This is a genomic window from Hydrogenophaga sp., from assembly GCF_019264445.1.
In the GTDB taxonomy this organism is placed as follows: Bacteria; Pseudomonadota; Gammaproteobacteria; order Burkholderiales; family Burkholderiaceae_C; genus Hydrogenophaga.
Map to the genome: position 1 here is coordinate 1 of NZ_JAHVAB010000057.1, position 113,123 is coordinate 113,123.

Sequence of the window (113,123 nt, forward strand, 5' to 3'; positions counted from 1 at the left end):
CGTCGGTAGCGGCATCAGCGAACATCAAAATCTCCCAGAAACTGATGCCTATTGGAATTCAAACCGGGAGTTTTGGGTATCCGTGATCACCCCGAAACATAAGCATTCATGCGGGCGTCAGGGGTTTTGCAGGAGCGACTAAGAAAGCGGACCTCGGCGCGACGTTCATCAAGATCGGCAGCAACAACCGACGGCTGAAAATCTGGAACAAGGGGAAATCGGCCGCGCGCAACGTGTCGCTGTCGTTTCCCGATGGCAACGACTGCCTGGTTCAATCGGACATCGACTCGAAATTTCCGCTAGAGACACTGGACACGCTCCAGTCGGTGGAATTGATTGCGTCCATATCACTGGGTAGCAAAAGCAAGCACTCCATCAAGCTGACGTGGAGCGACGATTTCAGCGATCACAACGAGAAGGTGGTCTACCCGACGATCTGAAAAGATGCCTGCGCAAGGCCACTGGCTAGGAATAGAGCTGGCCGTCGGGACAAAGCAGACCAAACCACCGCTGCAGTTTCTTTTCTCGCGTGGCGAACGATCCTTCCAGTGTTCCCAACAGGAGGTAGTGCGCGTCGAGAACATCGTGCTCGATTTTCTCGTAGGCTTTTCCGCTCAGTGTGTCGGGAACACGTCCACCATAACGACAATATGCGTCCAGCGCGAAAAGCAACTGGACCTGCTGCCAACGAAATAGTGCCCAATCCCGGGTCATGATCGTGGCAGGCGGTAGTGGAAGTTCGCCCGAAGGGACTTCCAGGCTCCCGTAGAACTTCAACATTGCATCGGTATTGGTCGCGATGACCTCCTCGGCGGCCTCCCGCAGTGACTGTCGCTCCGCGCTGGTGCCTTCCAGAAGATTTGGGATTAGGGTCGGAATCAAGCGCACCCGGTCAAGAAATCGTTCGACATCTTCACGAAGTTCCGCCGTCTGCTCCTGAAGCGCCTCAGCCGCCGAAGGCGGCAGCGCGTAGTTCGCGCCGGTCAGCGCCTCGTTGAATTGGAAGCGGATATCCTCGTACCGCGTAGAGGGCTTGCCGCAGGCTTCGTGCGACTCTATCTCCTGTTTCAGCAGCGCCCCTACGTGATTGACCAAGATCACCGGGTTCTCGATCTTGGGAAACTTGGCGAAGCAGCGCGAGCGTCCCGGTTCGGACGACGAGATCAACTCGTAGAAAAGTACGTCGGCCATCAGCAACTGGTGCGACTGCGCGAGTTGCAGCATGTGCGCCGCCGTCGATCCTTGCAGGTAGTTCTTGTCGAGAACAATCGTGGGCTTTGCCATTGAAGTCCGGATCAGCTAAAGGTCGCCGCCTGGGGCTTGGCTTTCTCCCATGCCTTGCGCGCTGTGTTGTACTCAGCCTTGATGCGGTCCATCTGTGCCAATTCGTCAACCACGAAATCAATCGTCAACGGCACTTCGTGGAAGTCTGGCGAGTGGGAGTGAGCATCGATGTATCGGGATAACATCACCATGCGCGTGTGAACCTGTGCAGCAATGCCTTCATCAAAATACACCTGACTGAGGGTGAAGGTGATGTTCTCCCGCCAGCGGCGCACGACATTGCCGAACAGCTTTCGCTGAATGAAGTCCTCATAGGCGGTACGCAGGCTGCCACACGCCTTCTCCAGGCTGTCGCGCTGCTTGTCGCCATCCAGCGTGCGGGCGACGTCAAGGTGCTTTCGTGCGCGATCGTGTGCAGCACCTTCGTAATGTTCGTGAGGGAAGGCCAGGCTGTCGATGACACCTGGCTCTTCGGCCTCGCCACGCCACACGGTCCGGCCCGCGAAATCGACACCCTTTTCCACCGCAGCCGTCGCCAGATAGTTCGTAAACAGGATGTCGTGCGTAAAGACGATCACCTGCCGCTTGGCGGCTTCGTCCACCAGGCGTTGTGCGATCGCCTCTTTGCGTACATGGTCCATCGAGGTCACGGGGTCATCGAACACCACGCCCAAACAGGAACCGTTGAGTTCCACTTCAGTGAGAAAGTCGGCCAATGCCGCGGCGGTCTGTTCGCCCTCGCTCAGCACCGAAGACGGGTCGATGCCGGCCACGCTGGCGTTGGCAATCTCGATTTTGCGATCAGTCGTTCCAGCATCGCCCGCGAAGCGGAATTGCACCGGCAGCTTGAGCTGCAGGGCGGCGCAGTTCTCCGTGAATCGCGCGATGAAGCCCTGCGCCACCAGTTCTGTGGCCAGCGCTTTCTGCTTGCTGGTCACTTCGCGTTGGGATACGGCAAAGCCGCGGATGCACGAATTGGCCTTCACCACCCATTTGAGGTCTGCCACCGCCGCAGCGATGGCATCGTACTGGCCGGAGAGCACCTGGCGATCGAGTAACAATCGCTCCTCTGCCATCAACGACCCCATCAGTACCTTGGGGTCCTTCTGTCGCAAGGCATCGTTGTCGGATTTCAGGCGCTCAACCAACTCCGTGATGCGTACCGAGACCGGGTCATGGTCCAACATGCTCAAGCCAGGGTCGAAGGCACCGGCAACCGCCCGCGCCAATGCTCCGATGACTTCCCGATAGCCTTCGACATGACTGGAAACCGCCGCGGCCATTGCGGCATCCACCTCGGTCAAGGTCCGGCGCGCGACACTGCCCTCGTCGAAGAAGGCGAGACTGATCTTCGACAACTTCGTGCCATACCCTGCGAGCGTTGTCTTGGCCTGGCCAAGCTGCGCTTCGACACCACTGGTTGCGAACTGATAGAAGCGGGTCAATCGTGCAATGCCGTCTTCGTCGAGAACCTGATGGCAAAGCACGCATCGGGCCGCATCCGCCTTCGGTGGAAACGCCTCGTCAGGATAGGCTTCGGCGTTGTAAGCAATGGCCGCAGCCAGCAGGTCACGCCATGCTGCTGTGCCGATGGGCTGCACCGGCTCCTCGCCCAACTGTGCCGCTGAGAGCGCTGACGCCTTTTCCGTCAGCGTCTGAATCTGCTTGACGGCATTGGTGATCTGTTCCGCGACTGCAGGCGATACAGCCATGTGCAAACCTGAGATCGATGCTTTCAGTGCGTCCAGATCGATGATGCGCTGCTCATTCTGGCGAATGATCTCCTTGGGATCGGTGGTCCTGAGTGTCGCGAGTTGCTGGACAACCGATTCCAGGCGCGCGCGCTCCTCGTCGCCGAAGGCGGCCAATGCCTGCAAGCCAACGAGGTCCGTCTGTGCCGTCAGGGTGATCAGCAGCGAAGCGACTTCGGACGTGCTGCCTGGAATCGCGAACTTGTCCGTAGCGTGGGAACGTAGAGCGATGTCATCGCGCAGCTTGCGCTGGAGCTTTCCGAAGACCTCCACCATGCGGGGAAAAACATCGAACAGATAAGGCATGACTTGGAAGGCATTGCGCTCATCCAGATGGACACGCACGCAGGTCGAGTCGAACACCGCGAAGTTGTCGCGCAGTCGCTGGCAAGGCTCCTTGTAGACAAATGTCGTGTTGGAGCCGTCGTCGAAGGCAAACGTCGCGCTAGGCGTGGGTTGTTTGTGCTTGGCCAACTTCACATCGCCGAGAATCGCGGTTTGCTTGGAACGGGTGAAGCATGCGGCTTTGAGCACTCGCGCATAGCCGGACTTGCCCGCACCGTTGGGACCATAGATCACAGTGAGCTTGCGCCCGAAAGTCAGTGTTTCACCCGGCGCCAGGGCGTTGACGCCGGTCAGTGCGGTCATGGCGGTCACTACGCTTGAGTCCGTTGTGGGGCCGCCTTGGATCTGGGGCAAGGCGATGTCCCATGTGGCGCGTGGCATCTCCGTGGTGGCCAGTTGCTGGTCCATCAAGTACTCGCGGTAGACCTCATCCAAAGCCTCGTCCGGGAAATCGACGGCGCCAACGAGTTTGACCAGCAGGCACCGCTGCCAGTTGGAAAGCGTCTTGCCCCAAGCGGACAGCGCATCGAAGACATTGAACGCCGCTTGCGACATGAAGATTCCTTGTTTTAAGCCATTTGAATCTCGTTCAACAGGCTGGGACGGTCTATTCAGAGGAGGCAGGTGATTGTCGTATCACGATACAACAATCGATCAGGACGGCGTTGCGACGCCTACGAAAAGGACACTGCCGCTTTCTGCACGCCATCCAGTTTTCTATGGATCAGTGAAACCAGCGTCAAGATGTCGAGCGCATCCTGCTCAGACATAGGCCAATTCGTCTTCGGGGCATGGGCCAAGGGATTGCGCACGGCGCCGAACAGACCGATTAGCAAGTTCGCAAATCCTCTCTGCTCGCTCTTTTCGGACTCGGTGCTCAGTGGTCCCAAGACCAAGATTGGCTGCTGACCCGCGAACGCCTTGTTCACCAAGTCGGCACCATCGCCGGTCAACCCCGACAGTATGCGAATTCGCTCGGCGACACCCTTGCTCGCCTCGAAGACCGCATGAAAATAGTTCTCGTCCAACAGCTCGGCTCGGCAGTAATTCAAGACCTCCGCATGGACGACTCTGCTTTCCAGCGCCGCCTTGAGACGTCCAGCGCGTGCGCGGGCTGCATCCAACGTCGTCGCCTTGTCGGCATATCCCACCTTGCCATCGTCGCGAACATAGAAGCCAGAGAACGCCAGCACGACATTGAGTTCATCCCGCAGCCAAGCAAATGTTCCAGGATCGCGCACGTAGTTCACCGGGTTCATTGCGCGGTTGATGAACATAATCAGATGGTTGCCTCGCTGATGCTTGTTCTGCAACTCGGCGAGCGCGTTGAACAACCGCTTCCACTTCGTCATGCCCGGCGATGGGTCGATCACTTCCATCTCTTGCAGCAGCCTCCCAATCTGTGTGCCACTCAAGCCGCGCTCGGTGTCTGCAAGCACACGGCAGGCAGCTTCAAGATGCTGAGAACTGAACAGGTCAATTTGCGCCGCCATTGCCGACCTCTCCGCGTTTAGCGGACGACAACATCGAACGGTGCATGCACCGAGCGAAAGGTAGCGAGGATGCGGTCACGGGCGCAATCCAGTTCGTCCGCTACACGAGAACTGAGCATGTAGGTGGGGCAGTCCGCCTTGCCGCATTCACAATGCCGGATCTCGCCTTCTCGGAGGCGAGAGACGAAGATGCGGCGCAGTTCATCGACTTGACGCACAACCTGGGCCAGCACCTTGCGAACACGCTGATCTCTGATGTGATGGATCGATGGAATGCGCCGAATTTCGGTGCCTTCACGTGTTCTCCACGCTCCGGTGTTGAGTGCTCGAATGGTGTCCTCAACAGCTTGCTGGAAGGCGGGTAGCGAACTTTCCTGTTGAAAAGGTGTGCGAAAAGCAGGCCGGTCGAATACGGCAGCCATCAAACCCAGCGCCTCGGCGTCGGATAAGCCAGGGAAGTCATCAACGAATTTTCGGATCTCAGCTTCGGCTTCGGGGAACTCGACTCCCTGGACGAAGCGGTGCAAGAGGTATTCGCCACGCAAACGCAGGTTCTCCTCGAACTCGACGCTCGACCAGATCGTCACATGCGCTACGCCAAGTGCAGCAGCGCTATCGCTGATCCGTGTTCTGCTGGCGTCAGAGACTGCACCACGACAGATGAATTTGAAAGCATCTGGCGTACCGCCAGTAGCCTCGACAGCCTTCTCCATATCGGTTCGGGCTTTCGCCAGGGTCAGCATGTCACGATTAGCGCACTGGATAATCGTCTTGCGCGAAGGTCGATCGTCAAACTCCTCGATTCCGAAGATGTCTCGTCCCTGGTCGCTACCCGATTGGCCGTGCCAGATCAGGTCGCGCCAGCCGGTACGAACGTGATAAGCAAAAGCAAGGCGCTCAAATTGAACGCCGCTGTAGTCTTCAAAGTGAATCGGATGAACGATGCTTGCCATAGGCATCGAACATCAAGCCGCGTGCGCCGAGGGCGCAGAAGCCAGCGGCTGCACAGCCAAGCGTAGGCCCATCGTCTTGAGGATGGCGGTCAAGCTGTTCAGGGCGGGATTGCCCTTCGGCGACAACGTGCGGTAAAGCTGCGTCGGGTTAAGGTGAGCCTGTTCGGCCACCGCCTGCACGCCGCCGACTGTCTGCGCAAGCTGGCGCAGCACGGTCATCAGTTCGGCTTGGTCGCCATCGGCCAGGATGTTGTTGATGACTTCAAGTGCGAGCGCCGGATCGTTGCGGTACAGCTCGGCCATCGCCTCGTCATGGGATTTGCCTCTCATTCGTCGATTCTCCGTTGCCAGTCCTGCCAATAGCCCACCGCCCGGTCAATGTCCGCATCCTGGGTGCGCTTGTCGCCACCACACAGCAGCAGCACCAACCGTTGCCCCGCTAGGCCGTAATAAACCCGATAGCCAGGCCCCGCGTCGATGCGCAGCTCCCACACGCCATCTCGGCAAAACTTGTGGTCGCCGAAGTTGCCTTGCTCGATACGGGCCACGCGGCGGATGACCGCCACCTTGGCTTGTGCATCACGCAAGCGCCGCAGCCAGTCGGTGTAGAGATCCTTCTGTACGTCGGCCGAGAGGTAGTGCTCGATTCGGTACATTGTTATTTTCGTTTATAGACGAATGGAAGTCAAGGAGAAGGGGCGAGCCCGCGTCCACATTTCCGAGACACTGTCTCGGATTTCCCGGGTGGGCCTCCTTCTCATGCTTCGACCTCCGCCTGGCGTTGCGCACCCGTGATCGTCTTGCGCCGGGCCGCCACTAGTTCGGCCGCTTGCCGCACCGGATCGTCCTCGGTATGGACGTAGCGCATGAACATCGCCGCGGTCTTGTGCGCTGTCAGCGCCATGCCGACCTTTAGGGGAACGCCCGAATTGGCAATGTCGGTCGCCGAGCGGTGGCGGATACCGTGAGTGCCGACCTTCGGCACACCGGCACGGTCAAGGATGCGCCGCCACGCCTGATAGTAGGTGTGGGTGCTGAGGGGCTTGCTGTGGTCGAGGATCGCCGGGCAGACATAGGGCGAATCGCCGTAGCGAGGAGCATTGGTCAGCCGCCGGCGGGCTTCCTCACTCAAGGGCTTGGACATATCGCCGGTCTTGCTGTCCGGCCAGACCACCCGGCCGTTGGGTAGGTCGAGCCAATCCCACTGCAAGAGCAGGACTTCCGACATGCGTGCGGCGAACTCGAATTGCAGCCGGACTGCCAGCAGGTGGGTGGGATGCTCCAAGCCTTCGGCCTCGGCCTTCTCCAGATAGGTGAACAGCTTGGTCATCTGGTCGTCGGTGATGAGCCGGGTCGAACCCTTTTCCGGGTACTTGGGGACGTGGCGGCACGGGTTGGAGCCATCGGGCCGGTAGCCCCACAGCTCGGCCAGGTTGAACATCTTGCGGACGAGCGACAGCACCCGGTTAGCCTGGGTGGGCGACTTCTCCATGCGCTTCATCAGCGCGGTGATGTCGTGGCGTGTGACCTCGTGAACCTTCTTGCTGCCGAAGGCCGGGATGACGAAGCTGTCGATCTGGTACTGGTAGCCGGCCTGTGTGCTGGGCTTGTTGTGCGGCTTGGAGTGGTCGTCCATGAACCGGCCGCACAGCTCCTTGACCGTCGGCGCCTTGCGGGATTCGGCCTTGTCGAGTCCGGGATCGCCCCCGCGCCGGACTTCGGCCAGCCAGTCTTGCGCAAGCAATCGCGCCTGTTCGACCGTCAGTTCGCCGAACTGGCCGATTGCCGGCTTGCGCCGCACGCCGGAGTTCGTGCGGTACTGAACCATGAAGACCTTGCGGCCCGTTGGTGTAATCTTGCACAAGAAGCCCGGAACGAGCGTATCCCGGAGTTCCACGTCGCAGGTTTGAGCCTGCGATGTGTCAACGACGGACTTGGTGAGTTTGACCTTCGCCATGAGGTGCTCCTGAAAGGCCCCGATTCCAGGGGCCGGCTAGGAGCCAGGCGGAGGGGAACCGGGGCGGTTTGCATCGCGCACCGGGATATGATCGAAGGCACTGGCCTCGGGGAAAACCTGCTGCAGCAAGCCTCATCCAAGCCCATCCTTAGTCCGGTGCGGATGCCATGCTCAGGCTTAAAATCCGCCGCATCCTGAAAAGGGGCGTACCGGTTCGACCCCGGTTCGAGGCACCACTTCTAGGATTTTTCCGGTTTCGCCGGTACAGTGAGTTTCCATGACCCGATACAACGCGCCCTTCGAAATCCATGTGCACGGCGACGTTCCCCTGCGCGAGGAAGTGGCCTACAACCAGATTCAGGACGCGCTCAAACCCTTGTGGCAATACGCGGGTGCGCGTTCGCTCGCAGCGGCTGCAGAGAGCAGTTATGAGGATGAACCAGGCATTCGCTTCGATGCCGAAGCACACGTGCTGCAGATCTGCTGGACGGTTCCTGGTGACGAGGACTTCCGCCAAATCATCGAAGAGGCCTGCATGGGCCTGAATGACATCGCTTCGGCAGGGGCACCGCTGGAGGTGTCTTTCTACGACGCGGAGTACGACGAAGAGGATGAGGCTTCGCAAGAAGAGGCCCGGGACGATTTCCTGATGTGTTTCGTGGGGCCCACCCCTGCCGCCATCATGCAGGTCCAGCGCGATCTTCTGGTGCAGGATGTGCTGCACATCATGGAGCGTCACTTCGAACAGGCTGAGCTGGGTGAGGTGGTGGGCGTGATCGACAAGCTCTTCAACCAGCGGTTTGAATCGCTGGTCAATTCCATGCAGCTGGGCAAGCCGCCGCGTGGCTATGGTGGCCCATCCGGGCACGGTGGCCCGCGCAAGCCGCGGCATCTGCACTAGTCCGTGCATCACCGCGGTGGACAGTTCTTTCCCTCGCGACACGTACTAGACTCCAGCCCAGCGCGAGCAGATCGCCTCGCCGTCTGGAGTCTTCATGGCCTTTTTCTCGACCGATGCCCTGAACCCTGGCGTGCGCAAGCGCGAGGTGTTTGGTTGGGCGATGTTCGACTTCGCGAACTCGGGTTACACCACGGTGGTGATCACAGCCGTGTTTGCCGCCTACTTTGTAGGTGTGGTGGCGGGTGGTGCCGATTGGGCGACGTTTGCGTGGACGCTGGCATTGAGCGTGTCGCATGTCGTCGTGATGTTCACGATTCCTGCGATGGGCGCCTGGGCGGACCGCCACGCGGCCAAGAAGCGCCTGCTCATGCTGACTACGTTGGGCTGCGTGCTGGCCACGGCTGCATTGGGGCTGGTGGGGCCGGGGGCGGTGGTGCTGGGGGTGGTGCTCATCGTGGTGTCCAACGTGTTCTTTGCCTGGGGGGAGTCGCTGGTGGCGGCCTTCCTGCCCGAACTGGCAAAGCCTGAGGCGATGGGCCGCGTCAGTGGCTGGGGCTGGAGCCTGGGCTATGTCGGGGGCATGCTGGCCTTGGGACTGAGCCTCGCGTATGTGCTGTGGGCGCAAGCGCAGGGACAGAAGGCTGAGCAGTTTGTCCCTGTGACGATGCTGATCACCGCCGGTGTGTTCGCTGTGGCCGCAATGTTCACCCTCGGGTTGCTGCGCGAACGTGCCCTGCCGCCCGCAAAACTGGAAGGCGCTTCCGGTTGGCGCGAATCGTTGCGCCAATTGCGCCGCACATTTCAGGAAGCGCGGCGCTATCGGGACTTCATGTGGTTGCTCGCCTGCGTGGCCGCCTATCAAGGCGGTGTGGCGGTAGCGATCACGCTGGCCGCCATCTATGCAGAGCAGGTGATTGGCTTCGTGCAGCAGGAAACCATGGTGCTGATCTTCGTGCTGAACATTGCGGCGGCGCTGGGTGCACTGGCCTTCGGGTACTGGCAGGACCGGCTGGGGCACAAGCTGGCACTGGGCATCACGCTCGTGGGTTGGGTGGCGACCTGCCTCATCGCGGCGATCACCACCACCAAGGGCGGCTTCTGGTATGCGGCTGCCATTGCCGGGGTGTGCATGGGGGCGAGTCAATCTTCAGGTCGCGCCATGGCGGGCATGCTGGCACCGCCTGCGCAGCTGGCCGAGTTTTTTGGTCTGTGGACTTTTGCCACGCGCGTGGCCAGCATCATTGGGCCGCTGAGCTACGGCGCCATCACTTGGATGACCGGGGGCAACCAGCGCCTGGCCATCGGTTTCACCGCGGTGTTGTTCGTGCTGGGTCTGGCTCTGCTGATGCCGGTGAACATGCAGCGCGGGCGCGCGGCGGCGCTTGGCATTGCGCACAAGCCCTAGTTGACGGCTGGGCGCAGTTCGGTGGCCAGGCGTTGGGCTTCGCCCTTCAGGCCGAGCCAGCGATGGGCGGCTTGCGTCAATGCCACCGGGTCGCCCGTGGTCAGCAGCAGAGGTTCGGCGAACGAGCTGGCTTCGGGCGCTTGAACGCCCAGCACGTCGCGCGTGCGGCGGGCAACGGCCACGCCGGTGTCGACCAGCGAGACGTCGGGTCCGCACAGCTGGCTGAGCGTGTGCAGGGCAAACGGGTAGTGGGTGCAGCCCAGCACGATGGTGTCGACGGCGTTCGGGCTGCCTGCCATGTGCGTCACTTCTTTCACATAAAGCTCGCACAAGGACTGGATGGCGGGCTGGTCGTGCCGTTCGATGGCCGCGGCCAGGCCATCGCACGGCTGGCAATGGAACTGCAGCGGGCGTGGCGATGCACGCATGAGCTGGTCGCGCAAGCGGGCAAAACGCGCGCTGCCCAGCGTTCCGCGCGTCGCCAGCACGCCGATGTGCCCCGTCCGGCTCAGGGCCGCTGCTGGCTTGAGCGCAGGCTCCACGCCAACGATGGGCATGTCGGGAAATTGCAGGCGCAGTGGATCGATCGCGTGAGCGGTGGCGGTGTTGCAGGCCACCACCAGCGCGTCGATGCCATGCTGCGCGCGCAGGACCTCCGCTATGCGGTGGGTTCTCTCCGAGACGTCTTGCGCGGTGCGTTCACCGTAGGGCGCGTGGGCGCTGTCGGCGGCGTAGACGAAGCGGGCGCCTGGCAGCTCGGCGAGCAGGGCCTGCAGCACACTCAGGCCGCCGACCCCGCTGTCGAAGACGCCAATGGTTTTCAAGCGGCGGCGACGCTGATGCCCTTGAACTCGCCCGTGGCGATGCGCTTTTGCCACTCGGCCGGGCCGGTGATGTGCGCGCTGGTGCCGCCGGCGTCGACCGCCACGGTCACGGGCATGTCCACCACGTCGAACTCGTAGATGGCTTCCATGCCCAGGTCTTCAAAGCCGACGACCTTGGCGTGTTTGATGGCCTTGGACACGAGGTAGGCGGCGCCGCCCACGGCCATCAGGTAAGCGCTCTTGTGCTTCTTGATGGACTCGATCGCCACCGGGCCACGCTCGGCCTTCCCGATCATGGCGATGAGGCCGGTCTGCTCCAGCATCATGTCGGTGAACCCGTCCATGCGGGTGGCGGTGGTCGGGCCGGCGGGGCCCACGGCTTCGTCGCGCACCGGGTCGACCGGACCGACGTAGTAGATGACGCGGTTGGTGAAGTCCACCGGCAGTTTCTCGCCTTTGGCCAGCATGGTCTGGATGCGCTTGTGCGCGGCGTCGCGGCCGGTGAGCATCTTGCCGTTGAGCAACAGGGTCTGGCCCGGCTTCCAGCTGGCCACCTCGGCCGGCGTGAGAGCGTTCAGGTCCACGCGCTGGCTCTTCTGGGTGTCGGGCACCCAGTTGACGTTGGGCCAGAGGTCCAGGCTGGGCGCGTCGAGGTACACGGGGCCGCTGCCGTTGAGCACGAAGTGGGCGTGGCGGGTGGCCGCGCAGTTGGGGATCATGGCCACGGGCTTGCTGGCCGCGTGCGTGGGGTACATCTTGATCTTGATGTCGAGCACGGTGGTCAGGCCGCCCAGGCCTTGTGCGCCAATGCCCAGCGCGTTGACCTTTTCATACAGCTCCAGGCGCAGCTCCTCGACCTGGTCGAGCTTCTCGCCCTTGGCGGACTTGGCCTGCAGCTCGTACATGTCGATGTCGTCCATCAGGCTTTCCTTGGCCATCAGCACCGCCTTCTCGGCGGTGCCGCCGATGCCGATGCCCAGCATGCCCGGCGGGCACCAGCCAGCGCCCATGGTCGGCACGGTTTTCAGCACCCAGTCGACCACGGAGTCGCCCGGGTTGAGCATGATCATCTTGCTTTTGTTTTCGCTGCCGCCGCCTTTGGCGGCCACGGTCACTTCCACCGTGTCGCCGGGCACGAGCTCGGTGAAGATCACGGCGGGGGTGTTGTCCTTGGTGTTCTTGCGCGCGAACTGCGGATCGGCCACCACGCTGGCGCGCAGCTGGTTGTCGGGGTGGTTGTAGCCGCGGCGCACGCCTTCGTTGATGGCGTCGTCCAGGCTGCCGGTGAAGCCTTCCAGGCGCACATTCATACCCACTTTCAGGAACACGTTCACGATGCCGGTGTCCTGGCAGATCGGGCGGTGTCCGGTGGCGCTCATCTTGCTGTTGGTCAGGATCTGCGCGATCGCGTCTTTGGCCGCCGGGCTTTGCTCGCGCTCGTAGGCGCGGGCCAGGTGGGCGATGTAGTCGGCGGGGTGGTAGTACGAGATGTATTGCAGGGCGGCGGCAATGCTCTCGACGAGGTCGTCGCGCTGGATCGTGGTCGTCATGGGGAGGACTGTGATGGGTTGATGAAGGACGCTCGCCAGTGTATCGAAGGTCCCCATGTTCAGCTTTGTGAACAGGCCCCGGACACCGGTTGCGAAAGCTGAACACACGCATGTGGCCGGGTCTCGCAAGTCGTTGATTTTAAAGGGTCGATGTGCGTGCGCCGGTTGGTACGCGGCTTGCAAACCACCTGGGTCGAAGGAGACCCGTTGCCGTGATGCTTGCCACCCTTGTTTTTTCCACGCTGGCCGCTGGTGCGCTGGCGCCGGCGGTGGTGCGTCTCGGTTTTGCGCATACCCTGGCGCTGCTGCCTGCCGGCCTGTTTGTGGCTTTTCTCTCGTGGTGGCCCGATGTCACCGGCGGTCAAGTCGTGCTGCAGCAACTGGCCTGGATTCCCAGCCTGGACGTGGCGCTGTCGCTGCGGCTCGATGGCCTGTCGCTGCTGTTTGCGCTGCTCATCACCGGCATCGGCACGTTCATCTACCTGTACGCCGCCAGCTACCTCCACGGTCAGGCCGACTTGCCGCGCTTCTTCGCGTTCCTCACGCTGTTCATGGGCGCGATGCTTGGGGCAGTGCTGGCCGACGACCTCATTGCCTTGCTGGTGTTCTGGGAGTTGACCAGCCTCACGTCGTTCCTGTTGATCGGCTACGAGCCCGAGAAACCGCAGGCGCGCCGCGCCGCACAACAGGGCTTGCTGATCACGGTGGCCGGCGGCTTGTGTTTGCTGGCCGGCGCGATTCTGCTGGGCATGGCCGCGGGCTCGATGCGCATCACCGACATCCTCGTGCAGGGTCCGGCGCTGGTGGCGCACCCCATGGCACCGGCCATCATCGTGCTGGTGGCGCTCGGCGCGTTTGCCAAGTCGGCGCAGGCGCCGCTGCACGCCTGGCTGGCGAATGCCATGGCCGCGCCCACGCCGGTGTCCGCGTTCCTGCACTCGGCCACCATGGTGAAGCTGGGCGTGTACCTGCTGGCACGGCTGAACCCGGCGCTGGGCGAGCACGCGTGGTGGGGCAGCCTGCTGGTGCCGGTGGGCCTGCTCACGATGTTCATGGGCACGGTGCTGGCGCTGCGTGCGAGCGATCTCAAGCGCGTGCTGGCGTACTCCACGGTGGTGTCGCTGGGCACGCTGGTGGCGTTGATCGGCCTGCCGCACCCGATGGCGGCCACAGCCATGGTCACCTTCCTGCTGGCACACGCGCTGTACAAGGCCTGCCTGTTCATGGTGGCCGGCATCGTGGACCACGCCGCCGGCACGCGCGATGCAACACGTCTGGGCGGGCTGGCGCGCGCCATGCCGCTCACCGCGCTGGTGGCGGTGCTGGCGGGTCTGTCGATGGCCGGCTTGCCGCCCTTTGTGGGCTTCATTGGCAAGGAACTCATTTACGAGGCTGCGCTGGGCGGTGCCTGGTGGCCCGTGGGGGTGGCCTTGCTGGCCAACGCCTGCATGGTGGTGGTGGCGGGCGTGGTCGCCTTGCGTTGCTTCTTCGGGCCCGCGCAGCCGGTGCCCGGCACCCCGCACGACCCGGGTTTGGCCATGTGGATCGGCCCCTTGACGCTGGCCTTGCTCGGTTTGTTGTTTGGTCTGGTGCCGGCCTGGCCGTCGCTCTTGCTGGGCCCTGCAGCCAGCGCCGTGGCGGGCCGTGAGGTGGCCACGGCGCTCTCGCTCTGGCATGGCTTCACGCCCATGCTGGCCCTGAGCGCGCTCACCTTGGCCCTGGGTGCGCTGGCGCTGTGGGGCTGGCCGGCGTTGCGCCGCTCCATGGCGGGGTGGACATTTGTCGAGCGCTGGGGGCCCGACCTGGGTTACGACCACGCCATCGTCGGGCTGCAGAACGTGGCCGCCTGGCAGACGCGCCGCATCCAAACGGGCAGCCTGCGCCGGTACCTGGGCACCTTCTTCGCGTTCACGGCGGCGTGTCTGCTGCTCACGCTGTGGGCGCGCGACGGGCTGGCCGTGGTGCTGCCGCGCTGGGAAGAGGTCGGCCCCGAGGTGGCTCTGCCGGTGCTGCTTGTGCTGGCCTCGGCCATGGTGCTGCGCGCGCACAGTTTCATGGCCGGCATCGTCACGGCGGGCATGGTCGGCTTTCTGGTGGCGCTCACGTTTCTGTTTCGCGGCGCGCCCGATCTGGCGTTCACCCAGTTTTCGGTGGAGGCCCTGGCCATCGTGATCCTGCTGGCCATCGTGGGGCGCATGCCTTTCCATGAGGTGGACCCGCGCCGCCCCGGCGAGCGGCGCCGCGATGCGCTGGCTGCGGTGGCGTTCGGCGTGGCGGCCACGCTGGTCTTGCTGGCCGTGGTGGCCACGCCGTTTGACGAGCGGCTGTCCGACTACTTCCGCATCACCAGCGTGCCCGAGGCCTACGGCCGCAATCTGGTCAACGTGATCATCGTGGACTTCCGTGCGCTGGACACGCTGGGCGAGATCGCCGTGCTGGCACTGGCGGCGCTGGCGGCTGCGGCGGTGATCACCAGCGTGCGCGCCCGCCGCGCCGACGACCAGGAGGCCGCATGAACCCGCTCATCTTGCGCGTGTGCGGGCGGCTGGTACTGCCCGTGGCGCTGGCGTTTTCCTTGTACCTGCTCTGGCGTGGGCACAACGAGCCCGGGGGTGGTTTCGTCGGCGGTCTCATGGCGGCGGCCGGCTTGGCGATGTATGCGCTGCCGCGGGGCCGCGCGCGGCTGCTGGCGCTGTTGCGCGTCTCTCCGGGTGGCATTGCCGCGGTGGGCCTGGTGCTGGCGGTGGCGTCGGGCCTGCCCGGTGTGCTGCTGGGGCAGCCCTTCCTCACCCACCAGTGGGCGGTGTGGGACAGCGGCTTTGTGATCGGCACGGCGCTGCTGTTTGACATCGGCGTCTACCTCGCGGTGCTGGGCTCGGTGCTGTCGCTTCTCTCTCACTACCTGGACGACTGATGGAATTCTTCTTCGTGCTGGCCTTCGGCGTCATGACGTCCATCGCGGCTTATCTGCTGATGTCGCGCAACGTGCTGCGCATCGTGCTCGGCCTGCTGCTGCTGGGCAACTGCGCCAACCTGTCGATCTTCATTTCGGGGCGCCTGAGCTCGCGCGTGCCTCCGCTGGTGGCGGAGGGTGAAACCTTCATTGCCGCCAGCGCCAACCCGCTGCCGCAAGCGCTCATCCTTACCGCCATCGTGATCTCGTTCGCCCTGGTGGCGTTTGCTGTGGTGCTGTTCGAGCAAGCCCACCAGCGCCTGGGCACGCTCGACACCGATGCCATGCGCGAGGCGGAGCCGAAATGAACGCCCACCTCTTGCTGACCCTGCCAGTGGCCATTCCGCTGCTGACGCTGGCGGCGTGTGCGCTGTTGCGCGGCCACCCGCTCACCCAGCGCGGCGTGAGCGTGGCCGGCAGCGTGGCCTTGCTGCTGGCGGCGCTGGCCCTGTTCCAGGCCGTGTTTGACGGCACCGTGCTGGCCACGCACTTCGGCGCCTGGGCCGCGCCGTTCGGTATCACCTTCGTGGCCGACCTGCTCTCGGCGGCCATGGTGCTGGTGACGGCGGTGATGGCGGTGGCGGTGTCCATCTACGCGCTGGTGGACGGGGCGCGCGAACGCGAGCGCGCCTTCTTTCACCCGCTGTACCACGGCCTGCTCATGGGCGTGTGCGGTGCGTTCCTTACGGGCGATTTGTTCAACCTGTACGTCTGGTTCGAGATCATGCTGATCTCGTCGTTCGGCCTGCTGGTGGTGGGTGGCACGCGCGCGCAGCTGGACGCAGGGGTCAAGTACGTCACGCTCAACCTCGTGGCCACCACGCTGTTTCTGGTGGCGGTGGGTTTTCTGTATGGCGTCACCGGCACGCTCAACCTGGCCGACCTGGCGCGCACGCTGCCCACGGTGGAAAACCAGGGCCTGGTGACCACGCTGGCGGTGATGTTCCTGCTCGCGTTTGGCTCCAAGGCCGCGCTGTTCCCGCTGTTCTTCTGGCTGCCGGCGGCGTACCACACAGCCAGTGCCCCGGTGGTGGCGATCTTTGCCGCGCTGCTCACCAAGGTGGGCGTGTACGCGATCCTGCGCACCTTCACCCTGCTGTTCAACGGCGACGCGGGCTTTACCGGCCCGATCATCGGCGTGGTGGCCGTGCTCACGATGGTGACCGGCGTGCTGGGCGCGGCGGCGCACTACGACATTCGGCGCATCCTGTCGTTCCACATCATCAGCCAGATCGGCTACATGCTGGTGGGCTTGGCCGTGGCCACGCCCATGGCGCTGGCCGGCTCGGTGCTGTACGTGGTGCACCACATCGTGGTCAAGGCCAACCTGTTCCTGATCGCGGGTGCCATGCGCGTGGCCGGCGGGGGCTTCGAACTCAGGGCCATGGGCGGCCTGCACCGCAGCGCGCCGCTGCTGGCGCTGCTGTTTGCGGTGCCGGCGCTCTCGCTGGCGGGCGTGCCGCCGCTCTCGGGCTTCTGGGCCAAGTTCATGGTGGTGAAGTCCAGCCTGGACGCGGGCCACATGGTGCTGGCCGGCGTGGCGCTGGCCGTGGGCGTGCTCACGCTGTATTCGATGGTGAAGATCTGGAACGAGGCCTTCTGGAAAGCACCCACCACGGCGCAGTCGGCCGAAGCCGCGGCCCGCTGGCGTGCCGCGCCGCGCACGAGATGGGCCATGCTGGTGCCGGTGGCGGCGCTGGCGGCCATCACGCTCACCATCGGCCTGGCCACCGAACCCTTTGTGGATTTCTCGCTGCGGGCAGCCGACCAGCTGCTCGTTCCCGATGGCTACATGCGGGCCGTGCTCGGCCAGGAGGCGTTTCCATGACGACGATGCGGTCCCTCTGGAACTGGCTGGCGCTGGCCGGCATCTTCATGCGCGAGCTGCTGCTCTCGGTGCACCAGGTGGCGCTGACCGTGCTGCACCCCGGGCGCGCGGCGCGCAGCGGCATCGTGGCCATTCCGCTGACGGTGCGCAGCGACGCAGGCATTGCGATGCTGGCCAACATGATCACGCTCACACCCGGCACCACCAGCCTGCACATCTCGGCCGACCGCACGGTGCTCTACGCCCACGTGATGAACCTCGAAGGCGACCCGGTGGCGCAGATCGTGGATGGCTTTGAGGCCCGCGTGCGCGCCGCGCTGGGCGAAGGAGGACGGCCATGAACCTGCCGCACTGGGTGCTCGCGGTCACGGCCGCGCTGTTGCTGCTCTCCATGGTGCTGGCGAGCGTGCGCATCGTGCGCGGCCCGCACGCGGCCGACCGCGTCGTCGCGCTGGACATGCTCAGCCTGCTGGGTGTGGCGGCCGCCGGGCTGGCTGCGCTGGTGGCCGACAGCACCGCGTTTGTCGACATCGCGCTGGGCGTGGCGCTGATCGGCTTTCTGGCCACGGTGGCGTTTGCCGCCTTCATTGAGCGCGGCTCGATCCGCGAGGAGGACACACCATGAACGACTGGCTGGCTGCGTTGTTGCTGATCGGCGGGGCGCTGGTGTGCCTGCTCGCCTCCACCGGTGTGCTGCGCCTGCCGGACTTTTTCATGCGCATGCACGCCGCCACCAAGGCGGGGGTGGTGGGCAGCGGGCTGGTGCTGCTGGGTGTGGCGGTGGTGGACGGCACCTTGTCCACCTGGGTCAAGGTCGTGCTGGCGATTGTGTTTCTGCTGCTCACCACACCGGTGGCGGGCCACCTGCTGGGGCGGGCGGCCTACGTGGGCGGCGCGCCGCTGTGGCGTGGCAACGCGCAAGACAGCCTGCACCGTGTGCTGCCGCGCGGGCAGTTTGGCGCCGCTCCGTTTGCCGTGCGCCGCGTGGTGCTCGCGCTGACCGAAGGCCCGTGCCTCTCGCGTGCCATCGAGCAAGCGGTGGCGTTGGCGCGCCAGCACGGCGCGGAGCTGTGCGGTGTGGCCATCATCGATGCGCCTCGCCTGGCCAACGTGGGCCCGGTGCCCGTGGGTGGCCTGACCTACGCGCAGCGCATGCGCGATCGCCGTCTCGCGCAGGCACGGCAGACGGCGGCCGACGTGATCCAGCGCTTCGAGCAGGCCGCAGCCGCTTCGGGGCTGACCTGGTCGGTGCGCCTCGAAGAAGGGCGCCCGCAACGCTTGTTACAGGCGCTGGCCGGTGCCGACACGCTGGTGGCTGTGGCCCCGCAGGCCTGGTTCGATCAGGGCGTGCTGGAGCTGCGGGTGGATGTGGTGCGCCGCCTGCGCTGGCGCGGTGCGTCGCCGCTTCGCGTTCTGGGGGGCTGACTGGTAAGGTCGGGACCTCTGCAAACCCCGACCTCGCTGCATGCCACTGTCCCGTTCGTTGCCCGCCTGGTACCGCCGCCTGCCGCTGACCGTGCGCCTGCCGGCGGTGGTGGCGCTGATGATCTTCGCTGCCGCCATGGGCACCACACAGCTGGCGCTGCAAAGCGTGTCGCGCCAGTTCGAGGCGCAGATGGCGGGCATCGGGCAGGTGTACCTCGACGGTCTCTCGGCGGCCTTGCTGCCCGCATTGCAGTCGGGCGATGCGCAGGCCATGGTTGGCGTGCTCCAGCGTTCGCTGGCCGTGACGGAAGGTGTGGAAGACCGCTGGCTCGCCGTGCTCGATGCGCAGGGCCAAACGCTGGCCCGCGCGCAGCGCGAAGGGCAGGCCGATGCCGTCTGGCCCGAAGACGTGCTGGCCGCGCAGCGCGGCGCGCGGCTGACCGACGACGCGCAGGGGGTGTGGGTCTGGCGCACGCTGGACGGCACGCACCGCGTGCTCGCCAATCTGGACGTGACCACGTTCAGCCAGGAGCGCGAGCAGTTGCGCTGGCGCCTGGTGCTGCTGGACCTGCTGGTGAGCGTGCTGTGCGCGGCCCTGGGCTTCGGGGTGGCGCGCCAGATGCAGCGCCCCACCGCGCTCATCACCCAGCACCTGCAGAAAGGACTTGCCTTGCCGGCCGAGCTCATTGACGCCAGCGACCCCGAGTCCGCGCGCCTGATGCGCGCGGTCAACCGCATGGCCGATGACGCGCGTGAACGCGAAGCCATGATGGGGCTGCTCGCCGAGCAGGAGCGCGAGGCCGTGCTGGGCCGGCTGGCCGCCACGCTGGCCCACGAGGTGCGCAACCCGCTGGGCGGCATGGTCACGGCCATCCAGACCCTGCGCAAGTTCGGTGACCGCACCGACGCGCGCGAGGACGCGCTGAACTTCATTGAACGCGGCGTGCTGGCCTTGCGCGAGGTGGTGGACGCCACGCTGACCACGCACCGCCCCCGGGGCAGCGAGCGCCGCCTCAGCCTGCAAGATCTCCACGATGTGCAGCGCCTGGTGGCGGCCGATGCGCGCCAGCGCGGCGTGACCGTGCGCGTGGACGCACAGCCCGGCCTGCCCGACGAGCTGCCGGTGGCCGCCACCGAGGTGCGGCAGGTGCTGCTGAACCTCCTGATCAACGCCGTGCGCGCCACCCGCGCCGGAGGCCAGGTGCTGCTGAGCGTGCGGCGCGATGCGCAGGCCCTGGTGCTGGAGGTGATCGACGAAGGCGTGGGCATGGCGCCCGAGGTGGCCGAGAGCCTGGTGCGCGGTGAACCGCGCGCGGGGCAGGGCGGCCTCGGGGTGGCTGTCATCGTGCGGCTGGTGCAGCAGCTGCGCGGGCGCGTCTCGGTCGATGCACACTCCCGGGGCGGCACCCACATCACCCTCCAACTGCCCCTGGAATTGCCCCCGGACCCATGATCGACATCCTGCTCATCGAAGACGACCGCGTGCTGGGCGGCGCGGTGGCCCAGCGCCTGCAGCTTGAAGGCTTTCAGGTGCGCTGGGTCGACACCTGCGCCGCAGCCATGGACGCCCTGCGCCAGCGCCGGCCCGGCTTCGTGCTGGCCGACATCCGCCTGCCCGACGGCTCCGGCGAAGACCTCTACCGCCGCGCGCTGCCGCACCTGGGCGACACGCCGATCCTCTTTGTGACCGCGTTCGCCGACATTGGCCAGGCCGTGCGGCTGGTGCGCGCGGGCGCCGACGACTACCTCACCAAACCCTATGACGTGGATGCGCTGGTCGAGCGCATCCGCGCGCTGGCCAGTGAGCCGGGGGCGGCGGGCGTGCCGGTGTTTGGCTTGGCGCCCGCCACCGAGGGGCTGGCGCGCGACCTGCAGCGCCTGGCCGCGCGCGACCTGCCCGTGCTGCTGCGCGGCGAGACCGGCGTGGGCAAGGAAGTGGCGGCGCGCCACATGCACGCGCAGTCCGCGCGCGCCGCGCAGCCTTTTGTGGCGGTCAACTGCGGTGCCATTGCGCGCGAGCTGATGGAGAGCCAGTTCTTCGGGCACGAGCGCGGAGCCTTCACGGGCGCTGTGTCGGCGCACGCGGGCCACTTCGAGGAAGCGGGTGAGGGCACCCTGTTCCTCGATGAAATCGGCGAGCTCGACACCCGGTTGCAGACCGCGCTGCTGCGGGTGCTGCAGGACGGCGTGTTTCGCCGACTGGGCGCGCGCAGCGATCAGCAGTTTCGCGGCCGCATCATCGCGGCCACCAACGCCGACCTGAACGCCCGCATGGCCCAGCGCGAGTTCCGCGAAGACCTGTATTTCCGCCTGGCGGTGGTCGAGCTCACCATTCCCCCGTTGCGCCAGCGGCCCGACGAGGTCGCGCCACTCGCACGGCGCTTCGTGCGAGAAGCCGCCGAGCGCAACGGCATGCCCGGGCTGCGCCTGGACGACGCGGCCATGGCCGCACTGGCCGCCCACGCCTGGCCAGGCAATGTGCGCGAGCTGCGCAACCGCATCGAGCGAGCGGCCGCGCTGGTGGATGGCGAGTGCATCGGCTTGGCCGACCTCTTTCCCGAAGAGCGCCTGGACGTGCCATTGCCCGCCACGCTGGCCGACGCCCGCGAACAGGCCGAGCTCGAGCAGATCGAGCGCGCACTGGCGCTCTCGGGCGGTCGTGTGTCGGAGGCGGCGCGCCGCCTTGGCATTTCGCGCACCACGCTGTGGAAGCGACGCCGAAAACCGCTGGACGATGACGCCAGCGCGTCAGAAGGAGCAACCCCATGAGCCACGACGACGTCCGCGTCGAGACCGACACCTTTGGCCCCATCGAGGTGCCCGCGCACCGCCTGTGGGGCGCACAGACGCAGCGCTCGCTGCAGAACTTCGACATCTCGGGCGAGCGCCAGCCGCGCGAGATCGTTCGCGCGCTGGCCCAGGTCAAGCGCGCGTCGGCGGTGGTGAACCACGCGCTGGGCCTGCAGGGCGCGGAGAAGACGCAGGCCATCGTGCAGGCGGCCGACGAAGTGATCGCCGGGGCGCACGACGAAGAGTTTCCGTTGGTGGTGTGGCAAACCGGCTCTGGCACGCAGACCAACATGAACGTCAACGAGGTGCTGGCCAACCGGGCCAGCGAGCTGCTGGGTGGCGAGCGCGGCGCGTCGCGCCTGGTGCACCCCAACGACGACGTGAACCGCAGCCAGTCGAGCAACGACGTGTTCCCCACGGCCATGCATGTGGCGGCGGTCGAGGCCATCACGCACCGCCTGCTGCCGGCGCTGGCGCTGCTGCGAGGCACGCTGGCGCAAAAGGCGGGCGACTTCGACGGCATCGTGAAGATTGGCCGCACCCACTTGCAGGACGCCACGCCGCTCACGCTGGGGCAGGAGTTTTCGGGCTGGGTGGCACAGCTCGCGCATGGCGAGACCCATGTGCGCGCCGCGCTGCCGCACCTGTGCGAACTGGCGCTGGGCGGCACGGCCGTGGGCACCGGTCTGAACGCACCCGAGGGCTACGCCGTGCGGGTGGCCGCCGAGCTGGCGCGCCTGACCGGCCAACCGTTCGTGACCGCGCCCAACAAGTTCGAGGCCATGGCCAGCGTGGACGCGCTGGTGCACGCGCACGGCGCGCTCAAGACGCTGGCCGCCAGCCTCATGAAGATCGCCAACGACGTGCGCTGGTTGGCCAGCGGCCCGCGCAGCGGCATTGGCGAGCTGAGCATTCCGGAGAACGAGCCGGGCTCGTCCATCATGCCGGGCAAGGTGAACCCCACGCAGAGCGAAGCGGTCACCATGCTGGCCGCGCAGGTCTTCGGCAACGACGTGGCGATCAACTTTGGCGGCGCCTCCGGCAACTTCGAGCTCAATGTGTTCCGCCCGATGGTGGCGCACAACTTCCTGCAAAGCGTGCGCCTGCTGGCCGACGGCATGAGGAGCTTCAACGACCACTGCGCGGTGGGCATCGAGCCCAATCGCGAGCGCATCGCCGAACTGGTCGACCGCTCGCTGATGCTGGTGACGGCGCTCAACACGCACATCGGCTACGACAAGGCGGCGCAGATTGCGAAGAAGGCGCACAAGGACGGCAGCAGCCTGCGCGAGGCGGCGCTGGCGCTGGGCCACGTGACGGCGGAGCAGTTTGACGCCTGGGTGCGGCCCGGGCAGATGGTGGGCCGCTGAAGGCCGCACCATGAAAAAGGCGGCCCGCAGGCCGCCTTTTTTGCAGGGGATGCTGGCCGCTTTCAGTGGCCGTCGCCCGGCGTGCGCACCATGAGCTTGTCGGTCAGGGCAATCGCCATGGCGCTGAGCAGGAACACCACATGGATGATGGTCTGCCATTGCAGCACCTTCACGTCGTAGTTGGCGGCGTTGATGAACGTCTTGAGCAGGTGGATCGAGCTGATGCCGATGATGGCGGTGGCCAGCTTCACCTTGAGCACTGAAGCGTTCACGTGGCTCAGCCATTCGGGCTGGTCGGGGTGGTTTTCCAGGTGCATGCGGCTCACGAAGGTTTCGTAGCCGCCCACGATCACCATGATCAGCAGGTTGGAGATCATGACCACGTCGATCAGTGCGAGCACCACCAGCATGATCACGGTTTCGTTCAGGCCGGTGAGCTGCACGTCGCTCTTGTAGCCGATGCTGCTGACCAGCTTGTCCAGCGCGGCCTGGCTGCCAAACGCGGCTTCGATCAGGTGCACCAGCTCCACCCAGAAATGGAAGACGTAGATGGCCTGCGCGGCGATCAGGCCGATGTAGAGCGGCAACTGCAGCCAGCGGCTGGCAAAGATGAGATTGGGCAGGGCGCGGATCGGGGCTTGGGCTTTGACGGGGTCGCTCATGGGGATGACACAATGTGCCGAGCGCCCGGGATGGGCGGCCAGACGGCAGGCGGTATTGTAGGTCTGCCTCCGCCCTGTAAGAGCCTCGTAAGAGCCCTTGCGCACAGTCCCGGCCAGTCAACTGCCCCACAACATCTAGGAGACTGTCATGTCCGCGCCTTCATCGACGATCGAATCCACCCTGGTCGAAAACCGCGTCTTTGAACCCTCCGCCGCCAACGTGAAAGCGGCGCGCATTTCGGGCATGGAGGCCTACCAGGCGCTGTGCGCCGAAGCCGACAAGGACTTCGAAGGTTTCTGGGCGCGCCTGGCGCGCGAAACGCTCACCTGGAACAAACCCTTCACCCGGACGCTGGACAGCTCCAAGGCGCCTTTCTACAAATGGTTCGAGGACGGCGAGCTCAACGCCTCCTACAACTGTCTGGACCGCCACATCGGCACGCCGGTCGAGAACAAGACCGCCATCATCTTTGAAGCCGACGGCGGCGAGGTCACCAAGGTCACCTACAAGGAGCTGCTGGCCAAGGTCTCGCAGTTTGCCAACGCGCTGAAATCGCGCGGTGTGAAGAAGGGCGACCGCGTCGTCATCTACATGCCCATGACCATTGAAGGCGTGGTCGCCATGCAGGCCTGTGCGCGCATCGGCGCCACCCACAGCGTGGTGTTCGGCGGGTTCTCGGCCAAGGCGCTGCAGGAGCGCATCCAGGACGCCGGCGCCGTGGCCGTGATCACCGCCAACTACCAGCTGCGCGGCGGCAAGGAGCTGCCGCTCAAGGCCATCGTCGACGAAGGCATCGCCATGGGCGGCTGCGACTCCATCAAGAACGTCATCGTCTTCCAGCGCACGCCCACCGCCTGCAACATGGTCGAGGGGCGAGACACCTTCCTGCACGACGCGATGGCAGGCCAGTCCACCGACTGCCCGGCCGAAATGGTGAGCGCCGAGCACCCGCTGTTTGTGCTCTACACCTCGGGCTCCACCGGCAAGCCCAAGGGCGTGCAACACAGCACTGGTGGCTACCTGCTGTGGGCCAACCTCACCATGAACTGGACCTTCGACCTGAAGGCCGACGACATCTTCTGGTGCACCGCCGACATCGGCTGGATCACCGGCCACACCTATGTGGCCTATGGCCCGCTGGCCGCAGGCGCCACCCAGATCGTGTTCGAGGGCGTGCCCACGTACCCGAACGCCGGGCGCTTCTGGCAGATGATCGAGAAGCACAAGTGCACCATCTTCTACACCGCGCCCACGGCGATCCGTTCGCTGATCAAGGCGGCCGAGGGCGACGAGAAGGTGCACCCTGCGCGCTCCGATCTCTCCAGCCTGCGCCTGCTCGGTTCGGTGGGCGAGCCCATCAACCCGGAAGCCTGGATGTGGTACTACAAGCACGTGGGCGGTGAGCGCTGCCCCATCGTGGACACCTTCTGGCAGACCGAAACCGGCGGCCACATGATCACGCCGCTGCCTGGCGCAACGCCGCTGGTGCCGGGCTCGTGCACGCTGCCGCTACCCGGCATTGCCGCAGCCATCGTGGACGAGACCGGCAACGACGTGGCGAATGGCGCCGGCGGCATCCTGGTGGTGAAGAAGCCCTGGCCGTCCATGATCCGCACCATCTGGGGCGACCCGGAGCGTTTCAAGAAAAGTTACTTCCCCGACGAGCTCAAGGGCTACTACCTCGCGGGCGATGGCGCGGTGCGTAGCGCCGACCGGGGCTACTTCCGCATCACCGGCCGCATCGACGACGTGCTCAACGTCTCGGGCCACCGCATGGGCACGATGGAGATCGAGTCCGCGCTGGTGGGCAAGACCGACCTCGTGGCCGAAGCTGCGGTGGTGGGCCGCCCGGACGATCTGACGGGCGAAGCCATCGTGGCCTTCGTGGTGCTCAAGCGCTCGCGCCCCACGGGTGAAGAAGCCAAGGCCATCGCCAAGCAGCTGCGCGACTGGGTGGGCAAGGAAATCGGCCCGATCGCCAAGCCCAAGGACATCCGCTTTGGCGACAACCTGCCCAAGACGCGCAGCGGCAAGATCATGCGCCGCCTCCTGCGCTCGATCGCCAAAGGCGAAGCCATCACGCAGGACACGTCCACGCTGGAGAACCCGGCGATCCTGGATCAGCTGTCGGAAAACAACTGATCGCACCCGGCCTGCAAGCCGCAGGCAGGCAACAAAAAACCCGCTGGAGACCAGCGGGTTTTTTTATGGGTGAAGCCCGGCAGAGGGATTACTTGGTGCTGAGCACCCAGGCGGCCAGCTTCTTGGCGTCGGCGTCATTCACCTGCGGGTTGGCGGGCATGGGGATCGCGCCCCACACGCCGGAGCCGCCCTTCATGATCTTGGCTGCCAGGGCATCCACGGCCTTGGCGTCCCCGGCGTACTTCTTGGCCACGTCCTTGTAGGAGGGGCCCACGAGTTTCTTGTCCACAGCGTGGCAGGCCATGCAGTTCTTGCTCTTGGCAAGGGCTTCGTCGGCGAAAGCCGGAGCGGCCAGCGTGGTCATGGCAGCCATAATCAGGAGAGCTCGTTTCATGGGGTGTCCTTGTGGTGATTGCGAGAGAGGGTAACGGCGCAATTTTACCGAGGCACTCTCTGCAGGAAACGAACGCTTACAGTTTCTTGCCCGCTTCACGGGGGCTTTACCGGAGTTTGTGATGTATTTGCTGATCACCGGCGTCGTGCTGTTGCTGCTGAAGTACCTGGAGGTCGGTTTCGTGGCCGGCTGGTCCTGGTGGTGGGTGCTCTCGCCCTTTGCGATGGCCGTGGCGTGGTGGGCTTGGGCAGACAGCTCTGGCTACACCAAGCGCAAGGCCATGGAGAAGATGGAGCAGAAGAAGCAGGACCGCATCGACAAGCAGCGCGAGAGCCTGGGCATCAAGACCAAGGGCCGCTCGCGCTGAAGGTTCGCTCAATAGTTGTCGAGCACAGCGCCCTTGCTGGCGCTGGAAGCGTTGAAGGCAAACTTGGCCTGCACGCCACGCGTGTAGCGCGGTGCCGGTGCCGTCCACTGGGCGCGGCGACGGGCAATCTCTTCCTCAGGCACATGCAGCTCCAGCTGCAGCTTGTGCGCGTCGATGGTGATGGAGTCGCCTTCGTTCACGAACGCAATCGTGCCGCCGGCCGCAGCCTCAGGCGCCACGTGGCCCACCACCATGCCCCAGGTGCCGCCGCTGAAACGGCCGTCGGTGATCAGGCCGACACTTTCGCCCAATCCCGCGCCAATGAGGGCGCCGGTGGGGGCCAGCATTTCCGGCATGCCCGGGCCGCCCTTGGGGCCGAGGTAGCGCAACACCATCACATCGCCGGCGACGATCTTGCCGTCCAGAATGGCCTTGAGGGCCGACTGTTCGTCGTCAAACACACGCGCCGGGCCGGTGATCACGGGGTTCTTCAAGCCCGTGATCTTGGCGACCGCGCCCTCGGGGCTGAGGTTGCCCTTGAGAATGGCCAGGTGGCCTTCGGCGTACATGGGCTTGTCGATCGGGCGGATCACGTCCTGGTCGGCGCGCGGTGCATCGGGCACGTCCTTGAGCACTTCGGCCACGGTCTGGCCGCTGATGGTCAGGCAGTCGCCGTGCAGCAGACCGGCGTTGAGCAGCACCTTCATGACTTGCGGAATGCCGCCGGCCTGATGCAGGTCCACCGCGAGGTACTTGCCCGACGGCTTGAGGTCGCACAGCACGGGCGTGCGCTTGCGGATGCGCTCGAAGTCGTCGATGGACCACTCCACCCCGGCCGCGTGCGCAATGGCCAGGAAGTGCAGCACCGCGTTGGTGGAGCCGCCGGTGGCCATGATCACGGCCACGGCGTTTTCCAGCGCCTTCTTGGTGACGATGTCGCGTGGCTTGATGTCCTTCTTGATCGCCTCGATCAGCACCCGTGCCGACTCCTTGGCCGAGTTCTGTTTCTCGTCGTGCGGGTTGGCCATGGTGCTGGAGTAGGGCAGCGACAGGCCCAGCGCCTCAAACGACGAGGACATGGTGTTGGCCGTGTACATGCCACCGCACGAGCCTGAGCCCGGGATGGCGCGCATCTCGATCTCGCGCAGGTCTTCGTCGCTCAGGTTGCCGGCGGCGTTCTGGCCCACCGCTTCGAACACGCTGACGATGTTCAGGTCCTGGCCCTTGTAGCGGCCCGGCAGGATGGTGCCGCCGTACACATAGATGGCGGGCACGTTGGCGCGCAGCATGCCCATCATGCCGCCGGGCATGTTCTTGTCGCAGCCGCCGACCACCACCACACCGTCCATCCACTGGCCCTGCACGCAGGTTTCGATGCAGTCGGAAATCACCTCGCGGCTCACCAGCGAGTACTTCATGCCTTCCGTGCCCATGGCCATGCCGTCCGAGATGGTGGGCGTGCCGAAGATCTGCGCGTTGCCGCCTGCTTCTTCAATGCCCGCCACCGCCGCATCGGCCAGCTTTTGCAGGCCGCTGTTGCAGGGCGTGATGGTGCTGTGGCCGTTGGCGACGCCGACCATGGGCTTCTTGAAGTCGCTTTCCTCGTAGCCCATGGCGTAGTACATGGAGCGGTTGGGCGCGCGCGACTTGCCCTGCGTGATGTTGGCGCTGCGGCTGTTGATCGGCTTGATGGAGATGGTCTTGCTGTCTGCCATGGATGTCTCTTCGTGGGGGGGATGAGGGGAGGGCATGCGGGGCCAGGGCCCGGCCGGCACCCGCGCAAGTATGCGTCAGGCGGCAGGGGCTTTCCAATTGCTTTGAAGGCTTGCATTGATATGCTGCGCGTATGAGTGATTCACCCAAAGCGTCGCGCATTGAATTGCGCCAGTGGCGTCAGTTTGTGACGCTGGCCGAAGAGTTGCACTTTGGCCGTGCGGCGGCGCGGCTGCACATGACGCAGCCGCCACTCACCCAGGCCATTGCGGGGCTGGAGCAGTCGCTGGGCGTGGTGCTGTTCGAGCGCACCCGCCGCAGCGTGCAGATCACGCCCGCGGGCGCCGCGCTGCTGCCCCAGGTGCGTGAACTGCTGGCGCGGGCGCGCAGCCTGCCGGAGTTGGCACGGGCCGCCGCCGCCGGGGAGCTTGGCCGCCTGCGCCTGGCATTCGTGTCCACCGTGGGCTTTGAGCTGCTGCCGCGTTGGGTGCGCGCCTTTCGCCAGCGCTGGCCGCAGGTGGGGCTGGAGCTGATCGAAGCCACGGGTGATGTGCAGCTGGAGTTGCTCGCGCGCGGCGAGGTGGACGCGGGCATGGTGCTGCATTCGCCGGGCTGGCAGGCGCCGGGCTTGGCGCAGGCACGCATCGGCAGCGAACCCCTGGTGATGGCGTTGCCGGAATCGCACCCCCTGGCCGTCTCGGACCGCCCGGGGCTGGGCGCCTTGTTGAACGAGCCCCTGGTGATTTTTCCGCGGCGCATCCTGCCCACGCTGCACGACGCGATCTTTTCGATGTACCACGCTTCCGGTCGCGTGCCGCAGGTGGCGCAGGAGGCGATCCAGATGCAGACCATCGTCAACCTGGTGTCGGCGGGATTGGGCCTGGCCTGGGTGCCGCAGAGTGTGCGGCAGTTCCAGCGCCCGGGCGTGGTGTACCGCAGCGCGCGCCCGCCGGGCGGGCGCTCGGTCCCGGTGTGTGACACGAGTCTGGTGTGGCGAAGCGATGCCGTGAGCCCGGCGCTTGCCCACTTCATTGACTTTGCGCAGGCGCAGGGCGCGCAGGCCTTGGCCACGCGTGCCGCCCCTTCGAATGCTGCCGAGCGCTGAACTTGCAGACGGCCCGCCGGGCCGCCCTGCGACAATGCCGCCATGCTCCAACATCCCCAGATCGATCCCGTCGCCCTGCAGCTCGGCCCGCTGGCCATCCACTGGTATGGGCTCACCTATCTGCTGGCCTTTGGCCTCTTCTTGCTGCTGGCGAACGCCCGCCTGAAGTACCCGCCCTTTGCAAGCGTGACGCAGCCGCCCTGGACGCGGCGCGACGTGGAGGACATCCTCTTTCTGGGTGTGCTGGGCGTGGTGGCGGGTGGCCGGGTGGGGTATTGCCTGTTCTACAAGCCGGCGTACTACCTGTCCAACCCACTTGAAGTGTTTGCGGTGTGGCAGGGCGGCATGAGTTTTCATGGTGGCCTGATCGGCGTGATGCTGGCGATGGTGTGGTACGCCCGCAGCCGCCAGCGGCCCTTCATGCAGGTGATGGACTTCGTGGCGCCTTGCGTGCCCACCGGGCTGGCCGCAGGCCGGCTGGGCAATTTCATCAACGGCGAGCTCTGGGGTCGTGTGGCCGATCCGTCGCTGCCGTGGGGCATGGTGTTTCGCGGTGCGGGGGACTTGCCTCGGCATCCGTCGCAGGTGTACCAGTTCCTGCTGGAGGGCCTGCTGCTCTTCGTGCTGCTGTGGTTCTACGCGCGCAAGGAACATGCGCGCGGCCAGGTGTCCGCCGTGTTCCTGTTCGGGTACGGCGTGTTCCGCTTCATCGCGGAATTCTTCCGCGAGCCCGATGCCCACCTTGGCTTGCTCTCGCTGGGCATGAGCATGGGCCAGTGGCTGTGCGTGCCCATGATCGTGGGCGGCGCCTTCATGTGGTGGTGGTTCGGCCGGCAGCCGGCCCGCTGAAAAACCTAGGGTAACTACGGCTGGCGCTTGCGCCATGCCGGCCTAGAATTATCTGTAATTACAGGTGATTACAGAGGCGGTCCATGCTCAACTCTTTGCACGACGAGGTGGCCACGAAGTTGCGGGAACGCATCTTTGCGGGGGCACTGGCGCCGGGCAGTTTTGTTGACGAGCACGCGTTGTGCGCCGAACTGGCGATCTCGCGCACGCCACTGCGCGAAGCGCTCAAGGTGCTCACGGCTGAGGGTTTGCTCAGGCACGAGCCACGGCGCGGGTGCTTTGTGAGCGAGGTCACCGAAAGCGATCTGGACGACATCTTCCCTGTGATCGCGCTGCTCGAGGGTCGCTGCGCGTTTGAAGCCGCCAACAACGCTACCGACGCGGACCTCGCCACGCTGGAGCAACTGCACGAGCGGCTCAACCGCTGCGCCAAAGCCCGGCTCATCAACGAGTACTACGAGGCCAATTTCGCCATCCACGAGGCCATCATCACCCTGGCCAACAACCGCTGGCTGGCGCAGGTGATCGTTGACCTGCGCAAGATCGTCAAGCTCGCGCGCCTGCAGCAGCTGCACGCGCCGGGCCGGCTGGACCAGAGCCTGTCGGAGCACATGGCCGTGTTTGCGGCGCTCAAGGCGCGCGACGCCGAGGGCGCGGAAGCCGCCATGCGAACCCACCTCACGCGCCAGCGCGTGGCCTTGCGCGACCTCGCGCGCAGCCAGAAGTCCCGGCTCAAGGCATGAACGCGCTGCCTCGCCTTCGCCCCGCCACCCGCACCACCGCGCCCCACCTGGAGGTATTCCCGTGACTCCCCCCGACTGGCTTGCACAGGGCGTCTCGATGCTGCGCCCAGCCCCCAAGGTCTCCGCCCCGCGCACGACCCAGGAGCGGCTCAAGGCGACCTTGAGGCACGACGAGGAGGCGATGTCGCCCCGCATGCTGCGCCAGTCGCTCAAGGAGCTGCAGGCCATCGTGGACCCGCTGGTGAGCGAGGTCGAAGGCGGACGGCGCGCGCAAGCCATGATGGACTGGTACGCCAGTGCCACGCCGCCCCACCGGCGCGACCTGTGGCTGCTCATGAGCGAGCGCTTTGTGGCCGACCCGCAGCATGTGAAGCAGGCACAGGCCCAGTTCGCTGCGGCGGTGGGCACGCCCGATGAGGCGGCCGCCGAGGTGCTGTACCGCCGCGCCACCGTGTCGCCCCGGCGCCGCCTGCTGCAGCGCTTCAGCGCCAACCCCGACGGTGTGCGCTTTCTGGTGGACATGCGTGCCGAGTTTCAGCCACAACTCAAGACCGACAAGCGCCTGCTCGCGCTCGATGTCGAGATGGAATACATGTTCTCCACCTGGTTTGACGTGGGTTTCCTCGACCTGCAGCGCATCACCTGGGATTCGCCCGCCTCGCTGGTGGAAAAGCTCATCAAGTACGAAGCGGTGCACGACATCCGCAGCTGGTCCGACGTGAAGAACCGGCTGGACAGCGACCGGCGCTGCTACGGCTTCTTTCATCCGCGGTTGCCCGGCGAGCCGCTGATCTTTGTGGAGGTGGCGCTCATGAACGAGATCGCCGCCAGCATCACGCCGCTGCTCGACGAATCGGCCGAGCCGGCGGACCTGGACAAGGCGACCACCGCCATCTTCTATTCCATCAGCAACACGCAGACGGGCCTGAAGGGTGTGAGCTTTGGCGACTCGCTCATCAAACGCGTGGTGGAAACGCTCAAGCAGGAGTTTCCGCGCCTCAAGACCTTTGCCACCCTCTCGCCCATTCCCGGGCTGCGCGGCTGGCTCGCGAAGAACGCACCGGCCGAGCTCGTGAAGACCTGGGAGCGGGTCGACGAACTGGCCGAAGGCGCCCCCGAGCGCCGCACCCTCATGGGATGGGCCGCACGGTACCTGGGCGAAGAGCTGCACAACGGCAAACCGCTGGACCCGGTGGCCCGCTTTCACCTGGGCAACGGTGCGCGGGTGGAGCGGCTGAACTGGGCGGCCGACCCTTCGGCCAAAGGCCTCAAGCAGTCCCACGGGCTGATGGTGAACTACCTCTATGACCTCAAGCGCCTGGACAAGCACCGGGCCTTGCTCGCGCAGGGAAAAATCCCGATAGCCGCAGCGATCAAAGACCTATACCTTTGACGCCGCCATTTCAACCACAGGAGACAACAGCATGACGGACAGCCTGAACAGAAGAGACATCTTGCGCGCGGCCATGGCCAGCGCCACCCTTTACGCCACGGCGGGTCACGCACAGTCGACCTGGCCGAGCAAGCCGGTGACGATGATCGTGCCGTTCCCTGCCGGTGGTGGCACCGACGCCTTTGCCCGCCCCATGGCCGCGCAGTTTTCCCGCCTGACGGGCAAGAGCCTGGTGATCGACAACCGCGGTGGCGCGGGTGGCACGCTGGGCGCCGGCATCGCGGCCAAGGCCGCGCCCGATGGCTACACGCTCTTCATGGGCGCGGTGCACCACGCCATTGCACCGAGCATGTACCCCAAGCTCGACTACGACCTGGAGAAAGACATGGTCCCGCTGATCCTGGTGGCCAGCGTGCCGCAGGTGGTGGTGGTCAACCCCAAGCGCGTGACGGCGGCCAACTTCAAGGAGTTCCTGGCCATGGTCAAGTCCAATCCCGGCAAGCTGAACTACGCCTCGGCGGGCGGTGGCACCTCGCACCACCTCGCGGGCGAGCTCTTCAAGCAGCAGACGAAAACCTTCATCACCCACATTCCGTACCGCGGCGCGGGCCCCGCGCTCAACGATCTCATTGCCGGCCAGGTGGACGTGATGTTCGACGGCCTGGGTTCTTCTGCTGCGCACATCAAGGGCGGTCGCATCAAGGCCCTGATGGTCTCGGGCAACAAGCGCAGCCCCGCTTTGCCCGACGTGCCCTGCGCCGCCGAAATGGGCCTGCCCGACTACAACGTGACCACCTGGTACGGCGTGTGGGCGCCGCGTGGCACACCGGCCGATGCGCAGGCGCGCGCCATCGAGGAAATCCGAAAGGCCGTGAGCACCGACGAAGCCAAGGCCGTCTGGGCCAGTCAGGGCGCAGAGTTTGCCAACGTGAGCGGTCCGCAGTTCGACGCCTTCGTCAAGGGCGAGATCCGCAAGTGGGCCGACGTGGTCAAGGCCTCGGGCGCCACGCTCGAATGAGCGGTCAGGTCCGTTGCTCGGTGGCCGACGGGCTGGCGTGGGTCACGCTGGCCCATGCCGGCAAATTCAACGCCATGTCGCGCGCGATGTGGCGCCAGCTCAAGGCTGTCTTCACCGCGCTGCAAGCCGACACCGGGCTGCGCGGCGCGGTGGTGGCGGGCGAGGGCGGCCACTTCTGTGCGGGCGGCGACATTGCCGAGTACCCCGACTTCCGCTTTGACGAAGCGCAGTTGCGCGACTTCCATGAGAACGATGTGTGGGGCGGCCTGCAGGCCATGCTGGCTTGCGACCTGCCGCTGATCGCACAGATCGAGGGCAACTGCATGGGCGCCGGCGTGGAAATCGCCAGTTGCTGCGACATCCGCGTGGCCGGGCAGGGCGCACGCTTTGGTGCGCCCATCGCCCGGCTGGGCTTTCCCATGGCCCCGCGCGAGGCGCAGCTGGTGGCCCGCGAAGCCGGCGTGGCCACCGCCCGCGAAATGCTGCTGGAGGCGGCCGTGGTCGCCGCCGATGAGATGCGCGCCCGCGGCTTCCTGAATGCCGTGCTGCCCGATGCCGAGGTGGCAGCGCACGTGCAAACCCGTGCCCAGCGCATGGCCCGCCTCGCCCCGCAGGCGGCACGCCTGAACAAGCAAACCCTGCGCGCGCTGTGCGCAGGCAATGAACCCATGGACGCTGTGGTGGCCGGTGCGTACCGCTACGCCGACAGCGCCGAACACCACGAAGGCATCGACGCCTTCCTGGCCAAGCGACAACCCGTTTTCTGAAACCACCGTTCAAACACCATGAACAACCACAACCTGTATGCCGCGCTGCGCGCGTCGTTCCCCGCCGACCTGGACACCACCGCCGTGGAGACAGTGGGCGGCGCCCACGCGGGCCTGCGCTACACCTGGCGCGACCTGGACCGCGCCAGCGCCATGATGGCCAACCTGCTCGATTCGCTGAAGCTGCCCGCGGGCTCGCGCATCGCGGCGCAGGTGGAAAAGTCGGTGGAGGCGCTGGTGCTGTACCTCGCCACGCTGCGCGCAGGTCACGTGTTCCTGCCGCTGAACACGGCTTACCAGTCCGGCGAGATCGAGTACTTCATTGGCAACGCCGAGCCCGCCGTGGTGGTGTGCAGCCAGGCCAACTTCGGCTGGGTGTCGAAGATCGCTTTCAAGGCCGGCACGCGCCATGTGTTCACGCTCGACGACGACCGCACCGGCAGCCTGCTGCAGCGCGCCGCCCACCACAGCGACCAGCACACGCCTGCGGTCAGCGGCGCCGACGACCTCGGCGTGATCATCTACACCAGCGGCACCACCGGGCGCAGCAAGGGGGCCATGCTCTCGCACGGCAACATGCTGAGCAACGCCCAGGTGCTGCGCCAGTACTGGGGCTGGCAGCAGGGCGACGTGCTGATCCATGCGCTGCCCATCTTTCACGTGCACGGCTTGTTCGTCGCCATTCACGGGGCGCTGCTCAATGGCAGCCCGATGCTGTGGCTCAACAAGTTCGAGCCGCGCGCGGTGGTGGAGCTGTTTCCGCGCGCCACCGTGTTCATGGGCGTGCCGACGCTGTATGTGCGCTTGCTGGCGGAGCCCGGCCTCACGAAGCAGCAGGTGGCGCACATGCGGCTGTTCATCTCCGGCTCCGCGCCGCTGCTTATCGAAACCTTTGACGACTGGAAAACCCGCACCGGCCACACCATCCTGGAGCGCTACGGCATGAGCGAGACGGTGATGATCACCTCCAACCCCTATGCGGCGGACGCGCGCTTTGGCGGCGCGAGTGAGCGGCGTGGTGGCACGGTGGGCTTTCCCCTGCCGGGCAACGAGCTGCGCGTGGTGGATGAACACACCCGGACCGTGCCGGTGGGCGAGATCGGCGCCATTCAGGTGCGCGGGCCCAATGTGTTCAAGGGCTACTGGCGCATGCCGGAGAAGACTGCCGAAGAATTCACGGCAGACGGATTCTTCAAGACCGGCGATGTGGGGCGCATTGACGAGCGTGGCTACGTGAGCATCGTGGGGCGCAGCAAGGACCTGATCATCTCGGGGGGCTACAACGTGTACCCGGCCGAGATCGAGGGTTGCATCAACGAAATGCCCGGTGTGGCCGAGAGTGCGGTGGTGGGCGTGCCGCACCCCGACTTTGGCGAAGTCGGCGTGGCGGTGGTGATTGCCAAGCCCGGCGCGGTGGTGGACCCGGACGCGGTGGTGGCGGCGCTCAAGGCGCGCCTGGCCAACTTCAAGATCCCCAAGCGCTGCTTCGTGGTGGCCGAGCTGCCGCGCAACACCATGGGCAAGGTGCAGAAGAACCTGCTGCGCGAGCAGCACAAGGGTCTGTTCGCCTGAGGCGGGTCAGCGCAGCACGAGCACCGGAACGTGCGAGTGCGTCAGCACCTGCTGCGTCTCGCTGCCCATCAGCAGCCGCTTGATGCCGCGCCGCCCGTGCGAGGCCATCACGATCAGGTCGCACTTGCTGCGCTTGGCCGTGGCGATGATCGCCTCGGCCACCAGGTCGGCCTTCACCGTCACCGGCTTGACCTTCACCTCCAGCAATTGCCCGGCTGACTTCACCGCCGTCACCGCGGTCATCGCTTCGTCGTGCCACTGCTTCTCGATGCGGGCGATCTCGGCCGCGGCCAGGGCCACGCCGCCCTCGAAGTACGTTTGCGGGTAGCGCGGAATCACCTTCAGCGCCACCACTTCTGCGCCCGTCAGGTCCGCCAGGTTCAGGGTGTGATCCACCGCCATTTGCGACAGTTTTGAGCCGTCGGTCGCTACCAGAATGCGCTTGTACATGGAGTGCTCCTTGTGTGTTGATGGCAGAGGCCTCAGGTTAGTCCGATGCGCACCGCCGGGGTTGACCTATGTCAAAGGGTTGAAACACGACGTGAACTAGGCTTGCGCCATGCCTCAAGCTGCGTCCGTTTTGCCGGCAAGCCGCGTGCCTGCTGTCCCCACCGTTGACCCTGCCACCCCGGCCAGGGCTGGCGCTGGCATGGAGTGGCTCGGCCTGCACCGCGGCCCGCTGACGGTGACCGACGACTTCGCCGTGCTGGACGACCCGGTCGAGCAGGACACCTTCACGCGCAGCGACCTGCAAGGCCTCGCTCCGGACGAGGCCGAGTCGGTGCTGGTGGTGCAGGGGATGTATTGCGCTGCCTGTGCCGACACGGTGGAAGCGGCCTTGCAGGGCCAGCGCGGTGTGCGCCGCGCACAGGTGCACGCCGCCACGCGCCGCCTCACCTTGCAATGGCAACCCTCGCAGACGCGCCTGTCAGACCTCGCCCGCAAGGTGGGCGACGTGGGTTACCGCCTGTTGCCCATGCAGCAGGCCTTGTCGGTCAGCGAGCGCCTGCGCGAGACGCGCCAGGCGCTCTGGCGCCTGTTCGTGGCGGGCTTTTGCATGATGCAGGTGATGATGTACGCGTGGCCCGCGTACGTGACCACGCCGGGCGACATTCCGCCCGACATCGAGCAGCTGCTGCGCTGGGCGAGCTGGGTGATCAGCCTGCCGGTGGTGTTCTTTGCCAGTGGCCCTTTCTTTGCCAGCGCCTGGCGCGACCTGCGGCATGGCCGCGTCGGCATGGACACGCCGGTCTCCATCGGCATCCTGGTGACGTTTCTCGTGAGCTCGGCCGCCACCTTCGACCCCGCCGGACCCTGGGGCACCGAGGTGTGGTTCGACTCGCTCACCATGTTCGTGTTCTTCCTGCTGGGCGGGCGCTACCTCGAACACAAGGCGCGCGACCGCACAGCGGGAGCGCTCGACAGCCTGATGAACCGCCTGCCCGAGGTCTGTGACCGGCAGAAGGCCGAGGGGGGCTACGAGTCGGTGTCGCTGCGGCGTCTGAAGGTGGGCGACACCGTGCGCGTGCAGGCTGGGCAGGCCTTTCCCGCCGACGGCGAACTGCTCGATGGGGTGGCGCAGGTGGATGAGGCGCTGCTCACAGGCGAGTCGCACCCGGTGGCCATCAAGGCCGGGCAGGGCGTGGTGGCGGGCAGCTTCAACCTGGGCGGCCCGGTGCGGGTGCGCCTGAACCGCGTGGGGCCAGACACCCGTTTTGCCCAGATCGTGCAGCTCATGGAGCGCGCCTCCACCGAGCGGCCACGCCTGGCCGTGCTCGCCGACCGCGTGGCCGCGCCGTTTCTGCTGCTGGTGTTGCTCGCCGCGGTGCTGGCCTTTGCCGGGTGGTGGCAGGTCGATCACACCCAGGCGCTGGCGGTGGCCGTGGCGGTGCTCATCGTCACCTGCCCCTGTGCGCTCTCGCTGGCCACGCCGGCGGCCATGCTGGCCTCGGCCGGGGCGCTGGCGCGGCGCGGTGTGCTGGTGCGACGGCTGCAGGCCTTCGAGGCGCTGGCCGGCATCGACGCCGTGGTGTTCGACAAGACCGGCACCCTCACGCACGACCGGCTGCAGCTGCGCCGTGTGAGCACGCGCGAGGGCGTCAGCGAAGCGCAGGCGCTCGCGCTGGCCGGTGCCCTGGCCGAGGGCTCGCTGCACCCGGTCTCGCGCGCGATCGCAGAGCAGGCTCGGAAGGCGCCTTCAGGGCTGGCCCCGCTGGCCGGCCACACCGAGCGTGCCGGGCACGGCATGCAGGCGCTGCAGGACGATGGCGCCTGGGTGCGGCTGGGCTCTGCGGCGTTTTGTGGCGTGGAGGCCCAGCGCCTCATGCCCGACGGCGTGCCCGTGGTGTACCTCGGCGATGCACGGGGCTGGCTGGCCAGCTTCGAGCTGCAGGAAAGCCTGCGCGAAGACGCGCACGAGGCCGTGTGCGCCCTGCGCGAGCTCGGCGTGCGCACCTGGCTGCTGTCGGGCGACCACGAGGCTGCCGCGCGGCAGGTGGGGCTGGCGGTGGGGGTGGACCACGTGGTGGCCAGCGCATCGCCCGAACAGAAGCTGGCCGAGATCGCGGCCATGCAGGCGCGTGGCCTGCAGGTGGCGATGGTGGGCGATGGCCTGAACGACGGACCGGTGCTGGCGCGCGCCAACACCTCGTTTGCACTCGGTCACGCGGCACCGCTGGCGCAGGCGCAGTCCGACTTCATCGTGCAGGGTGGTCAGGTGATGGACGTGGTGCGCACGCTCGTGCAGGCGCGCGCCACGCTGCGCACCGTGCGGCAGAACCTGGTGTGGGCAGCGGCCTACAACCTGGTGTGCGTGCCGCTGGCGCTCATGGGTTTCATGCCGCCCTGGCTGGCCGGTCTGGGCATGGCCGCCAGCTCGCTGCTGGTGATCGGCAACGCGCTGCGCCTGGCGCGCCGCTGAAGGTTTCTCATGGACATCCTCTACCTCCTCATCCCCGTTTCTGTCCTGCTCGTCTTCGGGATCATCGGCGTGTTCTGGTGGGCGTTGCAGGCCGGCCAGTTCGACAACATCGAGCGCGAAGGCGAGCGCATTCTCAAGGGCGATTGAGCGTGCAAACAAGGTCGCGCTTGATGTAGGTCAAGGCGCAAAACAGACACCCTGCGCACACTGGCATCAGTGACATTTGCGAGGAGTTCTGTATGTCCGTGACCAACAAGGCCAGCCCATCGGCGGTCTACAACGACCGGGTTGTTCGGCAATTCGCCCTCATGACCGTGGTGTGGGGCGTGGTGGGGATGCTGGTGGGCGTGATCATCGCCGCCCAGCTCACCTGGCCCGCCCTCAACATGGGTGTCGAGTGGCTCTCTTATGGCCGCTTGCGGCCGCTGCACACCAACGCGGTGATCTTCGCGTTTGGCGGCTGCGGTCTGTTTGCCGCCAGCTACTACGTGGTGCAGCGCACCTGCCAGGTCCGCATCTTCTCGGACAAGCTGGCCGAGTTCACCTTCTGGGGCTGGCAGCTCGTGATCGTGCTGGCGGCCATTTCATTGCCCCTGGGCTACACGCAGGGCAAGGAATACGCCGAGCTGGAGTGGCCCATCGACCTGCTGATTGCGGTGGTGTGGGTGGCCTATGCCATCGTGTTCTTCGGCACCATCGGCGTGCGCAAGGTGCGCCACATCTACGTGGCCAACTGGTTCTTCGGCGCGTTCATTCTGGCGGTGGCGGTGCTGCACATCGTCAACAGCGCGGCAGTGCCGGTGGACCTGTTCAAGAGCTACTCGGCCTACGCCGGCGTGCAGGACGCCATGGTGCAGTGGTGGTACGGCCACAACGCGGTGGGCTTCTTCCTCACCGCCGGTTTCCTGGGGATGATGTATTACTTCATTCCCAAGCAGGCCGAGCGCCCGGTGTATTCGTATCGCCTGTCGATCGTGCACTTCTGGGCGCTGATCTTCACCTACATGTGGGCCGGCCCGCACCACCTGCACTACACCGCGCTGCCGGACTGGACGCAATCGGTCGGCATGGTGTTCTCGCTGATCCTGCTGGCGCCCAGCTGGGGCGGCATGATCAACGGCATCATGACCCTCTCGGGCGCGTGGCACAAACTGCGCGACGACCCGATCCTGCGCTTCCTCATCGTCTCGCTCTCGTTCTACGGCATGTCGACCTTTGAGGGTCCGATGATGTCGATCAAGACGGTGAACGCACTGAGCCACTACACCGACTGGACCATTGGCCACGTGCACTCGGGTGCCCTGGGCTGGGTGGGCCTGGTGACCATGGGCTCCATGTACTACCTGATCCCGCGCCTGTATGGGCAGAAAAAGATGTACTCGGTGCCCGCCATCGAGCTGCACTTCTGGATCGCCACCATCGGCATCGTGCTCTACATCGCTGCCATGTGGATCGCAGGGGTCATGCAGGGCTTGATGTGGCGCGCCGTCAACCCCGACGGCAGCCTGACCTACACCTTCGTCGAATCCGTCAAGGCCACCTTCCCGTTCTATGTGATCCGCCTCGCCGGTGGCCTGCTGTACCTCGGCGGCATGCTGGTGATGCTGTGGAACACGGTGATGACCGCGCGCAGTGGCCGGGCAGAAGACGTCCGCATTCCCGCGCTCAACCCCGCTCACGCCTGAGGACCACACCATGTCCAACCACAAACCACAAGGTTTCACGCACGAGCGCATCGAGACCAACAACTTCCTCATGATCGTGCTCATCGTGCTGGTGATCGCGGTCGGCGGGCTGGTCGAAATCGTTCCGCTGTTCTTCCAGAAGTCCACCACCCAGCCGGTGGAAGGCCTCAAGCCCTACAGCGCGCTGCAGATTGCCGGGCGCGACGTGTACGTGCGCGAGGGTTGCTACAACTGCCACTCGCAGATGATCCGCCCCTTCCAGGCCGAGACGCTGCGCTACGGCCACTACTCGGTGGCGGGCGAATTCGTCTACGACCGGCCATTCCAGTGGGGCAGCAAGCGCACCGGCCCCGACCTCGCCCGCGTGGGTGGGCGCTACTCCGATGATTGGCACCGCATCCACCTGAACAACCCGCGCGATCTCGTGCCCGAGTCGAACATGCCGGCCTATTCCTGGCTGGAGAAAAAGACCGTGGACGAAACCGGCTTGCCCAAGCGCATGCAGGTGCTGCGCACGCTGGGCGCGCCCTACACCGACGAGGAAATCGCCTCGTCTGTGGCCGATGTGAAAGGCAAGACCGACATGGACGCGCTCATTGCCTACCTGCAGGTGCTGGGCACCGCCATCAAGTAAGTGCCAGGGAGAACACACCATGGACATCAACGACCTTCGCAGCGCCGTCACCGTGATCAGCCTGATGACCTTCCTGGGCATCGTGGCCTGGGCCTGGTCCCGGCGCAATCAGTCGCGCTTCGATGAAGCGGCCATGCTGCCGTTTCAGGAAGACGCCACCAACGACCGCACGAAAGAACCGTCATGAGCGACTTCACCAGCGAATTCTGGACTTGGTACGCCGCCGGGCTGACCCTCGTCAGCATCCTGGCCTGTCTGGTCCTGCTCTGGATCAGCGGCACGACCAAGGTCAAGGCCTCGGCCGACAACACCACCGGCCATGTGTGGGACGGCGACTTGCGTGAGATGAACAACCCGCTGCCCAAGTGGTGGGTCTACCTGTTCGTCATCACCGTGTTGTTTGCGCTCGCCTATGGCGTGCTGTACCCGACCTTCGGCAAGTACCAGGGGCTGCTGGGCTGGTCTTCCCAAGGCCAGCACCAGGCCGAGGTGGCGAAGGTGGAGAAGACCATTGCCCCCATCTACGCCCAGTTCGCCAGCATGACGCCGCCGCAACTGGCGGGCAGCGCGCCGGCCATGGCCATTGGCGAGCGCCTGTTCATGAACAACTGCGCGCAGTGCCACGGCTCGGACGCGCGCGGCGCCAAAGGCTTCCCCAACCTCACCGACAACGACTGGCTCTGGGGCGGCGACCCGGCTGTGATCAAGACCACCATCACCGAAGGCCGCATGGGCGTGATGCCGCCGATGGCCGCTGCCGTGGGCACACCCGAGGACGTGCGCAACGTCGCGCATTACGTGCTCAGCCTCTCGGGCAGCCCGCACGACTCGGTGCGCGCAGCGATCGGCCGCAACAAGTTCGGCGCCTGCGCTGCCTGCCATGGCATGGAAGGCAAGGGCAACCCCGCCATGGGCGCGCCCAACCTGAGCGACAACACCTGGCTGCATGGCTGGGGTGAAGAGGCGGTGGTGCGCGCCATCACCAAAGGCTTCACCAACCAGATGCCGGCGCAGGCCGGCAAGCTCAACGCCGACCAGATCCACGTGTTGACCGCCTACATCTGGGGCCTGTCCAACAAGGCGGAGACCGCAGCCGCCAACTGAACGGGCGCGCCGCCTGAACCACCGTGAACCCCACCCCTGCCTCTGCCAGAGCCCCCATTCCCATCGTGCCCGTTGCCGACGACGGGGAGATGGTGTCCCTCTACGCCTCGCGCGAGAAGATCCAGCCGCGCTCGGTGTCGGGCGTGTTCGCCCGCTGGCGCTGGGCCATGGTGTGGCTCACGCAGCTGGTGTTCTACGGGCTGCCCTGGCTGCAGTGGAACGCGCGGCAGGCGGTGCTGTTTGACCTGGAGGCGCGGCGGTTCTACCTGTTTGGCCTGGTGCTGTATCCGCAGGACTTCATCTATCTCACGGGCCTGCTGGTCATCTCTGCGCTGTCGCTCTTTCTGTTCACGGCGGTGGCGGGGCGGCTGTGGTGCGGCTTCACCTGCCCGCAAACGGTCTACACCGAGATCTTCATGTGGATCGAGAAGAAGGTGGAGGGCGACCGCTCGGCGCGCATGCGCCTGGACAACGCGAAGCTCTCGGCCACCAAGCTGGGCAAGAAGACGCTCAAGCACGCGCTGTGGATCGCCGTGGCGCTGTGGACCGGTTTCACGTTTGTGGGCTACTTCACGCCGATGCGCGAGCTCGGCGCGCTCACGCTGGCCGCATCGCTCGGGCCCTGGCAGCTGTTCTGGGTCGGCTTCTACGGGTTTGCCACCTACGGCAACGCCGGCTTTCTGCGCGAGCAGGTGTGCAAATACATGTGTCCCTACGCGCGCTTCCAGAGTGCGATGTTCGACAAGGACACCATGATCGTCACCTACGACGCGCAGCGCGGCGAGCCGCGCGGGGCGCGTTCGAAGAAAGCCGACCCCAAGGCGCTGGGTTTGGGCTCGTGTGTGGATTGCACGCTGTGCGTGCAGGTGTGTCCCACCGGCATCGACATCCGCAAGGGCCTGCAGTACGAGTGCATTGGCTGCGCCGCCTGCGTGGACGTGTGCGACGACGTGATGGACAAGGTGGGCTATCCGCGCGGGTTGATCCGCTTCTCGACCCAGAACGGCGTGGCCCGTGGTTGGGACACGCGGCAAATGCTCAAGCGCGCCATACGCCCGCGCGTGCTGGTCTACACCGGCATCCTGCTGGCCATCACGCTGGCCGTGGGCATGAGCCTGCTGCTGCGCACCCCGTTGAAGGTGGACGTGATCCGCGACCGCGGTGCCCTGGCGCGCATGGTGGAGCAGGGGCGCATTGAAAACGTGTTCCGCCTGCAGATCATGAATGCCACCGAGCAGCCCCAGCGCTACGCCATCAGCGTGTCGGGCCTGCCCGGCATTGCGCTGGCTTCAGGTGCCGAGGTGCAGGTGCTGTCGACCGAGGCGCGTGCCGTGGCGGTGCGGGTGCAGATCCCTCCCGACGCGGCCAGCGCGGGCTCGCACCCCATCGCCTTCGAGATCCGCGCGCTGGGCGACGACGCGATCCATGTCACTGAAAAAGCGGCGTTCCTCGTACCGCGCTGAGTCCCGATGCTGTCACTCAAGGAGATATCCATGAATCCCTCATCCTCAACCGCCGCTGCCCCTGCCGTGGCCTGGTGGCGCGTGCCGCAGATGTGGCTGGTGGTCGGCGGCCCGCTGGCCGTGGTGGTGGCCAGCCTCATCACCGCGTTCATCGCGGTGCGCCATGCCGACCCCGTGCTGGACAAGGCGGTGTTCGAGCGCGACCGCGAAGCCGCGCTGGTGCTGCAGGGTCAGGCCAAAGCCGATGCGCTCATCAAGCTGCAGCCCGCCCACCAGGCCCGCAACCACGCCGCATCGCCCGTGGTGCCCGCGGCAGATCGCTGAACATGGAAACGCGCGACTGGGTGGGCATCGCCTGGCCGGCTTTCCTGCTGGCGGCGGTGCTGGAGATGGTGGTGTTTGCGATGGTCGACCCGAGCGACCTGCACCGCTCCGGCGGCGATCCCCTGGGCTGGTCTCGGCAGGCGGTCTACACCGTGTCGTTCTTCGTGTTCTGGGCGGTCACCGCCGCATCCAGCGCCTTGACCGTCCTGCTGGTCAGCCGCAGGTCTGAGGGTTGACGATCTGGCGCAGGCCGTCCGTGCTCTTGATGTGAACGTAGCGCTGCTTGACGTCGATGATGCCGTCCTCGACGAACTTGGAGAAGGTGCGGCTCACCGTCTCCAGCTTCATGCCGAGGTAGCTGCCGATCTCCTCGCGCGTCATGCGCAGCACCAGCTCGGACTGCGAGAAACCGCGCGCGTGCAGGCGCTGCACCAGGTTGAGCAGGAAGGCGGCGAGCCGCTCTTCGGCCCGCATGCTGCCCAGCAGCAGCATCACGCCATGGTCGCGCACGATTTCGCGGCTCATGATCTTGTGCACATGGTGCTGCAGCGTGTTGAACTCGCGCGAGAGCTCTTCCACCTGGTCAAACGGCATCACGCAGACCTCGGCGTCTTCCAGCGCCACGGCGTTGCACGAATGGTGGTCACTGACGATGCCATCCAGGCCGATGATCTCGCCCGTCATCTGGAAGCCGGTCACCTGGTCGCGCCCGTCGGCCGTGGTCACGCAGGTCTTGAAGAAGCCCGAGCGCACGGCGTAGAGCGAAGTGAACTTGTCGCCCACATTGAAGAGCGCCGCGCCACGCTTGATGCGTCGGCGCTTGGAAATGACCTTGTCGAGTTTCTCCATCTCGTCCGGGTTCAATCCCATGGGGAGGCAGAGTTCGCGCAGGTTGCAGCTGGAGCAGGCGACTTTGATGGTTTGGGCATCCATGGCCGGAGCATACCCCCAAGGGTGTTTCAGGGGACATCTTTTGACGGCGATCTTTCCCCTGTTTGATCGAGATCAAGGAAGGGCCGCGGCGTGTGCCCCACAGTGAAGGCCTTGATGGAGATCCGACCTTGAGCCACGCCATACCTGACGAACTGCTGCGGCGCTTCGACGTCCCGGGCCCCCGGTACACCTCGTACCCCACGGCCGACCGGTTTGTGGAGGCGTTCACCGAGAGCGACTACGTCCAGGCGCTGGAGCAGCGCAGGGCAGGCTCCATGGCCCTGCCGCTGTCGCTGTATGTGCATGTCCCGTTCTGCGAATCGGTCTGCTACTACTGCGCGTGCAACAAAGTGATTACCCGGCACCACTCGCGCGCAGCCGAATACCTGCGCTACCTCACCCGCGAGGTGGAGTTGCAGGTGGCCCACGTGGGCAAGGGCCAGAGTGTGTCGCAGCTGCACCTGGGCGGCGGCACGCCCACGTTCTTGTCCGACGCCGAGCTGGAAGACCTCATGGCCATGCTGCGGCGCCACTTCACGCTGGTGCCTGGTGGCGAATACTCCGTCGAGGTGGACCCCCGCACCGTGACCGAAGAGCGCCTCATGGCACTGGCCCGCATGGGGTTCAACCGCCTGAGCTTTGGCGTGCAGGATTTCGACCCGGCGGTGCAGAAAGCCGTGCACCGCATCCAGCCGGCAGAGCAGGTGTTTGCGCTGGTGGCCGCAGCACGGCGCATCGGCTTCGAGTCGGTCAACGTCGACCTCATCTACGGCCTGCCGCTGCAGACGCCCGAGTCCTTCAAACGCACGCTGGCCCAGGTGAACGAGTTGCGCCCCGACCGGATTGCGCTCTACGGCTACGCACACCTGCCGTCGCGCTTCAAGCCGCAGCGCCGCATTTCGGCGGCCGAACTGCCCAGCGCCGGCGACAAGCTGACCATGCTGTCCATGTCGCTGGACGCGCTGATGGACGCCGGGTATGTCTACGTCGGCATGGACCACTTCGCCTTGCCCAACGATGCACTGGCCGTGGCCAAGCGGCAAGGCCGCCTGCACCGCAACTTCCAGGGCTACAGCACGCAGCCCGATTGCGACCTCATTGCGCTCGGTGTGTCTGCCATCGGCCGCATCGGCGCCACCTACAGCCAGAACGCCAAGACGCTGGAGGAGTACCGCGACCTGCTCGACCAGGGGCGACTGCCCATCGTGAGGGGGCTGGCGCTCACGCGCGACGACCTTCTGCGGCGGGCGGTGATCATGTCGCTGATGTGCCAGGGCGAAGTGCAGTTCGAGTCCATCGAGCTCGGCCACCTCATCGACTTCCGCAGCTACTTTGCCCGTGAGCTGGAGGTCCTCGACGGGCTGGCCGCACACGGCCTGGTGCGCCTGAGCACCAGCGGTGTTCAGGTGACCGAAGCCGGCTGGTTTCTGGTGCGCGCCATCGCGATGGTGTTTGACAAAAACCTTCAGGTGGACCGGGACCGCGCCCGGTTCTCCAAAATCATCTGAAGCCCCACGCCGGCACCGACACATGCAAACCTCCATGGCCGTGACGGCGCTCTTCATGGGCCTGGTGGGCGGACCGCATTGCGTGGCCATGTGCGGTGCGGCCTGCGCGGGCATTGGGCGCGCGGCGGGTGCGCGCAGCACGCGGGCGCTGCTGGGCTTTCAGCTGAGCCGCATGACCGGCTACGCGCTGTTGGGCGCCTTTGCCGCGGGATCGGTCCAGGGGCTGGCCTGGCTGGGCACCCACGCCGCCGTGCTGCGCCCGGTCTGGGCCATGTTTCATGTGGCGGCCCTGTTGCTCGGCGCGGTGTTGCTGTGGCAGGCCCGCCAGCCCGCCTGGATCGAATCGCTGGGTCAGAACGTGTGGCGCCGCGCCCGCCCGGCCCTGGCGGCGCTGGGCCCGCAGGCGCCCGTGGTCCTCGGGCTGGGTTGGGCGCTCATGCCTTGCGGCCTGCTGTATTCGGCCTTGCTGGTGGCGTCGCTGTCGGCCCATGCGCTGGAAGGCGCGGCCCTCATGGCCTTGTTCTCGCTGGGCACCTCCGTGTCATTGACTGCAGGCCCGTGGCTGATGCTGCGCCTGCGCGGCGCGCGCACGGGCGGCTGGGGCATTCGGCTCGCGGGCCTGGCGCTCGCGCTGACCTCTGGCTGGGCCCTCTGGATGGGCATCACCCAGCCCAGCGGCTTGTGGTGTGCCTGAGCGGATCAGCGAGGCCCCGCTGCGCGCCCTGGCAAGGTCGCCAGCACGAGGCCGAGCAGGGCGATGCCGAACGCCACGCCTTGCATGACCGTGAGCCGCTCGCCCATGAACAGCACGCCGATGATCGCGGCACTGATGGGCAGCATGACGGTGAACACGCCTGCCTGTGAGGCCGGCACGGTTTTCAATCCGGTCATCCACAGCCACACCGTCCACACGCTGGCGGCCAGCGCATAGAACACGAGCAACCCCCAGACGGGCAGGGCCACCGAGGAAAAGTCAAACGTCCAGGCCGCCCACAGACCCATGGGCGTGACCAGCGCGAACCCCCAGAGGTTGATGATGGCCGAGATGCGCTTGGGGCCCAGACCCTCGGTCAGTCGCTTGCCGATGACCACATAAGACGCTTCGCAAATGACAGCGGCAAACACCAGCAGGTTGCCCAGCACAGCCTTGCTGATGCCGAACGGTCCGGCCGTGTCTGAAGGAACGTCGCTGTGCGTCTTCTGCAGCGAGAAAAGCCCGATACCCACAGCCGCACAGGCGATGCCCGCCACGCTGCGCCAGCCAATGCGCTCACGCAGGAGGAGCCAGCTCAGCACCGCGACCACGGCCGGTATCGACGACATCACCACGCCCGCCGCCACCGCTGTGGTCATGCTCACGCCAAACAGCATGCAGATCGAGAAGAGAAAGTTGCCGAGGAACGACTCGAGGAACAGCAACCCGCGAGTGCGTGGCGAGATGGCGGGTTCGTCCGCGGGCTTCTTCAGCCAGTTCCACATGGCCAGGCCACCGATGCCAAACCGCAGCCAGGCCAGCAGAAACACAGGGAACACGAGCACCAGTGGCTTCGACAGCGCCACATAGCTGCCCACCAGCGACATGCTCAATGCCAGGCTCAGGCAGGCCCACAAACGGTTCTGGGAGGTCACGGTCTACTCGGGGTGTGCAGGGAAGTGGGCCGCATCATGCCTGATGCCATCCTGCGCATTTCAGGATGAGAGAGGCATTTTTCTTGATATGAAAAACTGAAATGTTGCAACGCAAGAAATTTTCTCAATGCGAGAGATCGTATACCGCATAGAGAAATCGATATTAAATATCGTTGATAAATATAAAGAAAATTCTTGTCTTATATAAGACACAAGAGCTTTCCAAAGTCTTCTATAAGACTTAAAGTTGTCCCCAACGGCACAGCGTTCGCACGCAAAACCCGCCGCCCCGATCCATCAACCTCACGGAGTCTTCAAATGCCCCAATCCCTGACCGAGCAACTCAGCCGCCAACAGCAAATCGAAGCCCTGGAAAAAGACTGGGCCACCAACCCCCGCTGGAAGGGTGTCAAGCGTGGCTACTCCGCCGCAGACGTGGTGCGTTTGCGCGGCAGCATGCAGATCGAGCACACCTTGGCCAAGCGCGGTGCAGAAAAGCTGTGGGACAAGGTCAACGGCGGCGCCAAGAAGGGCTACGTGAATGCCTTTGGCGCCATTTCCGCTGGCCAGGCCATGCAGCAAGCCAAGGCCGGCCTCGAAGCCGTGTACCTGTCGGGCTGGCAGGTCGCCGCCGACGGCAACACCAGCGAAACCATGTACCCCGACCAGTCGCTCTACGCGTACGACTCGGTGCCCACCATGGTCCGCCGCATCAACAACACGTTCAAGCGCGCCGACGAAATTCAGTGGGGCCGTGGCATCGAGCCGGGCAGCCCTGAATTCATTGACTACTTCCTGCCCATCGTGGCCGATGCAGAAGCCGGCTTTGGTGGCGTGCTCAACGCCTTCGAGCTCATGAAGAACATGATCGCCGCCGGCGCCGCTGGCGTGCACTTCGAAGACCAGCTGGCCGCCGTGAAGAAATGCGGCCACATGGGCGGCAAGGTGCTCGTGCCCACGCAAGAAGCCTGCGAAAAACTGATCGCCGCACGCTTCGCCGCCGACGTGATGGGCGTTTCCACCATCGTGCTGGCCCGCACCGACGCAGAAGCCGCGAACCTCATCACCAGCGACCACGACGCCAACGACAAGCCGTTCCTGACGGGCGAGCGCACCCAGGAAGGCTTCTACCGCGTGAAGAACGGCCTGGAGCAAGCCATCAGCCGCGGCGTGGCCTACGCGCCCTACGCTGACCTGGTGTGGTGCGAGACCGGCGTGCCAGACATCGGTTTCGCCCGCGAATTCGCCCAGGCCGTGCAGGCCGCTTGCCCCGGCAAGCTGCTGTCGTACAACTGCTCGCCGTCGTTCAACTGGAAGAAAAACCTCAACGACAAGCAGATCGCGTCCTTCCAGGAAGACCTGGCTGCGCTGGGCTACCGTTACCAGTTCATCACGCTGGCGGGCATTCACATCAACTGGTTCAACACCTTCCAGTTCGCCCACGCCTACGCCCGCGGCGAAGGCATGAAGCACTACACGGAAATGGTGCAGGAACCCGAATTCGCTGCACGCGACAAGGGCTACACCTTTGTATCGCACCAGCAGGAAGTGGGCGCGGGTTACTTCGACGACGTGACCACGGTGATCCAGGGCGGTTCGTCGAGCGTGAAGGCGCTCACCGGCTCGACCGAAGAAGAGCAGTTCCACTGAGCTGAATCCCCGCATTCAGAGGAGACAGGGCCACCCTTCGGGGTGGCTTTTTTGTGCCGGGTAGGCCCAGATGCGCGCTGAACGGCTTTGCTAAGGCGCTTGCGTTGTGAAGAATGTCTCGGCTGACAGCAGCATCAGCCTGTATTACCAAAGTATCCTTGCTCACGTGGCACACGGGGCGAAAACGCGGCGATGCATCGTGAGGGGGCTCATGCTGGTGGCCTGTGGCCACGCTGCCTGAAAACCAGAGGCTGGCCAGCGAGCGGCTTGCAGCTTCCGCGCCGTGCGATGAGCCGATGACCTTGACGGGAAAAACATGCTTCGAAATCTGGTCAGCAGAGTTCTGTTTCGTGTGCTTCGCGAGATGGAGCAACTCAATCGCCGTTACTCGCTGCACGGTGACCATCCGTTCTTCGAGCCCAGTGACTTTGCCTGGACGCGGCAGTTGGCCTTGCACACCGAGGCCATCCAGAAGGAACTGGATGCGCTTTTGCCACAGGTAGAGCGGCTGCCCAATTTCCAGGACATCTCGCCGGACCAGGCCATGTTGACCACCGACGCGGGCTGGAAGACATTTTTCTTCAGGGGCTACGGCGTCGAATGTGAGGGCAATCGACGAAAGTGCCCCAACACGGCGAAGGCGCTCGAACTCGTGCCCGGCATGAGCACCGCATTCTTCTCGATTCTGGCGCCGGGCAAGGTGCTGCCGCCGCACAGAGGCCCCTACAACGGCGTGCTGCGCTACCACCTTGGGTTGCGCATCCCCGCGAGCGACGATACCTGCGCCATCCGCGTCGACAACGAGCAGCGCTCGTGGGGCGAAGGTGAGTCGCTGGTGTTTGATGACACGTACCAGCATGAGGCCTGGAACCGAACCCCGCACTGGCGCATCGTGTTGTTCGTTGACTTCCTGCGTCCGTTGCCGCTCATTCCCAGGCTGCTCAACAACGCCATGATGGCCATCATTCGCGCAACACCCTTCGTGCGCGTGGCGGCTCGCAACCAGGCTCGGTGGGAGGCCAGCTTTTACGGTTGATCCCGTCCACTGAATGGACGGGGCAGCAAGCGAACGAAGCCGTCTGGGGCGCGGTGCGGACTTTTTTGTGGGAAACTCGGGGCTCTTTTGAATCTGCAAGAGCGAGAAAGGCAGTCTGGTTATGACACCGCGAACTATGGAGTGCACTCCCCTGGCCCTTTGAGGCCCGCAGTTCGCGCCTGCCCGATTTCCTTCTCTCGACCCATCCAAGCGCGGCCCATGCCGCGCTTTTTTGTTTCTGGACTCCCCCATGTTGCACATCACGCTTCCCGACGGTTCCCAACGTGAATTCCCCGGCCCGGTCACCGTCGCTGACGTGGCCGCTTCGATCGGCACTGGCCTCGCCAAGGCCGCGCTGGCCGGCAAGATTGGCGATAAGGTGGTCGACACCAGCTTCCTCATCACGCAAGACAGTCCGCTGTCCATCGTGACCGCCAAAGATGCAGACGGCCTGGAGGTGATTCGGCACTCGACCGCCCACTTGCTGGCTTATGCCGTGAAAGAGTTGTTCCCGGATGCGCAGGTCACCATCGGGCCTGTCATCGAACACGGGTTCTTCTACGATTTCTCTTACAAGCGGCCTTTCACTCCGGACGACCTGGCTGCAATCGAAAAGCGCATGACACAGCTGGCTGCGAAGGATGAGCCTGTGGTGCGGCGGGTGCTTCCACGAGATGAGGCGGTGGCTTATTTCAAGGGGCTGGGTGAGCACTACAAGGCGGAGATCATCGCCAGCATCCCGAGTAACGAGGACGTGTCCTTGTACCGGGAGGGCGCCTTTGAGGACCTCTGCCGTGGCCCGCACGTGCCCAGCACCGGCAAGCTCAAGCACTTCAAGCTCATGAAGGTGGCTGGCGCCTACTGGCGCGGTGATCACCGCAATGAGATGTTGCAGCGCATCTACGGCACGGCTTGGGCCACCAAGGAAGAGTTGCAGCAGTACCTCACCATGCTGGAGGAGGCCGAAAAACGTGACCACCGCAAGCTGGGGCGGGAGCTGGATCTGTTCCACATCGACGAGCATTCACCCGGCACGGTGTTCTGGCACCCCAAGGGCTGGACGGTGTGGCAAGAGGTGGAGCAGTACATGCGCCGCGTCTACCGGGACAACGGATACCAGGAGGTCAAGGGTCCGCAGATCCTGGATCAGGGGTTGTGGGAAAAAACCGGCCACTGGGACAAATACCGCGAAAACATGTTCGTTACGGAGTCTGAGAAACGCGACTACGCACTCAAGCCGATGAACTGCCCAGGACACATCCTGATCTTCAAGCAAGGCATCAAGAGCTACCGCGACCTGCCGTTGCGCTTCGGCGAATTCGGCCAGTGCCATCGCAACGAGCCCTCCGGCGGCCTGCACGGCATCATGCGTGTGCGCGCCTTCACGCAGGATGACGGGCACATCTTCTGCACCGAGGGTCAGATCCAGTCAGAGGTGGTGGCCTTCACCACGCTGCTGCAGAAGGTCTACAAGGACTTCGGCTTCAACGACATCATCTACAAACTCTCGACACGCCCGGAGAAGCGCATCGGCACCGAAGAGAGCTGGGACCGCGCAGAGAATGCGCTGGCGGAGGGTCTGCGAGCTTCGGGCTGCGATTTCGAATACCTGCCGGGCGAGGGAGCGTTTTATGGTCCGAAGATCGAATACACCCTCAAGGATGCGCTGGGCCGCCCTTGGCAGTGCGGCACAATCCAGGTCGATCCAAACCTGCCTGAGCGTCTGGGCGCCGAATACGTGGGTGAAGATGGCTCGCGCCACACGCCCATCGTGCTGCACCGCGCGATTGTGGGCAGCCTCGAGCGCTTCATTGGCATCCTGATCGAGCAGCACGCTGGAGCCCTCCCGACTTGGCTGGCGCCGGTGCAGGTCGCTGTGCTCAACATTACCGATGCCCAGGCAGATTACTGTCGTGAAATCGCGAAATCTCTGCAGAATCAAGGGCTTAGGGTCACGACCGATCTGCGTAACGAGAAAATAACGTATAAAATACGGGAGCACGCGTTGCAAAAGCTGCCCTTTATCGTTGTCGTGGGCGACAAAGAAAAAGAAGCTGGTGCCGTGGCTGTGCGGGCGCGAGGTAACAAAGACCTCGGTGTCATGCCGCTGGAAGCCTTTTCCAAACTTATTGCGGCAGACGTTTCATCCAAAGTTTGATGTCAAACATCCCGGGTGATGCTCATGCGGCTGGGAATCCCTGCGGGTGCGCTTGAGGCTGTTTGGCCTCTGATTCGTATCACCTAGCCCACGCAAAGGAACTCACCATAGCTACCAACTTTCGCGACCGCCGCCAACGTGAAGAGCGCGCACACAGACTGAATCGGGAAATCATGGCCCCGGAGGTCCGTCTCAACGGGCCCGAGAACGAGCCGCTTGGTATCGTCAGTCTGCAAGAAGCGCTGCGAATGGCAGGGGAACTGGATGTGGATCTGGTCGAGATTGCGGCCACTGCCGTGCCTCCCGTGTGTCGCTTGATGGACTATGGCAAGTTCAAGTACCAGGAGCAGAAGAAGGCTGCGGAAGCCAAAGCCAAGCAGACGGTGATCGAGATCAAGGAAATCAAATTCCGGCCCGGTACCGATGATGGCGACTACAACATCAAGATGCGCAACATCCGGCGTTTTCTTGACGATGGTGACAAGTGCAAGATCACGCTGCGTTTCCGCGGTCGTGAAATCACCCACCAGGATCTCGGGCTGGCCCTGCTCAACCGCATTCGCGATGAGCTGGCCGATTCGATCATCGTGGAGCAGTTTCCGAAGTTGGAGGGGCGTCAGATGATCATGATGATCGCGCCCGGGCGCAAGAAAACCGGTGGCGGTGCATCGAAGCCCGCCGAGGCAGCAGCGCCAGCGGCGGGGCAGTCGACAGCCTGAGGGTTGTCGTAGACAAGAGCAGCATTGGAAGGGCAGGGTAGTCTCCTGTCCTTTCAAGGCGTTGGCTGAAGAGCCAGACGCCGAAGCGAAAGGCCGAAAGGCCTTTCATAAAAGTGGCTCGGGGCCAACAAGTCTGCGGAAGGTTCGCAGCGCCTCACGAGCACAAATGAAAAAGGAGCATGAAGATGCCCAAAATGAAGACCAAGAGCAGCGCGAAGAAGCGATTCCGCGTGCGTCCGGGTGGCACCGTCAAGCGCGGTCAAGCCTTCAAACGTCACATCCTGACCAAGAAGACCACCAAGAACAAGCGCCATCTGCGTGGTGCAGTGACTGTTCATGAGACCAATATGGGTCACATGGCACAGATGCTGCCCGGCCAGGGCATTTGATCAACGACGAACAAGGAGTCACACATGCCTCGCGTCAAACGTGGTGTAACGGCACGCGCCCGTCACAAAAAAGTTCTCGCCCTTGCCAAAGGTTTCCGCGGTCGCCGCGGTAACGTCTTCCGCATCGCCAAACAGGCGGTGATGAAGGCCGGTCAATACGCCTACCGTGACCGCCGCACCAAGAAGCGCGTTTTCCGTCAGCTGTGGATCGCGCGTATCAACGCCGGTGCACGCGCTTGCGGCTTGACGTACAGCCAGTTCACCAATGGCCTGAAGAAGGCCCAGATCGAAATCGACCGCAAAGTGTTGGCCGATCTGGCCGTGAACGACCCTGCTGCTTTCGGCAGCATCGTGGAGCAAGTCAAAGCCAAGCTGGCCGCTTGATTCACGGCAGGGGCACGCCGCGCTCGCGCGGCGTGTTCCGTCGCTCAAAGGGGTTGAGGCTTGAGGGATTCCCTCGCAGGCTTCAACCCCTTTTTTTATTTCCCAACGATTCAAGCACACACATGAACGAGTTGGACGCATTGGTCGAGAGTGCCCGCGCGCAGTTTGCCCAGGCCGCCACGCCGGCGGATCTCGAAAACGCCAAGGCCCTGTTTTTGGGCAAGGCGGGACGCATTACGGAGCTCATGAAGAGCTTGGGCGCGCTTCCTGTGGATGAAAAGAAGGCGCGCGGCGCGGCCATCAATCAGGCCAAGCAGGCGGTTGAGGCGGCGCTGACCGACCGACGCCAGGCCCTGGCCGATGCGGAACTGCAGGCGCAACTTCGAGCAGAAGCGCTCGATGTGACGCTTTCGGGGCGCCAGCGGGGTCACGGTGGGTTGCACCCCGTGAGTCTCACGCTGGAGCGGATTGAGTCCATCTTCGGTTCCATGGGTTTTGAGGTCGCGGATGGCCCTGAAATCGAATCTGACTGGTTCAACTTCACCGCACTCAACACGCCTGAGGATCATCCTGCGCGTTCGATGCACGACACCTTTTATGTGGAGGGCGGTAGCGACAAGGCTCCCAACCTTTTGCGTACCCATACGAGCCCCATGCAGATCCGCCACGCGGTGCAGCATGTGAAGCGTCACCGTTCGATGATCGATGCAGGCTTGCAGATGCCTGAAATCAGGGTCATTGCGCCCGGCCGGACGTACCGCGTGGACAGCGATGCAACGCACTCGCCAATGTTCCATCAGTGTGAAGGGCTCTGGGTCGGTGAGAACGTCAGCTTCAAGGACTTGAAGTACGTCTTCACCGATTTCTGCCGCACCTTCTTTGAGTCGGACGATCTCGTACTTCGCTTCCGCCCGAGCTTCTTTCCCTTTACCGAGCCCAGTGCCGAAATCGATATTCAGTTCCAGCAGGGTCCTCTGGCCGGGCGCTGGCTGGAGGTCGCAGGCTCGGGGCAGGTGCATCCAAACGTCGTTCGCAACATGGGGCTGGATCCAGAGCGCTACATCGGGTTTGCGTTCGGCATGGGCCCAGATCGGCTGACCATGCTGCGCTATGGCGTCAACGACCTGCGCCTCTTTTTCGACGGTGACGTCCGTTTTCTTGCTCAGTTCCGCTGAGGCCACGACATGCAATTTCCAGAATCCTGGCTCCGCACTTTTTGCAACCCTCCACTGACCAGTCAGCAGCTGGCCGACACGCTCACCATGGCGGGTCTGGAGGTTGAAGAGCTGCAACCTGTAGCCCCGCCTTTTACCAGTGTGGTGGTGGGCGAGATCAAGGAAGCAGTTCAGCACCCCAACGCCGATCGCCTTCGGGTGTGTCAGGTGGATGTGGGCCTGGACAGCTTGCTGAGTATTGTTTGCGGTGCGCCCAATGCGCGCGTGGGTATTAAGGTGCCCTGCGCGCTGGTGGGGGCGAAGCTTCCACCCGGCGAAGATGGCAAGCCCTTTGAGATCAAGCTCGGCAAACTGCGTGGTGTGGAAAGCCAGGGCATGTTGTGCTCCGCGCGTGAGCTCAAGTTGTCTGATGAACACAGCGGCTTGCTCGAACTGCAGGCCGATGCGCCTGTGGGTCGAAATGTGCGTGATGTCCTCGCGTTGGATGACATGCTGTTCACGCTGAAGCTAACGCCCAACCTGGCGCATTGCCTGAGTGTGTATGGCATTGCACGCGAGGTGGCCGCGCTGACGGGCGCACCTCTGGTGGAGCCTGAAGCTCCCAGCGTTCAGGTGGCCTTGCAGGAGCGTTTACCCGTCCGGGTTGAAGCGCCAGATCTTTGCGGTCGATTCACCGGTCGCGTTGTGCGCGGTGTGAACACGCGAGCTGTTACGCCAGCATGGATGGTGGAGCGCTTGTCGCGCTGTGGCCAGCGGAGCGTGTCGGCTCTGGTCGACATCTCCAACTACGTCATGTTCGAACTGGGGCGCCCTTCGCACATCTTCGATCTGGACAAGATTCAAGGTGGCTTGCAGGTTCGCTGGGGGCGTGAAGGTGAGTCGCTCAAGCTGCTCAATGGCAACACCGTCGCGCTGGATGCGGAGGTGGGTGTGATCGTTGATGACGCCCGCGTTGAGTCGCTGGCCGGCATCATGGGCGGCGATGCAACCGCCGTTTCTGACGATACCCAGAATATTTACATTGAAGCCGCGTTCTGGTGGCCGAAAGCCATCGCGGGGCGCTCACGCCGTTTCAATTTCTCCACCGATGCAGGGCACCGTTTTGAGCGGGGTGTCGATCCGTCCACGACCGGTGAGCACGTGGACCGAATCACCCAGCTGGTGCTGGAGATCTGTGGTGGCCAGGCCGCAGAGCTGGACGATCACATCGTCAAGCTGCCAGAGGTCAAACCAGTGAGCTTGCGTGTCGCACGCGCCGCCAAGGTCATCGGGATGCCACTTGAGCAGTCACGGTGCGCCAGTGCACTGCGTCGGCTGGGGTTGTCGGTCGAAGAGGGCGAGGGTGTCCTCACCGTCGTGCCGCCCACTTACCGCTTCGATTTGCAGATCGAGGAGGATCTGATCGAAGAGGTGGCACGGGTGATCGGCTACGAACAGTTGCCCGATTCGCCGCCAAACGCCCCCATCACGGCCAAGCTGCGCAAGGAGTCTTCGCGCAGCTCCTTTGCGGTGCGTCGCCTTCTGGCGCAGATGGGCTACCAAGAAACCATCAACTTCAGTTTCGTGGAGGAGCGCTGGGAGCGGGAACTCGCCGCAAACGCAGATCCGATTCGTTTGCTCAATCCCATATCGAGTCAGATGAGCGTGATGCGTTCTTCGCTGTTGGGCAGCTTGCTGGCAGCGCTCAAGTTCAACCTCGACCGGCGGGCTGATCGAGTGCGCCTGTTTGAGGTGGGGCGCGTCTTTTTCAAGGACCCGGCAGTTGTTGACAGCGACACCACTGTGGCAGGCTTTCGGCAGCCGATGCGCGTCGCAGGAATGGCTTACGGTGCCGTGGATTTGTTGCAATGGGGTGTGGCAGACCGCGCGTCAGACTTCTTTGACGTCAAAGGGGATGTGCAATCCCTTCTGGCCCCTCTGCAGCCCGAGTTTCGGGTCGGCGAACATGCCGCGATGCACCCGGGCCGCTGCGCCGGCGTCTGGGTCGAAGAGCGATGCATCGGTTATGTGGGGGAGCTCCATCCCCGCTGGCGGCAAGCCTATGACTTGCAGCAGGCACCTGTGATGTTTGAGCTTGAGCTCGACGCCGTGTTGGCGCGCACGGTTCCCGTCTACCAAGCCGTCAGCCGCCATCAAGCGGTGGAGCGTGACTTGGCGATTGTGGTCAAGGAAGCGGTGACGCATGACGCTGTTGTGCAAGCCATTCGTGCCGTTGCCAGCCCATGGTTGAAGGATGTTGTGCTTTTTGATGTGTACCGGCCAAAGAAGCAGACGCTGCCCAGCGACGCGCCGTCCGGGGCATGGATGGCAGACGAAAAGAGCCTTGCCGTGCGGCTCGTGCTCAACCGGGACGGCGCTACACTGACCGACGAAGAGATTGACACGACTGTGAATGCCATTGTCGAGTCGGTCGCCGTGCGTGTCGCGGGCAGATTGCGTGGCTGAGGCGAACAAGATGGAGAACTCGCGAATGGAACTCGCTGTGGAAAGCCTTGAAACACCGGCCCTGACCAAGGCGCAACTCGCGGAGCTCTTGTTTGACCAGATCGGTCTGAACAAGCGAGAGTCCAAAGACATGATCGATGCCTTCTTCGATCTGATCACCGACAGTCTGGTGAATGGGACCGACGTGAAGATCTCGGGATTCGGTAACTTTCAGATCCGCACGAAAGCACCCAGGCCTGGTCGTAACCCGCGCACAGGCGAACCGGTTGCCATCGAGGCGCGCCGCGTGGTGACCTTCCACGCCAGTCCCAAACTCAAAGAACAGGTTCAGACGGCGGTCATCGGCGCGTAATGGCGCTCGGGACGACCACGTCTGGATCGTGCTTGCCTCTGCTTCGCGCCAGGGCGGGCCAGGCTTGCGTGGCCGCCCACTGGGGCGGTTGCAACATTTCACACAGAAATGTTCAATCCGCCGTGCATGCGGACGTGAGTTAGAGTAGATTTCAAGGTTCGGTCTATACCGCCTTGATTTTCATGGAAAAAACGCTCCCGCCCATTCCGGCCAAACGCTATTTCACCATCGGTGAAGTGGGCGAGCTGTGCGGTGTCAAACCGCATGTGCTGCGGTACTGGGAGCAGGAGTTCACGCAGCTCCGACCGATGAAGCGGCGCGGGAATCGCCGCTACTACCAGCACCATGAAGTGCTCATGATCCGCCGAATTCGAGAGCTCTTGTACGACCAGGGGTTCACGATCAGTGGTGCTCGCAACAAGCTCCAGGAGTTGGTGCAGGCCGAGCGGGACAAGCGGCGCACTGAGGAGGACGAGGCGATAGACGTGATCGATCTCGACGAAGTCGTCCACGGCGAGGTGGTCATTCCCTTCATTGAGGCCGACTACAGCGTGCAGGAGTCCGGCGGGCTGTTGCACGACGTGCGCCGCGAGTTGCTCGAAATTCGCGAGCTTCTTCGCCACCCGGTCTGATTTGCGCCTGTTCGGGCGCTATAATCTGAGGCTTGTCGGCGTGTAGCGCAGCCTGGTAGCGCACTTGCATGGGGTGCAAGGGGTCGCGAGTTCGAATCCCGCCACGCCGACCAATAAAATCAACGGGTTAGCTCAGAAATGAGCTAACCCGTTTTTCTTTGGTTTGCTCCGGGGGTAAACCGGGGGGTAAACCGCCGTTGCGCAGGCCGTTCTAATGACGGCCTCACGAAGAACCCACGTTGTAGCAACAGGCTTTTTGCTCTCACTGAGTCTCACATGTAGACGCCTGTGGTGGTCAAGCAACGCCTGCCGGTTTTTGCACCACTGAACGAGAAAAAAGTTCGTGTCCGCGAAATGGGTTTCTGGCGACATGTTCTGGTGACGTGTCGCTGACGGGGTCACGTTTGATCTGCGCCCGGTTTGTGTGCGGAGTTTCCCTTGGGGGACTGAGCGTCCCGGCGTACCGCCGTCGGGCTCTGCGGGCTGCGCCCCGCGCCCCTGCAGGTCGCGGCCATGCGGCTCCGATCCCTTCGCCTTCGGCCGTGGGGCGGCCCCCGGCCTGCGCGCTGCGCTTGCCTGTTTCGCTCAGGCATGTGTGGTGGGGCTGGCTTGCTGATCCCTTCATCCTTGCACACCGTTCTCGCCGTCAAGGTCTGCGCGCCCTATGGACGCTGGCGGCCGTTCGGCCGTCTTCGAACCTGTGACCGCTGCGCTGCGGCGTGCCGGTTCCGGTCTCGGGCAATCCCGCCCGATCACCGGAGTTGGTCATGCAGCACGATCTGTTCTCTTCCCTCGATTCCCTCCTGTCGGTACCCGCCGGTTCGGGCGGTTTGCTCATCCGCGGCGTGACCGGTCAGTACCGGCTGGCCGAGGCCGACGAGGTGCTGCTGGCCGCGCAGCGCTTGCTGGCGGCCCAGGTGCGTGGCAGCGATCTGATGGACTCGCCTGCGGTGGTCAAGAACTTCCTGCGCTCGCGGCTGGGCCACCTGCCGCACGAGGTGTTTGCCGTGATGCACCTGAACTCGCAGAACCGCGTGCTGGACTATGTCGAGATGTTCCGGGGCACAGTAAATCAGACCTCGGTCTACCCGCGGGAGGTGGTGCGCGATGCGCTCCTGCGGAACAGCAGTGCGCTGGTCCTGGTGCACAACCACCCCAGTGGCGAAGCACGTCCGTCGCGGGCTGATGAGCACCTGACGCAGACGATCAAGCAGGCCACGGCCTTGGTCGATGTGCGGGTGCTGGACCACTTCATCTTGGCGGGCGAAGTCATCTGCTCAATGGCCGAAATGGGGCTTGTATGAGCCAGGGGGCTTAGCCCCCTTTCTTTCTTCATTGAAGTGCGCGCTGCGTGCGGACATGGAAGAGGTCTGAAGTGATCGCACCGGCTCGAACGCCGCGCCAGTCGCTGCGCTTGGTGTCACGCCGTCCGCAGAGCCGCCGCTGCTCAGTTCATCCGGTCGCCTGCGCTGCGCTGGTCGCCCGCAGAGGCTGGGGCAGCGCGTGCGCCAATGGGCCCACCGTCATCCCCCCACGGCGCCCCCATCCACAGGTGAGGGGGACTTGTGGGGGGATCTTTCAGCGGTGGGCCAGGTGACTGGCTCACTGTTTCGTGCTGCAAGGGGAATGCCCATCCCCCACCCCTTCCCGAGGGAAGGGGCCTTGCCCACCCCCCGCCCGCCCGTGGGCGGGAGCGAGGGAGTCCGAGCGAGAGGATCAGTTTTGAGGAACTCGGATTGGGGTCCGGCTGGTTGCTCTTGCAAGGAGTTCCACCATGGCCAATGTTCAAGTCATCCAGCGCCACGCGCACCTGGCCGGTGCCGTCAAGCTCGAATTCGTCAACGGGCGAGAAGGCCGGCTCGCAAAGGCGACGCTGACCGCCATCAGCAACCAGTACCGCGGCAGCGGTGAAGACCGCGAGGAGCGCGCCGTCGCCATCCAGTGGACCCTCTGGGGCAAACAGGCAGAACACGCCGCCGAATACCTGGGCAAGGGCTCCCACGTCAACGTGGTGGGCCGCCTGCACAACACCCAATACCAGGACGGTGACGGCCGCGAGGTCTACGGCATAGCGTTCACCGTCGAGGACATCGACTACCTCGACAGCAAGGCCGAGGGCGACGCCCGCCGCAGCCGCAGCGCGCAGGAATCGCAGAGGCCACAGCCGGTCACCGCCTGAAGCACACCACCGGGCGTCAGCCGCCCGGTCTTCATCTCACCCCTTCAATCCGAACCAGGAGCAAACCATGATCTCCACCGCCCATTCCCCCCGCCTGGCCGCCCGCTTCGGTCAGAACACCTTCGTCATCCGCAGCGAGACCCCGCTTGCCGAGGAGCAGATGCGCCGGGCCGCACCGTCCATCTTTGCCGAGGGCAAACACGGCAGCCGTTCCGAGCGCTACACCTACATCCCCACCATCGACGTGCTGCGCGGCTTGCGCCAGGAAGGCTTCGAGCCTTTCATGGTGGCCCAGAGCAAGAGCCGCATCGAAGGCAAGACCGAGTTCACCAAACACATGATTCGCATGCGCCACGCCGGGCAGGTCAACACCCGACCCGAGGCCAACGAGATCATTCTGATCAACAGCCACGACGGCGCCAGCAGTTACCAGATGCTGGCCGGCGTGTTCCGCTTTGTCTGCTGCAACGGTCTGGTGGTCGGCGATGTCTCCAACGACATTCGCATCCCGCACAAGGGAAACATCCGCGACGAGGTGATCGATGGCGCCTTCCGGGTGCTGGAGGACTTCGAGGCCGTGGACGCGTCCACCGATGGCATGAAAGCCCTGACGCTGCAGCCTGAAGAACAGCGGGCCTTTGCCACCGCTGCCCTGGCGCTGCGCTACGGCGAACGGGTGAAGGGCGAACCACCGGCCCCGGTGACCGTCGAGCAACTGATCGAAGCCCGCCGGCCTGAAGATTTCGGCACCAGCCTGTGGACCACCTTCCAGCGCGTGCAGGAGAACGCCATGAAGGGCGGTCAGCCTGGCCGAGGGGCCAAGGGCCGCCGTCTGTACACCCGCCCGGTGGCCAGCATCGACCGCAGCGTGAGCCTGAACCGGGCGCTGTGGGTGCTGGCAGAAGAGATGCGCAAGCTCAAGGCCTGATCAGGACTCGAACCACACTGCCCAAACGCTGGGCGGTGTGGTTATCCGGAAATTCCGAAACGCTCGCCGGCTGTCGCCGGCTCGCGCGAATTTGGCTGCGGCTTCTTACCGAAGCCACAACCAGGCGGCCATCGCCCAGCTGATGGCCGAAGAGAGCACTGCCGTCGCGGCATGCAGCAGCCACCCCTCCCAGGGGCGTGCACCCTTGCGGGCCATGGCCGCCGCCTCCTGCAGCGGCAGCGCCACCCGCTGCAGAGTCGGGCCGATTTCGTTGTGAAACACCATCCGCGCCGCTTCCGCCATGGCCCGGGTCTGTGTGTCCACAGTCCCCCGGGCCATTTCGTCGGCGCGGCGGGCGATGTGCCTGACCGCCTGCACCTTTGCGTTCTCGGTGATTTCATTCATGCGTCTTGAGTACGCCTCGACCTGCTCACCCAATTCGGTGCTGGTTCGCAGCAACTCCATGCGACTCGCGTCGAGTTGGGGTGCCATGGTCTCGATCCGATCCAGCAAGGCGCCCAGGTCGCCGATGGCCACCGCCATCAGCTCTTCGCGGGCGGTGACCAGGTCGCTCACTGCGCCTGCCGTGCCAGCGGCACCACGTTGTTGGCGGTGTTCTCTCCCAGTCCGAGCGCCGCAAAGCAGGCATCCAGCTCGGGCACCACGCCAAGAGCCAGCCGCCGGGTGGCCAGTTTCTGGGCCAGGGTGAGCTTTTCTGCGGTGTCGCTGGCCTTGACGATCAAGGCCTTGTAGTCGGTCTCGTCTCGGGCCAAGGCGGTGAGGTCGGAGCCACTGCCCCGGATCCGTCCATAGACCTCGTTAGCGCTCAGATGACAGGCGGCGCTCTCTGTGGCGATGGGCTTTGCCTTGAGGAAGGCCCGCACCAGGTCAAAGTGCGCTGGGACATCAGCGGCGCTGTTCACCATGTTGAACACCAGTCGGACCTTGGACGGTGGCACCCCCAGCCGCGCCAGCTCGACCAGGGTGGCGATGGTGTCCTGCTGCTGCTTGAGAGTCGGCACGCTCGGAACCACAAAGACGTCGAAGTCTTCCTGGCTGCCTCGGTACTTCTGCATCAGGTCGAGCAACTCCTCCACGTTGCTGGCCCCGATGTCCACCACCGCGTTGTCGATGGTCTGCAGGTATTCCTGCAGCGCCCCGAACTGCCGGCCGCGCATCGCCTGACCTTCACCCTCGCCGGCATTCAGGCTCTCGACTGAAATCAGTTCCGCACCTTCGATCCGGGGCAGCAACAGGTGGCGGGCGACGGTGGTCTTGCCCACGTTGCCCGAGAAATTGATGACGGCGATTTTCATGGCATGTCCTTCGCGTTGAGCCTGGCGCGGGCCAGGGGGTTGGTGATCCGGCTGCTAGCGAACGCCTCGGCGATCTCTTTTCCGCTGCGCGCATCGGTCTCGATAGCGTCTTCGAGTGCTGGCGATGACACGGTGGTCGATTCAGGCGCTGCGGTAGGGGGCATGGGTGCAGGAGCCTTGAGTTCGTTCCCAGGTCGCAGCACTGAATCCGCCGCAAGCACAACGCCATGGCTCTTGGCTGCTCTGGCCACTTCGCGCTGGACCGTGGCGTTGCTCACATGCACACCCACCGCGGCCAAAGCCATGCGGATCGCCTCAAAGGTGTAGCCCTGGGCGCGCAGCTCTCGCATGTCTTGCGCGAAGCGCCTCGCCTTGCGTGAGCTTCTACCGGGCGGATCGGTCGGAATCAGCTTCATCGTGTGGTTTCTGTTCAGTGGCTGTTCTGCAGGTGTTCAGGTGTTGACCGCGAGTTGGCCGCGAAATGGTCAGTTCGTGCGGTGTCTGTTCACTGGCTGCTCACTTCCTGCTCTGGTTGTGCAATCGCTGTGCAAGGGTGGCAGCGGTGTCGTCATCTTCAACCCGCCAACGGCCTTTTCACGCGCTGGATTCGGGGTCGAATCCAGCCGCTCAAGAGCGTCGATTCAGACCAATACTGGGTTCATGGTGAGTGCAGAGATAGGCGGCTTGCCGCCGATTTCACAAGCGCTCCGCGCCCCTCCATTCGTCGGCCCATGAACACCCCAACACATGACTTCGTCACGGTTGAAATGCGCGGCTTGAAGGCTGCGCTGGTGGCCCGTGCGCAGACGCAACGGGTCAGCGTGTCCGAACTGGTGCGCAGCGCTGTGGCGCGCGACCTGGGTCTTTCGGTGGCGAGTGATCCCGATTGTGGGGAGCTGCCCCCCAAGGCTGGGCGAACCGCTAGCGTCAAGTTGTCTATCCGCATGACGGCCGACGAGGCTTCACAACTGGTTGCGGGTGCCCGAGCCGCAGGCCTGTCGCGCGGTGCCTACCTGGCTGGGCTGTTGGCCAACGTGCCCGTGCTGTCTGACGGCGGCGGCCGGGCCGAACACATCGCGGCACTCAGGGTTTCCAGCGCAGAACTGGCCACCCTCAGCCGAAACATCCACCGCCTCACCGTGCTGCTGCGCCAGGCCAACGTAGAGCCTGCGAGGTCCTACCGCGAGATGCTGGACACACTGGCCGGCGACGTGCGCTGCCACCTGGAGCTGGCCGCCCGTGCCTTAGCCGAACTGCAACCGCGCAGCCGGGGCGCAGGGTCAACCGCATCCCCCACCAAGTAGCGAAAGGAGTTCGCCATGGCTACCCCGGACAACCTGGACGGCATCATCATCACCTGGGGTGATCGACTGTTCTACCCCGGCAACCGCGTCGTGAAGGTGAGGCCTTCTCCCCGGTTGAGTGGGGACGCGGCACGGCAACGCGCGGCCGTCATCCGCCAGCGCATCGCGGCCACCGTGGTGCGTCGCGCGCCTCAGGTCATGGTAAAGGTGACGGGAGGAGGGCGCGGCCTGCGGGCCATCGCCGCCCACTTCCGCTACATCAGCAAGAACGGCCGACTGGAGATCGAAGACCAGCGCGGCGAAATCATGCGGGGCAAGGACGTCTTGCATGACTTGGCGGAGGAATGGCGATTCAGCGGCTCATACATACCCGACGGGGCAGAGCCGGGCCACCGGCGGCAGGCCTTCAACATCATGCTGTCGATGCCACGCGGCACCGACCCGCTGACCGTGCAGCGCGCCGCCCGGGAATTCGCTCAGGTTGAGCTGAGGGACCACAAGTACATCATGGTGTTGCACGACCACCAGGCCAATCCGCATGTGCACATCAGCGTGAGGGCCGAGTCGACGCTCGGCAAGCGCCTCAACCCTCGCAAGAGCGATCTGCACCGCTGGCGAGAGACCTTCGCCGAGAAGCTGCGCGGGCATGGCGTGGACGCGGAGGCTACCCGGCAGGCGACACGTGGCCAACATCATCGGCCTGATCGGCTTTGGCGCCTGAAGGCACGGGAGGAAGGCCGCCTTCGCACCGCCAGGTCCACCAAGTACAGGGAGCCAAGAGGTCACCCTTCACAAGCCAAAGCTACAGAAGCTTGGCTACAACTGGGTCACGCACTGGCTGGCTCAAACGAGTCTACAGACCGAGAGCTAGCCTCCCACGTATTTCGCTTCATCGGTGAAATAGGAGCTCGCAAGGGGAATGAACAGTCACGCGTACCGGTGCGTAGAGTCGATCGGCAGCAACAAACATCGGCGCCTTCGCTATCAGGAAAGGCCCCGCTACCGCTGATTGTCCAGCCTGATGACCGAGCCCAAGCAAGGTGAGGTTGGCCTTCCTGCCGACGTGAATTGGGCATTGGGGTAATGAACGAGAAGCGCCCGGATTGCAGATCACCGCAGAGACTTCTCTTCTTTTTCATACAACCAATCTGCAGTGTCGCCGTACGGTCATCTACCAGTGCCTCGGGTGCGTGTAAAACGCAGTACATTTGCAGGACAAGACCAATTGGGTGCAAGACCATGAAACGACTGAAGGATGAGGCCCTGTCTATCCGCACTTCAGCAGACATCAAGCAGTTGCTGAAGCTGGCGGCGGCACGGGAGCACCGTTCCGTCGCGTCCATGGTCGAGGTGCTGGTTCTGGCCTATGCGCAAGAGCACGGCTTGGAAGCCGCGCCCGATGCGCCGGTTAACGCTGGGGAGCGGAAGAAGAAACATGGAACTGATTGACAACATCACCCGGTTGCTGGGTGACGACATCAAGGCGACGCTGAAGCCTAAGTCAAGACTCAAGATCGCAGCTTCGTGCTTTTCGATGTACGCCTTCGAGGCCTTGAAAGCCGAGCTGGAGAAGATCGACGAGCTCAGTTTCATCTTCACCTCGCCCACCTTCACAGCCAGCGAGGTCACCGACAAGATTCGCAAAGAGCGCAAGGAATTCCACATCCCCAAGCTCGATCGCGAGCGCAGCCTGTACGGCAGCGAGTTCGAGATTCAGCTGCGCAACAAGCTGACCCAGCGCGCCATTGCCAAAGAGTGCGCCGACTGGATGCGCCGCAAGGCCCGGTTCAAGAGCAACCGCACCAAGGCACCCATGCAGCCTTTCGCCGTTGTGCAGGCCAACGGCGCGGATACCGCCTACATGCCGCTCCACGGCTTCACCGCCGTAGACCTGGGCTACCAGCAAGGCAACGCGGTGTCCAACCTCGTCAACAAGATGGACGAGCCCGCCTTCGCCGCGACCTACCTCAGCCTGTTCGACCAAATTTGGAGCGACCCGGAAAAGCTGGAGGACGTGACCGCGCAGATTTGCGAGCACATTGCGTCCGTCTACCAGGAGAACTCGCCTGAGAGCATCTACTTTCTGATGCTCTACAACATCTTCAACGAGTTCCTGGACGAGATCGACGAAGACGTACTCCCCAACGATCGCACCGGCTACCAGGACACGCTGATCTGGAACAAGCTCTTCAACTACCAGAAGGATGCGGCTACCGGCATCATCAACAAGCTGGAAACTTACAGCGGCTGCATCCTGGCCGACAGCGTGGGCCTGGGCAAAACCTTCACCGCCCTGGCCGTGGTCAAGTACTACGAGCTGCGCAACAAGTCCGTCCTCGTGCTGTGCCCCAAGAAGCTGGCCGACAACTGGCTCAACTACAACCGCAACCTCAAGACCAACATCTTCGCCAAGGACCGCTTCAACTACGACGTCCTTTGCCACACCGACCTCAGCCGCACCAGCGGCGAATCCTTCGGCACGCCGCTGAACCGCATCAACTGGGGCAACTACGACCTCGTGGTCATCGACGAGTCCCACAACTTCCGGAACAACGACGCCTTCAAAGAGAAGGAAACGCGCTACCAGAAGCTGATGAACAAGGTCATCAAGGAAGGCGTGAAGACCAAAGTGCTGATGTTGTCAGCCACTCCGGTCAACAACCGGTTTGCCGACCTGCGCAACCAGCTAGCCCTGGCCTACGAAGGTGACTCGGAAAACCTGAGCAAGAAGCTCAAGACCGACAAGAGCGTCGAGGAAATCTTCCGTGGCGCGCAGACCGCCTTCAACAGCTGGGCCAAGCTCCCCCCCGAAGAGCGCACGGCGAGGGCCATCCTCGACTCGCTGGACTTCGACTTCTTCGAGCTGCTGGACAGCGTGACCATCGCGCGCTCGCGCAAGCACATCCAGACCTTCTACGACACCAAGGACATCGGGCAGTTTCCTGAACGCAGAAAGCCGTTGACCTTTCAGTGCCCACTGACTGCCAGGTCCGATGTGCCGGGCTTCAACGGCATCTTTGAACAGCTCTCGCTGCTCAAGCTCGCGGTCTACGCCCCGATCAGCTACATCCTGCCCAGCCGCCTGAAAAAGTACGAAGACATGTACGACACCCAGGTGGGGTCGGGCAAAGGTACCTTGCGGCAGGTTGATCGCGAGCGCAGCCTGCAGGCACTCATGGTGACCAACCTGCTCAAGCGCCTGGAAAGCTCCGTGCAATCGTTCCGGCTCACGCTGGAGTCCCTGCGGGCCAACCACACGAACACGCTGGGCAAGATCAACGCTTTCCAGCAAAACGGCCAAGCCATCTTGGTGGGTGACCTCACCGAGGCGCTGGAGGGCCTCGACGCCGAAGAAGACGACATCCCCTTCCAAGGTGATGAAGAGATCGGTGGCAAGGTCAAGATCAACCTGGCGGACATGGACCTGCCATCGTGGAAACACGAACTGCAATCCGACCTGCAGGTGATCGAGGACCTTCTGGCCACCATGCACCTCGTCACACCCGAGGACGACGCCAAGCTCCAACACCTCAAAACCCACCTGCTGAATAAGATCGCCAACCCGATCAACCCCGGCAACAAGAAGGTGCTGATCTTCACTGCCTTTGCGGACACGGCCGACTACCTCTACGCCAATCTCGCCCCCGCGCTGCAAGCCGCCCACGGCTTGCACACCGCCAAGGTGACCGGCAAGGGCGCGCCGAAGTCCACGCTGAAAAAGGGTTACGACTTCCAGGAGCTGCTCACGCTGTTTTCGCCACGCTCCAAGGAGAAGGCTGTGGTACTGCCGGGCGAGCCCGCCGAGGTGGACCTGCTGATCGGCACAGACTGCATTTCTGAAGGTCAAAACCTCCAGGACTGTGACTACCTCATCAACTACGACATCCACTGGAACCCCGTCCGCATCATCCAGCGGTTTGGCCGAGTGGACCGCATCGGCTCACCCAACAGCAGCATCCAGCTGGTCAACTACTGGCCAGACATCACCCTCGACGAGTACATCAACCTCAAAGACCGGGTGGAGAGCCGCATGATGATTGCGGACGTGACGGCCACGGGCGACGACAACGTGCTGTCTGCACAGGCCAACGATGTGTCTTACCGCAAGGAGCAGCTGCGCCGCCTGCAAGAGGAAGTCATCGAGCTGGAAGACCTGAAGACCGGGGTGTCCATCACCGACCTCGGCCTCAACGATTTCCGCATGGACTTGCTCAACTACGTCAAGGAACATGGCGAGCTGAAAAACGTGCCCAACGGCATGCATGCGGTGGTGCCTGCCAAGCCTGCCATGGGCTTGCGCCCTGGCGTCATCTTCACGCTGCGCAACCTCAACACGGGTGTCAACGTCAACCAGCACAACCGGCTTCACCCCTACTACCTCGTCTACATCGACCAGACCGGCAACGTGGTTCACGACCACACCGAGGTCAAGCGTCTGTTGGACCTGGCGCGCACTTGCTGCAAGGGCCAGGACAAGCCCATTCCTAACGCCACCCAACTCTTCAACGAAGAGACGGCCGAAGGCCGACAGATGCAGGTGTACTCCGACCTGCTGGGCAAGGCCATTCGCTCCATGATCGAGGTGAAGGAAGAGAAAGACCTGGACAGCTTGTTCACTGGCGGTAAGACCACCGCACTGACGAACACCATTTCCGGCCTGGATGACTTCGAACTCATCACCTTCCTGGTGATTCAGGAGGCTGAGTGAGTTCGCAGCCCAGTGCATTGTTCGCCTACCCCAAGCAAGCAGAGTTCGCTCGCCCGCTACCCAAGAACAAGATTTACGAGCGCAGCGGTGCCAACAGCCGCTTGAAAGACCTGTTCGTGGAGCAGGTAGAGCAGATCGTCTGGCGCTACAAGCTGGCACCCGAGACCATCAACCTGCCAACAAAGCCGGGCGTGCCGGAGATTCAAGTCTTCGCGATCCAATTGAAGACACAAGATCTGCACCGTGACGTGCTCCGGTGCATCGACGGCGCAGTGCAATACCCCATCATCTTTGAACTGACTCAAGGCCAAGGAGCCGAGGCCAGAACGCAGGTCGTTGCTGCCTACAAGCGCCCCAGCGAAGCCGATGCTGCCAGTTGGGTTTGCTCCGACTACTTCGAGTCTGACTGGACTCCCTCTACGACCGAGCGCATCCCCTTGCCACTGGCACTAGACCTCGGCGGGCTTTATGAGCAGTTGCTTCGTCGACTTGTGCCCGTAGCTGCCAGACCCAGTGAGTCTTTGGGCGTTCAAGTCATTCGAGCCGAACAGGTCAGGGCCAAGGAGCGCGAAGTCGCTCAGGCTCAGGTGCGCCTTGCCAAAGAGAAGCAATTCAATCGCAAAGTGGAAATCAACTCCACGCTGCGTCAACTCAAAGCTGAACTTAAATCATTAACTTCACAATAGCAGAGGAGGAATCGAGATGACTGAAGGAATTGATGCGACAAATGTGACTCATGCTGCTGAAGTGGCGCCGGAATTCAAAAATATAGTGAAGGTTCGAGATGATCCAATTCCAGCATGGTTTTCTGGAAGCAATGGGAAATACAAGCTCAAGGAACACACTGAAGTTTCATGGCTGAGCAAGAACGAATTCAGCAATAAAGATCTTCGCCAACGTATTGAGCCGTGGCTGACATCGCTGTTTCAATCTGAGCATCTCTCACTCCTAGCCGGCTCGGGTCTGACCCATGCAGTGCACTACTTGGCCGCCCAGAAAGGCGCTGCTGGCATGGGTGCCTTGACGTTGAGCAACCATCAAGCCGTAATCAATCAGGCTGCTGAAAAGGCTTCTGTTGCGGCCGGGCGTAAGAAGGGCAACTTGGAAGATCAACTTCGAGTTGCCAACGAGTTGCTGCGAGGTCTTGAGATTCTGCAGAAGAACGATGAGGCCAAAGCCCTGTGCAAGGAACTTCAGACTGGCATGCTGGCTTTCGCTCAATCAATCCTAGCGAGCGAAGCGGGCATTGCCGCTTCAGGTCACGAGCAGCGTGAGCATGCCTTCAACACCCTCGTCACTTTCCTGATGAGTTTCGCCAGCCGCACTGGCGTGCGCGATCGCCTGAACATATTCACCACCAACTACGACCGGCTGATCGAGGCTGGGGCCGAGTTGGCCGGGCTGCACCTGCTGGACAGATTCCTGGGCAAGCTGATGCCGGTCTTTCGCTCTTCGCGCCTGGATCTGGACATGCACTACAACCCGCCCGGCATTCGTGGCGAGCCGCGCTATTTGGAAGGTGTGGCCCGCTACACCAAACTGCACGGCTCGGTGGACTGGGTGCAGACAGACAAAGACATTCGCCGTATCGGATTGCCGTTTGGGGCTGCCAGTGTTGAACCCTATTTGCAAGCACCGGGCCTGTGTGGTGTGTCAGCGCACGAACTGATGATCTACCCCAACGCAGCAAAGGACAGGGAAACGGCTGACTACCCCTATGTGGAGTTATTCCGCGACCTCGCAGCTGCGGTGTGCCGACCGAACAGCACACTGGTGACCTACGGCTACAGCTTTGGCGATGAGCACATCAACCGAGTCATCCGTGACATGCTCACTATCCCATCGACGCATCTGGTGGTGATCTCGTATGACGACCCATTGGGCCGGATCATGCAGACCTACCAAGAGCTGGGCCGGCCCTCTCAGATCAGCCTGTTGATCGGCCCGGCATTGGCAGACTTGACCATGCTGACCGAGCATTACCTGCCCAAGCCGGCCATCGACAAGACCACTTTCCGCATGAGCGAGCTGCTCAAGCAGCGCATGGGGACAGAGCCGAAAACTGCCAATGGTATAGCTCCGGACGCAGGTGCCTCAGATGGGAGTGACCTCGTATGAGCATGTCCCCCCTGGCGTATGCCGACTCATTGCGCATCGGCACCATCGACTTTGTCTCGCCCGACGAAATCAAAGTGCTGCTCGACATCGAGGCGCCCGATGGCGTGGCACTCAATACCGGCACGCCGCGCCCCTTCCCTCGCATCAACGGCTATGTGCTGATTCCCAGTGACGAAGGGCATTTGGTCGCCCAGGTTGAGTGGATCACCATCGAACGTTCTCAATACCCCAAGCGCAAAGGCATGCAGGACTTCGGTCTGGTGGACTTGCCCTATCCGCTGCGCAAGATGAGTCTTAACCCGCTAGGGGTGCTCACCTATGAGAGCGAAGACGCAAACGGCGGCGACGTATATCGCTTTCGGCGCGGTGTCGAAAGTTATCCGACAGTTGGCGATGCAGTGCTGCTGCCCACACAAAATCAGCTGCGTGCCATCGTCGAGTCAGGCGAAAACCGCCATGTGCTGATCGGCACGAGCCCATTGGCCGCCAATGCAGAGGTCAAGATTGACCCGGATCGGCTGTTCGGCCGCCATCTGGCCGTGCTGGGTAACACAGGCAGTGGCAAGTCATGCTCTGTTGCAGGCTTGATCCGTTGGTCGATGGACGAGGCTCGCAAAGCTCGTGGCGGCGCAGACCCCAATGCCCGCTTCATCGTGCTTGACCCCAATGGCGAATACGCCAACACCTTCCGCGACATGAGCAAGGTGCGGGTATTCGCCGTGGAGCCCAGCGAAGGCGTGGGGCAACTGCAAATCCCGCTGTGGTTCTGGAACAGCGCCGAATGGAGTGCGTTTACGCAGGCCAGCGCAAAGACCCAGCGACCAACCTTAGTACAGGCGTTGCGATCAGTCCGTGACGGGGTGTTCGGCGCCACGGTCACGCCTAGCCATGAAATGCGGCGCTATCTACGCACCCTGGTCAGTATCTTACAACTAGAGCGCAACGCCGGTAGTCCTTGGGGTAAGTTTCCACAGCCCAAAGGCTTCTTTGAAAAACTGAAGAAGTGGCAGGAGGGTTTAGCTTCTCAGGACTCATTCTCAGACGGCGAAAAAGCGTCACTCAGTGCTGTCCGAGACGAGCTCACCGGCTTGATCAATGCGCGTGCCGGTCAATACCCGACCTACGAGTTCACGCGTAGCGAAGTTAGCCAACTCTTGTCGTTGATCCAGTCCGCGCACGCCAATTTCGGCGGCAGCGACACCGACATCCTGCCCATTGACGCCGATGTACCGCGTCCGTTTACCGGCGACCAGCTTCTCCGCAGCGTCGAAGGCACAGCTGAGCTGCTCGGCGTCTCCGAGTACGTAGAGACCATGCAGATGCGCATTCGTACTTTGCTGTCAGACAACCGCATGAAGGTCGTCTCGGGTACCGCCCAGGACCTCACGCTGGATAACTGGCTGGGCAGCTACATCGGTGACGACCAGGCATCCAACGGCTCAGTCACCATCATCGACCTCTCGTTGGTACCCGCCGAGGTGGTGCACATCATCACGTCCGTGATCGCCCGCATGACGTTGGAGGCGCTTCAACGCTATCGCAAACTACATCATGGCAAGACCTTGCCTACCGTGCTGGTGATGGAAGAAGCACACACCTTCATCAAGCGTTACCACGACGACGCAGAAAACCAGAACTCGGCTGCTATTTGTTGTCAGGTATTCGAGAAGATCGCCCGAGAAGGGCGCAAGTTTGGACTCGGTCTGGTGCTGTCATCCCAGCGTCCAAGCGAGCTATCACCTACCGTGCTGTCCCAGTGCAACAGCTATCTGCTGCACCGAATCAGCAACGACCGGGACCAGGAGCTTGTCCACAAACTGGTGCCGGACAACCTGCGTGGGCTGCTCCGCGATTTGCCGTCTTTGCCGTCCCGCCATGCCATCCTGCTTGGCTGGGCGTCGGAGCTGCCCGTACTGGTGCAGATGATCGCGCTGCCTGATCAACATCGTCCGAAGTCCGACGACCCAGATTTCTGGGCAGTCTGGTCAGGCAAGAGCCGCGATGGTGAGGCGATTGAGCGTGGCGTCAACTGGAAGGCTATCGCGGATGACTGGCAACAAATGTCGGCAACACAACCAGTAGCCGCTACGGCGAAAAGTGAGGAGCAACCCAAATGAATGAAATCATCTGTCCCCACTGCCACAAAGCCTTCAAGATTGACGAGGCCGGCTATGCCGACATCCTGAAGCAAGTACGCGACAGCGCATTTGAGCAGCAGCTGCACGAGCGGCTGGAGCTGGCCGAGAAGGACAAGCAAAGTGCGGTCGAGCTGGCCAAGGCACAGTTGACCACCGAGCTGCAAAAAGCTGCCGCAGCCAAGGATGCTGAAATCCAGGCCCTGCAGGCCAAGGTGACCTCAGCCAACCAGGAGCAACAACTTGCGGTGGCCCAGGCACTGAGCAGTGCCGAAAAAGAGCGCGACGCGCTGGCCCACCAGTTGGAGCAGGCCAAGCGCGACAACCAAGCCGCCGCCGCCCTCGCGCAAGCCCAACGGATGGCCGATCTGCAGCAGGCGGCTGCTACCAGCGCAGCGGAAATACAAGCCCTGCGGGCCCAACTGGACGCCGCCACAAAAGACCAGCAACTGGCCGTTACCCAGGCGCTGAGCACGGTTGAACGTGAGCGCGACGAGTTCAAAAACCGCTTTGAACAAGCTCAGCTTGAAAAGCGCCTGGCCGAACAGTCACTCAAAGACCGCTACGAAACCCAGATCAAAGACCGGGACGAAGCCATCGAACGCCTGAAGGACCTCAAGGCCAAGCTCTCCACCAAGATGGTGGGCGAAACCCTGGAACAGCACTGCGAGACCGAGTTCAATCGCCTGCGCGCCACTGCCTTCCCCCGCGCTTACTTTGAAAAGGACAACGACGCCAGCAGCGGCAGCAAGGGCGACTTCATCTTCAAAGACACCGACGAAGCAGGTACCGAAATCGTCTCGATCATGTTCGAGATGAAGAATGAAAGTGACACCACCGCCACCAAGAAGAAGAACGAAGACTTCTTCAAGGAACTGGACAAAGACCGCTCCGAGAAGGGATGCGAATACGCCGTTCTGGTCTCACTGCTGGAGCCAGAGAGTGAGCTCTACAACACCGGCATCGTGGATGTGTCGCACCGCTACCCCAAGATGTACGTAGTGCGCCCGCAGTTCTTCATCCCCATCATCACGCTGCTGCGCAACGCGGCCCTGAACTCGCTCAAGTACAAGACCGAGCTGGCCTTGGTCAAGTCGCAAAACATCGACATCACCAACTTTGAGAACCAGCTGGAAGGCTTCAAGGAAGCCTTTGGCAAAAACTACGACCTGGCATCACGCCGTTTTCAAACGGCCATCGACGAAATCGACAAGTCGATAGACCACTTACAGAAAACGAAAGACGCCTTGCTGGGCGCCGACCGCAACCTGCGGCTGGCCAACGACAAGGCCCAGGATGTGACGATCAAGAAACTGACCCGCGGCAACCCCACCATGGCGGCCAAGTTCGCGGAACTCAAGCAAGCCGCCAAAGACACGGAATAACAAGATGGAAAAACTGAAGATGCATTCGGCCAATCTCGCACAGGACAACATCGCCCGCATCCGCGATCTGTTTCCGGGCTGCGTCACCGAAGCCAAGGGCGAGGATGGCAGTGTGAAGCTGGCGGTGGATTTCGACCAGTTGCGGCAAGAGCTTGCTGAGTTGATTGTGGAAGGACCGCAGGAGCGCTACCACCTGAACTGGCCAGGAAAGCGTGAGGCATTGTTGGCTGCCAACGCGCCGATTGCCAAGACGCTGCGCCCTTGCCGCGAGGAGAGTGTGAACTTCGATAGCACAAAGAACCTGTTCATTGAAGGCGACAACCTCGATGCGCTGAAGCTTTTGCAGGAGGCTTATCTCGGCCAGATTAAGTTGATCTATCTTGATCCTCCATACAACCGGAAAAAAGGTAACAACCTTGTCTACCGAGACGATTTTGTTGGGAACACCTACGAGTATCTGACGCAAAGCAATCAGTCCGACGAGCATGGAAATCGCCTTGTTGCCAACACCGAATCTAACGGAAGGTTCCATTCCGACTGGCTTGGCATGATGTATCAGCGGCTAAGAGTCGCACGAAACCTTTTGGCTCCTGCGGGTGTAATTGCCATCTCCATTGATGACGCTGAAACAGCGAATGTTCTCCATCTTTGTTATGAAGTGTTTGGGGAGTCGAATTTTCTTGGCACCCTGATATGGAAAAACGTTACCGACAATAATCCAAGCAATATCGCCATTGAGCACGAAAGCATTCACGTTTTTGCTCGAAGCAAAAGCGACCTTGAAGGTGTCTGGAAAAGTTCCGTCTCGGACGTCAAGGATGTTGTTGTGAAAATCGGCACTGAGCTTATTGAAAAATATTCAAATCCATCTGAGCTGCAGTCTGCCTATACCGCTTGGTATCGCGAAAACAAGGCGCAGCTTGGGCCGTTGGCCGACTATAAATTCATCGACAAGGGTGGGGTGTACGCCGGAAGCCGTAGCGTTCACAACCCTGGCAAGGAGGGATACCGATATGACGTTATTCATCCTGAGACTGGCAAGCCTTGTGTTCAACCACTTATGGGCTATCGGTTTCCAGAAGAGAGCATGAAACGCTTGCTTGAACAGAAACGGGTTCTGTTTGGAGATGACGAGACCAAGCTTGTTGAGCTGAAGGTCTATGCATGGGAGTATGAAGATAAGCTGTCTAGCGTTTTCGATTTAGATGGAAGGTCTGGCCCATACGACTTGAAGACGTTATTCCCTGAAGGTAAGAAAGTGTTTTCGAATCCCAAACCCGTTCTATTGATGGAGCGCCTCATTTCCTTTATGACAGGCCCCAAAGACATCTGTCTTGACTTGTTTGCCGGGTCGTCCACCCTCGCGCACGCAACGATGGAAATCAACCGACGCGAAGGAGGCAGTCGTCGCTTCATCAGCGTGCAGTTTCCCGAGTCGATTGGCCAAGACAGCAAGGATGCGAAGGAGGCGTTCCAATTCTGCACGCAGGTGGGCCTGAAGCCCTTTATTTCGGAGATCTCGAAGGAACGTACTCGTCGCGCCGGATCAGCTGTGCGCCAGAAAGATGGAGCGGAAGGATGGGGGCGAGACACCGGTTTCCGCGTTCTCAAAATCGACACATCCAACATGGCCGACATTTACTACGCGCCCGATGCGCTCGACAAGGCCAAGTTCGACCTTTTCGTCGACAACATCAAGCCCGACCGGACGCCTGAAGATCTGCTGTTCCAAGTGATGCTCGACTGGGGGGTTGACCTTGCTCTGCCCATCGCCAAGCAGACCATTCGAGGCAAAGATGTGTTTCGGGTGGACGGCAATGCACTGGCGGCTTGCTTCGACGCGCACGGCGGCATTGATGAGGACTTCGTGAAAGAGCTGGCCAAGGTGCAACCACTGCGCGCTTTGTTCCGCGACGCGGGCTTCAAAGACAGCTCGGTCAAGATCAACGTGGAGCAAATCTTTAAGCTACTGTCGCCTGCCACCGAAGTGAAGTGCATCTGAAGGGCTGGCGATGAAACTTAAGTTCAAGACCCAGGCCTACCAGTCTGCAGCGGTGCAAGCCGTGGTGGATTGCCTCAAGGGCCAGCCCCCTGCATCAGCGGAGGCCATTTCCTATCGCATAGACCCCGGTCGGGCTGCACGCGGGCAAACCTTGGGCAGTACGCTGGGCACCGATGACGGCTTCAAGAACGCGGACCTGGCGCTGACCGATTCAGCCTTGCTGGAGAACATCCAGCAAGTGCAGCGCGGCCAGAACCTGCCCGTGTCCGACACGCTGGTGAAGCACAAGGTCGCCCGCGTCAACCTTGACGTGGAGATGGAAACGGGCACGGGCAAGACCTACTGCTACATCAAGACGATCTTCGAGCTCAACCGCCGCTATGGCTGGAGCAAGTTCATCATCGTCGTGCCCAGCATCGCCATCCGCGAGGGCGTGGCCAAGTCACTGGAGATCACTGCCGAGCACTTCCTGGAGACCTACCAGAAGAAAGCGCGCTTCTTCATCTACAACTCCAAGCAGCTGCACCACCTGGAGAGCTTTTCGTCGGATGCGGGCATCAACGTCATGGTCATCAACGTGCAGGCCTTTGCCGCCCGTGGTGCCGACAACCGCCGTATCTACGAGGTGCTGGACGACTTCCAGTCTCGCCGCCCGATTGATGTCATCAGCGCGAACCGGCCCATCCTGATCCTGGACGAGCCGCAGAAGATGGAAGGCGCACAGACCTTGAAGTCCTTGGAGGAGTTCAAGGCCTTGATGGTGCTGCGTTACTCGGCCACGCACAAGACAACGCACAACAAGATTCACCGCCTGGACGCGCTGGACGCCTACAACCAGAAGCTGGTGAAGAAGATCGCCGTGCGAGGCATCGCGGTGAAGGGGCTCGCGGGCACTGCCGGCTACCTGTACCTGCAATCCATCGAGATTTCGAGCAAGAAGCCGCCCGAGGCCCGCGTCGAGTTTGAGCAGAAACTGGCGGGCGGCAATATCAAGCGCGTGGTCAGGAAGCTGTCGAAGGGCGACAACCTCTTTTCTGACGGCTTTTCAAACGGACTGGACCAGTACCGCGACGGCTTCGTGGTGTCGGATATCAATGCGAACACCGACACGCTGAGCTTCACAAACGGGCTGCAGTTGACTGTGGGTGACGCCACCGGCGACGTGACCGAGGCGGCACTGCGCCGCATTCAGATTCGCGAAGCGATCAAGGCCCACTTCGACAAGGAGCAGGCCTTGTTCCAGCAAGGCGTGAAGGTCCTGACGCTGTACTTCATCGACGAGGTGGCCAAGTACCGCGACTACTCGCAGCCAGACGAAAAAGGCGAGTACGCCCGCATTTTCGAAGAGGAATACAACCTGTACCTCAACGAGATGCTGGACCTGGATGAGACACCCTACGTCAAGTACCTCAAGGGCATCACCGCCGAGAAGACCCACAGCGGCTACTTTTCTATCGACAAGAAGACCAAGCGCGACGTTGACCCGGACATCGAGAAGCGCGGCGAGAACGCCGGGCTGTCGAATGACGTTGAGGCATACGACCTCATCCTGAAGAACAAGGAGCGTCTGCTCTCGCTGGACGAGCCGGTGCGCTTCATCTTCTCGCACTCGGCCCTGCGCGAGGGCTGGGACAACCCCAACGTGTTCGTCATCTGCGCGCTCAAGCACAGCGACAACACGATCTCACGCCGCCAGGAAGTCGGCCGCGGCCTGCGCTTATCCGTCAATCAGCACGGCGACCGCATGGATCATCCTGCCATCGTCCATGATGTGAACGTGCTGACCGTAGTGGCGAGTGAGAGCTACAAGGACTTCGTCGCCGCGCTGCAGAAGGACATCAGCGACTCGCTGTCTGCCCGTCCGAAGGTGGCCGATGAAGCCTTCTTCACGGGCAAGGTGTTGAAGGCAGCCGCCGGCGATGTAGAAGTCACGCCGCAGCTGGCGAAGCAGATCTACAAGTACCTGCTCAAGAACGACTACACCGACGATGCCGACCGCATCACTGGTGCGTATCACGACGCGAAGAAGGCCGAGACGTTGGCCGAGCTGCCGCCAGAGCTGAAGCCGTATGCGGCCCAGGTCTACCAGCTGATCGACAGCGTGTTCAGCGCCAGCCAGCTGCCCGAGATTGGTGACGACCGCCGCCCCAAGAAGAACCCGCTCAACGCCAACTTCGACAAGCAAGAGTTCAAGGCCCTGTGGAGCCGCATCAACCGCAAGGCGGCCTACAGCGTCAGTTTTGAAGAGGCCGAGTTGGTGCAGAAGGCCGTTACCGTGCTGAACGACAAGGATGCAGGCCTTCGAGTCACCCCGTTGCAGTACACGATCCAGCGCGGCGAGCAGGCCGACGTTGCCACCTACGACGGCATCAAGTCGGGCGAAGCGTTCAAGCTCAAGGCCACGGAAACTGAGGTCAACCGTTTGTCGGTGCACTCGGCCGTCAAGTACGACCTGATCGGCAAGCTGGCCGAAGGCACGCAGCTCACCCGCCGCACGATTGCTGAAATCCTGAAGGGCATGAACGTCGCGGTCTTCGCGCAGTTCAAGACCAACCCCGAGAGCTTCATCGCCGAAGCCATCCGCTTGATTAACGAACAGAAGGCCACGGTCATCATCGAGCACTTGGCCTATGACCCCGTGGAAGACAAGTTCGACCTCGACATCTTCACGGCGGGCCTGACCAAGCAGGACTTCAGCAAGGCCGGCGACAAGCTGCAACGCCACATCTACGACTACGTTCTGACCGACTCCAACATCGAACGCCAGTTCGTGAAGGAGCTGGACACCAGCGGCGATGTCGTGGTCTACGCCAAGCTGCCACGCGGGTTCCTGATCCCCACGCCGGTGGGTGACTACAACCCCGACTGGGCCATTTCATTCAAGGAAGGTGCGGTCAAGCACGTCTACTTCGTGGCCGAGACCAAGGGCACCATGTCCTCCATGGAACTGCGCGAGATCGAGAGAACCAAGATCAAATGCGCCCGCAAGTTCTTCGACGACATCAATCAGAAGTTTGCCCCGGAACAGGTCAAGTACGACGTAGTGGACAGCTTCGGCAAGTTGATGGAATTGGTGAAGCAATGACCACGGATAGCGAATCGGGAGACCGCGAGGGGGATGAGCCCAAGAAGAAGGGATTTGATTTCAGCAGCCTCTTGAAGCATGTTGCTGAAGTCGATACCGCCATCGGGAAGCTGTATCTGTTCCCTTTGCGTACTTCAGACCTTCAAGCTTTCAGTGCGCTGCACGCCACAACTCACGTTGACCGCGCGAGGCAGTTTTTACCGTGCATTGCCAGTCTGTACCCTGACTACGGGTTGAAGCACGAGCGTGTTGGCATCACGTCGGAACAGGCCTCCAGTCTGTCCGACGAAATGGTCGAAGCCATCGCGGAGGCCTTTGTCTCGTCGAATGGTCTTCGATCCGCCCGCGAAGGTGGAAAGGACCGTGCGCCCATCGTGAGGGAAGAGGACGAACATGCGACGGCATACCTGGACCGGCTCATGCGCAGTGAGGTTGAAGAAGAGGCGAACCAATTCAAGAAGCTGCGTGAACAGGTTCTCGGCTCAACGCATGGCATCTTCGATCAGATGCGGAAGGCCAGCCAAGCACTCGGCGATACCCGGCAGCAGTTTGAGCGACTGACACGGGCCAGCGCTTTTCCCTCCACTGGTATTCCGCCATCGATAGAAGCCAGGTCACTGGAGTTGAACAACCACATGGTCGAACACAGCGCTAGATTGGCGCGTGAACGGTCTGAAGATCGCGAGATGGTGAGATTGACTGGGCAGATGACAGCCCAGTCGGCTGAGACCCTCCAAGAGCTCGCTGCTGCGGCCAGCACGATGCTTGAGAAACTCGACCAACGTGACGAAGAGTCCAAACGAACGACCAAAATTCAGCTTTGGATTGCTGTGGGATCCGTGGCAGTCGCTGCCGCGCTAGCCGGCGCCTCTTTCCTTCAAGATTGGTTCAACAACAAGTCGGGCGATGACTGGCAAGCGCAAGTACTGGATGAGTTGAAGGTATCCAACTTGCGATCCTCAAAGCTGGAAGGCGAGAATGCCGACCTGCGGCAAAAGGTGGAAGACTTGAGCTCGGCCGTGAGAGCGCTGGAAAGCAAACCCGCGTTGTCGCAGACTTCACCTTCGAAAAATACGACGAAAAAGAAATGACACGACCGGCAAGGTGAGCCACCTATGGGGGGATGCCGACGGTTGTAGTGGGCAAGTGCTTCTTCGGTAGCGGTGGCATGGCTTCGGCTTCCGGATACCAGATCCAGCTCCGCGTCGGGTACGGTCGGGCACTTGATTCGATGTGTTCCGACACATCTACCGCAGTCCTCGCTTCGCGCGATATTCGGAGGAGACAGGGGTCGTCGCCTGTATCAATGAGAGTAGCGTTGACCACCGGAATCACAGCGGGGAGGTTGTATCGCAGGCCCTTTCTGAACGTGCGACCCTGATTCACCAAGCGGTCCACGAGCTGTTCGTCAAATGCGTTTTCCACAGGCAGCCAGTGCTGCGTGACCGGCATCAGAGACAGTTCCGCGACGGCGGGGACTCCAGTCTCAGCGATGCTGAATGTGGCGATGATGATCATGTGCATTTGCTCGCAGGCCCCCCAGAGCGCAAGCTCCGTCTCGAAGTGCCTGCCAAGTCGTCGGTAGAGCTGCTGATCGATTGAAAAAGCCTGGTCCGGAAGATGTTTCACCACAACCTTGAAGCCATATCGAGCCGGTGCGATTTCTTTGACTTCACCAATCAGCAGCATCAAGCGCTGTGGCTTGCCGGGAGCTGAGAGTGCTTGTAACCATTGCGCGGATCGCCTGCCGGTGATCGCTTCGCGCTGGTCGAGGAAGAACGTCTCTGGGATGTATAGGCGCGAGCGCAGCGAGTCGCCACGTGCAATCTTGCCCTCAGACGCCAATAGCAATTGCCTGCGCACTGTGCCCCAGGTTCGTTTGCCCGCGAAGCCCGGATGCCACTTCGTCAGTTCGGCCTGGTCCCACAGGTAGTGGAGCAGGCCGCGGAGGGAGAGCTTGGTGCCGTCGGTGCAGACACTTTTACTTTCGCCGCCTGCCGGTGGCATCTGTGAGCGACCGGGTAACTTGGTCAAAGAAAAGCCCAGCCGCAAGCTGGTCTGACCGGTGGCGGGGTCTTCGGTGATTGCAGCGCCCAGTACCTGGCCCAGGCCTGAGAGATCGGCCGCTGGCTCGTGGGACGGACAGTCGCAGGCATGGCGACAGCCGGTGTCCGGCATGCGTTTGACGATATAGCCCCCGTGCGGCCCCGCCAGCCGCGCCACATACATCTCGACGCCTTCTGGGGTGCACAAGCAGCGTGGTCGCTGACGGGCGGCGTGGGCACTGGCGATGGAAGCTGCAAACCCACTGGACGCGACCTCAACCCGCTGGCCTCCGATCTCGTAGGCTGTTCCAGACGCTGAAACGCCTTCGGCCGACACTTCCACGGAGGCGGCCTCAACGGGCGGGCGCAGGCATGGCCCGGTCGCGCGAGCGTTGCCTTTCGGGCGTTGGCACTGCGACGGTTCGCCGTGATGGCGCCGCCTTGTCATAGACCTTGACCTTGGGTGCCTGGCCGTTTCGGATGCGCTGGGCCAGCTTTTCTTCTGCCGCCACCATGATGGCTTCCCGCCGCTTCTCAGGCACGCGATTGGCCACGAGGATGGCTTCGATCGCAGCGAGCACGGCTTTTCGGCCGCCGCTACCACGGCCAGTGGGTTTGTCTGCGGCGGCTGCACCATGTGTTGAGCTGGCGTCGCGCGTGGGTTCGATACGGTTGATCTGGCGCGCCTCGCGCTCCACCTTGAGGCGTTCCAGGTCGGCTGGGTTGGGTTCGTAGCCGAGCGTCTTCACGCCGCGTGCGGCGGCTTCCAGCCACACCAGCCGTTTGAAGTCTTCGCTGCCGCTGATTCGCAGGGATTGCCAGTTGCGGGCCTCGGCCACATCGACCATTGAGCGGGCGATGGAGGGGCTGTTGGTGTCGGTGGCCAGCCGGAAGGTGGATTCGGTGAAGGCCACGCGCGAGGTGTCACCGCGGAACCGGTATTCCGTGAGGCCGATACTGACGTCACCCACGGTGACCGGCGCGCGCTTGATGATGTAGCGATCATTCAGCGACGCCTCCAGCCGGGCAACGAGGGCTTCACGTTCGGCCTGAGCGTCTATGCGGGCGGTTGCCTGCAGCGCTGAGTGATCGGGCGCTTCGGCGCTTTTGTCCTTGGCTGGAGGAGGAATGACGTTCGAGTCTGCCTTTGGGCGGACGGTTTCTGGTTGGGCGTCCCGTGTTGGCTCGCGTTGCCACTGTCCATCGATCTTGTGAACGAACGACTTCTGCCCCCTTGCATCAAGGACGACAAAGCGGTTCGCGCCCAGTTGGTCGGCCTTGGCAATCATGTCCTGGTACCGGTCGCTGCGGTAGGTGAGGTCGGCAAAAGGGTCGCGCAGCTCAAACCGTTCACCAGGCTCCGGTTCTGGCGTCTGGAAGGTTCGGATGGCGACCCGTGCCCGATCAGCGGGTTCCACCGTGCCGCCCAAGGACGCATTGGCGTCAGATGCGGATCGACTCACGCGTTGGGCTGGCGCAGATTTCTCGTCCATGGGTCTCTCCTTGATCGGTGTTTGCACAGGGCAGGGTCAGGGTTGCGGAGGCGCAGACACCTGAGGGGACAACGGGAGAACCCGATAGACCTCAATCTCGACGCGGCGGTTGAGGTTTCTGCCTCGCACGCTGCGGTTGTCGGCCAGGTGGTCGCCGCTGGGCTGGTGGGTGGTGCGAATCCGGGAGGGGTCCACCCCGGACGCAACCAGATAGTCGCGGACCGCATGGGCTCTGGCCTGCGCGATGCGGCTTTCGGCAGATGAGTCGCTGGTACCGTCTGTGCGACCCCTGAGGACCACTAACGGGGCGGATTTGGCTTCTTCCACCAAGGCCGTTGCCTCTTCCGACGGAATCGACACCCGGGCGCTGTTGAAGCCGAAATGGACGATGCGCATGCTGTTGGCCACCGATTTCTCCTGAATCGATGCCATCAGCTGCTGTCGTGCAGCCATGTGCGCCAGGGTGGCAGCCGTGGTTTCAACCAAGCGACTGGATTCGGTGGCCAGGATTCGGGTGTTCTGGAGGTCGTTCTTGCAGACTTGCAGCTCGATGGCCATTTGCGAGTTGACGGGGCGCTTCTGTGACTCGTCGACGGTGGGCGGCTTAGGTGGCGAGCTGCAGGCAGTGAGCAGAATGAACAATGGTGCGGTAAAGGCGATGTAGGCGCGCATGGTGGTGCTCCAGGTGTCAGGTGATGTCGCCGCGTTCGATTTCGTTGGGCTTGGTGATCAGCACCCCGTCCTCGTCAGGCAGGGGTTCGATCGCGCCGCCGGGTGCGCCCTCGCCAGGCTTCGGACCCACGAGGAAGTCCAGGACGGACTCAGCGACGTCCTCGGCCGGTCCTTCTTGCAGATCGGGTAGCTGGCCTATGTCGTAGACCAGTTGCTCAACGTCCAGGTCATCGCACGTTCCAAGCTCGTCGTCGGCGTAGCGCCAACGCTGCTGCACTTTCGCGAGGTGAAGGTCGGTGTTCATCCGGGGTACCACCGGGGCAGGCAAGAGGCGAGCCCTGAACACCTTGTCTCGGTGGTAGCGGATCTTTTCGCCCAGGATCGGTTTGCAGTTCTCGCAGATCACCACCAGCCGTTCGGAGCCCAGCTCCTTGAACTCCTGAGGCAGGAGCAGGGATCTGCGTTGCTCGCTCACGTTGCGGCTGACCGAGCTGTGGCCGTGCCCGCTGAAAGAGCGACTGCGTCCACGGGTGGTGACCCGTTCCGTGAAGTGGCCCAACATGGCGCTGTACTCGTCGGCGTCACGCTGTTCGCGCGGGGCGAAGAGGATCTGCAGGCCGTGGTTGGTGGCGAAGGTGCGGGCTTCCTTGTCCCCATAGACCGCGTCCAGCTGCGACATGGCCTGCACCACCGTGAGCAGGCGCAGGTTGTAGCCGGCCAGGAAGGCAGCAGAGTGGGTGATGACCCCCACCCGGCCCATGGCGGTGAACTCGTCGTTGACCAGCAGGCACTGGTACTTGATTGATTTGTCGTGCTCTGGCAGGTGCTGCGTGTTGAGGCTGACGAGCTGGGAGAAGAACAGGGTGAGCAGCGGCCGGGCATTGGCCAGACGGTGCGGCGGAATACGCACATAGACCGACATGCGTTGGCGCCGCAAGTCTTCAAGCCGAAAGTCGTCGGCGCTGGTGGCCGCATCAACCACGGTATCGGCAAATATCGTCAAGGGCGCATGGAAGGTGGCCACGACGCTCGCCAGGGTGTTCTCCGAATTGCCCAGAAGGCGCTGCAAGGCGTCGGTGCATTCGTCTGACAGTGGCTTGCCGGACTTGGCGCGCTGTGTGATCCGCTGGTTCAAGTGGTCCTTCAGCGGCTGCCCTTGTCCGGACGACTGGCGGAGCATTTCACCGACAGTGCGGGGCAGGTCGGGTGTTTCGAGCAACAGCAAACCCAAACCCAGGAAGAGATTGCGGGCCTGGTCGTTGAAAAAGGCCTCGGACGAGGTGCCGCCGCCGTCGTTGGGGAAGAACACCTGACCGATGCCCAGCAGGTCACCCACGCGGTGCAGGGGATTGGTGCGCACGGCAGTGAGCGGATTCCAGCGGTGGCTGCGGGCTTCTTCGTCGAATGGGGAAAAGGCGAAGACTGCTTGGCCGTGGGCGGCGCGGTAGCCTGCCGTGATGGCATGGTTCTCACCCTTGATGTCGAGCACCACCACGGAGTCCGGCCAGTTCAGCAGGTTCGGGATCACCACACCCACACCCTTGCCGCTGCGGGTGGGGGCGGAGAGCATGACGGACAGCTGGCCGGGCAGGGCCAGGAACTGGCTTCGGAAGCGGCCGATCAGAACGCTCGGGGTGTTGGTGTTCTGGTCGGTCAGCAAGAGTCCGGCGCGCTTGACTTCAGCGGTTGAGGCGAAACGGGCGTCGCCGTGCAAGGCGCGGCGCGGGCGGCTGGCGGCGTACAAGGCGCCTGGGAAAGCGATCAGCGTGGCGAATCCGGCCATGCCTATGGCCACGACCAACCGCCGCCGAAGCACCGGCACATCGGCATAGAGCAGCCAGTAGTCAAGGATGCTGTTCCAGCCCGCAAGTCTGGGGTTTGCCTTGCTGAAGACCAGGAAGAGCACGGCCGACAGGTACAGCGCGGCCATCACCAATGCAGCGAAGCCGATCACTGTGAACAAGAGGGCCGCCACTTTGCGCGCGGTCGGCCACGATGCCATGGGCAGCGTCAGAACGGTGCTCATGTCGGCGCCCCGTCAAACAGACTGGCTTGCGCATCGGGTGCGCCCCGCAGGCTGTTGTCGTCGATGGCAAGACGCTTGCGGCGCGGTTCGTAGGCGATCTCGGAAATAAAGCGGCCCCGTTCGTCGCAGCCGAACTGCACGATGACATCGATCACGATGCCCAGAAGGCCCTTGATTTCGTCCAGACGCAAACCGCCACCGGCACCGCTTTCGCGGATCATGAGCGACATCTGCTCCAGCGCCAGGGCACAGCTGCCCGCGTGCACACTGGTAATGCTGCCGGGGTGGCCGGAAGCCGCCAAGCGGATGAAGGAGAAACACTCCTCACCGCGCAGCTCGGCCAGGAATATGCGGTCGGGCTTCATGCGCAGGCAGGCTTCCAGCAGGGACTTGGCCGTGACGCGTGCCGTGCCCTGGGCGTCCTTGCTGTAGTACAGGTGCACCACGTTTGGGTGGTTGGGCAGGGTGAGTTCGGCCGTGTCCTGGATGGTGATCAGGCGCTCGTGGTGCGGGACTTCCTCGACCAGGCCTTTCATGAAGGTGGTCTTGCCAGAACCGGTCTTGCCGCTGACCACGATGGTCTGGTGCTTCTGCACCGCGAGGCGAAGAAACTCCGCATAACGACCGGCCGCTTTCAACGCAAGCAGCTGCTTCTCAAAAGGCTGAAGGCCGTCGTCATCGGCGCCCATTTCAGCGCGCTCATCGATTCGGTTGAACAGGCCATCGCGGTCGAAGTCGTCCAAGCGCTTGATCAGCTCCGATGGCTTGCGCACCGTAATCGACACGGTGCCGCGCGTCACGGCCGGTGGAATGACGAACTGGATCCGCTCCCCACTGGGCAGTGTGGCCGACAGCAGCGGCCGTTCCTGGTTGATCTGCTGGTCGCAGTAGGTGGCCACGGCCGTGGCCAGCGACAGGCAGCGCTCTTGCGTCATTTTGGGTGCGTCCACCTGTTGCCAGCCCTGCACGGTCTCCACCTGGAGCACGCCGGGGCGGTTCACGCAGACTTCCAGTACGCCCGGTGCATCCAGCTGCTCGCGCAGCGGGCGCAGGAACTCGACCACCGAGGTGGCGTCGCCGCACCAGCCGTCCGGTTGGGCGTCATCGGTGAAGGGCAGGGCGTTCATCGCTCGACCGGCTGCAGGGCGTAGACCGACGAGAAGTCCACGTCGCGGGCCACGTAGATGCCCACAATGCCGCCCTGGTTCTGGTAGATGAGTGGCGGGATGTTGATGGTGCTGTCCAGCACCTTTTCCGCCAGCTTGCTGGTGTTCTCGGTGGTGGACGGCAGAACGATGGTGTCCGCTTCACGGTCCTGCATCTGGTTCTGGATGACCAGCTTGACCGAGTCGTCGATCAGGGAGAGCAGCATGGCGGCGCCGATGCGGTCCCCCCACCGGTTGTCCACATGGCCGTCGATGCCCGACTCGCCCAGTTGCCCCGTGCCCGGCGACTCAACATCCACTGTGACGCCGTGCGGAGTGCGGATGCGGGTCCACAGCACCGGTATGCGAACCGAGCCGGGTCGTACCGACGCGATGCGGTACTCGCCGTCCAGGTGCGATCCGCGCTCGATCAGCAGCACCCGGCCGTTGTCGCTGTACACGTCGCGTTGCACCTGGCAGCCGACCAGGCCCGAGGTGGCGCTGATGACTCTGGTTTTAAGCGCACAGGTGAAAGCGGTTCCCTTGGGCAGGGTGAGGCTGCGGTCGCCCAGCGTGGTGGCCTTGACCCGGGGTGTGGCCGAGCCCTGCAACTCGCCGCCGAACAGACCAGTTGCCTCAGAGCGCAGGTTTGGCCCGATATCTGGTGAGGCCGTCGGCTCGGTGGCTGAAGCACCGATACCTGCCGGCAAGGCGTTGCCCTGGGTCAGGTTGTCCAGTAGCCCTTGCAACCGGCGCTGGTAGTCCTGCAGTTGCTTGGCGGTGGATGCGGCCGGATCGTTGGGCAACTGCGAGGCGTCGCTGTTTGCGCCAGCTGCACCACCTGGCCGGGATGACACCACCAGTACCGGTGCATCGTCCGGTGAGGGGGCTTTGGGTCCGGACGGTGTGGCCGTGCCAGCGTTCCGCAGCCCAATGGGGTCGGCCGCTTCTGCAGGCGTTGGAATCAACGCAGGCACACGGGGAGGAGCTGGCTGGGTCATGTCCAGCTGCCGGGTGCCAGCGCCCGCTGCCGATGGGCGGTCTCTCTGCAGCGACTTGTCTTTGTCTGCATCGCTGTTGTGGTCGATGAAGCGGTACAGGTACAGGCCGCTCATGCCTGCGACCATGGTCACCACCAGGCCAATGACCGAAATGTTCTTCCAGGACAGGTTGAGTGGCTGTCGGCGGGCCACGTTGGGAATGCCCGCTTCGCCAGGCAGGGGGTTGATGGTGTTGCCGCTGTCCTGGGGCGATGGATCATCGTTTGGTGCCGACGAGCCTTGAGGTCGATCAGTCATGGCTGTGCTCCCTTGCTTGAGGTCGATTCAGACGAATCGGACTTCAGGACCCGCTTCACACCCGGCACCGTGGTGGAGCCTGTGGCCGGCGATCCCTCCAGATCAAAGGCTTCGTTCCAGATGCCCACCACAGCCAACCCCGCCCGCAGCATCAGGCGGCGGCTGACACGGTCCACCACCAACGTGTCGTCTTCCATGCGGGCGTTGACCAAGGTTTCGCTGCCGTTACCGAGCACATGGAAGACGGCGGGTACCTCGCGGTTGCCAGGGAACCTCAAATAGGTGAACCGTCCGTCGTCGTAGATTAGGGTGGGGACGATGTCCGCCGAGCCGGCGCCTTCTGCCAATGCGTACTGGGTGTTGACCAGAGTGGGTTTGGCCGCCAGGCGCTCCGCCAAGATCTGCTGGGCCGTGGGCGGGGGCGGAATCGGCGGCAGGCTCGCCAGCGCCGCCAGTTCTCTCTCCGCCAGACTGGGCGGAGCCGCTGCGGGTTTGGGGGATCGGATGGCCAGGCGATAGACCGGCGTCTGGCGGTCACTGTCCGAAAGGACCACGAAGCGCAGCGTGTGTGAGCGTCGGTCGGTGATGACAGCCAGGTTGTTGGGCGCATTGGCGGTGCTTTTGGCCTTGACGTACAGGTGGCGTCCGCCCGGTTGGGCGGCCACGCACCAGGCAGCATCGGGTTTGCTGCAGTCACCGCCCTGGCCCACGGCCACCTCGGTGATGAATTCGCCTTTGTCGAATTCGACCAGTGTCACCATGCCGCGCTTGACGGGGACGGTGACCACCGCGTTGGCGTCGTAGACCACCTCGCGCAGGCGCGGATCGGATTTGTCGCTGGGCTGAGCCGCAGAAGCCGGCATGAGTGGCATGGACAACGACACCAGCGCCAAGGGCAGAACAAGCACGTTCATGGCTTCGCTCTAGTGGAAGGGGTGTTGATCTCGGGGTCGGAGCGGTAGGCCGTGACCACGAAGCCGAACGGGTTCTCCAGGCGATCTGACTCTTTGGCCAGCACCTTGGGTTGGTACTGGTAGACCACGCTGGCCACGTGCCGGGTGGTCACATCCGGCAGGTTGCGGTCGGTCATGCGCACGACCTTGTCGTAAGTGACGGTGGCGTCGCTCTGGTTGCCGCTGCGCCCCGATGCGCGCAGCCGCACGCCGACGATGTTGATGCGCCACTCCTCGGTGGAGCCCACTTTCTTCTGCAGTGCGCCGTCGCCTTCGAACTGCCGGTTATATTCCGAGAACACGGCGGGTACCGCCATGCGGGCCACCTGGTCAAAGTCCCGTTGCAGGAACATCCAGCTGTAGGCCTCGCGTGAACGCACGAAGGTGGCCAGGTTGTGCTTGTCCAGCGCCTCCATGGCGGGAATGGTTTCTTCGCTCAGGCGCTGCTGGATGGTCGTTTCGCCGGTGACCCGGTCCACCACGATGGGGATTTCCACCACCTTGCGCAGCGGACCCTGGACGAAAACGGCGGCGATGCCGATCAAGCCAATCGCGAGACCGGCAGCAGCGGCCGCCCAGGCCCGGCGCTCGGAGCGCTCCAGCATCAGGGTTCGGTCGATTTCCCAGTCCCGGTTGGTCTGCAGCGACGGGGCTTCAGGTGCAGTAGGGCGCGTTTTCGGCTGTTTCGGCCATGCGGCGGCCTCACCCGACAACAGGATGGCACTCATGGGGGACTCCGGTGAGGTGGTGGTTACGGCAGGAAGTCGGAGACCTTTCCGGTCCGGCCCAGCATCTCGTACTGGCGTTCGCGCTCACGAGACCGGGCAATGCGCTCCTCGCTGTCGGCCATGCCTTGCAGCATCTGGATTTGCGAAGACTCATGCGCCAGCAGGGCGTTCTCAGCCCCGATGCGGGCCTGAATCTCCTGCACCGACTTCTGGTCGGTGGTGGCGTTGATCTGTGTCATCAGCGACTGGATCTGCTCCAGCCGCAGGGCAGCCGACTTCATGGCGTCCTGCAGCAAGCCTTTCTGCTGGTACGGCTGTGCCAGGGTGGCCTGGCATTCGGTGCGCGCTTCACCGCTGCGGTCCATGCAGTTGTAGAGCATCCCGACATCGCGCAGCACCTTGGCCGTGGCATTGAGGCCGCTGTACCCCGAGCTGTTGATGGCGTTGAGGTAGGTGTAGGCCTCGGCCGGGATGTAGTTCTTGAGCAGCGGGTTGTTGAAAACATCGCCCAGGTTGCGCATGCCATTGATGCTCTCGATCTGGGTCTGCAGCTGTCGGATCTGCTGGATCTGGTTGTTGATCTGGGTGATGTCGTTGATCACCTGCTGCACTGCCTGGAACAGGTTGGCGACATCGATCACAGGGATGCCGGTGGCGCGCGCGTGGCTGGCGCCCAACGTTATCAACACGGCGGCGGCGACCTTGAGACGAAACGGCTTCATGGTGTGCTCCTTGGCAAGTTGGAGATCAAGACCGGCCGCGCAGAGCGGCAAGTCGGTATGCCGCAGACCGTGCGGCTCCGTAGCCCCTGCGGGCCATGTTTCCGGCGTAACGACCCGTGGCCGCTGCGGCGGCGCCCGCCGTGGCAGCCGCACCAGCGCCTGAACGGATCACGCCCCCGGCACCTGTACCGATGGCGGCTGATCGGGCTGAGGAGGCAGAGCGCAGGCCCGAAACCATCATGGCGTTCTGGATCATCTGCACGCCTTGTTGAATGGCGGCGCCACCGGTCAGGGCCGAGGCGAGGCTGGGCGCCTGGAAGCAGAGGATGGCCATGAGGATCATGAGCACGCAGTAGCGGGTGGCTTCACCCAGCACGTTGAAGGTGCTGCCGAGGAAGCCTCCACCGTCGTTGATGGCCTTGAACATGGCGGCGCCCATGTAGGCGCTCAGGCCAAGTGCAAAGAAGGCGAACCACGTCAGCACCACCGCGTTCAACACCATGGACAACCAACTGTCGAAGAAACGTGCCGTGGGGCGCCAGGCCAGGCACAGGATGAACAGTGGCCCGATGGCGATCACGAAGGTCAGGAACAGCTTGGCCAGCGTGACGACGAAGAGCGCGATGCAGAGAAAGAAGACGGTGCCGATGGAGAAGATGCCGCCGGCCAGCAGCAGATCCAGCCGGAGCACGCTGGCTTCTTTCATGATGTCGGCCACCTGCGCGCTGGCGTCATCGTTGAACTTGTCGAGCAACGCATAGGGTGAACTGATCGTGGCAGGGTCCACGCCGGAAGGCAGAAAGGTGCTGGCCACGCCCATGGCCAGCGCATTGGCGGTGTCCGACACGTTGCCGATGTAGAACCCTGACTGCAGCGCGAAGGCCAGTACGAGCCCGATCTTGAACACCTTCCACACGAAGGTGGGCACGGTCTCCTGTACTTCGTTTCGCAGCACGGCCCAGCCATAAAGGGCGACCCATACCGTCATCGCTGACAGTGCGATCGGCGTGATCGCCGACATGAGCGAGGACACAACGCCGAGCACATAGGTGCTCAGAATCGCATCGAAGTTGGAACCGACCCAGGCGAACATGACATCGCTCCCCTATTGAAAGGCCGGGTAGGGCAGGTTGGTCGGGGGCGGCGCGAAGACCTTGACGCACTTGCTGCCCAGATCGGGAAACTGGCACTGCGACCATTGGCCGCCAGCCTTCACCACCCAGATGCGCGAGAGCTTGTTGGTGCCGTAGCTGGAGGGGCGGCAGGTACCCGCGCGTGCATAGACCTCGGTGCACTCCACCAGACCTTCTCGCGTTTCCACCATGTGCCAGGGACCTGCGTGGCATCCCGCTTGAGCCAGGCATGGCTTGGTCTTGCGGATGGGCCCCGAGCTGGGCAGCGGAGCCAGCTCGACCAGACGCTCACCAGTGGTTGAGACGCGAACCGCTTCGTTGCCTTTGACGAATTGGGCGCTGGCGCTCGCGCTGAACACGGCAAACGTCAGCGCGACGAGCAAGGTGTGAGATCGGTTCATGTCGCTCTCCTGGAGTTGCGGGATTTGCGATCCTGAACCTCACGCAGCAGCACGGGAAGCCACTGCAACGGATCGTTACCGTGCTGTTCACGAACGGTGTCCAGCAGGGCGACGTTGTCGGTCGTGGCCGAAAGCACGGTCACAAAGTCCTGCAAGTTGCTGAGGTCCAGCTCGCAGATGGCGCTGCTGTGCCCCTGCTTGACCAGAAAGCGCCGTCCGCCCTGCGTGCCCAAGCTGCGAACGATGCCGAACTCGGCTTCACTGAGCCCGAAGCCTTCGACGTATTCCTCGCGCACGGCTTCTGGGTTGGCCAGGAAGATCTTGGTCACGCTCTGCTCCACCATCGTGCGGCCAATAGGATGGCGCAGCACGTCGGACGGGCTCTGGGTGTCGAAGATGCCCAGACCGTTCTGCTTGCGGATCGTCTTCTGCTTCTGTTTGGCGAAGTCGCTGAAGATCTCGTGGTCCAGCGCTTTCCAGAACTCCGAGATCACGTAGATGAGCCGCTCGCCGTTGACTAGCTCTTCCATCACCTGGAGCAGGTATAGCATGACCGGCGTCCGGACCTCGGGCAGGTCGAGAAACTCGGTGGTGTCGAAGGCGATGACCGAGGCGGACTGGAGGTCCGTAAGCTTGTCGTTGGCTTGGTCAAACACCCAGCCCAATGCGCCGCCCTCACACCAGCGGCCCAGGCGCTCGTACAGGCTGTTCTCGCCAGACTTGGGCAGGTTCTGGCGAATCGTCGAGAAGCGGCGCAAGGCGGTCGGCATCGTCGCCACTGTCTTCACGGCGTCGGCGATGGCGCGCTCGTCTGCTGGCAACAATGGCAGTGCGGGGGTGGCGATACAGATGCGGATCAACTGTTCCCAGAACTGGATGCGGGCCGGCGTGGGGTCGCGTTGCAATGGGTTCAGGTTTGTGGGCTTGCCCGCTTCAAGCGTGAAGTACCGACCGTTCATGGCCCGGATGGCAATTTCGCAACCCCGGTCCAGATCGAACAGCACCAGCCTAGGTGCCGGGTCCCACTTGCGCGTCAACGTCAGCAGGAACATTTCCAGCGTGGTTTTACCGACCCCAGTGGATCCGATGATGATGGTGTTGCCGGGCAGCTTTTTGTCGGCTGAGTCTTCGCCCTCCGGACTGCTGTGCAGGTTCAGATAGAACGGCTGGCCGGACGGTGTGCGCAGCAGAGCCAGCGCTTCTCCCCAAGGGTTGCCGTCGCGCTTGCCGCGGGCGAAGTTGTGCCCGCTGGCCAGGGCCGCGAAGGCACGGGAAGACAGCTTGGCATCGCGCGGACGCCATTGCCAGTTGCCGGGCATCTGGGCGAACCAAGCGGCGTCGGCCACCAGGTCCACCGGTGACATCTGAAGACTTGACGACTCACCCACGGCGCCGATGGCCTGCGCAGCACGGCGGCCGGCATCGGCCAGACTGTCTTCGCCCGGGTTGCCGAAGACCACCAGGCTGTAGTGGTACTCACCCATGCAGAACTGACCATCGCCCAGCTCGTTCAGAGCTTCGTCCATGTCCGCGATCTGGCTGGCCACCACGTCGTCGCTGGCAATCAGCTGATCGCGCTGCAGTTCCAGGGCGCGGGTGGCCTCGCGGCGCGGCAGGATCGAAAAGCTCTGGGTCTCGATGAATTCGCTGTCTTCGTACAGCAAGGCATTGAGGATGCCCGGTTCGACGGCGTCGGAGTATTCCTTGATATCCACCAGGGCCGCGCAGCGGCGCTGATCACCATCTCGCAATTCCAGCTTGTCGCCTCCAAACGAAAGACGGGTTGAGGGAAGGGTGCGGTGCAGCGGTCCAGCCGTGAACGGTACGGGTTTCCAATACCCGTTGACCAAATAGCCCAGAAACTCGGCGACTTCCGAATAGAGACCCCCCCGCTTTTCACGTACGCCGAGCAGTTGCGGGCCAAAACCCCGCAGCACCCGGTGCAAGAACGCGGTGCGCTCTTCCATCACCCGCAGCGCTTCGGCATGCGCTTCAGCGATGGCGGTCTTGGACCGCTGCGGCGACTGCAACGCTCGGCTGATGCGGGAGGTGGTGGGCCTGTAGACCAAGGTCAGGTACAGCTCGTTGCTCATCATCGCCCGCTGGTTCAGGTGCGCCTGGTAGGCCCGGGACAGGTCTTTGGCAAACCCGTCTTCAGCTGGGTTGGACAACGCATCCTGAATCTTGCGGTGCAGCCGGTGGGTCCAGATGGCCCACTGGCCACCCGAGAGATTGCGCAGCAGGCTACAAAGCGCTTCGTGGCGTTCTGTAACCAGGTAGTCGTCGGCGCACTCGAATGCCACGCCGTCGAGCCTCCACACCCGCAGGAAATCGCCACCACGGGTGATCACATCGTGGTCGCTCACCAGTGACGAGAAGGGCACGAACCTGGTCAAGGGGTTTTCTGCCAGAGCCTGCGACCAGTGACGAGGCTGAAGACCACCCATCACAGGGCGTCGCTTCGCGCGGCTTGAGCCCTTGCCCAGTTGGTCAAAGATGCCAGACATCGGACGCTCCCCGGAATAGGGTGGGTGAGTAGCTGCGTGCGCGCCAGAACCGTCGGTTGCGGTCGTGCAGACGCAGCTTGAGTGCAATGAAGATTTGTCGAAACCGCTGGTCGTCACGCGATGTCACCCAGCGCATCCAGAAGAGGGTGGGGACGAAGGACATCAACACCCCAAGCGCAATCCACCAGCTCACCAGAATGCCGCCCCACATCATCAGCAGCATCCCGATGCCGAAGAGCACCACCAGCGGCACCAGCGGAATGCCCAGCTTCATGGCCGGGCGGGTTGCGCCCTTGTAGATGGTTTCAGCTTCCATGGTGGGGGCCTGCTGAGGTCAGCTGACGATGTAGCTGGCAAAAGCCGCTGCGCCACCGACCAGGGTTCCACCGATCAGGATGTTGGCCACATCCGCCAGCCGGGCACCCTGGAAGATCATCTTGAAGCCGGCCCAGATGATGGCAATCGTCACCACAGCCACAGAGATCGTCACCAGGATGGCGTTGACGTTGGTGACGGTTGTGTTCACCTTGTCGAAGCCTTGCGCCCAGACCTGGGGAGGCAGCAACATCAACAGGCTGAGGGCGCAGACCTGACCTTGAGAAAGTTTCGGGCGATTCATGACGGCTCCTTGGATGACGGGTTGAAACGAGAGCGAGGCAGCGAGCGCGCGGCGGCGACGACCTTCTGCACATAGCCATGGCGGAAGCCGGTCGAGAAGTTGCCGCTGTAGTAGCAGGAGAGGGCCTTGCGCAGGGCGGACTGCTCGGTGTCAGCGCGACTGCGTGTCGGGCCTGATCGGTCGAAACATTCCGTCAACACGGACTGCATGGCCGACAGGTTGTGGCAGGGATCGAAGGCACTGCTGGTGTTCAACCCCAGACGCGGGAAGTTGCCCACGTTGATCTGCCCAAGGCCAACGCTGAAGTTGCGCCCGTCGCGCAACAACTGGTGGGCTGTGGCCAGCGCTTCATCACGGTTGCGGGGCTGGCGGCGCAACGCACCACCCACGACACCAATGGCCCAAGGGTTGAAGGCGCTTTCGACAGAGACAAGCGCAAGTGCAGTGGTCGGGTGGACCTGTGGTGCGCAGACCAGGGCCAGCGCTGCAAACGTGGAGGCGTCCATGGCACAGCCCTCAGGGACGTGAGCGCTGCCAGGCAGCCCGGTCGTCGTCGTACTTGGTGTCCCAAGATCCAAGTTGGGACTTGGCCACGGGGCTGAAGTCCGTCACCGTGTCGCCACCCATGTCCCACCAGGTGCGTGTGAACGGCTTGCCGTCAATACTGACAGTGATTGCACCGGTGTAGTCGCAGGTGTAAATCGGACCGCTTTCGGTCTCGTGCACCCGGGTGTACTGGGGTGGGCAATTGCCCGGTGCACGGGCCCACGCGTGCCAGGCGGAATTGCCAGTGCCGGACATCCCGCACGTGGGAAACGCCTTGCCTCGGGCCAGATCCCGGAGCACTTGCCGAATCGGCGGCACGCATTGGGGGATCGACTTCCAGCTCGGTGCCGCGAAGCACAGCAACACCAGGCAACCGTCCACCGCGTGCGCGGCCGTGGGGGCAAGAAGGCTCAGCGAAAGCACCGCAGCAGACGCCACTGCCGAGCCGAGCGTCGGGTCGGTGCCCGCTGCTCGCGTTGTTCCGTAGCGCAAGGGAAAGCGCCGATTTTTTGAAAGGATGAAGTCCACCAGACACCTCACAGTTCCCGCATCCGCTGGAGGTGAAGGTCACTTCATCTCGCTGGGTGCTGTGAGGTCAATGTAGGACTGAGCGGAGCCTGTTCTGCTGCTGGATTTGGGCTGATTTCCAGCGGAATCGTGCTTTGCAGAACACTGGGCCCATCAGGCAATCCCAAAAAAGAACGCCCGGCGCGAGGGCCGGGCAAATCAAAGTCGCTGTCACACGACTTTTCAGGGAGGAGGGCCGACTGTTCAGGCCGACCCGGGAGCATTATTGATCCACGCAGTTCCAAACGTCTATGAAAAAACTGCATCCTGTGGCTGTAGGGTGGAGTTCATCTGGGGTTTGGAGTTACCCCATCGCCAGTCGGTAAAGCGTGAGTGGACATTCGGCAAAATGCGCAGATGGATCTACAAAACGAACAAGAGCATGAGGGGGCCAGTTTTGAGGCTTACTTCCGCGATCCTGCTTCAGCCGCAGACTCGCCATTAGCCTGGGCAGTCAGTCAGAGGTCGGCCGTCCTGGATGCTTTGCGGGGGCTGTTCAGCGGCCCACCTGCCGTGGTGCAGCTGCGGGTGTGGTGCTTCATGGAGTTGGTCAGCGTGCCGCATGGCCGGATTACCCGTGAGGATCTCAACCAGCTGTTCCATCTGCTGCTGCCGCAGGCATTGGACAACGTCCTCAAGCGCTTCCGTGATGTGGGGCTGCTGGTATGGGATGCCACCTCGCAAGACTACAGCCTCTCGATCCTGGCGCGACAGGTTCACGGGTTGCTCGCTCCCCTGACGCAAGCCACGGGTGACGATGATGACTTGGCACCTTTGCTGGCGCAGGTGGCTGGTGCTCAAGCACTTGGTCTGGCAGACCCGAGCCAGTTACGGCACCTGCACGCGCAGCTGGCGCGGCTGCACGACGACTTCGCCGAGGCCATTACCAGTGGTTCCGAAGCGCGGTTACGGCAGGCCCAGCCGCGCTTCGAGCGAGCCCTGTCCTTGGTCGATAAGGCCGGTCACGCGCTGACAGCGCTCATTCGCACCGAGACCGATGACCCTCGCCTCGAAAAGGAGGCCCGCGCTCTGGGGTACGCACAAGCGCGCCTGCTCTCGATGGCCAGCCAGTTCACGCGAGCCATGCAGCAGGCTGATCGACAGCGCGTGACGCTCGGGAGTGCAGGCGTGACCAGTTCAGACGTACGAATGTGGCTGCAAAGTCAGGATGCGCTGCATGCCCTTCTGGCTGATGCCCTTTCAACCGGCGTGGCGCCCGTGTTCATCAGCCAGCACGATTTGCTGGACGTGGCTGAAGGCGAGTTTGAGCGCGACAGACCTGACCCCCAGCGGACGACGGGTTTACCTCCGCCCAATGAGGCAAGCAGCGGCCAGCTGGAGGTGCCCAGTATGCCGCCTGAGTTGGGCGGACTCATCGCACAACTGGCTCAGTGGAGCAGTGAGCAGGCCACCTCCGCTAAGACTGAAATGCCGCTGGATGAGATTGTTCTTGGCGGGCGCTTCGCGCAAGCCGCGTATCGCATGCAGTTGCTGCCCTTGTTGGGTGATGTACAGGCCCAGACGCTGAAGGGCCAGACTGGCGAGTTGGCCCGCTCAGGATGGCAAGCCGTTCTCAGCACCGCAGTCAAGGTGCAGGATGACCCGCATGTGCTGGCCATGAGCGATGGCCATCTCGTATTGGCTGCGGTCGAAGACCCTATCGCGGGTGCGCTGCGTAAACCCGAACCCCAGGATGACCATGAACACCCCTGATGAAGCTGCCTTGTTGGCGGCAGAACTGCTGGCACGCCGCTGGTTGCCCCGACAGCACCCTAAGGTCAAGCGCGCCCTCGTGGACGCTGACCTTTGGCAAGCTGTGCAAGACCGTCTGGCCCAAGTGGGTCTGCGGCTTGTGGATAACATCCACGCCGACAACGTCACCACCGCCATGGTGCGCACCGTCGAACACGCGGTCTTTGGCGAAGCGGCGCTCAACAGCCACAACAACATCGACTTGCCGCGCGATGCGGTGTCACTGCTGGTGGTGCTGTGGTCGCTGATCGTCCTGCCCAAGCGAGAGCGACAAGCTGCTCGCGATGCGAGCGCTGAGGGCGACCTGCAGGACGAGATGTTCAGCGCCGAGCGTCCCATGCCCCGCGCAGAGTCCGTCAGTCCAATGGTTTCATACAAGGCACTGCTGGCCGACTTTGGCGTGCAGCTGGGCAAGAAGACGCGATTGGACGGCAACCTGAGGCGCCTGGAGAACCATGGATTCATCGTCCGAAAGGGCGAGGACATTGGCGAAGGCCCTTTGCTAGACCTTCTTCTTGATTACGACGTGCTCGCGCCCCGCATACTCGATGGCACGCTAAGCGAAGTTCTGGCTCGCACACGTGCACAAAAGGATGCCAAGGCTGCCGACGACAAGGTCATCGAAGCGTCCGACGCAGCCACGACCGCAGAAGAAAAACACACAGGCGAGGACAACTGAAGACATGTTCCATCTCCAAAGCCTTGAACTGCTGCATTGGGACTACTGCCAACGACTGACCCTGCCATTGGATGGTTCGATCATCACGGTTGCAGGCCCCAACGGCTCAGGTAAGACCACGCTGTTAGATGCCATGCGCACCTTGCTGGGTCTGGATTGTTCGGGCGGGCGCAGCTACAAAACCTACGCACGCCACGCCAACGCCGACTCCGCCTGGCTGCGCGCTACGGTGGACAACCGAGCCCACGGCCGGCAAAGCTCCAGTCGCCCTTTTGCTCGCTGCCTTCTCTACAGTGACCAGGTAACGCTGGCCTGCCGAATCGAGCGCAACGGCGGCGACTGGCAACGGCGCTATCACATGGCGGATGGAGACATCTCCATCGAGGCACTGACCCAAGTCCCTGAGAAAGACTGGCTGGGCATCGAAAACTGGCGCAAGCGCCTGGAAGGTGCTGGCCTGTCTCGTGCCATTGCCCGTGTGTTGGCGCTGGAACAAGGTCAAACAGATCGCTTGTGCGAATACTCGCCCAAGGAGCTCCTGCGTCTGGTCTTTGATGTTTTCGGAGACCAGGAGGTTCTGGACCGCTACGAAGAGGCCCGACGGCACCAAAAAGAAGTGGCCGAAGAGATGGAGATGGCCAAGCGCGAACTGGGTCATGGGGAGACCCAACTGGCCCAGCTTGAGGCGCGCGTTAACCTATACCGCCAATACCAGAACAAGTTGCGGGAGAAGGAGCGGCTCTGGACCGAAGTTATTCCCGTTCTCGCATGGAGCGAGGAACGCCTGGACGTGGCCAGTAAGCTTCGCGAGCTTCACCGGCAGCGTGTCCACCATGCCGCCACACTGCGACAACAAGCAACAGATCGGGCGCGGCTGTTGCAACTGTCAAGGCAAAAGGAAGAGGCCAAGACAGAAGCGCTGCAGCTGGGCGAAGCCAAAGCAAGCGCACAAGCAGCCCTGCAGGAGGCGAGCGCCAACGAGCGCCCCGTTGAGCTGTTGGTCAAACATGCCAACGAATTGCTGGAACTGGCCAAGGTTGAAGGGGATGCGGAGCAGTTGACGTCTCGGCTTCAGACGTTACAGGCGGAGAAGTCACGACTCGACGGCCGCTGGCACGAGGTGAAGTCTGACCGCGATCGGGCACAGGCCTCGCTCGACCAGCTGCAAGGCCAGCGGCAAGCGCCACCACCTGAGGATGTGTCGCGCTTTCTGCGCGTGCTTCGACAAGCGGATATCGCCCACCATGTGCTGGCCGATGTGATCGAAATCACCGACCCGCAGTGGCGTGATGCGGCTGAAGGGGTGCTGCGCAGCTCGCGCTGGGTTGTGGTGCTGAAAGATGCGGGTGACGAAGTCAAAGCCATGGAGCTGGCTGAGCGTGAGCGATACCGGCACTATGTGGTGGCCCAGGCTGCGGAGGCGCCTAAATCTCCAGACCCGGCGAGCCTGCTGGCAGTGCTGCGATTTGCAGGCACCGCGCCGACATGGCTATTGCGTCAGCTCGAACAGATTCGGCGTGTGGCCAATCCAGCCGAGGGGACGAAAAGGGGTGGTGAATGGATCACGCCCAAAGCATTTTGGCGCGATAGCCGGGGCGGGCGCAGTGTGTGGGTTGACCCGAGCCAGCACCAATTCGGCGCGGCCGCCGTGGCGGCACGACGCGAGTCCATCGAGAAGCGTTTGGCGGACCTCGACAAGCAGTTGGGCCAAGTGGCGAAAGACCAGGCAACCAATACCCGTCAGCTAAAGGCAGCCGAAGATGCAGCCAAGGGCGTCAGCGCCGCTTCTGAGTTGGTCCGTCGCAGCGATGAGTTTGAACAGGCGCGTCAGCAACTGCCACACCTTGTACAGGCGCGTAAGTCTGCCGCACATCGCTGGCAGACGCTGGATACTGAGCACGGAGCAGCGAATAAGCGGGAATCGGCTCTGGAAGCCGATTACAAGCGCGTCCAGAACGCGCTGGAGGAAAGTGAACGGAACGCACGGCGGTACGTGGGCGAGTGGGAAGACAAACGCTCTGCATTGCGTCAGCGCTCCAGTGAATCAGCTACAGCAAAGAAAAAGTTTCCTGCCCGATGGCTTCGAACTGAAGCGCTTGAAGCGCTGCGAAAGACATATCAAAACGCCACTCAGGCGCGGCTGCGCGGCGAAGCCGTAGAGAAGGATCTGACAGAAGGCTCCTGGGAAACTGATCCAACCGTCGAAGAAAAGCACACTCTGATGGCCGCCACTGTCGAAGGCCAGAAGCAGGTGCTGCAGCAGCGTGAAGCGAGCAACAACAGCGCGAGCATTGCGGTGAACAACGCTCGCGAGCGCTACATCGACGTGTTGCGGTCCACAGTGCGTCGCTACAGAAAGAACATCGTCGAACTGGGGCAGTTGGCTGGCGTTGAGGTCAGCGCCGATCTTCCGCACCTAGACAATGACGACACCGTACTCCGCCAAGCCGAACTCAAGGTCAATTTCAACTTCGACGGCAAGGGCCAGATCGGTCTGAACGACGGAGAGGCCTCGGGCGGACAGCAGGTCATCAAGTCGCTCATTTTGTTGGTCGGCCTGCTTAAGGATGAGGAAACGCCGGGCGGCTTCGTGTTCATCGACGAACCATTCGCTCACCTCGACGTGAGGAACATTCAGCTGGTGGGCCACTTCCTGAAGTCCACCCGCGCGCAATACGTCTTGACCACACCGATCACCCACAACGTAGAGGTGTTCGAGCCAGCAGATGTGACTCTGGTGACCTCCAAAAAGCCAGCAGGTGCACGCTGGGCACCTCCGATTGGCGTGCTGAAGCGACGCGTTGCGCAACCGTGAGGGGTTCACCAATGGAGTGGGTGGATGTTCAGATACGACGAGGTGTGCGTGAGCGTTCCGCCGCTAAAACAACGCCCTCCGAATTGGGGCTACTGCCGGTTGAGCAACGTGAGCTACTCACCCTCTGGGTACGCAAGGACAACGCATCCCGTGGACGCGATTCGCTCCTGAAGGAGGGTGGTCAGCATCGCATCGAGCTTTCCGAAGCCCTGTGCGATTGGCTGTTGCGCGAGGGGTGGATCAACCGGAAAGAAAAGCTCATAGGCGGTCACTGGCAATGGGATGCATTGACCTGGCGGGACCTTCACACCTTGAAGCAACTGCTTGGTGTGGGTAGTAGAACTCAGCGCAATGAAAGTCGGGCCTTGTTGTTGGAGGATTTGCGGCAGTGGCTTAGTGGACTTGAAGCGACTGATCTGCCTTCACAACACAGAGGTTTGCTCGACGACTTGACCCACGCACTATCCAGTTTGGAACAGGACGCCGCGCAGCGAGTCGAGGTGCTGGAAGCGCGTGATCGTTGGATCAGGGCTTTATATAGCTGGTGCCTAGACGAGCGACAAGGAACGCGCCGCGACTTCGCGTTGCATGCCGGCGAACACACCAAGTCCATTGGCGCTGGTGACTGGAAATGGCTGGAAGAGCACTTCGATCTGGAGCGGTACGGAGTGAGCCACTTCACTCCAATGATGTGGGTAGCGGGGCAGGGTGTGTTGCATTGGGACGAGCGCACCGTCGACCTGAATGCGGTGAGCTTTCTGGCGCTGCCATTGGATGACGTTCTGCGAGTGAAAGCAGTCACCGCTGCTCCAGCGCATTGGTGGCTCATCGAGAACCGCACCAGCTTTGAACGACAGGCGCAGCAGCTGGCGGACGGTGTCCTGCTGGCGTGGATGCCCGGGAGGCCTTCTACCGCATGGCTTGCGGCCATTGAGCACTTCGCTCAATTCGCACCTGCACCCTTGCGGGTAAGTGCAGACGCCGATCCCGCGGGCGTGGACATAGCCTGGGGTATGGGCCGGGTTTGGGAGCGCCTAGGCTTGCCGTGGGAGCCATTTCAAATGGGGGTTGATGAACTGCGTGCGGCACAACAACCGTGGGCCTTGAACGCTCACGACAAAGCCTTGATCTCCCGACTGTTGGCGTCGCCGGATCTGCCGCAAGCGTTGCACCAAATCTGCCTGGCTATGCAGCGCGATGGGTTCAAAGCGGAACAGGAGGGCTGGTTGTAGCGCGCAGGCGACGCTTGACTGCGCGGCATTCCAGCAATTGAGTGGCGAACGAGCGTCGTTTGGAGTAATCCGCGGCAATCGATCCTGGCACCCCCCTGATCCGCCTGAGCGGATACCCAAAATAGCTCAATCGTTATCGTCGATAGCGCTTTCCAAAACTTCGAACTTGTGGCGACGCGTCCAAAACACAGCATCTGGCCAGCGCCTCTCAAGAGCGTAGAAATGGCAGCGTTGCAGGAGGTAGGCTGCAAGAATGACCTGCACTCTTGAATCCCAATCTGCGAGTGACTCTTTCGTTCCCCGAATGTAGGCAAGCACGGATGCGGCAGCTTCTTGTGCCGTTACTAGTGCATGAAGAAGACCTTGCGAAGCCAATGGATCGAAGGCCAAGCACGCGTCGCCTACCGCAAGCCAGTCAAGACCAGATGCCGGCGTCGCCCACTGCTCATGGGCTGGCGCAACGTGCAGCGCCCCGGATGCTACGCATCCAGAGATTCGCGAGCTGATCAGTCTCGTGTCGCGTGCTAGATCTAGCAATTGCCTTGCGTTGCGCGGCCGTCCGCAATCAAGATCGCTATCTGTATGCCAAGCAACCACGCACGAAGAGTTCGATACGTCCGCGCTGTACCACCAACCGTATGGTGCGGATTCGATGAGAGTCGCCCCAATGTGTTCTTGAGTGCATTCATCGAACCAAGCGTAGAAGCAGACCATCTTGCTTCGGCGCTTGGCTCTTGCTCCCACCCGGCGGACAACACTGGCTGATCGCCCTGAAGCGTCGACTATCACTCGACTGTAGATAACCTGTAGGCCGGATGCAGTTTCCACTTCGCATCGCCAGCGTCGGGATTTGTCTCCCTCACAGTAGTGCAGTCTGCGCAGCCATGCAGAGTCGCCATATTCGACGCCACTACTTAGAGCCGAATCGAACAGCATGCTGTCAAAGCGGTCCCTGTCTAGATGCCAACCAGCACCGTCAGGATCGAGGATCGAGTCCCTTTCAAACACATCTGGCCCACCCCAGACCGAGCGCCGAAACCACGACCGCCGATGGCCAGCCGCTTCGAACTCTTCCCACATGCGCAAGTCTGTCAGGATCCTCCTTGCGGCAGCGGGTAGAGATTCGCCGATTCGGCGGCAGCTCTGAGTCGGTCTACCTATGAGTCCGACTCGGCAATGCCGCGCAAGCTCCTTGGCTAGGACCGAGCCAGATGGCCCGGTGCCGACCACGAGGACGTCGAAGTCCTTGAGTTGCATTACGGGTAGCTAAGAGATCACCAACGCGGTGGGGTCTTCATCATTGCTCGGAGCCACCAATGGCTCTGAATGTCCGCAGAGAGGCTTCGTTCTCGGAATTGAAGGGTTCGATATGATCTTCCAACGGTGCGTGAGCTGCGCCAGCCGCGGGATCGGGTGCAACTCGGTTCTCTACCTGCATAACCGGGGGAAGGTCTTTGTCGCCAGGAATCCCGGGACGGGACTCGATGATGCCCATATCAGCAAAGTTCGAGATCATCCGGTTGATCTGGCTTTCGTATCCGCCAGGGCCTAGCGTCCTAAACCACGACTCTCTCTTTGCGAAGGCTGAGATCCTTTCCTCCCGGCCTAGGCCTGGATCGATTGCTCTCTGATAGGCCTCTTCTGTTAGGACTTGGTTCGGCACGCGCGCAGGCCAGAACGTGGGGAGGTACGGGTCATATCGCGGGCCGTACCCAGCGTAGTAGCCGCCACGGCAGCTCGCCGTATCTGTCTGCCACGGTACCGCCATCCATCGCGTGAGGTCTCCAGCCGTTTGCGCATACAACGGCCCATCGATCGATAGCGCGGACTCCTGAGTTAGCTGTGCACCGTACTTTGCCGTGCTTGCTGCCCCGGCGGACGCTTCTCGAATTCGAAACGGAGCACGAAACAAGGTGGCATGGCGCATTGGCCAAGTGAGTTCACACCCTGGATGAAAGGCGTCAGCAAGACAGTTGTCCATTGCAGCTTCGTCAAGCATCGTTGGCTGCAACGAAAGCGGCGTCTTCTCCAAGTCCACAGGTGGCAAAACTGTTGGATCCCAATCATTGGTGAAGCGCCCTGCAGCCCAATGTTCGAGCATTCTCAGTTGGGTCCTCGTGAGTGTTGAATGCTGCCTTGGGGTGTTTGCCGGAGGCACGTCCATAGCATCGCCATACAGCCAGGGCCATGGCTGCGGAGATGTGCCGTCGCGCTCATACCGTCGGAACGAATTCGCTACCTGCTGGCGAAGCTCGGCCCATGTATCTCCCGGACTGCTGAGCTTAGCAATCCACTCCAAGTTGTCAGCGCAAGCCGTACCTCCCCAGCCAAACTGGGCTGCGAAGCCCTTGTTCGCCCATTGCAGGCTTGTCTGCCGCGAGAGGATGGGAAGAATGTGCTCGGTGAATGAGACCGAACCGGGGAACGACATCATTCCTGCTTGGACGTAGACATCCTCGAGCAAGTCTTTCATCGTTCGTACCGACTTCATTTCAGGGCCATAGTTGGGTGGAGCTACCACCACCCAAGCCGATTCAACCGGGATTGAGACCCCATTGCTGGTAACGCGTGCTCGTACTGGCCCGTCCGATGTGTCGTCGTACCAGCCATCGTTGTTTGCGAAAGTGGTCGCCGGCGTTCCATCTACTGACGCCGATACCCCACGCCCACCGAGTACCAGAAGACGTCCATGATCGTCCGTGCGAACCTCCCCGAGGTATACCGATTTGCCTGCGAAAGTTCCGCTGTCAAAGCGATAGGCAGCGCCGTGTTGGCCAACACCGGATATGCGTCGCAAGCCTGGTCGGATCGCGAGCCTATCGCGGTCTAATATGTTCGGATTTCGAAGGAGACTCGGGGCTGCAGACACGGCTTCAGGAACATCCAAAGCGATCTGGAACTGGTACCAGGCGGATTTCGAGTTCGCCAGCTCAACCTCCCATTCGACGGTCGCATTAGAAGCAGTAATCTCCTGTACCACTTGCCCCGTCGCGTTATACCCATAGATCCTGAAGCGTGCAGCCTCCCGCTTGAGCGCCCCTGACGAATCTCGCAGGAATCCACGAGGCATGGGTGGAGGGTGACGAACTTCGGGCGCGACAACGAAGTCATCGAGACTGTTTCCGACTCGTGCAACGCCAATCCCAGGATGGATGGATGCACGAACGATTGTCAAATCTAGAGCCATGTTATCGCTCCCGAAACGCCACACACTCACAAATTGCGTGAAGCATACCAATCGGCGGTGCTTGCCGGAGCTGTGCCTTAAAACTATACTGAGTCTGCCACGGGTTCGGCGGGAGGAGCGAGGCCAAAGCAGGACTTGTGTGGCTCATTCAATCAACGTGATCGAAAGGAAGAAGCTATGTCATGGCCTAGAGATGGACATATGGCTCTTGTGCTCGAGGTGAAAGCGCTGAAGAAGGAGTTGCTGGCACTCAAGAAGAGCTACGCGGCACTCGCCAAAGAGGTGGCTTCAATCAAGACTAAGCTTGCAAAAGCTCCTGCAAAGACTGCACCTGCAAAGAAGAAGCCTGCCGCCAAGAAGGTTACGAAGAGCTAGTACCTAAGAGCTGGGCGGCTGCCGTGAAATCGTTGAACGCCCAGCTAGGTCTCTTTGATGTGGACCTGAACGTCACAGCGCGATGTAACCTGCGTTGTGACTTCTGTTCCGTTCCCGTCAAGACGGTAACAGAGCGATGTGATGAGTTGAGCTTGGACGAGATCAGAGATGTCCTCGCACAGCTTGATCGTTTGGGCACACAGGTAGTTCGAGTAGTCGGAGGCGAGCCATTTGTTCGTCGCGACATCGAGGGCATCCTGCAGGCTCTTGGAGGTCATGGCTTCTTCAGCTCGGTGCTAACTAACGCTACAGTGCTGAAGGCCCGACATCTCGACGTCGTTCGCGAATGCGGAGTGGACGCGATATCCTTTAGTGTTGACGGGCACACCGCCGAGCTGCATGACGCTTCACGCGGGATGCCGCGTGCTTTCGAGCGGCTGACAGCAATGGTGGAGAAGTGCAACAGCCTCGACATACGTCATCGCATGATGACCGCGGTCACATCTGCAACATTGCCTCACTTGAAAGCGCTTTGCCAGTTTGCGTCACAGCAGGGGTTTGAATCCCTCAGCTTCATCCTGTTAGGTATGGGCGGGGCGGCGAACTCAGCCCCTACGAGATTCCCTACCTATGTGGAATGGTCTGCAGCCATTGTGGATCTCACGCGCTTCCTCGCAACCGATCCCTTGCCTGCCCTCTCCGTGTCGTTATTGTTTCCACATGAAGATCCGACACCAGTCGAGCTGCAAGAGCCGCTGGAGCGCGCTGGCTTACTAGAGCAGATGCAGTCGGTGTGGCGGATTGCACCGGATTCGAATGCACGTTGGGGACGAAGTATGTGCCTAGCTGGTCGAAGAAGCATTGCGATCATGCCCAATGGGGACGTTTTCGGGTGCGACTTAATGCGAGAGTTGCCCGATATGTGCGCCGGCAATGTGCGCCGACAGTCTATCGAGTCGATCTTCAAACGCTCACCGGTTTTACTGGCCCTGCGAGACAGCCCGGAAGTTCAGGGGTGCGGTTCGCCAAGCGCAAAAGACTGGAGCTTCTCGTGTGGTCAGTGCCGGGCAGGTCTCCGACATATGCAAGCGCAAGCCCGTCAAGCGCGGCCAGGTGTTAGCGTTTCCGTCCACGCACCATTGCCAAGATTAACGCGTCGAACCATCGACCTCCCTCCTTAAATCGACCTGCGCTCGTTCCTTCCTCCTGAAACCCAATAGATTTGCACATGTGAATCGACATGGCATTTTCGGGACGAGCTTGCCCTTCTATGCGGTGCAGATGGAGCCTGCGAAACCCGAACCGAATCAATCCGCGTAAAGCTTCGCTTGCATACCCTTGGCGCCGATATGCAGTGTGTACTATGGCGCCGATACTAGCCATCTGTCGGTTGCCGCGGAGAACGTCGAAGAGCATCACTTCCCCGATGAACTCCCCTGTGCGCGCTACGAAGACGCCGAATCGATAGCTCCGATCCTCTAGCATTTGATCCAATCGGTAGTCGGTCATGCGCCCGAACTCCGCTCGATCAGACAAGGACACGGCAAGTGAGCCACCTTCCATCTCCGCCTTCGAAAGCTGCGATCGCCCACGCGTGCGCATACAAGCCTCGTAATCCGTCGGCTCAAGCGGCCTCACCCAGAGTCTCTTCGTTTTGAATTCGAACTCAAGCATGCGAGGAATTCTAGTTATGGCTGGTCAGTGGAACACTGCTCCGGCGGCGGCGTCTCGACAGGCTTCGCTTCGGCTGTTACTTGCTCGAGTTGACGTCGACCTTAGGTTTCTCTATCCCGCTGTCTGCGCGAGCGCCCCACCCATTGCCCTACATGCAGCGGAAAAACTGGAGCAGCTTGACAACAGCAGTGTGCTTCGCATTCCGGCCAGGAACGACTTGGAAGCATACCGCCTGCGTTGGCCCAAGGACGCGGTCCAAGCCTACGAAGGGAGCGTTGCAATAGCGCGGTCCGCTGCTGCCCGACAAATTGCTCAACGATGCGGAACGCAGAAAGTCTGTGTCTCGCCTTGGTGCGAGGGTGGAATGGTCGTTAAGGTAGGGCAGTCTCTTCTGGTGTCTTCTGAACTATTGGCCAAGCCTGATCTCCCACCAGCACCCGGAAGTTACAGAATAATCTCAATACCTGCGCCGCTCGGGCGTTCGCGACGCGGACCAGCACACATTGATCTGGACTGTGCTGTTGCACGGACGCAGAGTGGTAGCACGCTGTTGCTTGTTTCACCGCGACTAGTGGAGATCGGCCGCGCCGATGTCGAAGCAGCGTCTCGCGCGCTCGGTGCCGAGCTGTTCGTCGCGCCACTGAACGAGGTTCGTAGACGGGCACTCAACTTTGTTTACCTTCACCCGGGGTCTGTCCTAATGCCAGCCGGATGTCTGCAAACACAGACGCTTCTTGCGAGCCGTCTTGGGGTGGAAAACGTTTTGACCGTTCGCATCGATCGAAGCTTCAACTACAACGGGGGTTTCGGTGGGCTGGGCTGCATGTCTACTTTTCTCCCCCGAGAGATCTTGGTTGACGGGGGATCAAGAACTCCAAGCTCAGCTAAGCGATGAATCCAGCGACTCTGTTCCGAATGCTCTGACGCTCTCCACGAAAGAGGGTACATGCGAACCCCAGCCTCGCGAGCAGCGCGGTGATTCATCTGCATTTGTGCGTAGAAGGCACGTTCCTCCATTGGATTGCGTGGGTCGGCATAGTAGTTGATCTCAACCATCCGCCGCCCCTGTCGCCCGTTAAACGAAGCGTGCCAAAGAGGGTGTGCGAAGGCGATAACATCGCCAGGATTCGTGTGTAACACCTGCGCCGGCAGTTCACTACCGGTGAGGCCAAACGAGTCAAGGGGGGCATAGCACATGAGTCGGTCGCTGCGACCTGCTTGCCGATGAGATCCCGGAAGTACACGCAAGGCGCCATTGCGGGCATCAAGTGCATCGAGGTACATCAAAAACTTCACGCCCTTGTAGGGAAGGCTTAGGTTGTCGCTGTGCCACTGGGTGTCACCGACATGGCTAGTCCCAGCCACTTGAACGCAAATTGTGGACCTGCCGAGCAAGATGCTGGAGACTTCACACAGACGTCGATCAATTGCTAGCGAACCTAACGCCGGACTGTCTTCATCCATCAACAGGCGAATCAAGCGACGCTGTTTGCTCGCTCCAGAACGACTCGCCAACCCCATGCACTCGTCAAACTCCGTTGATAGCAGCGCCATCTCTTGCGGTGAGAATAGATTGCGGAACAATGCATAGCCAAAGGCGCTGAAGAATCGGCGATATTGCTGCTGTGTCTTCATGGGAATCTCGAAATTTCCGATGTCATCCTAGCTCAGCCCGAGCGCCTTGTCCGCCCAACAGACCCGGGAGTGCGTTTGCTCCGACGTGGGCATCTGCCAAAAAGTGATCTGGAAGGTTCGATCAATGATTCGCATCGACCGCATCCAGCCTACAGAATTCCGTAGAGACGGGCGATGCGGACGGCTGAACGCCGGTCAGGCACCCCCAGCTTGGCATTGAGCCGCTGAAACCGACAGTCGATGGTTTTGGCCTCCACATTCATGGTGGCGCCGATGACTTTGCTGCTGTGGCCGGCAGCCTCATGACGCAAGAGGTGCAGGTCGACTTCCGTAAGGCGCACTCCTTGGAGTAACTCTTCACGCATGGACTTTGCGATCCACTGATGCAGCTCCATGGCGAGCGCACGCGCCAGCACCCGAACTTGTGGGTAGTTCTCGCCGCCAAACCTGCCTGAATCAGCTGATCCCAGGCATAGGACGCCCACCCGGGAAAGGCCAACGGGGCTAGGGGCAGGGGCAACCAGGGTAGAGGAGAAGCTGTGCTCCGCGGCTGCGCGGATGAAGGCATTTTCTTCGGTTGATGAGCAGACCAGGTCGCTGGAGCGGATTGGTTCTGCGTCGGTTGACGCATGCCGTAGCCAGGGATCGTGTTCGAACCTCCGTTGAGACGCGTAGTCCGCAGCCCACGATGGATCGCAAGCCCACAGGGATCGAAGGGAGGTTCGCGTTGCATCGTCTCGAAGGCAACTCAGGAAGACGCCGGCATCAGCACCAAGACCTTCCACTGCCTCGTGAAACAGGCTTATCACTTCTCCAGTGGACCCCGCCTCTGCGATCAGCGGAAGCAGCTGTAAAACGCGAATGTCGTTCATGGCTGCATGCTCGCTCGACCGATATCCGCTGCCTTCAGCGATAGTCTGCGAATGCTGCATGACCTGCGCGAACCAGCTTGCTGAATAGCAGGCCATCTTCAAAGCGAAGTGGCTCAACCGCACACCAGTGGTCGAAGGTCTTCACGTCACCAAACACCATCGTCTGCACCAGCCGCATGCCCACACCTTGACGTTGGGTGCGCTCCATCAACAGACCGTAGTTGGTGGCGCGCAGCAGGATGGATACAGCGCCATCAACGGTGGCCAGCAACGTATCTCCCGGCGCTGCAATTGCAGCATTTCGGTTCCGAGTCAAAACGGAAGAATCAGCACGCTTTGCGACCAGCGCCGAGCGCTTGGCACCCAGAGGGCGAGCGGGCGCGTCGATGGGATCGATGCGGCGTTTGACCGAGGTTCTGGACAACACGGTTGGTGCTAATGCCATCACCATGGGAGTCTGAAAATTGTTCATCTCCGCCCCTGCAGATCGGGTTGACCGACAGGCCACGCGGTGCTGGCACCGAGTGACCCCCGCTTCAAGTCTCAACTGACTGGATAGAGGGGAGGGTAGACAAACGCGTCGCGCGATGTCAAAGGAAATCCGGTCAGGGTGATCAAATCTGCAGCTGGGTCAATCCCGCTAAACGACGACTACCCAATGCACGCGGCTCGTCAAATCACTGCGGGTGCGCTGCTTTGGCTCAAAGCCTCCAGCAACATAAACGCATCGTCGGCCCGATTCACGGGGATGAACAGGTGATCGTGGTGAAAGGCGGCGACCGCATTGCAAGGGATGCCTGCTCTGGCCAGGGCTGTGGCGATCATGGCCAGAAAGCCGATGGCTTCCAGCGACGAATGCACGGTGAGCGTGATGAGTTTGGCCTCGAAGATGTAGGGCACTTTGGCCTGAACTGCTTGGGAGCGTTCCACGATGGCCGTCAGTCCTTCTGATTCCCTGAAGGTGCAGATGGGAGAGAAGTCAACAGGGAGGCAGTGATCCTGGAAGGTGCAGTAGACGTAGGTCTCTGGCCGAAGCTCAGGGGCCATCAATTTCTGCAGCCGAACTTGGTCTTTTTCTCCGCTCATCCGATGGTCTCCTGCGCACGGCAATGGTGTTGGCTTTCGGTACTGATTATGGGCGGCTGGCGTTCGTCCGGCACATGCACAAGTGCGCAGTTGCGCCACCGAATGGGTCGGTTTAGCTGAATTGACGCACGGCCAAAGTTCCTAAACTCCGGCGTCCAAGAGGGATCTGCTGCTACCGTCTGGCGCAGCCTGGAACAGTCTCCCGCCAACCACTGCTTTGACCGCCGGGCATCACACGGCAAAGCACAGTGAGAAGGAGTGTCCACATGGCACCGACTTCCGAAGTCCTCGTGGACATGGCCGATCTTCGAGACCAATTGAGGCAGCAGGGCAGCCCCTACAGCGAATTGTTCAAGCTGCGTCCTGCGCGGGTGCTGCTCGATATTGCGTTCGATTGGGCCTTGATTCTGGGCGCAGTCGCCGCTGTCGTTTGGATCGATGCCGTGCTTGCGCCGTTGTCCGCGCTGGTGATCGCCAATCGGCAAAGGGCACTGGGCAACATCCTGCACGACGCGGGTCACCGGAATATCTTGCGAGAAAAAGGTCGGAACGATCTTGTCGCTCGTGCACTGGTGGCGCCAATGCTGTTTGCCAGCCTCTCCCGATATCGGGAAACACATTTCCAGCACCACCTGGAGTTGGGCCGCACGCAAGGTGACCCCGACCTGATACCGGGGCAGGAAAATCTGCCATCGCTTTGGGTGGTCAGTTTCACCAGGTGCTTGCTCTCATGGCCTACCTGGCTAGGCTCACTGAGCGGTCACCTGTTCCTGAAGGAGGTCAGCGTGCGGAGCAAAGCCTTCATCTTGGGATGGTGGGTAGGCCTCCTCGGTGTCCTGGCCCTGTTGGGTGGTGGCGATTTTGCGTTGGCTTTTGTGTTGCTATGGCTAATTGCGCGGGCGACGTTCTTCCATTGCATCACCACCTTTCGCGAGATGTGCGATCACTTCGGACTGCAGCCGGGTGGGGTGTTTGGCTTCACTCGTGACATGGTCTGTCACGGCCCCTGGCGCTGGACCATTCATCCGCGCAACAACGGCTACCACCTCACCCACCATCTGTTGCCAGCGGTTCCGTACTACCGACTTCCCGAAGCTCACGCACTG

At 62.7% G+C, this 113,123-nt stretch carries 105 protein-coding genes, 1 tRNA gene and 1 pseudogene (1 of these 107 running past the window's edge); 65 read left to right on the plus strand and 42 right to left on the minus strand.

The features are described 5' to 3' along the window. Positions 1-233 precede the first annotated feature (233 nt). Entirely contained in the window at positions 234-440 is a 207-nt protein-coding gene (locus KXJ60_RS10280; RefSeq protein WP_291126921.1) for a hypothetical protein, read from the plus strand. A 25-nt stretch (positions 441-465) separates the two neighbouring features. On the opposite strand, the gene KXJ60_RS10285 is transcribed toward KXJ60_RS10280, so the two are convergent. The 7 genes from KXJ60_RS10285 to KXJ60_RS10315 form a co-directional block, all read right to left on the minus strand. Then, positions 466-1,284: a hypothetical protein gene (locus KXJ60_RS10285; RefSeq protein ID WP_056581614.1), complete on the minus strand. Its 819-nt coding sequence runs from the start codon at positions 1,282-1,284 to the stop codon at positions 466-468. Positions 1,285-1,295: 11 nt separating this feature from the next. Next, positions 1,296-3,935 (minus strand): AAA family ATPase, encoded by a 2,640-nt coding sequence (locus KXJ60_RS10290; protein WP_056581610.1) that lies wholly within the window; start codon positions 3,933-3,935, stop codon positions 1,296-1,298. A 119-nt stretch (positions 3,936-4,054) separates the two neighbouring features. Continuing rightward, positions 4,055-4,873 (minus strand): TIGR02391 family protein, encoded by an 819-nt coding sequence (locus tag KXJ60_RS10295; protein WP_056581607.1) that lies wholly within the window; start codon positions 4,871-4,873, stop codon positions 4,055-4,057. A 17-nt stretch (positions 4,874-4,890) separates the two neighbouring features. Continuing rightward, positions 4,891-5,826 (minus strand): hypothetical protein, encoded by a 936-nt coding sequence (locus KXJ60_RS10300; protein ID WP_056581602.1) that lies wholly within the window; start codon positions 5,824-5,826, stop codon positions 4,891-4,893. Positions 5,827-5,838: 12 nt separating this feature from the next. Next, positions 5,839-6,156 (minus strand): hypothetical protein, encoded by a 318-nt coding sequence (locus KXJ60_RS10305; RefSeq protein WP_056581600.1) that lies wholly within the window; start codon positions 6,154-6,156, stop codon positions 5,839-5,841. After that, positions 6,153-6,482 (minus strand): type II toxin-antitoxin system RelE/ParE family toxin, encoded by a 330-nt coding sequence (locus tag KXJ60_RS10310; protein WP_198149213.1) that lies wholly within the window; start codon positions 6,480-6,482, stop codon positions 6,153-6,155. Before KXJ60_RS10310 ends, KXJ60_RS10305 begins: the two co-directional genes overlap by 4 nt. A 101-nt stretch (positions 6,483-6,583) precedes the next feature. Further along, on the minus strand, positions 6,584-7,783 hold the full coding sequence (locus KXJ60_RS10315; protein ID WP_056581584.1) for a site-specific integrase: 1,200 nt from the start codon (positions 7,781-7,783) through the stop codon (positions 6,584-6,586). Between the two features lie 277 nt (positions 7,784-8,060). On the opposite strand from KXJ60_RS10315, the gene KXJ60_RS10320 reads away from it, so the two are divergent. Continuing rightward, positions 8,061-8,684, plus strand: coding sequence for a DUF6806 family protein (locus KXJ60_RS10320; RefSeq protein WP_291126923.1), 624 nt, complete (start codon positions 8,061-8,063; stop codon positions 8,682-8,684). 94 nt (positions 8,685-8,778) lie between these two features. Continuing rightward, positions 8,779-10,089, plus strand: coding sequence for an MFS transporter (locus tag KXJ60_RS10325; RefSeq protein WP_291126925.1), 1,311 nt, complete (start codon positions 8,779-8,781; stop codon positions 10,087-10,089). Here KXJ60_RS10325 and murI read toward each other — a convergent pair. Both murI and KXJ60_RS10335 read right to left on the minus strand, forming a co-directional pair. Beyond that, positions 10,086-10,913 carry a glutamate racemase gene (gene murI, locus KXJ60_RS10330; RefSeq protein ID WP_291126927.1) on the minus strand — a complete coding sequence of 276 codons (828 nt, stop codon included), beginning with the start codon at positions 10,911-10,913 and terminating at the stop codon, positions 10,086-10,088. The genes KXJ60_RS10325 and murI overlap by 4 nt on opposite strands. Beyond that, positions 10,910-12,463 (minus strand): fumarate hydratase, encoded by a 1,554-nt coding sequence (locus tag KXJ60_RS10335; RefSeq protein WP_291126929.1) that lies wholly within the window; start codon positions 12,461-12,463, stop codon positions 10,910-10,912. Before KXJ60_RS10335 ends, murI begins: the two co-directional genes overlap by 4 nt. Positions 12,464-12,678: 215 nt before the next feature. Between KXJ60_RS10335 and mbhE the strand changes: the two genes are divergently transcribed. From mbhE to fumC, 10 genes are read left to right on the plus strand one after another with little or no spacing between them, the layout of a single operon-like run. Next, entirely contained in the window at positions 12,679-14,979 is a 2,301-nt protein-coding gene (gene mbhE, locus KXJ60_RS10340; protein WP_291126931.1) for a hydrogen gas-evolving membrane-bound hydrogenase subunit E, read from the plus strand. Then, complete coding sequence (locus tag KXJ60_RS10345; protein ID WP_291126933.1) at positions 14,976-15,377, plus strand: MnhB domain-containing protein; 402 nt, start codon at positions 14,976-14,978, stop codon at positions 15,375-15,377. Before mbhE ends, KXJ60_RS10345 begins: the two co-directional genes overlap by 4 nt. Then, positions 15,377-15,724: an NADH-quinone oxidoreductase subunit K gene (locus KXJ60_RS10350; RefSeq protein ID WP_291126935.1), complete on the plus strand. Its 348-nt coding sequence runs from the start codon at positions 15,377-15,379 to the stop codon at positions 15,722-15,724. The genes KXJ60_RS10345 and KXJ60_RS10350 overlap by 1 nt, the downstream gene beginning before the upstream one ends. Next, on the plus strand, positions 15,721-17,244 hold the full coding sequence (locus KXJ60_RS10355) for a Na+/H+ antiporter subunit D (RefSeq protein ID WP_291126937.1): 1,524 nt from the start codon (positions 15,721-15,723) through the stop codon (positions 17,242-17,244). Before KXJ60_RS10350 ends, KXJ60_RS10355 begins: the two co-directional genes overlap by 4 nt. Continuing rightward, complete coding sequence (locus tag KXJ60_RS10360) at positions 17,241-17,585, plus strand: Na+/H+ antiporter subunit E (RefSeq protein WP_291126939.1); 345 nt, start codon at positions 17,241-17,243, stop codon at positions 17,583-17,585. Before KXJ60_RS10355 ends, KXJ60_RS10360 begins: the two co-directional genes overlap by 4 nt. Further along, a complete protein-coding gene (locus tag KXJ60_RS10365) occupies positions 17,582-17,869 on the plus strand; it encodes a monovalent cation/H+ antiporter complex subunit F (protein ID WP_291126941.1) in 288 nt (95 codons plus the stop codon). The genes KXJ60_RS10360 and KXJ60_RS10365 overlap by 4 nt, the downstream gene beginning before the upstream one ends. Then, complete coding sequence (gene mnhG, locus KXJ60_RS10370) at positions 17,866-18,669, plus strand: monovalent cation/H(+) antiporter subunit G (RefSeq protein WP_291126942.1); 804 nt, start codon at positions 17,866-17,868, stop codon at positions 18,667-18,669. Before KXJ60_RS10365 ends, mnhG begins: the two co-directional genes overlap by 4 nt. Before the next feature lie 40 nt (positions 18,670-18,709). After that, positions 18,710-20,122, plus strand: coding sequence for a HAMP domain-containing sensor histidine kinase (locus KXJ60_RS10375; protein WP_291126944.1), 1,413 nt, complete (start codon positions 18,710-18,712; stop codon positions 20,120-20,122). Further along, complete coding sequence (locus KXJ60_RS10380) at positions 20,119-21,438, plus strand: sigma-54 dependent transcriptional regulator (RefSeq protein ID WP_291126946.1); 1,320 nt, start codon at positions 20,119-20,121, stop codon at positions 21,436-21,438. The genes KXJ60_RS10375 and KXJ60_RS10380 overlap by 4 nt, the downstream gene beginning before the upstream one ends. Further along, a complete protein-coding gene (fumC, locus tag KXJ60_RS10385) occupies positions 21,435-22,829 on the plus strand; it encodes a class II fumarate hydratase (RefSeq protein ID WP_291126948.1) in 1,395 nt (464 codons plus the stop codon). Before KXJ60_RS10380 ends, fumC begins: the two co-directional genes overlap by 4 nt. A gap of 62 nt (positions 22,830-22,891) precedes the next feature. Here fumC and KXJ60_RS10390 read toward each other — a convergent pair whose 3' ends face one another. After that, the gene (locus KXJ60_RS10390; protein WP_291126950.1) at positions 22,892-23,491 is read right to left on the minus strand and encodes a YqhA family protein; all 600 of its coding nucleotides are present in this window, start codon (positions 23,489-23,491) and stop codon (positions 22,892-22,894) included. A 148-nt stretch (positions 23,492-23,639) separates the two neighbouring features. Here KXJ60_RS10390 and acs point away from each other — a divergent pair, with 148 nt between their 5' ends. Continuing rightward, positions 23,640-25,634, plus strand: coding sequence for an acetate--CoA ligase (gene acs / locus KXJ60_RS10395; RefSeq protein ID WP_291126952.1), 1,995 nt, complete (start codon positions 23,640-23,642; stop codon positions 25,632-25,634). An 88-nt stretch (positions 25,635-25,722) separates the two neighbouring features. Here the strand turns inward: acs and KXJ60_RS10400 are convergent, their stop codons facing one another. After that, complete coding sequence (locus tag KXJ60_RS10400; RefSeq protein ID WP_291126954.1) at positions 25,723-26,028, minus strand: c-type cytochrome; 306 nt, start codon at positions 26,026-26,028, stop codon at positions 25,723-25,725. A gap of 121 nt (positions 26,029-26,149) precedes the next feature. On the opposite strand from KXJ60_RS10400, the gene KXJ60_RS10405 reads away from it, so the two are divergent. Beyond that, positions 26,150-26,395 carry a TIGR04438 family Trp-rich protein gene (locus KXJ60_RS10405; protein ID WP_291126955.1) on the plus strand — a complete coding sequence of 82 codons (246 nt, stop codon included), beginning with the start codon at positions 26,150-26,152 and terminating at the stop codon, positions 26,393-26,395. A gap of 8 nt (positions 26,396-26,403) precedes the next feature. Here the strand turns inward: KXJ60_RS10405 and ilvD are convergent, their stop codons facing one another. Then, positions 26,404-28,110 carry a dihydroxy-acid dehydratase gene (gene ilvD / locus KXJ60_RS10410; protein WP_291126957.1) on the minus strand — a complete coding sequence of 569 codons (1,707 nt, stop codon included), beginning with the start codon at positions 28,108-28,110 and terminating at the stop codon, positions 26,404-26,406. A 131-nt stretch (positions 28,111-28,241) separates the two neighbouring features. On the opposite strand from ilvD, the gene KXJ60_RS10415 reads away from it, so the two are divergent. From KXJ60_RS10415 to KXJ60_RS10445, 7 genes are all read left to right on the plus strand, one after another. Beyond that, positions 28,242-29,213: a LysR family transcriptional regulator gene (locus KXJ60_RS10415; protein WP_291126959.1), complete on the plus strand. Its 972-nt coding sequence runs from the start codon at positions 28,242-28,244 to the stop codon at positions 29,211-29,213. A gap of 42 nt (positions 29,214-29,255) precedes the next feature. After that, positions 29,256-30,062, plus strand: a complete 807-nt coding sequence (lgt, locus tag KXJ60_RS10420; protein ID WP_291126961.1) for a prolipoprotein diacylglyceryl transferase — start codon at positions 29,256-29,258, stop codon at positions 30,060-30,062. 83 nt (positions 30,063-30,145) lie between these two features. Beyond that, a complete protein-coding gene (locus tag KXJ60_RS10425) occupies positions 30,146-30,805 on the plus strand; it encodes a GntR family transcriptional regulator (protein ID WP_291126963.1) in 660 nt (219 codons plus the stop codon). 97 nt (positions 30,806-30,902) lie between these two features. Continuing rightward, the gene (locus KXJ60_RS10430) at positions 30,903-32,198 is read left to right on the plus strand and encodes a malonyl-CoA decarboxylase family protein (protein ID WP_291127119.1); all 1,296 of its coding nucleotides are present in this window, start codon (positions 30,903-30,905) and stop codon (positions 32,196-32,198) included. Between the two features lie 31 nt (positions 32,199-32,229). Next, positions 32,230-33,216, plus strand: a complete 987-nt coding sequence (locus tag KXJ60_RS10435) for a tripartite tricarboxylate transporter substrate binding protein (RefSeq protein ID WP_291126965.1) — start codon at positions 32,230-32,232, stop codon at positions 33,214-33,216. Beyond that, positions 33,213-33,983: an enoyl-CoA hydratase/isomerase family protein gene (locus tag KXJ60_RS10440; protein ID WP_291126967.1), complete on the plus strand. Its 771-nt coding sequence runs from the start codon at positions 33,213-33,215 to the stop codon at positions 33,981-33,983. The genes KXJ60_RS10435 and KXJ60_RS10440 overlap by 4 nt, the downstream gene beginning before the upstream one ends. 18 nt (positions 33,984-34,001) lie before the next feature. Continuing rightward, positions 34,002-35,555: a malonyl-CoA synthase gene (locus tag KXJ60_RS10445; RefSeq protein WP_291126969.1), complete on the plus strand. Its 1,554-nt coding sequence runs from the start codon at positions 34,002-34,004 to the stop codon at positions 35,553-35,555. A 6-nt stretch (positions 35,556-35,561) separates the two neighbouring features. Here the strand turns inward: KXJ60_RS10445 and KXJ60_RS10450 are convergent, their stop codons facing one another. Continuing rightward, complete coding sequence (locus tag KXJ60_RS10450; RefSeq protein ID WP_291126971.1) at positions 35,562-36,005, minus strand: universal stress protein; 444 nt, start codon at positions 36,003-36,005, stop codon at positions 35,562-35,564. 199 nt (positions 36,006-36,204) lie between these two features. On the opposite strand from KXJ60_RS10450, the gene KXJ60_RS10455 reads away from it, so the two are divergent. From KXJ60_RS10455 to KXJ60_RS10495, 9 genes are all read left to right on the plus strand, one after another. Continuing rightward, the gene (locus tag KXJ60_RS10455) at positions 36,205-38,475 is read left to right on the plus strand and encodes a cation-translocating P-type ATPase (protein ID WP_291126973.1); all 2,271 of its coding nucleotides are present in this window, start codon (positions 36,205-36,207) and stop codon (positions 38,473-38,475) included. Positions 38,476-38,484: 9 nt separating this feature from the next. Continuing rightward, complete coding sequence (gene ccoS, locus KXJ60_RS10460; RefSeq protein ID WP_291126975.1) at positions 38,485-38,622, plus strand: cbb3-type cytochrome oxidase assembly protein CcoS; 138 nt, start codon at positions 38,485-38,487, stop codon at positions 38,620-38,622. A 92-nt stretch (positions 38,623-38,714) separates the two neighbouring features. Further along, complete coding sequence (gene ccoN / locus KXJ60_RS10465; RefSeq protein ID WP_291126977.1) at positions 38,715-40,160, plus strand: cytochrome-c oxidase, cbb3-type subunit I; 1,446 nt, start codon at positions 38,715-38,717, stop codon at positions 40,158-40,160. 10 nt (positions 40,161-40,170) lie between these two features. Next, a complete protein-coding gene (ccoO, locus tag KXJ60_RS10470; protein ID WP_291126979.1) occupies positions 40,171-40,794 on the plus strand; it encodes a cytochrome-c oxidase, cbb3-type subunit II in 624 nt (207 codons plus the stop codon). Between the two features lie 19 nt (positions 40,795-40,813). Next, a complete protein-coding gene (locus tag KXJ60_RS10475) occupies positions 40,814-40,981 on the plus strand; it encodes a cbb3-type cytochrome c oxidase subunit 3 (RefSeq protein WP_291126980.1) in 168 nt (55 codons plus the stop codon). Beyond that, positions 40,978-41,898: a cytochrome-c oxidase, cbb3-type subunit III gene (gene ccoP, locus KXJ60_RS10480; protein ID WP_291126982.1), complete on the plus strand. Its 921-nt coding sequence runs from the start codon at positions 40,978-40,980 to the stop codon at positions 41,896-41,898. Before KXJ60_RS10475 ends, ccoP begins: the two co-directional genes overlap by 4 nt. Before the next feature lie 89 nt (positions 41,899-41,987). Next, positions 41,988-43,361, plus strand: a complete 1,374-nt coding sequence (gene ccoG / locus KXJ60_RS10485; RefSeq protein ID WP_291127121.1) for a cytochrome c oxidase accessory protein CcoG — start codon at positions 41,988-41,990, stop codon at positions 43,359-43,361. A 30-nt stretch (positions 43,362-43,391) separates the two neighbouring features. Then, the gene (locus KXJ60_RS10490) at positions 43,392-43,685 is read left to right on the plus strand and encodes a nitrogen fixation protein FixH (RefSeq protein ID WP_291126984.1); all 294 of its coding nucleotides are present in this window, start codon (positions 43,392-43,394) and stop codon (positions 43,683-43,685) included. 2 nt (positions 43,686-43,687) lie between these two features. Continuing rightward, positions 43,688-43,921 (plus strand): hypothetical protein, encoded by a 234-nt coding sequence (locus tag KXJ60_RS10495; RefSeq protein ID WP_291126986.1) that lies wholly within the window; start codon positions 43,688-43,690, stop codon positions 43,919-43,921. On the opposite strand, the gene fnr is transcribed toward KXJ60_RS10495, so the two are convergent. Then, entirely contained in the window at positions 43,899-44,618 is a 720-nt protein-coding gene (gene fnr, locus KXJ60_RS10500; protein ID WP_291126988.1) for a fumarate/nitrate reduction transcriptional regulator Fnr, read from the minus strand. The two genes, KXJ60_RS10495 and fnr, sit on opposite strands and share 23 nt — an antisense overlap. A gap of 128 nt (positions 44,619-44,746) precedes the next feature. Here fnr and hemN point away from each other — a divergent pair, with 128 nt between their 5' ends. Together hemN and KXJ60_RS10510 are read left to right on the plus strand one after the other, a co-directional pair. Continuing rightward, the gene (hemN, locus tag KXJ60_RS10505; RefSeq protein ID WP_291126990.1) at positions 44,747-46,126 is read left to right on the plus strand and encodes an oxygen-independent coproporphyrinogen III oxidase; all 1,380 of its coding nucleotides are present in this window, start codon (positions 44,747-44,749) and stop codon (positions 46,124-46,126) included. Positions 46,127-46,148: 22 nt separating this feature from the next. Continuing rightward, the gene (locus tag KXJ60_RS10510) at positions 46,149-46,820 is read left to right on the plus strand and encodes a sulfite exporter TauE/SafE family protein (protein ID WP_291126992.1); all 672 of its coding nucleotides are present in this window, start codon (positions 46,149-46,151) and stop codon (positions 46,818-46,820) included. A 5-nt stretch (positions 46,821-46,825) separates the two neighbouring features. Here the strand turns inward: KXJ60_RS10510 and KXJ60_RS10515 are convergent, their stop codons facing one another. Beyond that, positions 46,826-47,755 carry a DMT family transporter gene (locus KXJ60_RS10515; protein WP_291126994.1) on the minus strand — a complete coding sequence of 310 codons (930 nt, stop codon included), beginning with the start codon at positions 47,753-47,755 and terminating at the stop codon, positions 46,826-46,828. A gap of 318 nt (positions 47,756-48,073) precedes the next feature. Here KXJ60_RS10515 and aceA point away from each other — a divergent pair, with 318 nt between their 5' ends. From aceA to KXJ60_RS10585, 14 genes are all read left to right on the plus strand, one after another. Next, positions 48,074-49,405, plus strand: coding sequence for an isocitrate lyase (gene aceA / locus KXJ60_RS10520; RefSeq protein WP_291126996.1), 1,332 nt, complete (start codon positions 48,074-48,076; stop codon positions 49,403-49,405). 364 nt (positions 49,406-49,769) lie between these two features. After that, entirely contained in the window at positions 49,770-50,441 is a 672-nt protein-coding gene (locus tag KXJ60_RS10525; protein WP_291126998.1) for an aspartyl/asparaginyl beta-hydroxylase domain-containing protein, read from the plus strand. A gap of 250 nt (positions 50,442-50,691) precedes the next feature. Then, positions 50,692-52,599 carry a threonine--tRNA ligase gene (thrS, locus tag KXJ60_RS10530; RefSeq protein WP_291127000.1) on the plus strand — a complete coding sequence of 636 codons (1,908 nt, stop codon included), beginning with the start codon at positions 50,692-50,694 and terminating at the stop codon, positions 52,597-52,599. A gap of 107 nt (positions 52,600-52,706) precedes the next feature. Next, positions 52,707-53,318, plus strand: a complete 612-nt coding sequence (gene infC / locus KXJ60_RS10535; RefSeq protein WP_291127123.1) for a translation initiation factor IF-3 — start codon at positions 52,707-52,709, stop codon at positions 53,316-53,318. Positions 53,319-53,503: 185 nt separating this feature from the next. Further along, positions 53,504-53,707, plus strand: a complete 204-nt coding sequence (rpmI, locus tag KXJ60_RS10540; protein ID WP_066266229.1) for a 50S ribosomal protein L35 — start codon at positions 53,504-53,506, stop codon at positions 53,705-53,707. Positions 53,708-53,731: 24 nt separating this feature from the next. Continuing rightward, positions 53,732-54,091 (plus strand): 50S ribosomal protein L20, encoded by a 360-nt coding sequence (gene rplT, locus KXJ60_RS10545; protein WP_291127002.1) that lies wholly within the window; start codon positions 53,732-53,734, stop codon positions 54,089-54,091. A 122-nt stretch (positions 54,092-54,213) separates the two neighbouring features. Continuing rightward, positions 54,214-55,266, plus strand: a complete 1,053-nt coding sequence (gene pheS, locus KXJ60_RS10550; protein ID WP_291127004.1) for a phenylalanine--tRNA ligase subunit alpha — start codon at positions 54,214-54,216, stop codon at positions 55,264-55,266. 9 nt (positions 55,267-55,275) lie between these two features. Next, on the plus strand, positions 55,276-57,711 hold the full coding sequence (pheT, locus tag KXJ60_RS10555) for a phenylalanine--tRNA ligase subunit beta (RefSeq protein WP_291127005.1): 2,436 nt from the start codon (positions 55,276-55,278) through the stop codon (positions 57,709-57,711). A gap of 25 nt (positions 57,712-57,736) precedes the next feature. Beyond that, positions 57,737-58,063 (plus strand): integration host factor subunit alpha, encoded by a 327-nt coding sequence (locus KXJ60_RS10560; RefSeq protein WP_291127007.1) that lies wholly within the window; start codon positions 57,737-57,739, stop codon positions 58,061-58,063. Between the two features lie 182 nt (positions 58,064-58,245). After that, positions 58,246-58,695 (plus strand): MerR family transcriptional regulator, encoded by a 450-nt coding sequence (locus KXJ60_RS10565; RefSeq protein ID WP_291127009.1) that lies wholly within the window; start codon positions 58,246-58,248, stop codon positions 58,693-58,695. Positions 58,696-58,731: 36 nt separating this feature from the next. Next, positions 58,732-58,808 (plus strand) — tRNA-Pro (locus KXJ60_RS10570). Between the two features lie 654 nt (positions 58,809-59,462). Further along, complete coding sequence (radC, locus tag KXJ60_RS10575) at positions 59,463-59,999, plus strand: DNA repair protein RadC (RefSeq protein ID WP_291127010.1); 537 nt, start codon at positions 59,463-59,465, stop codon at positions 59,997-59,999. A gap of 470 nt (positions 60,000-60,469) precedes the next feature. Beyond that, on the plus strand, positions 60,470-60,874 hold the full coding sequence (locus KXJ60_RS10580; RefSeq protein ID WP_291127012.1) for a single-stranded DNA-binding protein: 405 nt from the start codon (positions 60,470-60,472) through the stop codon (positions 60,872-60,874). Between the two features lie 67 nt (positions 60,875-60,941). Next, a complete protein-coding gene (locus tag KXJ60_RS10585; protein WP_291127014.1) occupies positions 60,942-61,802 on the plus strand; it encodes a DUF932 domain-containing protein in 861 nt (286 codons plus the stop codon). Positions 61,803-61,907: 105 nt separating this feature from the next. Here KXJ60_RS10585 and KXJ60_RS10590 read toward each other — a convergent pair whose 3' ends face one another. From KXJ60_RS10590 to KXJ60_RS10600, 3 genes are read right to left on the minus strand one after another with little or no spacing between them, the layout of a single operon-like run. After that, positions 61,908-62,378: a hypothetical protein gene (locus tag KXJ60_RS10590; RefSeq protein WP_291127016.1), complete on the minus strand. Its 471-nt coding sequence runs from the start codon at positions 62,376-62,378 to the stop codon at positions 61,908-61,910. Continuing rightward, positions 62,375-63,118 carry a StbB family protein gene (stbB, locus tag KXJ60_RS10595; RefSeq protein ID WP_291127017.1) on the minus strand — a complete coding sequence of 248 codons (744 nt, stop codon included), beginning with the start codon at positions 63,116-63,118 and terminating at the stop codon, positions 62,375-62,377. The genes KXJ60_RS10590 and stbB overlap by 4 nt, the downstream gene beginning before the upstream one ends. Beyond that, entirely contained in the window at positions 63,115-63,534 is a 420-nt protein-coding gene (locus KXJ60_RS10600) for a hypothetical protein (RefSeq protein ID WP_291127019.1), read from the minus strand. The genes stbB and KXJ60_RS10600 overlap by 4 nt, the downstream gene beginning before the upstream one ends. 315 nt (positions 63,535-63,849) lie before the next feature. Here KXJ60_RS10600 and KXJ60_RS10605 point away from each other — a divergent pair, with 315 nt between their 5' ends. The 11 genes from KXJ60_RS10605 (at position 63,850) to KXJ60_RS10655 (ending at position 80,946) form a co-directional block, all read left to right on the plus strand. Further along, complete coding sequence (locus tag KXJ60_RS10605; protein WP_291127021.1) at positions 63,850-64,422, plus strand: hypothetical protein; 573 nt, start codon at positions 63,850-63,852, stop codon at positions 64,420-64,422. A 15-nt stretch (positions 64,423-64,437) separates the two neighbouring features. Further along, on the plus strand, positions 64,438-65,466 hold the full coding sequence (locus KXJ60_RS10610; RefSeq protein WP_291127023.1) for a conjugal transfer protein TraS: 1,029 nt from the start codon (positions 64,438-64,440) through the stop codon (positions 65,464-65,466). A gap of 195 nt (positions 65,467-65,661) precedes the next feature. Beyond that, positions 65,662-65,871 carry a hypothetical protein gene (locus KXJ60_RS10615; protein WP_291127025.1) on the plus strand — a complete coding sequence of 70 codons (210 nt, stop codon included), beginning with the start codon at positions 65,662-65,664 and terminating at the stop codon, positions 65,869-65,871. Next, complete coding sequence (locus KXJ60_RS10620; protein WP_291127027.1) at positions 65,858-69,130, plus strand: helicase-related protein; 3,273 nt, start codon at positions 65,858-65,860, stop codon at positions 69,128-69,130. Before KXJ60_RS10615 ends, KXJ60_RS10620 begins: the two co-directional genes overlap by 14 nt. Beyond that, the gene (locus KXJ60_RS10625) at positions 69,127-69,816 is read left to right on the plus strand and encodes a DUF4391 domain-containing protein (RefSeq protein WP_291127029.1); all 690 of its coding nucleotides are present in this window, start codon (positions 69,127-69,129) and stop codon (positions 69,814-69,816) included. Before KXJ60_RS10620 ends, KXJ60_RS10625 begins: the two co-directional genes overlap by 4 nt. Before the next feature lie 16 nt (positions 69,817-69,832). Beyond that, positions 69,833-71,248: an SIR2 family protein gene (locus KXJ60_RS10630; protein ID WP_291127032.1), complete on the plus strand. Its 1,416-nt coding sequence runs from the start codon at positions 69,833-69,835 to the stop codon at positions 71,246-71,248. Beyond that, on the plus strand, positions 71,245-73,365 hold the full coding sequence (locus KXJ60_RS10635; RefSeq protein ID WP_291127034.1) for an ATP-binding protein: 2,121 nt from the start codon (positions 71,245-71,247) through the stop codon (positions 73,363-73,365). The genes KXJ60_RS10630 and KXJ60_RS10635 overlap by 4 nt, the downstream gene beginning before the upstream one ends. Continuing rightward, a complete protein-coding gene (locus KXJ60_RS10640) occupies positions 73,362-74,768 on the plus strand; it encodes a DUF2130 domain-containing protein (protein WP_291127036.1) in 1,407 nt (468 codons plus the stop codon). The genes KXJ60_RS10635 and KXJ60_RS10640 overlap by 4 nt, the downstream gene beginning before the upstream one ends. Positions 74,769-74,772: 4 nt before the next feature. Continuing rightward, on the plus strand, positions 74,773-76,770 hold the full coding sequence (locus KXJ60_RS10645; protein ID WP_291127037.1) for a site-specific DNA-methyltransferase: 1,998 nt from the start codon (positions 74,773-74,775) through the stop codon (positions 76,768-76,770). A 10-nt stretch (positions 76,771-76,780) separates the two neighbouring features. Continuing rightward, positions 76,781-79,855, plus strand: coding sequence for a DEAD/DEAH box helicase family protein (locus KXJ60_RS10650; protein WP_291127039.1), 3,075 nt, complete (start codon positions 76,781-76,783; stop codon positions 79,853-79,855). Next, the gene (locus tag KXJ60_RS10655; protein ID WP_291127041.1) at positions 79,852-80,946 is read left to right on the plus strand and encodes a hypothetical protein; all 1,095 of its coding nucleotides are present in this window, start codon (positions 79,852-79,854) and stop codon (positions 80,944-80,946) included. Before KXJ60_RS10650 ends, KXJ60_RS10655 begins: the two co-directional genes overlap by 4 nt. Before the next feature lie 22 nt (positions 80,947-80,968). Here KXJ60_RS10655 and KXJ60_RS10660 read toward each other — a convergent pair whose 3' ends face one another. Genes KXJ60_RS10660 through KXJ60_RS10735 form a run of 16 tightly spaced genes read right to left on the minus strand, consistent with a single transcriptional unit; the run spans position 80,969 to position 96,671 of the window. Beyond that, a complete protein-coding gene (locus KXJ60_RS10660) occupies positions 80,969-82,243 on the minus strand; it encodes a DUF1173 domain-containing protein (RefSeq protein ID WP_291127043.1) in 1,275 nt (424 codons plus the stop codon). A gap of 10 nt (positions 82,244-82,253) precedes the next feature. Beyond that, positions 82,254-83,393 (minus strand): LPD7 domain-containing protein, encoded by a 1,140-nt coding sequence (locus KXJ60_RS10665; protein ID WP_291127045.1) that lies wholly within the window; start codon positions 83,391-83,393, stop codon positions 82,254-82,256. A gap of 36 nt (positions 83,394-83,429) precedes the next feature. Continuing rightward, positions 83,430-84,065, minus strand: a complete 636-nt coding sequence (locus KXJ60_RS10670) for an OmpA family protein (protein ID WP_291127047.1) — start codon at positions 84,063-84,065, stop codon at positions 83,430-83,432. Positions 84,066-84,081: 16 nt separating this feature from the next. Next, positions 84,082-86,091, minus strand: a complete 2,010-nt coding sequence (locus KXJ60_RS10675; protein WP_291127049.1) for a type IV secretory system conjugative DNA transfer family protein — start codon at positions 86,089-86,091, stop codon at positions 84,082-84,084. Continuing rightward, positions 86,088-87,218 (minus strand): P-type DNA transfer ATPase VirB11, encoded by a 1,131-nt coding sequence (virB11, locus tag KXJ60_RS10680; RefSeq protein ID WP_291127051.1) that lies wholly within the window; start codon positions 87,216-87,218, stop codon positions 86,088-86,090. Before virB11 ends, KXJ60_RS10675 begins: the two co-directional genes overlap by 4 nt. Then, positions 87,215-88,534, minus strand: a complete 1,320-nt coding sequence (gene virB10, locus KXJ60_RS10685) for a type IV secretion system protein VirB10 (protein WP_291127053.1) — start codon at positions 88,532-88,534, stop codon at positions 87,215-87,217. The genes virB11 and virB10 overlap by 4 nt, the downstream gene beginning before the upstream one ends. After that, on the minus strand, positions 88,531-89,448 hold the full coding sequence (locus KXJ60_RS10690; RefSeq protein ID WP_291127055.1) for a TrbG/VirB9 family P-type conjugative transfer protein: 918 nt from the start codon (positions 89,446-89,448) through the stop codon (positions 88,531-88,533). Before KXJ60_RS10690 ends, virB10 begins: the two co-directional genes overlap by 4 nt. Continuing rightward, complete coding sequence (locus tag KXJ60_RS10695) at positions 89,445-90,215, minus strand: type IV secretion system protein (RefSeq protein WP_291127057.1); 771 nt, start codon at positions 90,213-90,215, stop codon at positions 89,445-89,447. The genes KXJ60_RS10690 and KXJ60_RS10695 overlap by 4 nt, the downstream gene beginning before the upstream one ends. A gap of 23 nt (positions 90,216-90,238) precedes the next feature. Next, entirely contained in the window at positions 90,239-90,937 is a 699-nt protein-coding gene (locus KXJ60_RS10700; protein WP_291127059.1) for a type IV secretion system protein, read from the minus strand. A gap of 25 nt (positions 90,938-90,962) precedes the next feature. Next, on the minus strand, positions 90,963-92,030 hold the full coding sequence (locus KXJ60_RS10705; RefSeq protein ID WP_291127061.1) for a type IV secretion system protein: 1,068 nt from the start codon (positions 92,028-92,030) through the stop codon (positions 90,963-90,965). Positions 92,031-92,042: 12 nt separating this feature from the next. Beyond that, the gene (locus KXJ60_RS10710) at positions 92,043-92,471 is read right to left on the minus strand and encodes a hypothetical protein (protein WP_291127063.1); all 429 of its coding nucleotides are present in this window, start codon (positions 92,469-92,471) and stop codon (positions 92,043-92,045) included. Next, entirely contained in the window at positions 92,468-94,918 is a 2,451-nt protein-coding gene (locus tag KXJ60_RS10715; RefSeq protein WP_291127126.1) for a VirB4 family type IV secretion/conjugal transfer ATPase, read from the minus strand. Before KXJ60_RS10715 ends, KXJ60_RS10710 begins: the two co-directional genes overlap by 4 nt. A gap of 43 nt (positions 94,919-94,961) precedes the next feature. Next, positions 94,962-95,294 carry a VirB3 family type IV secretion system protein gene (locus KXJ60_RS10720; RefSeq protein ID WP_291127065.1) on the minus strand — a complete coding sequence of 111 codons (333 nt, stop codon included), beginning with the start codon at positions 95,292-95,294 and terminating at the stop codon, positions 94,962-94,964. Positions 95,295-95,312: 18 nt separating this feature from the next. Continuing rightward, complete coding sequence (locus KXJ60_RS10725) at positions 95,313-95,597, minus strand: TrbC/VirB2 family protein (protein WP_291127067.1); 285 nt, start codon at positions 95,595-95,597, stop codon at positions 95,313-95,315. Next, complete coding sequence (locus KXJ60_RS10730; protein WP_291127069.1) at positions 95,594-96,103, minus strand: lytic transglycosylase domain-containing protein; 510 nt, start codon at positions 96,101-96,103, stop codon at positions 95,594-95,596. Before KXJ60_RS10730 ends, KXJ60_RS10725 begins: the two co-directional genes overlap by 4 nt. 10 nt (positions 96,104-96,113) lie before the next feature. Beyond that, complete coding sequence (locus KXJ60_RS10735) at positions 96,114-96,671, minus strand: hypothetical protein (protein ID WP_291127071.1); 558 nt, start codon at positions 96,669-96,671, stop codon at positions 96,114-96,116. A 396-nt stretch (positions 96,672-97,067) separates the two neighbouring features. Between KXJ60_RS10735 and KXJ60_RS10740 the strand changes: the two genes are divergently transcribed. The 4 genes from KXJ60_RS10740 to KXJ60_RS10755 are packed head-to-tail and all read left to right on the plus strand — an operon-like array spanning position 97,068 to position 103,188. After that, positions 97,068-98,423: a hypothetical protein gene (locus tag KXJ60_RS10740; RefSeq protein WP_291127072.1), complete on the plus strand. Its 1,356-nt coding sequence runs from the start codon at positions 97,068-97,070 to the stop codon at positions 98,421-98,423. Then, positions 98,410-99,141, plus strand: a complete 732-nt coding sequence (locus KXJ60_RS10745; protein WP_291127128.1) for a hypothetical protein — start codon at positions 98,410-98,412, stop codon at positions 99,139-99,141. Before KXJ60_RS10740 ends, KXJ60_RS10745 begins: the two co-directional genes overlap by 14 nt. A 4-nt stretch (positions 99,142-99,145) precedes the next feature. After that, positions 99,146-101,956: an ATP-binding protein gene (locus KXJ60_RS10750; protein ID WP_291127073.1), complete on the plus strand. Its 2,811-nt coding sequence runs from the start codon at positions 99,146-99,148 to the stop codon at positions 101,954-101,956. 11 nt (positions 101,957-101,967) lie between these two features. Continuing rightward, the gene (locus KXJ60_RS10755) at positions 101,968-103,188 is read left to right on the plus strand and encodes a DUF2399 domain-containing protein (protein ID WP_291127075.1); all 1,221 of its coding nucleotides are present in this window, start codon (positions 101,968-101,970) and stop codon (positions 103,186-103,188) included. Between the two features lie 126 nt (positions 103,189-103,314). Here KXJ60_RS10755 and KXJ60_RS10760 read toward each other — a convergent pair whose 3' ends face one another. From KXJ60_RS10760 to KXJ60_RS10770, 3 genes and pseudogenes are all read right to left on the minus strand, one after another. Then, a complete protein-coding gene (locus KXJ60_RS10760; RefSeq protein ID WP_291127077.1) occupies positions 103,315-104,445 on the minus strand; it encodes an FAD-dependent monooxygenase in 1,131 nt (376 codons plus the stop codon). Positions 104,446-104,485: 40 nt separating this feature from the next. Further along, a complete protein-coding gene (locus KXJ60_RS10765) occupies positions 104,486-105,661 on the minus strand; it encodes a LodA/GoxA family CTQ-dependent oxidase (protein ID WP_291127130.1) in 1,176 nt (391 codons plus the stop codon). Between the two features lie 54 nt (positions 105,662-105,715). Next, positions 105,716-106,375: pseudogene (locus KXJ60_RS10770) on the minus strand (LodA/GoxA family CTQ-dependent oxidase); the annotation flags it as partial. A 201-nt stretch (positions 106,376-106,576) separates the two neighbouring features. Between KXJ60_RS10770 and KXJ60_RS10775 the strand changes: the two are divergent. Both KXJ60_RS10775 and KXJ60_RS10780 read left to right on the plus strand, forming a co-directional pair. Beyond that, complete coding sequence (locus KXJ60_RS10775; protein WP_291127079.1) at positions 106,577-106,750, plus strand: hypothetical protein; 174 nt, start codon at positions 106,577-106,579, stop codon at positions 106,748-106,750. Positions 106,751-106,809: 59 nt separating this feature from the next. Continuing rightward, complete coding sequence (locus KXJ60_RS10780) at positions 106,810-107,931, plus strand: radical SAM protein (protein WP_291127132.1); 1,122 nt, start codon at positions 106,810-106,812, stop codon at positions 107,929-107,931. On the opposite strand, the gene KXJ60_RS21680 is transcribed toward KXJ60_RS10780, so the two are convergent. The 5 genes from KXJ60_RS21680 to KXJ60_RS10800 all read right to left on the minus strand — a co-directional run bounded on the left by KXJ60_RS21680 (position 107,867) and on the right by KXJ60_RS10800 (position 112,017). Continuing rightward, positions 107,867-108,424 carry a GNAT family N-acetyltransferase gene (locus tag KXJ60_RS21680; protein ID WP_363318065.1) on the minus strand — a complete coding sequence of 186 codons (558 nt, stop codon included), beginning with the start codon at positions 108,422-108,424 and terminating at the stop codon, positions 107,867-107,869. The two genes, KXJ60_RS10780 and KXJ60_RS21680, sit on opposite strands and share 65 nt — an antisense overlap. Before the next feature lie 792 nt (positions 108,425-109,216). Beyond that, positions 109,217-110,059: a phytanoyl-CoA dioxygenase family protein gene (locus tag KXJ60_RS10785; RefSeq protein WP_291127080.1), complete on the minus strand. Its 843-nt coding sequence runs from the start codon at positions 110,057-110,059 to the stop codon at positions 109,217-109,219. A gap of 149 nt (positions 110,060-110,208) precedes the next feature. Further along, complete coding sequence (locus KXJ60_RS10790; RefSeq protein ID WP_291127081.1) at positions 110,209-110,931, minus strand: autoinducer binding domain-containing protein; 723 nt, start codon at positions 110,929-110,931, stop codon at positions 110,209-110,211. Between the two features lie 34 nt (positions 110,932-110,965). Then, positions 110,966-111,403, minus strand: a complete 438-nt coding sequence (locus KXJ60_RS10795; protein ID WP_291127084.1) for a hypothetical protein — start codon at positions 111,401-111,403, stop codon at positions 110,966-110,968. Positions 111,404-111,603: 200 nt separating this feature from the next. Beyond that, positions 111,604-112,017: an ACT domain-containing protein gene (locus KXJ60_RS10800; protein WP_291127086.1), complete on the minus strand. Its 414-nt coding sequence runs from the start codon at positions 112,015-112,017 to the stop codon at positions 111,604-111,606. A 266-nt stretch (positions 112,018-112,283) separates the two neighbouring features. On the opposite strand from KXJ60_RS10800, the gene KXJ60_RS10805 reads away from it, so the two are divergent. Then, positions 112,284-113,123 carry the 5' portion of a fatty acid desaturase family protein gene (locus KXJ60_RS10805; protein ID WP_291127088.1) on the plus strand. It continues 105 nt past the right edge of the window, so 840 of the gene's 945 nt are visible here — the first part of the coding sequence; it begins with the start codon at positions 112,284-112,286; the stop codon falls past the right edge of the window.

Bases quoted from the DNA above. Each gene is read 5' to 3' on its own strand.
- KXJ60_RS10285 (WP_056581614.1), bottom strand. From the start codon at position 1,284: ATGGCAAAGCCCACGATTGTTCTCGACAAGAACTACCTGCAAGGATCG.
- KXJ60_RS10290 (WP_056581610.1), bottom strand. From the start codon at position 3,935: ATGTCGCAAGCGGCGTTCAATGTCTTCGATGCGCTGTCCGCTTGGGGC.
- KXJ60_RS10295 (WP_056581607.1), bottom strand. From the start codon at position 4,873: ATGGCGGCGCAAATTGACCTGTTCAGTTCTCAGCATCTTGAAGCTGCC.
- KXJ60_RS10300 (WP_056581602.1), bottom strand. From the start codon at position 5,826: ATGGCAAGCATCGTTCATCCGATTCACTTTGAAGACTACAGCGGCGTT.
- KXJ60_RS10305 (WP_056581600.1), bottom strand. From the start codon at position 6,156: ATGAGAGGCAAATCCCATGACGAGGCGATGGCCGAGCTGTACCGCAAC.
- KXJ60_RS10310 (WP_198149213.1), bottom strand. From the start codon at position 6,482: ATGTACCGAATCGAGCACTACCTCTCGGCCGACGTACAGAAGGATCTC.
- KXJ60_RS10315 (WP_056581584.1), bottom strand. From the start codon at position 7,783: ATGGCGAAGGTCAAACTCACCAAGTCCGTCGTTGACACATCGCAGGCT.
- KXJ60_RS10320 (WP_291126923.1), top strand. From the start codon at position 8,061: ATGACCCGATACAACGCGCCCTTCGAAATCCATGTGCACGGCGACGTT.
- KXJ60_RS10325 (WP_291126925.1), top strand. From the start codon at position 8,779: ATGGCCTTTTTCTCGACCGATGCCCTGAACCCTGGCGTGCGCAAGCGC.
- KXJ60_RS10335 (WP_291126929.1), bottom strand. From the start codon at position 12,463: ATGACGACCACGATCCAGCGCGACGACCTCGTCGAGAGCATTGCCGCC.
- mbhE (WP_291126931.1), top strand. From the start codon at position 12,679: ATGCTTGCCACCCTTGTTTTTTCCACGCTGGCCGCTGGTGCGCTGGCG.
- KXJ60_RS10345 (WP_291126933.1), top strand. From the start codon at position 14,976: ATGAACCCGCTCATCTTGCGCGTGTGCGGGCGGCTGGTACTGCCCGTG.
- KXJ60_RS10350 (WP_291126935.1), top strand. From the start codon at position 15,377: ATGGAATTCTTCTTCGTGCTGGCCTTCGGCGTCATGACGTCCATCGCG.
- KXJ60_RS10355 (WP_291126937.1), top strand. From the start codon at position 15,721: ATGAACGCCCACCTCTTGCTGACCCTGCCAGTGGCCATTCCGCTGCTG.
- KXJ60_RS10360 (WP_291126939.1), top strand. From the start codon at position 17,241: ATGACGACGATGCGGTCCCTCTGGAACTGGCTGGCGCTGGCCGGCATC.
- KXJ60_RS10365 (WP_291126941.1), top strand. From the start codon at position 17,582: ATGAACCTGCCGCACTGGGTGCTCGCGGTCACGGCCGCGCTGTTGCTG.
- mnhG (WP_291126942.1), top strand. From the start codon at position 17,866: ATGAACGACTGGCTGGCTGCGTTGTTGCTGATCGGCGGGGCGCTGGTG.
- KXJ60_RS10375 (WP_291126944.1), top strand. From the start codon at position 18,710: ATGCCACTGTCCCGTTCGTTGCCCGCCTGGTACCGCCGCCTGCCGCTG.
- KXJ60_RS10380 (WP_291126946.1), top strand. From the start codon at position 20,119: ATGATCGACATCCTGCTCATCGAAGACGACCGCGTGCTGGGCGGCGCG.
- fumC (WP_291126948.1), top strand. From the start codon at position 21,435: ATGAGCCACGACGACGTCCGCGTCGAGACCGACACCTTTGGCCCCATC.
- KXJ60_RS10390 (WP_291126950.1), bottom strand. From the start codon at position 23,491: ATGAGCGACCCCGTCAAAGCCCAAGCCCCGATCCGCGCCCTGCCCAAT.
- acs (WP_291126952.1), top strand. From the start codon at position 23,640: ATGTCCGCGCCTTCATCGACGATCGAATCCACCCTGGTCGAAAACCGC.
- KXJ60_RS10400 (WP_291126954.1), bottom strand. From the start codon at position 26,028: ATGAAACGAGCTCTCCTGATTATGGCTGCCATGACCACGCTGGCCGCT.
- KXJ60_RS10405 (WP_291126955.1), top strand. From the start codon at position 26,150: ATGTATTTGCTGATCACCGGCGTCGTGCTGTTGCTGCTGAAGTACCTG.
- ilvD (WP_291126957.1), bottom strand. From the start codon at position 28,110: ATGGCAGACAGCAAGACCATCTCCATCAAGCCGATCAACAGCCGCAGC.
- KXJ60_RS10415 (WP_291126959.1), top strand. From the start codon at position 28,242: ATGAGTGATTCACCCAAAGCGTCGCGCATTGAATTGCGCCAGTGGCGT.
- lgt (WP_291126961.1), top strand. From the start codon at position 29,256: ATGCTCCAACATCCCCAGATCGATCCCGTCGCCCTGCAGCTCGGCCCG.
- KXJ60_RS10425 (WP_291126963.1), top strand. From the start codon at position 30,146: ATGCTCAACTCTTTGCACGACGAGGTGGCCACGAAGTTGCGGGAACGC.
- KXJ60_RS10430 (WP_291127119.1), top strand. From the start codon at position 30,903: ATGCTGCGCCCAGCCCCCAAGGTCTCCGCCCCGCGCACGACCCAGGAG.
- KXJ60_RS10435 (WP_291126965.1), top strand. From the start codon at position 32,230: ATGACGGACAGCCTGAACAGAAGAGACATCTTGCGCGCGGCCATGGCC.
- KXJ60_RS10440 (WP_291126967.1), top strand. From the start codon at position 33,213: ATGAGCGGTCAGGTCCGTTGCTCGGTGGCCGACGGGCTGGCGTGGGTC.
- KXJ60_RS10445 (WP_291126969.1), top strand. From the start codon at position 34,002: ATGAACAACCACAACCTGTATGCCGCGCTGCGCGCGTCGTTCCCCGCC.
- KXJ60_RS10450 (WP_291126971.1), bottom strand. From the start codon at position 36,005: ATGTACAAGCGCATTCTGGTAGCGACCGACGGCTCAAAACTGTCGCAA.
- KXJ60_RS10455 (WP_291126973.1), top strand. From the start codon at position 36,205: ATGGAGTGGCTCGGCCTGCACCGCGGCCCGCTGACGGTGACCGACGAC.
- ccoS (WP_291126975.1), top strand. From the start codon at position 38,485: ATGGACATCCTCTACCTCCTCATCCCCGTTTCTGTCCTGCTCGTCTTC.
- ccoN (WP_291126977.1), top strand. From the start codon at position 38,715: ATGTCCGTGACCAACAAGGCCAGCCCATCGGCGGTCTACAACGACCGG.
- ccoO (WP_291126979.1), top strand. From the start codon at position 40,171: ATGTCCAACCACAAACCACAAGGTTTCACGCACGAGCGCATCGAGACC.
- KXJ60_RS10475 (WP_291126980.1), top strand. From the start codon at position 40,814: ATGGACATCAACGACCTTCGCAGCGCCGTCACCGTGATCAGCCTGATG.
- ccoP (WP_291126982.1), top strand. From the start codon at position 40,978: ATGAGCGACTTCACCAGCGAATTCTGGACTTGGTACGCCGCCGGGCTG.
- ccoG (WP_291127121.1), top strand. From the start codon at position 41,988: ATGGTGTCCCTCTACGCCTCGCGCGAGAAGATCCAGCCGCGCTCGGTG.
- KXJ60_RS10490 (WP_291126984.1), top strand. From the start codon at position 43,392: ATGAATCCCTCATCCTCAACCGCCGCTGCCCCTGCCGTGGCCTGGTGG.
- KXJ60_RS10495 (WP_291126986.1), top strand. From the start codon at position 43,688: ATGGAAACGCGCGACTGGGTGGGCATCGCCTGGCCGGCTTTCCTGCTG.
- fnr (WP_291126988.1), bottom strand. From the start codon at position 44,618: ATGGATGCCCAAACCATCAAAGTCGCCTGCTCCAGCTGCAACCTGCGC.
- KXJ60_RS10510 (WP_291126992.1), top strand. From the start codon at position 46,149: ATGCAAACCTCCATGGCCGTGACGGCGCTCTTCATGGGCCTGGTGGGC.
- aceA (WP_291126996.1), top strand. From the start codon at position 48,074: ATGCCCCAATCCCTGACCGAGCAACTCAGCCGCCAACAGCAAATCGAA.
- KXJ60_RS10525 (WP_291126998.1), top strand. From the start codon at position 49,770: ATGGAGCAACTCAATCGCCGTTACTCGCTGCACGGTGACCATCCGTTC.
- thrS (WP_291127000.1), top strand. From the start codon at position 50,692: ATGTTGCACATCACGCTTCCCGACGGTTCCCAACGTGAATTCCCCGGC.
- rpmI (WP_066266229.1), top strand. From the start codon at position 53,504: ATGCCCAAAATGAAGACCAAGAGCAGCGCGAAGAAGCGATTCCGCGTG.
- rplT (WP_291127002.1), top strand. From the start codon at position 53,732: ATGCCTCGCGTCAAACGTGGTGTAACGGCACGCGCCCGTCACAAAAAA.
- pheS (WP_291127004.1), top strand. From the start codon at position 54,214: ATGAACGAGTTGGACGCATTGGTCGAGAGTGCCCGCGCGCAGTTTGCC.
- pheT (WP_291127005.1), top strand. From the start codon at position 55,276: ATGCAATTTCCAGAATCCTGGCTCCGCACTTTTTGCAACCCTCCACTG.
- KXJ60_RS10560 (WP_291127007.1), top strand. From the start codon at position 57,737: ATGGAACTCGCTGTGGAAAGCCTTGAAACACCGGCCCTGACCAAGGCG.
- KXJ60_RS10565 (WP_291127009.1), top strand. From the start codon at position 58,246: ATGGAAAAAACGCTCCCGCCCATTCCGGCCAAACGCTATTTCACCATC.
- radC (WP_291127010.1), top strand. From the start codon at position 59,463: ATGCAGCACGATCTGTTCTCTTCCCTCGATTCCCTCCTGTCGGTACCC.
- KXJ60_RS10580 (WP_291127012.1), top strand. From the start codon at position 60,470: ATGGCCAATGTTCAAGTCATCCAGCGCCACGCGCACCTGGCCGGTGCC.
- KXJ60_RS10585 (WP_291127014.1), top strand. From the start codon at position 60,942: ATGATCTCCACCGCCCATTCCCCCCGCCTGGCCGCCCGCTTCGGTCAG.
- stbB (WP_291127017.1), bottom strand. From the start codon at position 63,118: ATGAAAATCGCCGTCATCAATTTCTCGGGCAACGTGGGCAAGACCACC.
- KXJ60_RS10600 (WP_291127019.1), bottom strand. From the start codon at position 63,534: ATGAAGCTGATTCCGACCGATCCGCCCGGTAGAAGCTCACGCAAGGCG.
- KXJ60_RS10605 (WP_291127021.1), top strand. From the start codon at position 63,850: ATGAACACCCCAACACATGACTTCGTCACGGTTGAAATGCGCGGCTTG.
- KXJ60_RS10610 (WP_291127023.1), top strand. From the start codon at position 64,438: ATGGCTACCCCGGACAACCTGGACGGCATCATCATCACCTGGGGTGAT.
- KXJ60_RS10615 (WP_291127025.1), top strand. From the start codon at position 65,662: ATGAAACGACTGAAGGATGAGGCCCTGTCTATCCGCACTTCAGCAGAC.
- KXJ60_RS10620 (WP_291127027.1), top strand. From the start codon at position 65,858: ATGGAACTGATTGACAACATCACCCGGTTGCTGGGTGACGACATCAAG.
- KXJ60_RS10630 (WP_291127032.1), top strand. From the start codon at position 69,833: ATGACTGAAGGAATTGATGCGACAAATGTGACTCATGCTGCTGAAGTG.
- KXJ60_RS10635 (WP_291127034.1), top strand. From the start codon at position 71,245: ATGAGCATGTCCCCCCTGGCGTATGCCGACTCATTGCGCATCGGCACC.
- KXJ60_RS10640 (WP_291127036.1), top strand. From the start codon at position 73,362: ATGAATGAAATCATCTGTCCCCACTGCCACAAAGCCTTCAAGATTGAC.
- KXJ60_RS10645 (WP_291127037.1), top strand. From the start codon at position 74,773: ATGGAAAAACTGAAGATGCATTCGGCCAATCTCGCACAGGACAACATC.
- KXJ60_RS10650 (WP_291127039.1), top strand. From the start codon at position 76,781: ATGAAACTTAAGTTCAAGACCCAGGCCTACCAGTCTGCAGCGGTGCAA.
- KXJ60_RS10655 (WP_291127041.1), top strand. From the start codon at position 79,852: ATGACCACGGATAGCGAATCGGGAGACCGCGAGGGGGATGAGCCCAAG.
- KXJ60_RS10665 (WP_291127045.1), bottom strand. From the start codon at position 83,393: ATGGACGAGAAATCTGCGCCAGCCCAACGCGTGAGTCGATCCGCATCT.
- KXJ60_RS10670 (WP_291127047.1), bottom strand. From the start codon at position 84,065: ATGCGCGCCTACATCGCCTTTACCGCACCATTGTTCATTCTGCTCACT.
- KXJ60_RS10675 (WP_291127049.1), bottom strand. From the start codon at position 86,091: ATGAGCACCGTTCTGACGCTGCCCATGGCATCGTGGCCGACCGCGCGC.
- virB11 (WP_291127051.1), bottom strand. From the start codon at position 87,218: ATGAACGCCCTGCCCTTCACCGATGACGCCCAACCGGACGGCTGGTGC.
- virB10 (WP_291127053.1), bottom strand. From the start codon at position 88,534: ATGACTGATCGACCTCAAGGCTCGTCGGCACCAAACGATGATCCATCG.
- KXJ60_RS10690 (WP_291127055.1), bottom strand. From the start codon at position 89,448: ATGAACGTGCTTGTTCTGCCCTTGGCGCTGGTGTCGTTGTCCATGCCA.
- KXJ60_RS10695 (WP_291127057.1), bottom strand. From the start codon at position 90,215: ATGAGTGCCATCCTGTTGTCGGGTGAGGCCGCCGCATGGCCGAAACAG.
- KXJ60_RS10700 (WP_291127059.1), bottom strand. From the start codon at position 90,937: ATGAAGCCGTTTCGTCTCAAGGTCGCCGCCGCCGTGTTGATAACGTTG.
- KXJ60_RS10705 (WP_291127061.1), bottom strand. From the start codon at position 92,030: ATGTTCGCCTGGGTCGGTTCCAACTTCGATGCGATTCTGAGCACCTAT.
- KXJ60_RS10710 (WP_291127063.1), bottom strand. From the start codon at position 92,471: ATGAACCGATCTCACACCTTGCTCGTCGCGCTGACGTTTGCCGTGTTC.
- KXJ60_RS10715 (WP_291127126.1), bottom strand. From the start codon at position 94,918: ATGGGTGGTCTTCAGCCTCGTCACTGGTCGCAGGCTCTGGCAGAAAAC.
- KXJ60_RS10720 (WP_291127065.1), bottom strand. From the start codon at position 95,294: ATGGAAGCTGAAACCATCTACAAGGGCGCAACCCGCCCGGCCATGAAG.
- KXJ60_RS10725 (WP_291127067.1), bottom strand. From the start codon at position 95,597: ATGAATCGCCCGAAACTTTCTCAAGGTCAGGTCTGCGCCCTCAGCCTG.
- KXJ60_RS10730 (WP_291127069.1), bottom strand. From the start codon at position 96,103: ATGGACGCCTCCACGTTTGCAGCGCTGGCCCTGGTCTGCGCACCACAG.
- KXJ60_RS10740 (WP_291127072.1), top strand. From the start codon at position 97,068: ATGGATCTACAAAACGAACAAGAGCATGAGGGGGCCAGTTTTGAGGCT.
- KXJ60_RS10745 (WP_291127128.1), top strand. From the start codon at position 98,410: ATGAACACCCCTGATGAAGCTGCCTTGTTGGCGGCAGAACTGCTGGCA.
- KXJ60_RS10750 (WP_291127073.1), top strand. From the start codon at position 99,146: ATGTTCCATCTCCAAAGCCTTGAACTGCTGCATTGGGACTACTGCCAA.
- KXJ60_RS10755 (WP_291127075.1), top strand. From the start codon at position 101,968: ATGGAGTGGGTGGATGTTCAGATACGACGAGGTGTGCGTGAGCGTTCC.
- KXJ60_RS10760 (WP_291127077.1), bottom strand. From the start codon at position 104,445: ATGCAACTCAAGGACTTCGACGTCCTCGTGGTCGGCACCGGGCCATCT.
- KXJ60_RS10765 (WP_291127130.1), bottom strand. From the start codon at position 105,661: ATGAAAGACTTGCTCGAGGATGTCTACGTCCAAGCAGGAATGATGTCG.
- KXJ60_RS10775 (WP_291127079.1), top strand. From the start codon at position 106,577: ATGGCTCTTGTGCTCGAGGTGAAAGCGCTGAAGAAGGAGTTGCTGGCA.
- KXJ60_RS21680 (WP_363318065.1), bottom strand. From the start codon at position 108,424: ATGCTTGAGTTCGAATTCAAAACGAAGAGACTCTGGGTGAGGCCGCTT.
- KXJ60_RS10785 (WP_291127080.1), bottom strand. From the start codon at position 110,059: ATGAAGACACAGCAGCAATATCGCCGATTCTTCAGCGCCTTTGGCTAT.
- KXJ60_RS10790 (WP_291127081.1), bottom strand. From the start codon at position 110,931: ATGAACGACATTCGCGTTTTACAGCTGCTTCCGCTGATCGCAGAGGCG.
- KXJ60_RS10795 (WP_291127084.1), bottom strand. From the start codon at position 111,403: ATGAACAATTTTCAGACTCCCATGGTGATGGCATTAGCACCAACCGTG.
- KXJ60_RS10800 (WP_291127086.1), bottom strand. From the start codon at position 112,017: ATGAGCGGAGAAAAAGACCAAGTTCGGCTGCAGAAATTGATGGCCCCT.